Origin of the sequence: Rhodanobacter sp. Root627 (assembly GCF_001427835.1) — a bacterium.
In the GTDB taxonomy this organism is placed as follows: Bacteria; Pseudomonadota; Gammaproteobacteria; order Xanthomonadales; family Rhodanobacteraceae; genus Rhodanobacter; species Rhodanobacter ginsenosidimutans.
In genome coordinates this window covers 114,362-229,704 of record NZ_LMGW01000003.1, presented here as the reverse complement: position 1 = coordinate 229,704, position 115,343 = coordinate 114,362, and the positions used below count along the sequence as shown (strand labels likewise).

Genomic DNA, 115,343 nt, shown 5'->3' with positions numbered 1-115,343 from the left:
ACACCACGCGCACGCGGCCATGGTTGCAACGCGCCAGGTCGATGGCGAACTGGAAAGCGCGGCGTGATGCATCGGAGCCGTCGTAACCCACCAGCGAATACTTGACCATGATTGCTCCTCGGCGCCGTTCGACATCGGACGCAACGAGTCTAGGAGCCCTGTCGGCAGAAACACAAACCGCCGCGACCGTGCGGGCAAACCGCGTTCTCCGCGCGATGAACGCCGTGTTCATCGAGCGGGACATGGCGGGCTTGCCTGCACATTCGCATCACGCGGCGATGTACACGCTTCGCCCTCCCACCCTCTCAAGGAGATGACCATGATCAAGCGTACTTTTGGAATGGCGGCACTCGTGTTGGCCTGCGCGGGTGCGGCGACGATGATGCCGGCCGGCCAGGCCCAGGCAACCGATGCCAAGGTGGATTGCCACCTGGTCTACAACCTGTCCGGCTGGTCGCTGATCTACAAGCACGCCGAGGGCACCGGCACCATCACCTGCGAAAACGGCCAGACGGCCAATGTGAAGATCGAGGTGGTCGGCGGCGGCCTCACCGCCGGCAAGTACCGCATCAACAACGGCAAGGGCGAGATCAGCGACGTGCACGATATTTCCGATGTGTTCGGTGATTACGCCCAGGCCGGCGCCGAGGCGGGCGTGGTGAAAAGCTCGGGCGCGCAGGTGCTGACCAAGGGCACCACGTCCCTGGCATTGGCGGGCACCGGCGAGGGCGTCAACCTCGGTGTGTCGGTGGGCAAGTTCACCATCACGCGACGCTGAGCGGGGCCGACAGGCGGGATGAAAAAGGAGGGGCGCCGGTGGCGCCCTTCCTCGTTTCTACGCGTAAACTGCGGACTGTCGTTTTTTCCCGTCATCCATGGAGAGTCCGCCCATGCGTCGCATTTCCTGTTTGCTTGTCGTGGCCTTGTTGTTCGGTCTGGCGGCCCCGGCATGGGCAGCGGGACCACAGGTGGGGCAGGTCGCGCCGGCCTTCCATTTGCAGGATCAGAACGGCCACTGGCTGCAGCCGTCCGATTTCCACGGCCAATGGCTGGTGCTGTATTTCTACCCGAAGGATTTCACCCCCGGCTGCACCACCGAGGTGTGCACCTTCCGCGACGACATCGCCAAGCTGCGCAAGGCGGGCGCCAAGGTGGTGGGCATCAGCCTCGACGACGTGAAATCGCACGCCGAGTTCGCGCGCAAATACCACGTGCCCTTCCCGTTGCTGTCCGACGCGGACACCACCGTCGCCGCCGCTTACGGCGTACTGGCGTCCCGCGGCGGCTCGCATTACGCACGGCGCACCACCTTCCTGATCGATCCGCAGGGCAAGGTGGCCAAGGTCTATGAGGACGTTGACCCGGAGAAGAACTCCGCCCAGGTGCTGGCCGACCTCGCCGCGTCGAAGGCGGCGGGCTGATGCCGCTGCTGGTTCGCGCCGAAGGCCGGGTGGCGCCCGGACGCGGGTTGGCGGCATGGCGTGTGGTGACCTGGCTGTTGCTGCTGTTTGCCGCGATCGGTGGCGTGCAATACATCAACCACGGCAGCGCCGTCTGGGGTGAGCTGCAACGCTGGCCCGCGGGCGACACCGACCACGTGCCGGCGCTGCAGCGCATGCTGGCGTGGGATGCGGCTTACCTGCTGGTCGCGTTTGTCATCATCGTGCTGTGCGCGGGCGTGATCCTGCGTCAGGCCTGGGCGCGTTCCGCCTTGCGCGTCGCCGCCGTGCTGCTGGCGGCGTGGGCGCTGGCCAGCGGCGTGCTGCTGGCTTCGGCGATGCGGGCACTGTTTCCGGCGGACACCGCCGTGTCGCTGATGGTGGCGCAGCTTCCGCACAGTTACCTGCTGGCGCTGGGGATGAAGGCCGTCGCCGTGCCGGTGCTGCTGTGGCTGGCCTGGCGGCTGGGTCGGCCGGACGTGCGTGCCCGGTTCATGCGCCGGCGCTGATGGACGTTTGCCTGCAGGCGCATTCAGCAGGGATTGGTGCGCCGGCCGTTATGGGTGATCAACGTTTTTCAGGGATCCATCCGATGCGCCTTCGCCTGCTTGTCTTGCTGTGCACAACGTTGACGGCCACCTCGCTGTCGGCGCAGGAATGGGCGACCACCTGCCACGCCAGCAGCAGTTACGACGTCACCCTGAAGCCTTCAAGCATCCTGTTCGACCGGCCGTCACCGGCCCCGTTCCACGTCGAGATGCAGCGAGGCACGTTGCGCACCGACGGCACAGCGGTAGCGCTGAATGCGGAGCAGCAGGATCGCCTGACCTTGTTCGAGCGCGAGCTGCGCGCGCTGGCGCCGCGTGTGCGCACGGTGGCGCAGCACGGGCTGGATATGGCGGTGCGGGCGCTGAAGGAGGAGACCCGGGGCATGAGCCTCGGCGCCGACACCCGGGCGGAGCTCGATCGTCGCCTGGCCAGCCACGCGGCCACCTTCAAGCAGCGCATCGCCGCCAGCAACAGCACCCACGACTGGCAGAGCGACGTCATCGACCAGTACGCCAACCAGATCGCCGCCGACGTGCTGCCGTTGCTGGCCAACGACCTCGGCCAGCAGGCGCTCGACGCGGCGATGCGGGGTGATCTGCAGGCGGCGGCGACGCTGCGCGACCAGGCCACCGGGCTGGCCAGCGGCCTGCGACCACGACTGGAACAGCGGATGCAGGCGCTGCAACCGCAGATCGCCGCCTTGTGCCCCGCGATCACCCGGCTGGCCGATCTGCAGCAGGGCGTGCGTGGCAGCAACGGCCAGCCGCTGAACCTGTTGCACATCGGGCAGTGATTGCCTGATCGCCGTTCAGGGCTCCCTAAGCGGTGAGCGACGAGGATGACGCGTCATCTCGCTTCATCACCCGCTGGAGCCGATTGTGGCGCTGTTCGCTCCCCGTTCCATCTACGAACCCCTCATCCAGCACAGCATCGACCTGTGCCGGCTGTACCGCCGTGCCGCCACCGCCGCGCGCGAGCCGGGGTTGCGCAGCGTGCTGAATGAAAACGCCCAGACGCTGATGCTGGTGGTCGCCGACCTGCAGGCACAACAGCGCAGGACCGGTGAACCGTCCCGGCAGCGTGGCACCTTGCGCGGCACGCTGCGGGCACAGTGGGCGGCGGGCATGCCCAACAACGCCTCGCGCACGGACAACGACTGGATCCACGCACTGGGGCAATACGAAGTGCGCTTGCTGCACCTGTTCGAACGCGCCACCATTGCCACCGCCCCTGCCGACGTGGCGCTGGTGCTGCGCCGGCAACTGCCGCGCCTGCACGGCATCCACCTGGACATGCATGGCCTGGGTGGCACCGCGCGTCATTGAAGGAAGATCCCATGTCGCCGACCGCCGAGGCCGTGCTTGCCTTCTGGTTTGCCGAGGAAAGCGCCGCGCACTGGTTTGCCGCCGACGCCGCCTTCGATGCGCAGATCCGCACCCGTTTCGGTGCCGTCGCCACCGCCGCGGCCGACGGTGAACTCGATGGCTGGACGCGTACACCGCTGGGCTGGCTGGCGCTGCTGATCCTGCTGGACCAGTTCAGCCGCAATCTCCACCGCAACGATGCCAAGGCCTGGGCGCAAGACCCCAAGGCGTTGTCGCTGGCGCTGGCGGGCATCGAACGCGGCGACGACCAGGCCCTGCCACCGCTGCAGCGCGTGTTCGTCTATCTTCCGCTGGAACACGCTGAGGATCTCGCCGTGCAGCATCGCTCGGTGGCGCTGTTCGAGGCGCTTTGCGCCGAGTCGGGCCCCGAACAGCGGGCATCGTTCGAGGGCTTTCTCGACTACGCGCGGCGCCATCGCGACATCATCGAGCGCTTCGGCCGCTTCCCGCACCGCAATGCGGTGCGGGGCCGTTCGTCGACGGCGCAGGAGGCGATCTACCTGGCACAGCCGGGCGCCGGCTTCTGATCGACCGGTGCCGCGCTGGCGCCGATGCCGGCAAACCCCTTCGCGTACATGCAGCGGTTTCCGATACCGTCCCGCGGCGCACCGCGCCAGCCTGATCGGCGCCCATCACGGGCTACCTCGCCATCGGGAACGACCATGCCCAAACCCGCCACATCCCTGCCGCTCGCGCTGGCACTCGCCTGCGCGCTCGGCCTCTCCAGTACGGCGACTTTCGCCTCCAACACCTTGCGTGTCGGCAATCAGGTCCTCACCACCGGCGACAGCGTGATGCGCGTGGTTGAGCTGCTGGGAAAGCCGTCGCGCAAATTCCGGCGCCATCCCGCCACGTCGCGCGGCGGTCGTGGCGTGCGCGTGATCACCGATGCCGACCGCGGCGAGCAGTGGCAATACCGTCGCGGCAACCACCTCACCACGGTGACCATCATCGATGGCACGGTAGGTGACATCGACGACCGGCGCCGCTGAGAACGCGCTACCCGCCAGGCGCAACCCGGGTGATTTCGGCCCCGGGCGCCGCCGCCCTGCGGTCGACGCCAGCCGCCGATCCGTGACCCGCGTTGCCGCATCCGCCATGGGCGGGTTCGGCCCCGTCGAGCGTCCTCCGCGACCCGCATACTCCGCCGCATAGTGGGCGAAAGACCCGCCTGTTCGTTATGATTGGCACTTGTTTCCGCCGCGATCCCCTCCGGCGGCGCACCATTGTCCCCGCCATCTCCAGGAGCCATTCATGGCCGATCTCAAAGAAGCTCGTGTTCCCGACATCGGCCACGCTGACGTACCGGTCATCGAAGTACTGGTCAAGGCCGGCGACCGCGTCGAGAAAGAACAGAGCCTCATCACCCTGGAATCGGACAAGGCCACGATGGAAGTCCCCGCACCGTTCGCCGGCACGGTGAAGGAAGTGAAGCTGAAAGTGGGCGATGAAGTTTCCGAAGGCGCGGTGATCGCCATCATCGAGGCTGACGGCGCTGGCGCCGCACCCGTCGCCCAGGAAGCACCCAAGGCCGCCGCCGCCCCGGCGCCCGCCAAGCAGGCCGAGGCGCCCCAGGCGCCCGCCGCTGCCGCGCCCGCGCCATCCGCCGGCGGCGTGCGCCCCGCGCTGGTGCCGGACATCGGCCACTCCGGCGTGCCGGTGATCGAAGTGCTGGTGAAGGTGGGTGACACCGTCACCAAGGATCAGAGCCTGATCACACTGGAGTCGGACAAGGCCACGATGGAAGTGCCGTCGCCGTTCGCCGGCGTGGTGAAGGAACTGAAGGTGAAGGTGGGCGACGAGCTCTCCGAGGGCGACGTGATCGCCATGATCGAAGGTGGCGATGCCGCGCCTGCCGCACCGGCAGCCGCACCGGCCCCGGCGCCGGCACCCGTGGCGGCTGCACCGGCCCCTGCGCCCGCCCCCGCGCCGCAAGCCGACCGCAGCAACCTGCCGGTGGCCCGTCCGCCGGTGGATGCCAGCGTGGTGATGCCGGGTGATGCGCCGTACGCCAGCCCGGCGGTGCGCGCATTTGCCCGCGAGCTGGGCGTGGACATTGCGCAGGTCAAGGGCAGTGGTCGCGGCGGCCGCATCCAGCGCGACGACGTGAGCGGCTATGTGAAACACGCGCTGGCCTCCGGCGCGCGGCCGGTTTCCGGCGGTGCGGCGGGCGCTGGCAACGGGCTCAGCCTGCTGCCGTGGCCGAAGGTGGATTTCGCCAAGTTCGGCGAGATCGAGGAAAAGCCGCTGTCGCGCATCCAGAAGATTTCCGGCGCCAACCTGGCCCGCAACTGGGCGATGATCCCGCACGTCACCCAGCACGAAGACGCCGACATCACCGAGCTGGAGGCGTTCCGCAAGCAGCTTGGCGCGGAGAACAAGGACACCAAGATCAGCCCGCTGGTGTTCCAGATCAAGGCGGTGGTGGCGGCGCTGAAGGCGTTCCCGCAGTTCAACGCCTCGCTGGACGAGAGCGGCGAGAAGCTGGTGCTCAAGAAATATTTCCACATCGGCATCGCGGTGGACACGCCCGATGGCCTGGTGGTGCCGGTGATCCGCGACTGCGACAAGAAGGGCCTGCTGGAGCTGGCGCGCGAGCTGGGCGAGATCTCCAAAAAGGCGCGCGACAAGAAGCTGGGCCCGGCCGACATGTCGGGCGGTTGCTTCTCGATCAGCTCGCTGGGCGGCATCGGCGGCACGTATTTCACGCCGATCGTCAACGCGCCCGAAGTGGCCATCCTGGGTGTGTCCAAGTCGGCGATGAAGCCGGTGTGGAACGGCAAGGAGTTCGCGCCGCGGCTGATGCTGCCGCTGTCGCTGTCCTACGACCACCGCGTGATCGACGGCGCGCTGGCCGCCCGTTTCGCCGTGTTCGTGGCCAACCAGCTGGCCGACATCCGCCGCCTGCTGCTGTGACGGAGGCCGCATGCTGCTGGCGGCGGCACTGATTCCCGCGGAGCCCGCAGCTACGCCGGTCAGCGAGTGGTTGAGTCGCCCGCTGTTCCACGGCGGCGGCTTTGATCTGACCGTCGGCTCGCTGGCGGCGGCGGTGCTGCTGTTCTGTCTTTGCGTATTGCTGTCGATGCTGGTGCGGCAGTTGCTGCGCCGTTACGCGCGCCGCTACGAGCACGTCAACCTGTCGTCCATCTACGTGTTCGGCCGCTTGATGCACTACCTGTTGCTGCTGGTCGGCGTGTTGCTGGCGCTGAATGCCAGCGGCATCCCGATCGCCCGTTTCACCGTGTTTGCCGGCGCGCTGGGCGTGGGCCTCGGCTTTGGCCTGCAGGCCATCTTCAACAACTTCGTCTGCGGCGTGGTGCTGCTGTTCGACCGCAGCCTCAAGGTGGGCGACTTCGTCGACCTGGCTTCCGGCGTGCACGGCCGCGTGCGCGACATCCATATCCGCGCCACCCGCATCACCACCAACGACGACATCGATATCCTGGTGCCGAACTCCGAATTCGTGAACGGTCGCGTGGTCAACTGGACCGTGCGCGAGGGCTTCCGGCGCCTGAAGGTTCCGTTCCACGTGGCCTACGCCAGCGACAAGGAAACCGTGCGGCAAGCCGCGCTCCAGGCGGTGCACGAAGTGAAGTTCACGCTGGACGCCGAGGGCGACAAGGCGCCGCAGGTGCGACTGGTGGCTTTCGGCGAATGGGCGCTGCAGTTCGAGCTGGTGGTGTGGCTGAATGCCGATGCCACCCGCCGACCCGGCGCCGCGCTGGCCGCCTACAACTGGGCGCTGCATGATGCCTTGCTGGCGCATGGCATAACGATTCCCCTGCCGCAGCGCGACGTGCAGTTGCGCCGGCCCCAACGCGCTATCCCTGTCTCCTGAATCCCGTGGCCGGCGGCCACAACCGCCAGCCCGCAACTCCCGAGGAAAAACCATGGCCAACACCATCGAAGTAAAAGTTCCCGATATCGGCCACGACAACGTGCCGGTGATCGAGGTGCTGGTGAAAGCCGGCGACACCGTGGAAAAGGAACAGAGCCTGATCACGCTGGAGTCGGACAAGGCGACCATGGAGGTTCCCTCCAGTGCCGCGGGTGTGGTCAAGGAGTTGAAGCTGAAGGTGGGCGACGAGGTTTCCGAGGGCGCGGTGATCGTTGTGCTGGAGGTCGCCGGCGATGCCGTGGCGGCCGCCCCGGCACCGACGCCCAAGGCCGAGACGCCGAAGGCTGCTGCGCCCGCCCCGGCACCTGCCGCCTCGCCGGCGCCGACTGCCGCAGGCGCGTCCGGTCGCACGCCCGACGTCGAATGCAAGCTGGTCGTGCTCGGCTCCGGCCCCGGCGGCTACACCGCGGCGTTCCGCGCCGCCGACCTGGGCGTCGACACCGTGCTGGTGGAGCGCTATGCCAGCCTGGGCGGTGTCTGCCTCAACGTGGGCTGCATCCCGTCCAAGGCGCTGCTGCATGCCGCCGCCGTGATCGATGAAGCCGAGGCGATGGCTGCCCATGGCGTGAGTTTTGGTGCACCGAAACTCGATCTCGACAAGCTGCGCGGTTTCAAGGAAAAGGTGGTCGGCCAGCTCACCGGCGGCCTGGCCGGCATGGCCAAGGCGCGCAAGGTGCGCACCGTGCAGGGCACCGGTACCTTCGTTTCGCCGAACGAACTGGAAGTCCAGACGAACGACGGCGTGAAGCTGATCCGTTTCGAGAACGCCATCATCGCCGCCGGCTCGCAGTCGGTGAAGCTGGGCATGTTCCCGTGGGACGACGAGCGCATCCTCGACTCGACCCGCGCGCTGGAAATGAAGGACGTGCCGAAGAAGCTGCTGGTGGTGGGCGGCGGCATCATCGGCCTGGAAATGGCCACGGTGTATGCGGCGCTGGGCAGCGAAGTGACCGTGGTCGAGTTCATGGACCAGATCATCCCGGGCGCCGATGCCGACCTGATCAAGCCGCTGGCCAAGCGCCTCGGCAGCCGGCTCAAGGGCATCCACCTGAAGACCAAGGTGGTCAGCGCCAAGGCCACCAAAAAAGGCATCGAGGTCGGTTACGAGGGCGACAGCATTCCCGAAACCACGCTGTTCGATCGCGTGCTGGTGTCGGTGGGCCGCTCGCCCAATGGCGGCAAGATCGGCGCGGAAAAGGCCGGCGTGGCGGTGACCGATCGCGGTTTCATCAACGTCGACACGCAGATGCGCACCAACGTGCCGCACATCTACGCCATCGGCGACCTGGTCGGCCAGCCGATGCTGGCGCACAAGGCCACCCACGAAGCGCACGTGGCGGCCGAAGTGGTGGCCGGGCTGAAGAGTCATTTCGATGCGCGGGTGATCCCGTCGGTGGCGTTCACCAACCCGGAAATCGCCTGGGTCGGCGTGACCGAGCGCGAGGCGAAGGAAAAGGGCCTGAAGGTCGGCGTGGGCAAGTTCCCGTGGGCGGCCTCGGGCCGCGCCATCGGCATCGACCGCACCGAAGGCTTCACCAAACTGATCTTCGACGAGGAGACCCATCGCATTGTCGGTGGCGGCATCGTCGGCGTGAACGCGGGCGACCTGATTTCCGAACTGGCGCTGGCGATCGAGATGGGCAGCGAAGCGGCTGACATCGCCCTCACCATCCACCCGCATCCCACCCTGGGCGAGTCGGTGGGGATGGCGGCCGAAGTCTACGAAGGCACCATCACCGACCTGTACATCCCGAAAAAGAAGTGACCCTCGACAGACTGCAGGAGCGCACCGTGTGCGCGAATGCTCCTGTAGGAGCGGCTTCAGCCGCGATGCTTCTCATTCGAAGCCATCGCGACTGAAGTCGCTCCCACAAACAGATCGCCCTGCATCGCCTCGTCCTCCGCTTCGATAAAGCCGGACAAGCCCACGCCGACCAGTCGATAGCGGTGATCCGCTGACTGGTCCACACGATCGCGCAACGCACAGGCGATATCGGCAAGCGCGTGGGCCGATGACGGGTGTGTCGACGGCGTCAGGCTGCGGGTGAGGGTGCGGAAATCCGAGGTCTTGAGTTTCAGCACCACGGTGCGCGCCACCCGGCGGTGATCGCCGGTGCCGTGCTGGCGCAGGTGACCGGCCCAGGCTTTTTCGGCCAGGCGGCGGATGTGCGGCTCGATCTCGTCCAGCGGCAGATCATGCTCGAAGGTGTCTTCGGCGGAAATCTGCAGGGTGGGGCGTTCGGACTGCACCGCGTGGTCGTCGATACCGCGCGCCAGTTCATGCAGGCGGCGACCCCAGCGACCGAAGCGGCCCTCCAATTCGGCCAGCGCATGCGCCCGCAGCGCACCCACGGTATCAATGCCCAGCGCCGCCAGCTTCGCCTCCATCACCTTGCCCACGCCGGGCAGCCGGCCGACCGGCAGCGGGGTTAGAAACGCTTCGACCTGGTGCGGGCGGATCACGCACAGGCCGTCGGGCTTGTTCCAGTCCGAGGCGATCTTGGCCAGGAACTTGTTCGGCGCCACGCCGGCCGATGCGGTCAACGCCGTCTCGGCGCGGATCGCCGCCCGGATCGCCTCGGCGGTGGCGGTGGCCGAGGGCAAGTCGGTTTTCGGGTGGGTGACGTCCAGGTAGGCCTCGTCCAGCGACAACGGCTCGATCAGGTCGGTGTGGCGGGAGAAGATCTCGCGGATCTGCCGCGACACCGCCTTGTAGCGCACGAAATCCGGCGGCACGAAGATCAGCTGCGGACACAAGCGCTCGGCCCGCATCGCCGGCATCGCCGAGCGCACGCCGAACACGCGCGCCTCATAGCTGGCCGCACACACCACCGAGCGCGCGCCACGCCAGGCCACCGCCACCGGCTGGCCGCGCAATGACGGATCGTCGCGCTGCTCCACCGACGCGTAGAACGCGTCCATGTCGATGTGCAGGATTTTTCGTGGAGGGACGGACACGCGGGCAACCGGAATACCAATGCCCGGATTCTAGAACCCGCCACGGTCACCATGTGTCAGCAGTGATGCGGATGGCCGACTCCGCGGTACGAATGGGGCTGGTCGAAACCACCCGCACAATGGCAAGGTGGCGGCCATGACGACCCAACCTGCCGCCTATGCCCGCCGCCTGAACAGTTGGGACGCGGCGATGATCGTGATCGGCGGCGTCATCGGCGCCGGCATCTTCCTCACGCCGTCCACGGTGGCGCGCAACACGGGCTCGGGTACCGAGGTGTTGATCCTGTGGACGGTCGGCGGCTTGCTGACCCTGGCCGGCGTGCTGTGTTACGCCGAGCTGGGCGCGCGGCGGCCGCAGGCGGGCGGCATCTATGTCTATCTGCGCGAGGCGTTCGGGCTGCTGCCGGCGTTCCTGTTCGGCTGGACGATGGCGCTGATCAACTACCCCGGCAGCGTGGCGGCGGTGGCCACCATGTTCGCCCGTTACCTGTGCGCGGCGATCGGCCTGCCGCTGCTGTATGCGTCGCCGGTGGCGGTGGGGGCGATCGTGTTCATCGTGGGCGTCAACCTGTTCGGCATCCGTGCCGGTGCGCTGATCCAGAATACGTTCACCGTGTTGAAGCTGGCCGCATTGGCCTTGCTGGTGGTGGCCGGGTTGATCCTGGCCGACGGCAATTTCGGCCTGGCGCTTTCGACCGACAGCGCGCATCCGGTGTCGTCGTGGGCTTTCGCAGGCGCGCTGCTGCCCGTGCTTTTCAGCTACGGCGGTTTTCATTACCTGAACGATCTGGCGGGCGAGGTGCGCGATCCGCAACGCACCTTGCCACGCGCGCTGGGCCTGGGCATGGGCGGGGTAGTGATCTGCTACGTGCTGGCCAACCTGGCTTATCTGGGCGGCCTGGGTCATGCGGGCCTGGCCGCCAGCGAAGCGCCCGCGGCGGACCTGATGGCGAAGCTGTTCGGCCCGCACGGCGCCACCGTGATCGCGGCGGGCATCGCCTGTTCCACCTTCGGTTACTGCAGCATCGCGATCGCCGGCGGTGCCCGCGTGCTGCAGACTATGGGCGCCGACGGCATGTTCTTTCGCGCGGCCGGGCGCATCGATGCGCGCACCCGGGCGCCGCAGATCGCATTGCTGGCGCTGGGCGCGTGGGCGATCGTGCTGACGCTGTCGGGCAGTTTCAATCAGCTGCTCAACTACACCACGGTGGGCGAGTGGCTGGGCCACGTGTTCGGCATCGCCACGCTGTTCTGGTACCGCAAGCATTTCATCGACGAGCCGGCGCCGTACCGGGTGCCGTTCTATCCGCTGCTGCCGCTGGTGTTCGTGATCACCGTGTTCGGCGTGATCGTGGCCTCGGCGATCAACCGCCCCGGCGACGCGGGCATGAGCCTGCTGATCATCGCGCTGGGCGTGCCGGTGTATTACGGCTGGCGCTGGCTGGAAGGTCGCAAGGCGGGTTGAATGCGGCGCTGAGATCGGCACTCGGTGGGCAACCGATGCGGTGGCCGTGCCGTTGCCTGGCGACCGCGCGTTGCGCGCACCGCGATGGCTGCGCTTCACCTTCGCGCGCCATACTCGACGTTTCGATCGAGACGGCGGAGCCATGAAGCGGATCGTCCTCGCCGGTTGCCTGGGCCTGTTGTGCGGCTGCCACGCGCAGGCGTCGATGACGCCGATCGACCTGGCCGCGCCTGCCGCGACGGCACCCGTCACGCTGGAGCGTGTGCACCGCGACGGCGCGCCGCAGGTGATCGACGGTTTCACCCTGCAACGCTTCACCTTCGAGGCGGCCGTTTCGCCGGCATTGACGGTGACGTCGGCGAACGCGTTGGCGACCGACGACGAACTGCAGGTGCAGGTGCAGAACGCGATGCCTTGGGCAGTCACGCTGACCATCGACATCGGCGGTGCGAACCCCGATCAGCACCTGCACGCGCAGGTGGGCTTGCCGGCCGGGCCGCCGCAGACGCTGGTGATCCCGTTGCACGCGACAAGTCCGCGCCAGATGGGCATGCAGGTCGCGCCACCGATGCCATTCGACGATCACGGCCGCCCCATCCTGCTTGCCACCACGGTGGAAGGTCGGCTCGAACCGCGCACGGTGCACACGCTGCGCTTCGGGGTGCCGGCGCCGCAGGCGGAGCAGACGCTGCTGTTTGGGCGCGTCGAGGCGGTTTCCGGGCAGGCGCTGCAGCGTGAAGCCTATACCGGCATCGTCGATCGTTATGGCCAGGCCGCGCGCGGCCGGTGGCCGGAGAAGATCACGTCCGACGCCGCCTTGCGTGCCGCGCATGCCAGCGAACGAGTGGCACTCGACAAGGCAAAAATGCACGTCGGTCAGGACGAGTACGGCGGACGTCTGGACTTCCAAAATCTGACAAAAACCGGTTGGTTCCATACGCAAAAGGTGAATGGACGCTGGCACCTGGTGACACCCACAGGCCATGCGTTCTTCTCGCTGGGTGTCAACGCGGTAGCTGCCGATGGTGGGCGCAGTTATGTCGAAGGCCGCGAGTTCATGTTCACCGGTCTGCCGCCGCGCGATGGCGAATGGGCCGCCTTTTACGGCACGGGCGACAATCGCAGCGTGGAGCAGGGCGCCAGCCAGGGCATCGGCTACAACCACGGGCGCTGGTTCGATTTCTACGCGGCCAACCTGTATCGCGTCGATGGCATGGGCTGGCTGGCCGCATGGCGTACGCGCACGCTGGAGCGGTTGCAGGCCTGGGGCTTCAACACCCTGGGCGACTGGAGCGACCCGGTGCTGGGACAGGCGCATCGCCTGCCGTACACGCGCTCGATCAACATCGCCGGCGCTTACGCCAATGTCGCCAGCGGGCTGGATTATTGGGGCCGCATGCCCGATCCGTTCGACCCGCGATTCGTGCAGGCGACCGATGCCGCCGTGATCAAGGCCAGCACCGGCGTGCGCGACGACCCGTGGCTGCTGGGCTATTTCGCCGACAACGAACTGGCCTGGGCCGGCGCGGGTGCGCAGGGGCGCTGGGGACTGGCGCAGGGCACGCTGGCGGGTGATGCGGCCAGTCCCGCCAAGCGGGCGTTCATCGCCGCGCTGCGCAAGAAATACGTGGCGCCCGAAACGCTGGCCAATGCCTGGGGCATCGCGCTGACCTCATGGAGCGCGCTCGACGCCACCGGTTTTGCCGCGCCGCTGCCGAGCGCGGCGCATCCGGCCATCGCCGACGACTATCGGGCGTGGTTGCGGCAGTACGCGGACGCCTATTTCCGCACCGTGGCGGAGGCCATCCACCGGCACGATCCGCACCACCTGTTCCTGGGCGGCCGCTTCGCGGTGAACACGCCGGAAGCGGTGGCGGCCTGCGCCCGCTATTGCGACGTGGTCAGCTTCAACGTCTACGCCGACCTGCCGCAACACGGCTTCGACGCCGCCGCGATGCGTGCGCTGGACAAACCGGTGCTGATCAGCGAATTCCACTTCGGCTCCGACGACCGCGGTCCGTTCGGCAAGGGCGTGGTCTCGGTGGCGAACGAGGCGCAACGCGGCCCGGCCTACGCCCACTTCCTGGCGGCGGCCGCCGATGATCCGCAGATCGTGGGCGCGCACTGGTTCCAGTATCTGGATCAGCCGGTGACCGGCCGCCTGCTCGATGGCGAGAACAGCCACGTGGGGCTGGTCGGCATCACCGACATCCCGTTTGGCGGGTTTGTGGATGCGGTGCGCGAGGCGAATCGCCGGCAGCGATGATGTCCGACTCGGTTCCTCCCCTGCATCGCAGGGGAGGGAGCAGAACTACGCCAGGCTGGTCGCCACGCCGAAGCTGATCGCCATGATTGCCGCCACCGCCATGCAGGCGCTGCCGGGGCGGATGCGGCGGGCGTCGATGCGCGGCACCAGCCGCCACAGCAGCACGGTGCCGATCAGCATGTCCAGCACCAGCGCCCAGCGCAGCAACCCGGAGGTCAGCAGGGCGCCATACGGCGGCTGCAGGTGTCCCTCGTAGGCGGCCACGCCCACCACCAGCAGCATGCCGAGCATGGTCCAGACCAGGCAGGCCAGGTAGATGCGGTTGAACACCACGGCGCAGCGTTCGGTCCAGCGCAGCACCGACCAGCCGATGAGCGCGAACACCAGCGCCGCCATGCTGCTGTAGAGCACCCACCACAGCAGGCTGCTGATCACGGTAAGAAAGGTGGTCATGTGATCTGCTTGAACCCCAGTTTGCGCAGCAGCTTGGCCATCAGCCATGCGGGGCCGATCAGCAGGTAGGAAAGATCAGTGAGGAAGCTGGGCCGGCGCCCTTCGTACTGGTGGCCGATGAACTGGCCGATCCACGCCACCACGAACACGGCGATCGCCACGTAGCACAACATCATGGCGCCCAGCCGGTAATAGAGCAGGTTGGTAAACAGCCCCAGCACGGCGAACACTAGCAGCAACCCCAGCGCCAGCCGGTGCGAGCGCTTCCAGTACCAGTAGAACGCCAGCACCATCACCAGCACCGACCACGCGCCCGGCCGCGCGAACGACGCCGGCACCGGGACCGTCCACAGCAGCGCGATCACCGACCACACGATCGGCGGCACGCACAGCCAGTGGAACACCTGGTTGGTGGGATTCTGGTGATCCCGGCTGTAGCTGTCGAGCCAATCCTGCATGGTGCGCATGGGGATCTCCGGACCTTGGTGGCCGATCAGTCGAGCCGGATGCCGGCCAGCTTGTGCAGCGCTTCGCCGTATTTCGCGGCGGTGCGGGCGATCACCTCGTCGGGGATCACCGGACCGGGCGCGGTCTTGTTCCAGTCCTGCGTTTCCAGCCAGTCGCGCACGAACTGCTTGTCGTAGCTGGGCGGGCTGATGCCCACGCGGTATTCGTCGGCGGGCCAGAAGCGCGAGGAGTCGGGCGTCAGCATCTCGTCCATCACGTACAGCTTGCCGCTGGCATCGGTGCCGAATTCCAGCTTGGTGTCGGCGATGATGATGCCGCGCTCGGCCGCATACGCCGCCGCCCAGCGGTAGATCGCCAGCGTGGCCTCGCGCACCTTGCCGGCCAGCTCGGCGCCCACCGCGTCAACCATCACTTCGTAGCTGACGTTCTGGTCGTGGTCGCCCACGGCGGCCTTGGTCGACGGGGTGAAGATCGGTTCCGGCAGTTGCTGTGCCTGCTGCAGTCCGGCCGGCAAGGTGATGCCGCACAGCGCGCCCGTGGCGCGATAATCCTTCCAGCCGGAGCCGATCAGGTAGCCGCGAGCGATCGCCTCCACCGGCACCGGCTTCAGCCGCCGCGTCACCACCGCGCGCTTTTCGTACAGCGCCAGGTCGGTGCCGGGCGGCAGTACCTCGGCCAGCGGCACGTCGAGCAGATGGTTGGGGACCAGATGCGCGGTCTTGGCGAACCAGAAGTTGGAGATCTGGGTCAGCATCTCGCCCTTGCCCGGGATCGGGTTTGGCAGCACCACGTCGAAGGCCGAGAGCCGGTCGGTCGCCACCATCAGCAAGCGGTCGTCGGACAGCGCGTAGACGTCGCGCACCTTGCCACGGTGAATCAATTCCAGGCCGGGCAGGTTCGATTGCAGCAAGGTGGTGGGCACGACGGCGGTTCCGCTGGGGGAGAGATGCCCATTCTAACGGCTGCGGCCGGGTGGCCGGAAATGCGGCATCGGCGCACACGGCGTCCGGTCCGCGCGGCGGGTTGCGGGTGCACTGCTAGAATTGTCGACCTTTAGCCCCATGTGTTGCCGATGCGAATTTCATTGCTCGCGGGACTGTGCCTTGTCGCCGCTTCCACGCTTTGCGCCCAGACCGTGCCGCGCCCCGCGCGGCTGGGCTTGTGCGCGGCCTGCCACGGCGCCAACGGTGAATCCACCATGCCCGGCGTGCCGAACCTGGCCGGCCAGCGGCTCGACTACCTGCGCGACGCGCTGGCGCAGTATCGCGACGGCCGCCGCGACGTACCGGTGATGCGCACCGCCATCGGCGCCGTGAGCGCCGCCGACCTCGACGCGCTGGCGCGCTGGTACAGCGCGCAGCCCACCACGCGGCAGGCGCAGCCATGAGTTACTCGTATACCTTGTGGTTCACGTTCTTCGGCCTGCTGATCGGGCACGGCGCCGGCGCGATCACCGGCGCGATCATCGGCTTCATCTTCGACAACCTGCGCCACAGCCAACGCAAGCGCGCCACGCCGGAGGCGGGCGGTTTCGTGGGTCCGCTGTTCACCCTGCTGGGCGCGGTGGCGAAATCCGATGGCCGCGTGTCGGAGGCAGAAATCGCCATCGCCGAGCGCCTGATGAGCCGCATGGGCCTGGGCGCCGAGCAGCGCAAGCAGGCGGCCACCAGTTTCAATGTGGGCAAGCAGCCGGAGTTCGACGTCACCCACACCATCAACGAGTTGCGCCAATGGGTGGGCATGCGCCGCGACCACGCGTTCCCGGTGCTGGATGTGGTGATCGAGACCGTGCTGGCCGAAGGCAACCCGCCGCCGGAGAAAATGGCCATCCTGCGCCAGCTGGCGTTCGCGCTGCGCATCAGCGACATGGAGCTGATGGCGCTGATGGCGATGAAGGGCTATGCCTGGAATGCCGGCCCCGGCCGACGCGGCCATGGCCCGGGTGCGGGTCCGGGCGGCTACGTGCCGCCGCAACGCTCCAGCCAGGGCCCCGACCCGTATACCGTGCTGGGCGTCGACCGCAACGCCGACGATCGCGCGATCAAGCGCGCCTACCGCAAGCTGATTTCCGAACACCATCCCGACCGCTTGGGTGACCTGCCCGACGACATGCGCAAGCGCGCCGAGTCGCGCGCCAGCGAGATCAACGCGGCGTACGACCGGATCAAGGAAGCGCGCGGGTTCAAGTGACGGGAATGGGGAATAGGGAATCGGTTTAGGCGCTTGGCCGTGACGTGCCGGCTGGATACATCGGTTTCAGAGCATCATGATTACCGTATTCCTCACGGACCTCGTGAACTTCCCATTCCCGATTCCCCATTCCCGATTCCCGGCCCTCAAATGACCAAGCAAGCCCCGATCATCGCCCCCTCCATCCTCGCCGCCGATTTCGCGCGGCTGGGCGAGGACACCGCCGCCGCGCTGGCGGCCGGTGCGGATTGGGTGCATTTCGACGTGATGGACAACCATTACGTGCCCAACCTCACCATGGGCCCGATGGTGCTGGGCGCGCTGCGCAAGTACGGCATCACCGCACCGATCGACGTGCACCTGATGGTCAAGCCGGTGGACCGCATCGTGCCGGACTTCGCCAAGGCCGGTGCCAGCCTGATCAGCTTCCACCCCGAAGCCAGCGAGCACATCGATCGCACGCTGGGGCTGATCAGGGATTCGGGCTGCCAGGCCGGCCTGGTGTTCAACCCGGCCACGCCGCTGGACCATCTCGATTACGTGATGGACAAGCTCGACATGATCCTCATCATGTCGGTCAACCCGGGCTTCGGCGGGCAGAAGTTCATCCCCACCGCGTTGGAGAAACTGCGCCAGGTGCGCCAGCGCATCGACGCCAGCGGCCACGCGATCCGGCTGGAGATCGACGGCGGCGTCACGGCGCAGAATATCGGGGCCATCGCGGCCGCTGGCGCCGACACCTTCGTGGCCGGCTCGGCGATCTTCCACGCCGGCGATTACCGCGCCGAGATCGCCGCGATGCGCGAAGCCATCGCCCAGGCTCGCTGAACCCCGAGCCGCCGAGCCACGCATAAAAATCCCGGCCAGCAGGGACTGGCCGGGAGAAACGTCATCGTCGACGTGTGAGTCACCACTCGATTGGCCCCGCCGACCGGTGCCGCCGCTGCAGAGAGGGATCAGCGACGACCTCGGTGTCCACGGCAATGGCATGACGAAGCCAATCCCCTGTTCTGACCCGGGCAAACCGGGTTGGTTCCCGAGCCAACACGGCGGATTTGTTCAGGTTTCCGCCGCTGGCGCATCCGTGTCGCCGTCAGTACGCGCCCAGCAGGAAGCCCAGCAGCAACGCGCCGAGGGCCAGCGTGACGCGCAAGGGTTCGAAGCTGCGCAGCTCGGCATTGGGGTCCACGTTCAATCGATCGGAAGCAGGCATGGCGTTCACGGGGTTGGGGGTACACGACGAATTTGAACGGTTCGTGGGGTGGGATTACTGTCCGAAGCAGGCAATTCGGCGGCAGATTTCTGGCGATACCGGGGCACCGGCGTTGCCGGGCCCTCGGCGCACATCGAAGGAGGTGGCGGTCATGGATTTCAAGAGCTTGGGTGGAGCGATTCTCGCCGGGGCACTGGGCCTTGCCTCATGCGCGAGCGCCGCCAGCATCGACCAGCAAAAATCTGCCCCGACAACCGGCGGCACCGGTTCGGCGAGCCTGTTTGAAATCGACCGGACGGTCGATGACCTGAGCAAGGTCTATTGCCCGCAGGGCCTGGAGCACTTCCTGCCGGGCAGCTACTACTACTGCGTAGGGGTTCGCGACCTGGCCAAGGGAAATTATCCCCGCAGCAGGAGGATGCTGCGGATTGCAGCCGGCTGGGGCAACAAGTCGGCGCAGTTCCTGCTGGGCATCGGCTACTTCAAGGGCGACACCGGCCGGCTCGACCGCCCGCTCGGGCTGGCCTGGATGGGCCTGGCGGCGGAACGCAAGGACCCGAACTACAGCGCGATCTTCGCCTCGGCGTGGCAACAGGCCACGCCGCAAGAGCGGACACGGGCGCAGGCCCTGTGGCAATCGATGCTGCCCACGTATGAGGATGCGCACGCGGCGCGGCGCGCGGAAATGCGTTTCGAGCATGAGCGCGATGCCCTGGTGGCGCGGTCCAGCGCGGGTCAGCAGGTCTGCATCGCCGGCTTGAACGTGTCCCACATCGGTACGGTCGTGCCCGAATACCAGGCCAACAACAACATGTCCGCCTGCGGCGGGGCCGACATGCCGGTGGAGCTCGTGGCGAAGAAGCTGGATGTGTACGCCGAGCAGTTGTTCGACGGTTGGGCCGGGCATGTCAGTGTCGGCGCGCTGAAGGCGGTCGAAGGTCCCTCGAAGTAGGCACTGGCAAGGCAATCCCGGGTGTTGCCCATGGCAAAACGCGGGCGTCGCGCCGCCGCGCCTTGCGTGGCGGCAGCGCGCATAGCACGCTGCACGCTCCACACGGGAGCCAGCCATGGGTCGCAGCATTGCCATCGTCGAGGACGAGCCGTCCATTCGCGCCAACTACGTCGAGGCGTTGAACCGTTTCGGCTATGACGCCCGCGGTTACGCCTCGCGGCAGGAGGCGTCCAGCGCATTCGCGATGCGGCTACCGGAGCTGGTGATCATCGACATCGGCCTGGGCGACGAGCCGGAAGGCGGCTTCGACCTGTGCCGCGAGTTGCGGGCGAAGTCGGCCACCTTGCCGCTGATTTTCCTCACCGCGCGCGATTCGGATTTCGACGTGATCTCCGGCCTGCGCCTGGGCGCCGACGACTACCTCAGCAAGGACACCAGCCTGCATCAGCTGGCCGCACGCATCGCGGCGCTGTTCCGGCGCATCGCGTCGTTGCAGGCGCCGGCGTCCAGCGAGACGGTGATCGAGCATGGGCCGCTGAAGCTGGAATCCGAGCGCATGCGCATTACCTGGAACGATGCCGAAGTGCCGCTGACCGTCACCGAATTCTGGATGGTGCACACGCTGATCCGCTTCCCCGGCCACGTGAAAAACCGCGACCAGTTGATGCGCGAGGCGGAACTGGTCGTGGACGACGCCACCATCACCTCGCACATCAAGCGCATCCGCAAGAAATTCATCGCGGTGGCGCCGGAGTTCGATGCGATCGAAACCGTGCACGGCGTGGGCTACCGGTGGAAGCCGTGATGCCACGCATGTGGATGGTGCTGGTGCTGTCGTTCTTCGCTGGCACGGTCGCCGCGACGGCGGCGGATGACACGCTGGCGCACGGTGCCCGCGATGGTGCGGCGCCGGCGTGGTCGATCGACGTGGCCACACCGGCGGGCTGGACCCGCGACTGCTGCCTGTACGCCCGCGCGATCGGCGTCGATGCCGTGCTCTACCAGGGCGAATGGACCGGCAAGCCGCAGCGCGTGATGGTGCTCAATGTGTGGCCGCAGAAACTGCCCACGATGGCGGCGGAAATCGAGGCCGACCACAAGCGCTACCTGCAGCTCGATCCCGCCGGCAAGGTATCCAGCTTCGCCGTGCGGCACCGGACCATGAGCTGCGAGGCCACGGTCTACCAGGGCAGCGACCACATCGACGATGTGCTGGTGTTTTGCGACCCGGGCAAGGCCAGCGGGGTTCGTCTCAGCTGGTCGATGACGGTGAACGACAACGACCCGCAGCGGCGCGCCCTGCTCGATGATTTCATGCGGGTGGTGGTGGCCACCCGCTATCACCGCGACCATGAAGCGCACGTACCGGCGCATGCAACTGGCCCGCGTGGTGGCTGAACGGTCATGCCGTTGATGCGGGCCGCTGGCGCATGACGCTGCGCCGCAAACTGTTGCTGGTGGCGCTGTGCACGCTGGCCTTGCCGGTGGCTGGCTGGCAGTACGCGCGACAAATGGAATCGCTGCTGCGCGAAGGCCAGGCGCAAGCCTTGCTGGCCTCGGCACGGGCGGTGGCGCGCAGCCTGGCGGTCACCGGCGCGGTGCAGGCGCAAGGCGACGCGGGCTGGTACGTGCAGACCGCGGTCAACCCGATCACCGTGGATGGTTACGCCGACGACTGGGCGCCGCTGACGCCGTGGCGTCAGCCGCTCAATCCGGGTCGCGGGACCGACGGCAGTCTGTTGCTGGCGCGCGATGGTGACGGCTTGTACCTGTACGCGCAGGTCAGCGACACCCAACGCACGCGCGCCGACGCAGGCGACGCGAACGCGCTGGCCGCCGATCACCTGATCCTCGCGCTGGCCAACGACGCCGGGCAACAACGCTATCTGCTGGCCAGTGCGGCGCCGGGTGCCGTCGTGGCCCAACTGCTCGATCCGCCGGTACCCGGGTTGCCCGACCAGCTTGCGGCGCAATGGCAGGAGGACGGCAGCGGCTTCCGGGTGGAACTGCGCCTGCCGGCCACGCTGCCGTTGCGCGGCTTGGGCGTGGGTGCCTACGTCGCCGCCACCGGTGGCGACCGCATGGCGGCCCCGGTGCGACCGTTGCTGGGCTACTCGGAGGCGCTGTCGGCCGAACTGGCGCAGTTGGCGCCGGACCGCGTGCAGGCACGCGTGTTGGCACCGGGCGGCTGGTTGCTGGCACGCAGCGGTGGGCTGAATACCCGCCCCGGCGTGGATGCCCAGCCCGGCTGGTTCGCCTCGCTGGTCTATCGCTCGCTGCTGGCAGCGCGGCTGGAAGATGCGGATCTGTGGTCGCAGGACGTGCCGCGGCTGGCAACCGGTGAAGTGGCCACCGCGGCCTCGGGCCATCCCGCCAGCGTGTGGCGCGCCGGCGAGGAGCGCGGCAGCGTGGTGCTGTCGGCGGCCGTGCCGATCGTTCGCGATGGCCGGATCGACGGCGTGTTGCTGCTGGAACAGGCCAGCCGCGCGGTGCCGCTGCTGGCCAATCGCGCGCTGCTGGGCCTGCTGCTGACCAGCGTCGGCGTGCTGCTGCTGGCGGGCGCGATCCTGCTGGCGTTCGCCACCCGCCTCAGCGTGCGCCTGGCTCGCTTGCGCAATGCGGCCGAACGGGCGCAGTTGAACGATGGACAGCTGGACGGCCAAACCCAGCGCATCACGTTTCCCATGAGCGACGCGCGCGACGAGATCGGCGACCTGGCGCGCAGCTTCGAGAAGCTGTTCGACGTGGTGGGCGGCTATACCGATTACCTGCGCACGCTGGCGTCGAAGCTGTCGCACGAGTTGAACACGCCGCTGGCCATCGTGAAGTCCTCGCTGGACAACCTCGAACATGCCCAGCTCCCCGCCGAGGCGCAGCCTTACCTGGCCCGCGCCCGCGATGGCGCGGCACGTCTCGGTGCGCTAGTGCGCGCCATGGGCGAGGCCAGCCGCATGGAACGCGCGATCGCCGCTGCCGAGGCGGAGGATGTGGACCTGCGCGATGTGGTGCGCGGTTGCGCCGATGCGTACCGCGCGCTGGCCGGCACGCGCCGCCTCGACTGCGTGCTGCCGGAGTCATCGCTGCCCATGCACTGCGCGCCCGAGCTGATCGCCCAGGCACTGGACAAGCTGTTCGACAACGCGCTGTCGTTCACCCCGGAAGATGGCTGGCTGCGGCTCAGCCTGCGCCCGCTCGACGACGGCGCCGAGATCGAGCTGGCCAACCAAGGTGCGCCGTTGCCGGCGGCGATGCAGGGCCGTCTGTTCGACTCGCTGGTGAGCCTGCGCGACAAGGCCGTGCCCGGCGACGCGCCGCATCTCGGTCTGGGCCTGTACGTGGTGCGGCTGGTGGCCGAGCGCCACGGCGGCAGCGCCAGCGCGCGCAATCTCGATGACGGCAGCGGCGTGGCCTTCAGCCTGCGGCTGCGGCACATGCCGCGGCAGCGGCTGGCTTGAGATCGCTCCTCCCTCCGTTGCAGGGGAGGAGCGAAAGGCCCGATTCGCGGGATGTTTGCGACTGCCCCTACAATGGCCGTTCCCCGTTTGGCCATCCGGATCATCCACGTGATTTCCCGAGACGAGTTCGACGCGCTGGCTGCCCAAGGGCATACGCGCATACCGCTGGTGCGCGAGGTGTTTTCCGACCTCGACACGCCGCTGTCGGTGTACCTGAAACTGGCCGATGGCCCGTACACCTTCCTGTTCGAATCGGTCGAGGGCGGCGCCACCTGGGGACGCTATTCGATCATCGGCCTGCCGGCGAAACGCGTGTACCGCCTGCGCGGCCACGAGCTGGAAGTGGAGGATTCGGGCGAAGTCACCGAACACCGCCACCTCGATGACCCGCTGGGCGAGATCGAGAAACTGCGCGCGCAGTACGACGTGCCGCGGCTACCGCAGTTGCCCGCGTTCTCCGGCGGCCTGGTCGGCTATTTCGGCTTCGAGACGATCGGCTACATCGAGCCCCGGCTGGCCCGGTGGGACCGCGCCGACGAGCTGGGCACGCCCGACGTGCTGCTGATGCTGGCCGAGGAAGTGGCCGTATTCGACAATCTCAAGGGCCGGCTTTACCTGATCGTGCACGCCGATCCATCGCAGCCGCAGGCGTACGCCGAGGCGCAGCGCCGGCTCGACGCGCTGGTCTACCGGCTGCGTCAGGGCGGCGCCTCGTACCCGCAGCTGGCGCAGTCGGTGGCGCTGGACGAGGGCGATTTCAAATCCTCGTTCACCCGTGAGGAGTTCGAGGCGATGGTGGAGAAGGCGAAGGAGTACATCCGCGCCGGCGACATCTTCCAGGTGGTGCCGTCGCAGCGGCTCAGCATCGGTTTCAATGCGCGGCCGGTGGACGTCTATCGCGCGCTGCGTGCGTTGAATCCCTCGCCGTACATGTATTTCGTGGACCTGGGCGCCACCCAGATCGTGGGCTCCTCGCCGGAGATCCTGGCGCGGCTGAAGGACGGCAAGGTGCTGGTGCGCCCGCTGGCCGGCACGCGCAAGCGCGGCGCCACAGAGGAGGAGGACCAGGCGCTGGAAGCCGAGCTGCTGGCCGACCCGAAGGAGCGCGCCGAGCACGTGATGCTGATCGACCTGGGCCGCAACGACATCGGCCGCATCAGCGAAACCGGCAGCGTGGAAGTCAGCGACTCGTTCGCGATCGAACGCTACTCGCACGTGATGCACATCGTGTCGCAAGTGCAGGGCACCGCGCGCGCCGGCCTCAGCTACATGGACGTGCTGAAAGCCACGTTCCCCGCCGGCACGCTCAGCGGCGCGCCGAAGATCCGCGCGCTGGAAATCATCCAGGAGCTGGAGCCGTACAAGCGCAACATCTACGCCGGCGCGATCGGCTGGATCGGCTGGTGGGGCGACGCCGACACCGCCATCGCCATCCGTACCGCGGTGATCCAGGATGGCCGCCTGCACGTGCAGGCCGGTGCCGGTATCGTCTACGACTCCGACCCCGCCGCCGAGTGGGAGGAGACGATGAACAAGGGCCGCGCGCTGTTCCGCGCCGTGGCGCAGGCGGCCAAGGGTCTGTAAGGCCACATATCGAACGCGAAACATGGCAGTCACTGACTGCGCAAACCATCGAAGGGGAGCCAAGCATGCGTATCTGGACAGGAATCTCGGCCGTCGTCGCGTTGGCGGCACTGGCTCCACTCACGGTGGCGGCACAAGCGGCACCTGCCGCCAGCCAGACCGCCACCGATGCGGCCACCGCGAAGGCCGAGGCGCTGGTGGCGCGGATGACGCTGGCCGAGAAACTGCCGCAACTGCTCAACGTGGCGCCGGCCATCCCGCGGCTGGGCATCCCGCGCTACAACTGGTGGACCGAATCGCTGCACGGCGCGCTGGGCACGCTGCCCACCACCAACTTCCCCGAGCCGATCGGCCTGGGTGCCAGCTTCGATGCGCCGCTGGTCAAGCGCGTTGCCGCGGCGATCAGCACCGAAGTGCGCGGGCTGCACACGCTGGCACGCGAGACGGGGCGTCTGGGTCGCATCGGCACCGGGCTCGACACCTGGTCGCCCAACCTCAACATCTTCCGCGACCCGCGCTGGGGCCGTGGCCAGGAAACCTATGGCGAGGACCCGTTCCTCACTGCGCGCATGGGCGTTGCCTTCGTCGAAGGCATGCAGGGGCCCAATCCGGATCGGCCGGAGGTCATCGCCACGCCCAAGCATTTCGCCGTGCACAACGGGCCCGAGTCGACCCGCCATGAGGCCAACGTCTTCGTGTCGAAACACGACCTGGTCGACACCTACCTGCCGGCCTTCCGCGCGGCGATCACCGAGGCCAAGGCCGGCTCGATCATGTGCGCCTACAACCGCATCGACGGCCAGCCCGCCTGCGCCAACGACATGCTGTTGAAGCATTACCTGCGCGGCGCGTGGGGTTTCACCGGCTACGTGGTGTCCGACTGCGATGCGGTGAAGGACATCAGCGACCACCATCATTACGCACCCGATGGCGCCACCGCCGTCGCCGCCGCGGTGCGGGCGGGCGTCGACAACGAATGCAACGGCGCGACCTTGTCCGATACCGCGGGGCTGGAGGATCGCTACAGCGAAGCGCTGCAGCGTGACCTGATCTCGGTGGCCGACATCGACCGCGCGCTGGTGCGCCTGTTCGCGGCGCGCTACCGCGTGGGCGACCTGGCCGGCCTGCCCGGCACGGCGCCGGCGGTGCCGCCGTCGGCCATCGGCAGCGCGGCGAACAGCCAGCTGGCGCTGGATGCCGCGCAAAAGACCCTGGTGCTGCTGAAGAACGACGGCGTGCTGCCGCTCAAGACCGGCGTGAAGGTGGCCGTGATCGGCCCGCTGGGCGACGCCACGCGCGTGCTGCGCGGCAACTATTCGTCGCCGCTCAGCGGCGCGCCGATCTCGGTGCTGGACGGCCTGCGGCAGGTGCTGGCCGCGGCCCAGGTCACCCTGGTGCCGTTCGGGCCGTCGATCACCGATGGTGACCGCGTGCCCACCGCCGTGCTGCAAACGCCCGATGGCAAGCCCGGGCTGCTGGCGCGCTACTACAACCCGGTGACGCCGCCGCCGGCCAAGTTCAACGCCGCCGACATGGCCAGGCAACTCGCCGCCATCCGTTACCAGGCCAAGCCGGTGGTCAGCCGCATCGAGCCCGACGTGGGCAAGCGCGATCTCGACCTGGCCAAGGTCAACCACCATCACCGCACTGTGTGGACCGGCTTCCTGGTGCCCACGGAAAGCGGTACCTACCGGCTCGGCCTGTCCGGCTCACTCGGCACCATGACGTTCGACGGCGCGGCCTTCATCGATCGCACCAAGTCGCGCTGGAACGATCTGGCGACGATGAAGACGGTGACGCTGGAGCGCGGCCACCGTTATCCCGTCACCGTCGATGCGACTGGTGGCGTCGACCTGGCGTGGAAGCGCATCTCCACCACGCCGGAGGCCGATCTCGATCGCGCCGCGGCGCAGGCCGACGTGCTGGTGGCCGTGGTCGGCCTCACCTCCGACCTCGAGGCCGAGGAAACCGGCGTCACCGTGCCCGGCTTCGCCGGCGGCGACAAGACCACGCTGGACCTGCCGGCCGACCAGATCGCCATGCTCAAGCAGGCCAAGGCCACCGGCAAACCGTTGGTCGTGGTGGCCATGAACGGCAGCCCGATCGACCTGGCGTGGAGCAAGCAGAACGCCGCGGCGATTCTCGAAGCGTGGTATCCGGGCCAGTCCGGCGGCCTCGCCATCGCCAACGTGCTCAGCGGCAAGACCGATCCGGGCGGGCGCCTGCCGCTGACCTTCTACCGCAGCGTGGCCGACTTGCCGCCGTTCGGCGATTACCGCATGGAAGGCCGTACCTACCGCTACTTCAAGGGCGAGCCGGTCTATCCGTTCGGCTTCGGCCTCAGCTATACCGAGTTCACCTACGGGCCGCTTCAGGTGACACCCGCCGCCGGTGGCGCCGCCAACGGCCTGCACGTGTCCACCGTGGTGACCAACGCCGGCCAGCGCGAAGGCGGTGACGTGGCACAGCTTTACCTGCGCTTCCCGGCTATTCCGGGCGCACCGCAGGTGGCGTTGCGCGGCTTCCAGCGCGTGGCGTTGAAACCCGGCGAAACGCGCACCGTCAGCTTCGACCTCTCGCCACGCGACCTCAGCGCAGTCACCGCCGACGGCCAGCGCGAGGTGATGCAGGGCGATTACACCGTCAGCGTGGGTTCGGGCCAGCCCGATACCGGCGTGGCGACGCGCGAGGCGCGTTTCTCGGTGGATCGGGCGGTGGTGATGCCCAACTGACAACAGCCGCGGCGCGGCGCTGACAACACATCGAAGGGGAAGGGATGATGCGGAAGTTTCGAATCGGGATGCTGTTTGCGGCCTGCGCGGTCGCCATGCTGCCACTCGGCGCCGCCGCTGCCGAGGCGGCGGCCGTGCAGGCACAGATCCATGTCGATCGGCAGCACCAGCCGGTGTCGCGCTACGAATACGGCATGTTCATCGAGCCGATCGGCAGCCTGGTGGCGCGCTCCTTGTGGGCCGAAATGCTCGACGACCGCAAGTTCTATTTCCCCGTGGTGGATGCCGCGCACGATCCCGTGCAACCGCCGAGAACCGACGGGCCGCCGCTGCCGCCGCTGCGCAAGTGGCGGCCGATCGGCGACGTCACCGCGGTGACGATGGCCAGCGACCATCCCTACGTTGGCGCGCAGGACGTGGTGGTGGCGCTGGATGGCTCGCATGTCCGCGGCATCGGCCAGAGCGGCCTCGGCGTGGCCAAGGGCAAGTCCTATGACGGCCACATCGTTTTCAGCGGCACGCCCGGCGCGGTCGTTTCGGTCACGCTGGCGTGGGGCGATGGCACTCGCCAGCAGCAGACGGTGAAGCTGCCCGCGGCGACCTCGTCGTGGCAGACGGTGCCGCTGCATTACGTGGCCGGCCGCCGGACGGATGATGCGAAGTTCACCATCACCGGCACCGGTACGGGCCACTTCCGCGTCGGCGTGGTGTCGCTGATGCCGGCGGACAACATCGACGGCTGGCGTGCCGATACGGTGGCGATCCTGAAGACGCTCAACTCCGGATTCTGGCGACTGCCCGGCGGCAATTTCCTGTCGAACTGGGACTGGCACGAGGCGATCGGCCCACGCGACCTGCGCCCGCCGATGTACGACCGGGCCTGGAGCGCGATGCAGGCCAACGACTTCGGCATGGACGAGTGGATGACGCTCACCCGGCTGATCGGCGTCGAGCCCTACGTGACCGTCAACGCGGGCCTGGGCGACGCCCATTCGGCAGCGGACGAGGTGGAATACCTCAATGGCCCGGCGAGCAGTGAATGGGGCGCCAAACGCGCCGCCAACGGCCACCCAGAACCCTACGACGTGCGCTACTGGAACATCGGCAACGAGCCGTACGGCTGGTGGCAGATCGGCCGCACCACGCTCGATTACTTCATGCAGAAGCACAACCGCTTTGCGGCGGCGATGCGTGCGGTCGACCCGTCGATCATCCTGATCGGATCGGGCGCCATGCCCGACCAACTGCATCCGCGCGAGGCCAAGGAGAACGCCTCGCTGGCCAGCATCCAGCACAAGTTCGGCACCGAGGAAGACTGGACCGGCGGCCTGCTGCGCGAGGCCTGGGGCAACTTCGACGGCATCAGCGAGCACTGGTACGACCGCGCCGAACAGCGCCCCGACGCGCCACCCGCCGACGAGCTGCTGGAGTTCGCCCGCGCGCCGTCCAACCAGGTGCGCATGAAGGCCGAGGAGTGGCGCATCTACCAGCAGCGCTTCCCGAAGATGAAGTCGGCGAACACCTTCCTGTCGATCGACGAGTACGCGTACATCGGCGCCAAGCCGAACCTGAAGCTGTCGCTGGCCTACTCGATGGTGATGCAGGAAATGCTGCGCCATTCCGATTTCCTGCGCATGGCCGCGTTCACCACGGGCTCGTCCACGATGGACATCACGCCCACCGCGTCCACGCTCAACGCCACCGGCATGGTGTTCAAGCTGTATGGCGAGCACTTCGGCGAAGGCATGATCCCGCTCGATCTCAGCGGCAACGCGCCGCAGCCCGACCCGAAATACCCGGTGGGCTTCGACCATCCCAAGGTCAACGCGGGCAGCCCCACCTATCCGCTGGACATGGTCGCCGCGCTGACGCCCGACCGCCGCACGCTGACCATCGCCGTAGTCAACGCCACGCACAAACCGCAGCCGGTATCGATCACGATCGACGGCGCCCGCACCATCGGCAAGGGCACCCTTTGGCGCCTGAGCGGTGCCAGCCTGACCGCGGAAAACAAGGTCGGTGCGGCGCCCGGCGTGACGATCAAGCAATCGACGGTGCCCGCGCTGGGTACGAAGCTGGTGGTGCCGGCCATCTCCACCGCGATCTACGAATTTCCGCTGGAGGGTGACCGATGATCGACCAAGCCATGGACAAGACCCACTGCCGTGACCGGCACGCCGTGAGCGCGAGCCCATCCGGAGGCATCAGGCGAGTGGTTGCCCTGGCCGGCGCGGCGCTGGTGTCGTTGGCGTTCTGGGGTACGCCGCTACAGGCGCAGGCACTGAACAACAGCCCGCCGGCCGTGGCCGGGGCGAAGGCGGTGACGGTCGAGCGCATCAAGGTGCACGGCGCGTCGCTGGAGGGCAACCTGGAGCACGAGTCCGCCGACCGCGATGTGCTGGTGGTGCTGCCGCCCGGCTATGCCAGCCATCCGGATCGCCACTATCCGGTGGTCTATGCGCTGCACGGCTATTCGATCGGCGCCGAGCAGTGGACCAGGGAAATCCACGTTCCGCAGACCATCGAAAACGCGTTCGCCAGGGGCGCGCGTCCGATGATCGTGGTGCTGCCCGATTCGAAGACGGTCTTTGGCGGTTCGATGTATTCGGGCTCGCCCACCGTGGGCGATTTCGAGACCTTCATCCAACATGACCTGGTCGCCTACATCGACGCCCACTACCGCACGCTGCCCGATCGCCTGAGCCGCGGCCTGGTCGGCCATTCCATGGGCGGCTACGGCGCCACGCGCATCGGCATGAAGCACCCCGACGTGTTCGGCGCGCTGTACATCATGAGCCCGTGCTGCCTGTCGCCACGCACCGGCGACCAGCTCGACGCCAAGGCGCTGGCGTCGCTGGAATCGCTCAAATCCGCCGCCGACGCCACCGACCTGCCGTTCATGGCGCGGGCCACGCTGGCCACCGCCGCGGCGTGGTCGCCCGACCCGGCCAAGCCGCCGTTCTATTTCGACCTGCCTACCAAAAACGGGGAACTGCAGCCCGACGTGCTGGCCAAATGGACGGCCAATGCGCCGCTGGTTTTCATCGACCAGTACATCGGCAACCTGCGTCGCTATGGCGCGATCGCCATCGACGTGGGCGACCAGGACGGGCTGCGCTTCGACGCGCGCAAGCTGCACGAGGTGCTCGACAGCTACGGCATCAGCAACAGCTTCACGATCTACCCCGGCACCCACGTCAGCAACGTGGCGTTCCGCTTCCAGGACGAGGCGCTGCCGTTCTTCAGCAAGCATCTGAAGTTCGAGGCCACGCCGTAACCGACCCGACAGGCGGGCGTCATGCCCGCCGGAGGCGACGCCTGGTGAGGCTCAGCTGATCCAGGCCAGCACGTCGTAGCAGGCGCCCATGGTGTGGTAATCGGTCTTGCCGGCCGGACTCTTCTCGTCGCTGTACGACTGGTTGTCGCGGCTCAGGATGCGGTACCAGGCGCCGTAGCGGTGGTCGACCATGTGCTGCCAGCTGTATTGCCACAGCTTCTGGTAGGCCTGCCAGTAGCGCTCCTCGCCGGTGCGGGTGGCCAATACGGCCGCCGCCGCCAGCGATTCGGCCTGCACCCAGTAGTACTTGTCGGTGTCGTAGAACGCGCCGTCACGGTCGAGGCCGTAGACCATGCCGCCGTGTTCGTGATCCCAGGCTTGCGTGAGCGCGTAGTCGAAAAGCTGCTGCGCCTTGGGCAGGTACCACGGCTCGGGGGCGTAGCTCTCCAGGATCAGCAGCAGCTTGGCCCACTCGGTCTGGTGACCGGGCTGGAAACCCCACGGCTTGAAGATGTTGCTGCGGTCGTTGAAGTTGTATTCCCAATCCACCGACCAGTCGGGGCGGTAATGCTCCCACACCGGCCCGCCGGTCAACGCGGCCTGGCGATTGACCATGTGCTCGGCCAGCAATTTAGCCCGTGCCAGGTAGCGCGGCTTGCCGGTGGCCGCATAGGCGGCCAGCCACGCTTCGCAGGCATGCATGTTGGCGTTTTGCCCGCGGTAGTCACTGAGCTTCCACTCCGCGTCCGCCTCGTCGGCGTAGAGGCCGTGGTCGGCGTCCCAGAAGTGTTGCTCCATCAGCTCCCAGGTTTCGTCGAGCCAGTCCTCGGCCTCGATGACGCCGGCGTGGAACGCCTTGGCGTAGGCCAGCGCCACGAACGCCAGGCCATAGCAATGCTGGCTGGCGTCGGTGACCACGCCATCGCGCAGCTCCCACGCATAGCCGCCGGTTTGCGGGTTGCGATGCGCCTGCCGAAGGTAATCCAGGCCGTGCTGCAACGCCTGCTGGTACGCCGGGTCGCCGAACGCCTTCCACGCCATGGCGTAGTCGTAGATGAAGCGCGTGCTGCTGACCAGATGCCGCCCGCCGCGATCGTAGATGCTGCCGTCGTCGCGGAAGTAATGAAAAAAACCGCCCGCCGGATCGATACACCGCGGGTGATAGAAACGCATGATGCCAGCGGCATGCCCAAGCAGAAATTCGCGCGAGCGAAAATCGGGGAGCGCCTGACGGGCAGTGCTTTCGCTGAGTGTCATGTCTATCTTTCCCACAAACCGGACCGGTGGACGGGCACCGCGGCGCGCGACTGAGGGTTCACGCGGCGATGTCGTGGTAAGGTTACCAGAACATCGCCACAAGGCGCACCGTTGCCGGAGAAACGCATGCGGAACCCGTATTCCCATCGCGCATCGCGCGCCGTTGGCTCCAGGCCGCATCGCCTGCGCAGCCTGCTTTTCGGGCTGGTGCTGCTGACGTCGCTGTCGGCGCTGGCCGCGCCCGCGAAGGTCACCGTCTCCACCGATAACGGCAGGCTGGCCGGGCAGTCGGACGGCAAGGGCGGCGCAGTGTTTCTCGGCGTACCGTTCGCGGCTCCGCCCACCGGCGCACTGCGCTGGCGGGCGCCGCAGGACGTCGCGGCATGGTCCGGTGTGCGCAATGCCACCCATGCACCATCGGCCTGCGCGCAGAACGATTACGGCTGGAACAAGGCCGACGCCATGCATTCCAGCGAGGACTGCCTCTACCTCAACCTCAACACGCCGAACCTGCACCCGTCGCGGCCGCTGCCGGTGCTGGTGTGGATCCACGGTGGCTCGAACCGGGCCGGCTCGGCGGCGGACATCGACCGGATCAAGCTGGCGCACGCGGGCATCGTGGTGGTGTCGGTGCAATACCGGCTCGGCGTGCTCGGCTTCATTTCGCTGCCGGCGTTGTCGGCCGAGCAGGGCGGGCATTCGGGCAACTACGGCTTGATGGATCAGCTGGCCGCGTTGAAGTGGGTGCAACGCGAGATCGGCCGCTTCGGTGGCGATCCGCAGCGCGTCACCATCGCCGGTCAATCGGCCGGCGGCATGGACGTGGGTTTGCTGACGCTGGAAGCGCGCGACCAGCACCTGTTCGCCGGCGCATGGGCTACCGGCGGTACGCCCGCTTTCGGCCAGAGCGTGCGCAACCTCGCGCAGAACGAGGCGCTGGGCACGCAGCTCGAACAGCGGCTGCGCGTGGATAACCTGCAGCAACTGCGCAACGCCCCGCTGAAGGCGCTGCTGGCGGCCGACCTGCAACTGCACACCGATGCCATCACCGACGACAGCTATCTGTGGCTGCAGGCCGTGGTCGACGGGAAAGTCGTCACCGAGCCGCCGGCATCGAGTCTCGCCGACGTTCCAGCAACGGCGATTCCCTATGTACTCTCGACCAACCGCATCGAACTGCAGGTGCCCGGCGGCAGCGCGAAGATCGAACGCCGGTTGCACCAGGTATTTGGCCAGCATTACGCCGCCGCCGCGCGACATTACGGTGTGGACGGGAACGCAGGAGCCGCTGCCGATGCGGCGAACCTGGGAACGCTGGCCGAGCGCATCGGCACCGATACCGATTTCCGCTGCGCGGGCAATCACGTGCTGGCGCGCTACGCGGCGCACGGCGCGCCGGCGTGGCGGGCGCAGTTCTCCTTCGAGCCATCGCACCACAGCGCCGAGTTGCCCTACCTGTACGAGGGCACGCCATTGAACGCCGCGCGGCCGGCGGTGAGCCCGCAGGCCTACTTCATCAACTTCATCGAGACCGGCGATCCCAACGGCGCGGGGTTGCCGTCGTGGCCCCGCTTCACGCCAGACACCGGGGCCTATGTCGACATGAGCGCCGCCGGCGTGCACGCAGGCACCCATCTGGGCGGGTCGATCTGCGATCTGTTCGACGGTGTGTAACCTGCCTCAATGGCAGCGCGCGGCCGGCTGCTCCTGCGCATGGAACAACATGTTGTAGGCCAGCGTGCCCATCACCGCGTAACCGCGATCGTTCGGATGCAGGCCGGTATCGCCGGCGCACACCTGGGCCATGCCTTCCGGCAAGGTCGGCTGTTGCGCGGCCAGCGGCGATGGGTTGTACGCGCCGGCCAATGCCGGCGAGAAATCCACCACGCTGTCGAACGCGCCGGCGCTGCGAATCCATTGATTGACGCTCTGGCGCGTGGCTTCCGTGGCCGGTGAATACCAGCCGTCCCCGGTGAATCCGGCGAACGGCGGAATGGTGCCGCCGTGGATGCGCAGGTGATGCGCGTGGGCGGCATCGGCCAGCATGCGCAAGCTGTCGATGATGTCGTGAGCGGCCGCGCCGCGCGGCTGGCCGGCCGCATCGATGCCACGGTTGAGGTCGTTGGTACCCAGCAGCACGATCACGTCGGTCACCCCGGCGCGGTCGATCACGTCGCGCTCGAAACGCTTCAGCGCGGCCGGGCCGAACGGCAGATAGGTCTGGTCGCTGGTCAATTCATTACCGCCGATACCGGTGTTGATGACGCCGGCGCCGGGTGACGTTGTCCGGTTTGCCAGCGTGGCCAACACGCCCGGCCAAGTCTTGTCAGGCGCGGTGGCATAGGCACCGTCGGTGATCGAATCGCCGAACGCCACGATGACGCGGGTGGGCTGCGCCGCTTCGACTTCCACGCCTTCGAGCACATAGATATGGGACGCCGCATCCTTGTCGAGCGCCGCAAGCTGTGGCCGCGACGCCAGCGATGCTGCCCGCAGCGCGTTGCCCGCCACCACCGCCGTGGTGGTCGTGGTCTGGGCGGCGTGGTAATCGGCGATGGCGCTGTCGTCGTGGAAATAAAGGCTCACCACCAGGTTGGACAATGCCGGCACAGCCATCGCGATCGGGTCGCTCAGCGCCGTGGCGCCAGCGGGAATGGTCAGCGTGGGCTTGCCGCCGAAACGCAGCGCGTGGCTATGCGCAGGTTCGATGGCGGTGTGATCGCCCGCCGCATCGGCGGCCGGCGCCACGCTGGCCGCGGTGATGGTCAACGGCGCCGAGCCGTACACATTCGACAACCGCACGCGCACCCGTTGGCCGCCCACGCTGACCCGCACGATTTGCCGAACCGTGGCATCGCGCAGATGCGGTGCGGCGTAAACGCCCTCGTGACCAGGCGAAGGCTGGACATGGGAAACCATCGCCTGGCCCCAGGTTTCCACCCATGTGCCGGCGGTGGGCGCCGCCAGCGCGGAGCCGGCGATACCCAGCAGCAACAGCGCAAGGGCGGCTGGAAGTCTGATCCAGGGTCGGCTTGATCGATGTGCTGCACGGCCAACGTGGGTGAGGTTCATGCGGGTTTCTCCGAGAGGGGCCTAGGGCAACGCTGATCAAGTATCACCGCCGTCATGATGACTGGAAGGCTCGCAGGTGGTGATGCGTGGCGCCGGCAAGACTGGCCGTCTTGCCAAGCCGCGCGGCATCGCCTGCGAGCCTTCCAGTCATCACCTCGTCGTTTCAGATTTAACACGTTGAGGCCCATCCTCTCTGTCCACATGCCTTCGGTCCGCCGCCTCGACAGACGGCCAGTCTGCCTTCGCCGACGGCCCTGTGGCCTGCGAACAGAGAGAATGGGTGACGGTGGCGATACTTGATCAGCGTTGCCCTAGACGCAGACGACGGATTTGCGCCCATGTGGCGGCAGGCTTTTCCTGATCGCGATTTGCGGGTAACGTTATCACACGGGTCGGCGAGTGATTCGTCGGCAGCCGGGGATCAGGCAGCGTGTCGTCGTCAGCGTCACCGTGCTTGCCGCCCACGGCGCGGATGGCGGAAGCTCCGCGTGGTATCGACATCGATTCTGCCCACCCATCGTTTTTCACCAAGGTAGCCGCGCCATGCCTCGTAGCAACGCCAGTACCCGTACCGCGCTGATCGTGATCAATGCCGTGTTCCTGATGTGGGGCTTGATGACGGTACTCAACGACATCCTGATCCCGCACCTCAAGGGCCTTTTCACGCTCAATTATTTCGAGGTGATGCTGGTGCAGTTCACCTTCTTCGGGGCGTATTTCATCATGTCGGTGCCGTGCAGCGCGCTGCTGGCGCGCATCGGCTACCGCGCCACCATCATCACCGGCTTGCTGGTGACCGCGGTGGGCGCCGTGCTGTTTCTGCCGGCGGCCGCGGTGTCGTCGTATCCGCTGTTCCTGTTCGCGTTCTTCATCATGGCCAGCGGCATCACCGCGCTGCAGGTGGCGGCCAACCCGTACGTGAGCCTGCTGGGCGAGCCGCGGCTGGCGTCGAGCCGGCTGAACCTGGCGCAGATGTTCAACTCGGTGGGCACGGTGCTGGGGCCGTACATCATCGGGCCGCTGATCCTGTCCGGCGCCACGCTGGGGGCCGCCGCGCTGGCCGCGCTGCCGGAAGCCGAACAGGTCGCCTACCGGATGTCGCAGGCGCGGCTGGTGCAGGGGCCTTATCTGGTACTGACCGTCGTGCTGGTGCTGCTGGCGCTGGCGATCTGGCTGTTCCGGTTGCCGCCGCTGGCCACCAGTGAGGACGCCTCGGCGGCCAGCGAGCATCGCTTCATCGACGCCTTGCGCCATCCGCGCGTGGCGTTGGGCGTGGTGGCCATCTTTGTCTACGTGGGCGCGGAAGTGTCGATCGGCAGCTTCCTGATCAACTTCATCGCCCGGCCCGACATCGGCAACATCAGCGAAGCCGCCGCCGCCCATTACGTGGCGTTGTACTGGGGTGGTGCCGTGGTGGGCCGCGCGGTGGGTTGGCTGCTGATGAAGGTGCTCGACCCGCGCACGCTGCTGGGCGTGTTCGCGCTGATCGCCGGGCTGCTGGTGATCGGCACCATGGCTTCGCACGGCAACGTGGCGGTGTGGGCGGTGGTGTCGATCGGCCTGTTCAACTCGATCATGTTCCCCACCATCTTCACCCTGGGCATCGACAACATGGGCCCGCTGACCGGTCGCGCCTCGGGGTTGATGATCATGGGCATCGTGGGTGGGGCCGTGCTGCCGATCGCGCAGGGCGCGCTGGCCGACCAGATCGGCATCCAGCATGCGTTCGTGATTCCGCTGCTGTGCTACGTCTACATCCTGTATTACGGCTTCAAGGGATCGCGCCTGGCATGAAGAGCATCCTCTGTTTCGGCGAGGCGCTGATCGATTTCCACGCCCAGCCGCCCACCGATCCGTCGTCGCCGCCGGCCTACCTGCCGCATGCCGGCGGCGCGCCGGCGAACGTGGCGGTGGCGGTGGCGAAGCTGGGTGGACACGCGGCGTTCGCCGGCATGCTGGGTGCCGATGCGTTCGGCGATCTGCTGCTGCGCAGCCTGGCCGATGCGGGCGTGGACATGCGCTACGTGCAGCGCACCGACCAGGCGAACACGGCGCTGGCGTTCGTGTCGCTCGATGCCAGCGGCGAGCGCAGTTTCAGCTTCTATCGGCCACCATCGGCCGACTTGCTGTTTCGCAGCCGTCACTTCGACGAACGCGCCTTCGCCGACGCGGTGATCTTCCACGTGTGCTCGAACAGCCTCACCGAGGAGGCGATCGCGGCGGTGACGCTGGAAGGCATGACGAGGGCTCGCAAGGCGGGCGCGCTGGTGAGCTTCGACATGAACCTGCGTCCGGCATTGTGGCCCGCGGGCGAGAAGCCACATCCACGCTTGTGGGCAACGCTGGACGCCGCCGACCTGGTCAAGCTGAGCGTGGAAGAGCTGGATTTCATGGCCGCCGAGGCGGGCAGCCGCGAGGCGGTATATCAACGCCTGTGGCAGGGCCACGCCCGCTGCCTCATCGTCACCGACGGCGCGGCCGCGATCCATTGGCTGACGCCCACCCAGGCGGGTCGTTTCCAACCGCATGCCGTAGCTGCCGTCGACACCACCGGCGCAGGCGATGCCTTCGTGGGCGGCTTGCTCTACAGCCTTGCCGAGCATCAGGCGCAACCTAATTCACTGGCCGATCTGATGGTCGACGCGGACACGCGCGACGCGGTGTTGGGTTTCGCTGCCGCCTGCGGTGCGCTGGCGGTCGGTCGGCGCGGTTCGTTCTCTGCCATGCCGGACATGTCCGAGGTGCGCCACTTCCTCGTCGGACACGTGGCCGCGGGTGCCGCCGTTTCGCCGCACGCCGGGTAAACTGGACGCTCAGGAGGCTTCATGGCCAAGACCAAGCGTCGCACTTCGCAAACCGTCACCATCCTCGATGTCGCCAGCCGCGCCGGCGTTTCGCCGATGACCGCCTCGCGGGTGATGAACAACAACCCGCGCGTGGGCGAGGCGATGCGCGATCGCGTGCTGGCCGCCGCGGCCGAGCTCAACTACCGGCCCAATCTGGCGGGGCGTTCGTTGCGTTCGTCCAACGCGGCGCGGATCGGCCTGCTCTACAGCAACCCCAGCGCGGCCTATCTGAACCAGCTGATGATCGGCGTGCTGGAAGAGGGCAGCCTCAGCGGTGCGCAGATCCTGGTGGAAAAATGCAGCGGCATCCGCAGCCAGCGCGCGGCGATGCAGCGGCTGCTGGACACCGGCGTGGACGGCGTCATCCTGCCGCCGCCGCTGTGCGATTCGCGCCAGACCAAACGCGAGCTGGACCTGGCCAACATCACCGTGGTGGCGGTGGCCACCGGCGCACCGGTGGCGGACGTCAGTTCCGTGCGCATCGATGACTACCAGGGCGCCAGTGCGATGACCCAGCACCTGCTGGATCTGGGCCACACCGCGATCGCGCTGATCAAGGGCGACCCCAAGCACACGCCGGCGGTACTGCGCGCACAGGGTTTCATCGACACCATGGCGCGTGCGGGCCTCACGGTGCCGACCGAGCACATCGTGCCGGGGCTGTTTACCTACCGCTCCGGCCTGGCGGCGGCCAGCACGCTGCTGAAGCTGAAAAACCGGCCCACCGCGATTCTTTCCAGCAACGACGACATGGCCGCGGCCGTGGTTGCAGTGGCCCACGGCATGGGCCTGCGCGTGCCCGGCGACCTGTCCGTCACCGGCTTCGACGACACTCCTGTGGCCACCACCATCTGGCCCACGCTCACCACCATCCACCAGCCGGTAACGGCGATGGGCCGCACCGCCGTGCGCCTGATGCTGGAGGAAATCCGCTGCAAGCGCAGCGGCAAACCCAAAGCCGGCAATCACCAGGTGATGAAGTATTCGCTGGTCAAACGCGAATCCTCCGCAGCACCCCCGCGCGGCTGAGAACGTGGATTCCCTTCTCCCGCTTGCGGGAGAAGGTGCCCGACTGCGAAGGCAGGATGCCGAAGCGAACGGCGAAGCCGGCCCGAAGGGCGTGCCGCAGGAGCGGCACGTAAGGCGGAAGAGGGTGCTCTTGATCTTGGCTTTTCCGCACGAACGAAAAGCCCCCTTCAGCCCTTCGGGTAGCGTTTGAGCTTTGCGGTGGCTTGGTGCCGCGAAAGAAAAGTCCCCTCAACCGCGGCCGTCAGAACTTCACCACCTCGACCCAGTTCGCATCCTGGCCGACGGGATAACGGCCGTTGAGTTTCAGCGCGCCGCTGGTGGGGTCGATGTCGAACACGGAGATGTGATCCGATTTCTCGCCCGAGCAGATCAGGTATTTGCCGTCGGGCGTGATGGCGAAGCCGCGCGGCTGCTTCTCGGTGGGGTAGGTGCCGACCAGGGTCAGCGCGCCGCTGGCCTTGTCGACCTTGAGCGCGCTCAGCACGCTGCTGGTGCGTTCGGAGGTGTAGAGGAACCTGCCATCCGGCGTGACGTGGATATCGGCGGCCCAGATATCGTTGCTGGTGTCCGCGTGCGGCCGCTGCGCCGGCGTGGGGTTGCGCACGAAGCGCGGCGCGCCGGGTACCAGGGTGGTGTCGGCGGGCATCGCGCTGGTGACGGCCTGCTGGGTGAGCCGGCCGGTGGCGGGATCGAGCGCGTAGGTGATCACCTTGTCCTGCAATTCGTCCAGCACGTAGACGTAGCGGTCGTCAGGTGAAAAGGCGATATGGCGTGCGCCCAGCCCGGTCGGCAACTGCAATGCGGGCGGATCATTCGCGGTGACCTTGCCGGTGTTCGCATCGAAGCGGTACTGGAACACCTTGGCGCCGCCGAGGGTCTGTGCGAACAGGTAGCGGTTGCTGTTGTCGATGTGCACCGAGTGGGTGTTGCGGTCGGTCTTCAGCGTCTGCGTGGGCTGGTCGGCCAGCTTGCCCGCGTGGATCGGCGTCACCGTCACCACGTCGTCATCGTAGGAGGAGGCGAACAGGTAGTTGCCGGTCCGGTCCAGCGAGATATAGGCCATCGGATGCCACACTGGCGACTGCGAAACCTTGTCCAGGCCCCCGGTGGCGGGATCGATGGTGAAGGTCTGCACCGCGTGGGTGGGCTTGTCCACGCTTGCATACAGGTAGCGATGGTCGGGACTGACTGCCATCGGCATCACGTTGCCGCCCGCGGTCACGGTGGCGCCGGGGGTGAGCTTGCCGGTCTGCTCGGCCAGCTGGTACGTCGAGATGGTGCCGTCGGTGGCGTTGGAGATGTACACGTAGGTGGTGGCATGCAGCGTCGGCAAACCAAAGGCCAGCAGCAAGGCCGAGCCGCGCAGCAAGGTCGTGCGGATGATGGGTGTCATGGCGTCCTCTCCAGGTAGGGTGACTCGTCGTGTCGAACCAGCATGCGAGGGTAGCGCACGCGGTCCGCGCAGGTGTGCCTGCACAACGCAATTGCCACAGGGTTGTGGATTCCCGCGCCCGATCCGGCTCGACGCCGTGGTGGGAGTCAGTGCGCGCCGTCGCCGCGTTCGACCGTCTGCACCAGACTGTAGAGGACGCGCAGATCGGTCGCATCCAGCGTCTCGCCCTCGATGCCGCGATAGTGGTGGTGGAACGCGCGTACCGTGGCGGCGCGATCGTCCAGCGGGTAACCCACCAACGCCAGTGCCATCCAGGGGTCGAAGCCGGCCGGCGGGTCGATCAGCGGCGCCCGCGGCCACAGCCCGTAGCCGGCGGCGGCCAGTTGCTGCCAGGGAAACAGCGGGCCGGGATCGACCTTGCGGGTGGGCGCGAAATCCTCGTGTCCCACGATCTGCGTGGGCGGGATGTGCAGCCGTGTGGTCAGGTCGGCGAGCAGCCGCAGCAGGCCGGCGATCTGCGGCTGGGCGAACGGGGTGGCGCCATCGTTGTCCAGCTCGATGCCGATCGAGGCGGAGTTGATGTCGGTGATCGTGCCCCAGCGTCCCGGTCCGCCGTGCCAGGCGCGCAGCTGGTCGGACACCAACTGGTAGATGTGCCCGTCGGCGCCGATCAGGTAATGCGCGCTCACCGGACCGCCGCTGTTGGCGGTGCGCAACGTGTGCAGGCTCTGTTGCACCGAATCCTGGTCGGTGTAATGCAGCACGATCAGCACCGGCCGGCGGATGTCGTGGTTGGGCGAGGGCACCCAGGTGGCCAGCGGGTTGCGCGGCGGCGCATGGGCGCAGGCGGCCAGCAGCGCGATCAGGAGCAGCAGCGTGGCGCTACGCCAGCGTCGGGAATCGAAGGGTCTGGGCATCGATGCATCATCCCGTCGACGGCGCGGAAAGCGCGTGAATCGGCATGGCGATCTCATGGGCGCTCATTGCACCGGTACGTCGTAGAGCGTGTGCGGCGTCGGCTCAGGTTGCAGCGTGTAATGCCACCATTCCAGCGGGTAGTTCCTGAAGCCTTCGCGTGCCATCGCATCGAGCAGCAGTTGGCGGTTGGCGCGTTGTTTGGCGGTGACGTCGGCAGCGTCGGTATGCGCACGCGTGCCGAAGAAATCGAAATCCGTACCCATGTCCAGCGCCGCGCAAGCGTCGTCGGTGGTGCAACGCTGCAGCGTGAGATCGACGGTAGCGCCACGGCTGTGTCCGGACACCGGCGCGATGTAGCCGCCCAGCAGTTGCGATTTGTGCAGGTCGGGGTAATGCTGCGGCTTGGTACGCAGGTCGCCCAGGTCGTGCGCCCAGCGCACGAAATGCGCCACGGCGCGGGCGGGGCGGTAGCAATCCCATATCTTCAGACGCAGATGTCGGGAGCGCAGCTCATGCTCGACGCGTGCCAGCGCATCGGCCACCGGTTGCAGCAGCAGGCATTTGGGTGCGAGATAGCCGTCTATACGTGTACCCACGAAATTGTCGCGGCCGGCGTACTTGATGTCCTCGGCGATGTCGGGCACCCGCGTGCGGATATCGACAAGGCCGGCCTCGGCAGCGGTGCGGGCGGATGAGCGCGTGACCTGATCGGCAGCCCGCGCGCTGGCGATCAGCAGACACGCCACCGCCACCATCACCACCTTCCTTCCCCCGCAAGCGGAGGAAGGGTCGGGATCGTGCTCATGGGCAATATCCCACGCGTTCGAAGCGCAGGTCTTCATAGTCCGAACTGAAGTCGCCCTGGGGGTCGAGCTTGGCCATGCGCAGCGTGGTCGGCCCTTCACCGGGGGTACGGAAGTCCATCCACGCATCGGGATCGACGCCATCTTCGTCCCAGTGCACGAAATAGCGTGTACCCAGCCGCATCACCGTGCCGGCCAGACGCGGCGATTTCTTCGCGGCGAAACGCACCTGGCCGCCGCGCGGACACACGGCGGCCTCGCCCAGCCAGGGATCGCGATAGATGCCGGTGAACGCCGCCAGTTCGGCGGGTCCGACGGGCTGGCGCGCCGAGGTGTCCGGTGCCGACGCCGACGCCGGGCGTTGTTTCGCCTGCTCGTCCAGCGCGTCCGCGTACCACGCCACGCCACGGCGTTCTTGCGGCGCGGTGAAGTGTTTCATCAGCACTTCGCCCAGCACCGTGCGCGCGTCCTCCGCCTCGCCATTGATCATGAAAACGAAACCGCTCTGCCGGTCGGGCAGCAGCGCCAGCATCGAATACATGCCGCCGAGCGTCCCGGTATGCCACACGGCCCATGCGCCATCGATGTCGGCCATGCGCCAGCCGTAGCCGTAGGCCATCACATGCGTGTTGTCCCACTGGCGACGCTGGGTGGATACGGGGATCAGCATGTGTGGCGCCTGCAGCGTGGTGCGCTGCGGCCACGACAGCCACTGCAATTGCGCCGGCGTGGGCACCAGCCAGTTGCGCGCCCAAACCAGCATGTCGGTGAGATCGCAGCGGATGCCGCCGGCCGGTGCCGAGGTGATCGCGGGAATGGTGGCGCCGTCCTCCTGCATCGGCACGTTGCGGCCGTCGTGCCGGTAGTGCGGTTGCGCCACGTTGCCCACGGCGTCGCGATTCCAGCTGCCGACCTGGCAGCGGTCCAGCCCCAGCGGTTTGAACACCTCGCGCCGCATCAACGTCTCGTACGGCGCGCCGCCGGCCGCGGCGGCCACTTCGCCGGCCACCACGTAGAGCAGGTTGTCGTACTGGTATTGCGAGCGGAAGCTGTAACCCGGTTCGATGTAGCGCAGCGCATGGATGATGTCGGCGCGGGTGAACGCGTTCGGCTCCGGCCACAGCATCAGGTCGCCGCCGCCCTCGGGCAGGCCGCTGGAATGGGTGAGCAGGTCGGCCACGCGCATGTTGGCGGTGACCCAGGGATCGTGCATGCGGAACTGCGGCAGGTACGTCGTCACCGGGTCGTCCCAGCGCAGCTTGCCCTGATCGACCAGCCGGCCCAGCAGGGCGGTGGTCATCGCCTTGCTGTTGGAGGCGATCTTGAACAGCGTTTGCGGGGTGATCTTTTCGCCCGACCCGGCCACGGTTTCGCCGGCGGTGCGGGTGTAGACGATCTTGCCGTTTTCGATCACGCCGACGGCGATGCCGGGCAGGTGGTAGCGGGCGATGGTGGCGTCGACGATGCGGTTGAGGGCGGCGGTGTCAGCGGTTTCGGCTGGCGTGGCCGCGGAGGTGGTGGCGTTGATGACCAGCGCCAGGAAAAGCCAAAAGCGCCCCCTCACCCCAGCCCTCTCCCCCGGCGGGGCCGGAGGAGAGGGAGCCTGTTCGACGCGCGCCGTAGCAACTCCCTCTCCCCCGACGGCAACGCCGTTGGGGGAGAGGGTTGGGGTGAGGGGGGCTTCACCGCGTCGCATCACGCTCCACCTCGCCCCACACGCGCAACAGGTTGCCGCCCCACAGCTTGGCGATGTCGGCGTCGCTGAAGCCGTGCCGGCGCATCGCGGCGGTGAGATTGCGGGTTTCGCTGGCGTCGGCCCAGCCGGTGATGCCGCCACCGCCGTCGAAGTCTGACGCGATGCCGACATGGTCGATGCCAGCGACCTGCACCATGTGCCGGATCTGTTTCAGGTAGTCGTCCAGCGTGGGCAGCGGATGCTGCTGCTGGATCTTTGCCATGCCGGCGGCCATCGCGGGCAGGTAGTCGTGCTTGTCGCTGTCGTACTTCGTGTCGCCGGCGGCTTTTGCCACGGCGTCCTGCAGTTTCTCCTCGGCGGCTTCGCGGGCCGGGTCGTGCTTCAGGAACTCCTTGTACGCCACCGCCTGGATCACGCCGCCCTTGGCGGCGATCGCGCGCAGCAGGTCGTCGGGCAGGTTGCGCGGGTGACCGAGCACGGCGCGGGCGCCGGAGTGCGAGGCGATGATCGGCGCCGTCGACACCTTCAAGGCGTCGCGCACGCAGGCGTCGGAAGCGTGCGATACGTCCACCATCATGCCGAGCTGGTTGGCCCGCTTCACCACGGCGCGGCCGAAGTCGCTCATGCCGGTATCGGCGGCGCTGTTCATCGCCGGCTCGCCGTGTTTGGTATCGGGCTGCGAACTGGTGCACAGGTCATTGTCGCCGACATGCACCAGGCCTACCGAGCGCGCGCCGCGATCGAACGCGGCGTCCAGGCGATGGATGTCGTGGCCGAGCGAGTAGGCGTTTTCGATCTCGATGGTTGCCGAGAGCAGGCCGGCGTGATGGTTGGCCATCAACTGCTCGGGTGTGGTGGCCAGGCGGATGCGGTCGGGATACATCATCAGCATGCGGCCGATGCCGTCGTATTTCTGGCTGGCCTGTTTCACCGCCTGGGCGTAGCCGGCGGCGTCGAGTCCGTGTTGGGGCACCCAGACCACGAAGAACGCGGCATTCAATCCACCGCGCTCCATCTTGCCCAGGTCGACCAGCAGCGGCGTGGGCTTGCCTACGTCGAAGCGCGGCTCGCCCATGTAGTCGAACGGGATGTCGACGTGGCTGTCGATGGTGACTGGCGGGTCCTGCGCCTGGGCGGCGCCCGCGGCCAGTGCGGCGAGGATGGCGAGGCGTGCGATCGTCTTCATGCGGTTTCCCGGTTACGGGCCGGCTTCGACCATAGCCCCGATGGTGTTTGCGGTGTGTGTGGCCCTGGCATGGCCGCACCCTGAAAGAAAAAATGGCGACCCGCTGCAGCGCAGGCGGGTCGCCAAGGGGGAGATGCGTCAGAAATCCAGACTCACCGTGAGCTGGGCGAAGCGCGGCGACTGGAAGCGGATACCTTCGCCGAAGGTGTCGCTGGTGCTGTCGGAAATGGACGTCTGCAGGTCCTGGTTCACGCCCAGCGTGCGCTGCGAGTTGAGCAGGTTGTACACCGCAAACTTGGCTTTGATGCGGCCGTCGGTGCCGATCGGCTTCTGCCAGCTGATGCTTGCGCCCAGGTCGTAGCTCCACGGCGTGCGGCCGTACTTGCCGCGCGGCGAGCGTTCGTACACGCGCTGCTCGGACGGATACGGCACCGGGTCGCCATCGGCGTCCACCTCGCCCGGGATGAAGCCGCAGTTCTGCACGCAGATGTAATAGCTGTGGTACGAGGTGGCGTCGTACGGATTGCCGCTGCCGAAACCGGTTACCGGCGTGCCGGAGAGGATCTGCAGATCCGCGCCGAGTTGCCATTGCGGCGTGATGGCATAGGTGCCGCGCAGCTTGATCTGGTGGCGGCGGTCGTTGGGCAGGTAGCCGTCGCCGCCGAAGTTGACCCACGGGTCGTCGAAGTTTTCGGTGCGGCCGGTGTCGTCGAAGTTGGTGTCCGAGTTGACCGGTCCTTCCGCATTGCCGCGGCTCCACGATAGCGTGTACGACGCGTTGAACGCCCACTTGTCGTCCCACGCGCGGTCGATCTGGAATTCCATCGCGGTGTAGGTGCGCTTGGGCTTCACCCAGCCGCGCTCGCCCAGGTAGTTGCCGTCGCTGTCGTACATCGCCCAGCCGTGCTTGGCGGTGTCGATGTCCACGTAGCCGTCGGGCGTGCCGTCGCAGTTGGTGTCGCCCCAGATGGAGACCTTGGAGCCGGGGTTGGCCATCACCCACTGCGTGCTCGGGTCGCCATCACTGTCGAGCAGCGGGCCGCAGGGCGTCTGCGTGATGCCCATGTCGTCGATGGCGTTGTGCAGGCGGCGGTAGGTGCCGCTGACGCCCCACGACCATTTGTCGTTGAGCATCTGCTGGAAGCCCAGGATCAACTCGTCCTGGTAGACCTGGTCCATGTCGTGGTCGACCTCCGAGCGCAGGTCGCCCACGCTGCCATCGCCCTGCGACACATCCACGCCGCCCAGTTGCGGGCCCAGGATCGGCATCGCGTAGGGCGAGCCGTTGCGGTCGCGCGTTTCCCAGCCGTCGAACGCGTAGTAGGTGCGCTCGTCCAGCAGGCCGCCTGCCTGCTTGATGTTGATCACGTTGGCCACCGGCAGGTAGTAGCGACCCAGGTTGCCGAACAGCTTGGTGGTGCCGTCGCCGTGCATGTCCCACGAAAAGCCCAGCCGCGGCGCGATCATGTTTTCCATCTTGATGTAGCTGTCGCCATCGCCGGTCTTGTTGTCGAAGCCGTCGCGGCGCAGGCCCAGGTTCAACAGCAGGTTGGGCGTGACCTGCCAGTTGTCCTCGATGTAATAGGCGGAGTTGGTGGTTTCGAACGTGCCGGAGATTTCGTAGCGCCGGGCGCGCACGTAGCCGGTGTAGCCGGCCGGCACAACGCCGCCGCTGGGGTTGGGGATCGAAGAGCCGGGCGCGGCCTGGTAGACGTTGTAGTAGATCGCGCCGGGGCCAGGGTAGTAGCGGTCGTAATCGGAGGTGTTCTTCTCGCTGTCGTAGCCGAAGCGCAGCAGATGATCGCCCAGCGTCCATTCGAAGTCGGCGCGCGCCTGTTTGCGCACGTCATTGCGTTGGCTCACCGCGCTGTTGGTGGTGCAACCCAGGCCGATGCCCGGCAGCGGGATGTCGCCATCGGTGGCCACGCGGTTGCACTCCAGGTCGCTGAGGCCACGGTTGAACGATTCGCGGTTGTTGCGGCCGTACATCAGCTTCATCGACAAGTCGTTGGTGAGGTAGCTGGTCCAGGTGAGGGCCCAGTTCTTGCCGCCGGTGTCGGTATAGATCTCGTTGGTCTTGCTGCCGATCGTGTCGGTGGCGTAGTCGTAGTCGTAGACATCACCGACGTTCTTGTCCTTGTCGGAGAACGCCATGGCGCTCAGCAGGTTGCTGTCGTTGACGTGCCAGTCGATGGTGGCGCCCCAGAAGCCGGTGTCCGAGCCGTTGCTGGTGAGCACGGTGCCGTCGTCGTTGGTGTTGCGCGGGGTGGCACCGCGCGCCTCGTACATCGCGAAGAAGAACAGCTTGTCCTTGACGATCGGGCCGGACACGTAGCCGTTGAGCTTGACCAGCGAGTCGCGGTCCTTGCCGGCGGTGATGTAGCGGGTGCCGTCGGCGCGGTAGTGGTCGTCGGCGCGCGAGTGCCAGTTGCCCGGCTCCAGCGTCATCTCGGTGCCGAAGTGGAAGTCGTTGGTACCCGAGCGCGTCACCGCGTTGATCACGCCGCCGGTGGTGCGGCCGAACTCCACCGAGTAGCCGCCGGTCTTGACCTGGAACTCCTGGTAGAACGCGAACGGCGCCGAGGAGAAGCCGTTGCGGTTGTAGAAGTCGGTGACATTGAGGCCGTTGACGTAGAACGAGTTCTCCGCCACCGACGAGCCGCCGAAGGAGATGCCGCCGAAACCGGCCACGCCCCGGTTCACGCCCGGCGCCAGGATCGCCACCGAGGTGATGTTCTGGTCCACCGGGATGCGGCTCAACTGCTCGCGGGTGACATTGGTGGCCGATTCGGTGGAACTCACGTCCACGCCGGGCAGGATGGTGCCGCTGACGCTGATCGCTTCCAGCGCCGTCGCGTTGTCCGCGGCGCCCACGTTGACGGTGGTGGCATTGCCCAGGCTGACGGTGACATTCACCGGGTGCCCCACCGGTGCGCCGTCCTTGCTGCTCTCCAGCGTATAGGTGCCCACCGGCAGGAACGGGAAGCGGTAGTTGCCCTTGGCGTCGGCGGTGACCGAGCGGGTGAAGCCGGTGGCGGTGTTGTTCACCGTGATCACGGCACCGGCGGCGGTATGGCCCACCACGGAACCGTCGTTGCTGCCGGCAAAGGCGGCCGGCACGGCCAGCGACGCCAGGCCAAGGCCCAGCGCCATGCACAGCACGGTCCTGCGTAGCTTGCGGTTGTTGCTGTTCATACCCCTTCTCCCCATCGACGCCGTCGATGCCTCTTTATGAAAGCTGCTGGTTAGTTGCTTTTGCGTCCCTGCGTCGCTGCCTGGATCTGCCAATCGAAGCCGTAATCCCACTGGTCGAAGTAGAGGTTGCCCCCGCGCCACTCCACTTCGCCGCGCTGCGAGTCCACGTTGTCGGACCGGAAATGCTGCTTCGGCGGCACGAACGTGCGGCCGTAGTCGTTGTTGAATGCGATGCGGTAGTTGTCGAGGCCGCCGAGGTAGAACCACGCCAGCGCCTGGTCGTCGCCGGCGCCGGGCTGCAGCCGGCCGGTGGTCACGTCCATCGGCACCCAGCCGTACGGCGCCAGGTACAGATAGCCCCAGTCGTGGATGTTGCTGTAATCGGTGCCGTCGTCCGAAAACACCATCCCGGACTGCCAGCGCGTGGGGATGCCGTTGAGCCGCAGCAGGGTCATCAGCAGCAGGGTCTGCTGGCCGCAATCGGCGTGGCCGGCGTGCAGCGCGTAGTCGCTGATGTTGCTGATGGTGGAGTACTCGCGCGCGCCGGCCCAGGGAATCCTGTCGACCGCCGCGAACAGCTTCTGCGCGATGCGGTACGGGTTCTTCTCGTCGCCAACGACCTTGCGCGAGAACGCGCGCATCGCGTCGGTGAACACGATGTGCGGCGGACGCTCGGCCAGGTACGGCGCCAGTTCGGCCTCCGCGTGGGCCGTGCCGTGGACGGGGAAGATGGAGCAGGGCGCTGCATCGTCGTGGCCATCCCTGCACTGCACGGCTTCCGCGCTGGCGGCGGAGAGCGGTGTCACCCTGGCCGGGTCGATGGCGTGGTACTGGGCAAACAGGGTCAGCTCGTAGGTCACCGAGAATTCGGTCTTCTTTCCCGCCACCGCGGGCTGCTCCAGGTACACCGTGCGCTGCAGGGCGGACGCGGGCGCGATGCGATGCTGCGCCGGCACGCTGGCGATGTAGCGAATGTCCTGCTGCTGGCCCGGCACCGCCTGCGGGTAGGGAATCCACGCGCTCACGGTTTCACCGGCGGGCACGGCGTCGGCATCCACGGTAAGCGTTTGCGTCATGCGCACGCGGCGCGGCAGCACGCTGCTGCGGTGTTCGGCCAGCGCGGCGTGGTAGATCGCGCGCTGCGCGTCGTTCAACGATTCCATCGGGCCGTCGGTGATCGGCGTCTGCACCGCGCGCCGCGCCACCGCTTCGGGGCTGAGGCGGAACAGGTTGCCCGGCGAGCGCTTGAAGTACAGCGTGCGGCCGTCGATGACCTGGTGTTCGAACAGCCCGGCCGCGTTCCACTTGGCGAACTCGGCGTCGGTGAGGTCGGGGATCTGCTTGCGCACGCGCGTCTCGACGTCGTCGGCATCGAGGGTGAAGTCGAGCAGGATGCGGCGCATGCGCTCGCGTTGGAACGTCAGTGCGCGCCGCCGCTCGGCGGAAAGTTGCGGCTGGGCCAGCGCGCGGTTGATCGCCGCCTGCGCCTCGTGGAAATGCCCGGCGTCGATCTGCGCGATGATGGGCGCCACGACGCGGTTGTCATCCTGCGGGTTGGCCAGCAGCGGGCCGGCGAACAGCAGCGCGAGCAGCGCCAGCGCCAAACGCCGCCCACGTGGTTTCACTGCGACAGGTAACCGTGAGTGCATCGCGCCATGCCCGCCTTGAAGACCCCAGATGCGGCTGTGTAACACGCTTGCAAATGCTGGTCAATAATTTATGCTTCGATTGAACTTGAAAAGAATCACCTATTCCTTGGCGGCGCAAACCGGCCCGTTGGCGCGCATCGGCGAACGGCCCACAAGGGGACGCATGTGATCCAAACGGTCTGGCCCTACCTGGCGGTGATGCTGTTGGCCGCCGGGCTGTTTCCGGCGGTCGAACGGCGTACCGGCTGGAAGCTGTTTTCGGTGTTGCCACCGATCGTGCTGACCTACCTGCTGGTGACCGCGTTGGCGGTGTCGGGGCTGTGGCAGGTCAACGCGGAGATCCATGCGGCGCAATCGATGCTGGTGTCGCATCTGGTGCCGGCGCTGCTGTTCCTGTTGATGATCAATTGCGACCTGCGCGCGATCTGGGCGCTGGGCCCGCGCGTGCTGGCCGTGTTTGCCTGCACGTCGGTGAGCCTGTTCGTGGCGTTCATCAGCACTTTCCTGATCTACCGTGGCTGGCTGCCGGGCGATACCTGGCAGCCGCTGGCGGCGCTGAGCGGCAGCTGGGTCGGCGGCACCGCCAACATGATCGCGGTGAAGCAATCGATCGGCATGTCGGATGCGCTGCTGGCGATGTCGCTGTTGACCGATGCGCTGTGCTACTCGATGTGGGTGGTGGTGCTGTTTTCGGTGGCGCGGCTGGCGCCGGCGTTCAACCGCTGGACTGGCGCGAAATCCAGTGGCGATCTGGAGGTGGCGGCGGCGAAACCGACCGGGCCCACCACGCCGGAAAGCGTGCTGCTGTGGCTGGGCATGGCCTTGCTGGCGGCCGCGCTGGCCGGCTGGCTGGCCACGAAGTTGCCCACCTCCAGCATGCTCAGCGCGACCACCTGGACCATCCTGCTGGCCACCGGCGCGGGCCTGGTGGTGGCGCATACGCCATTGGCGCGCTACCCCGGTGCGGGCGCGATTTCCGGTGCGCTGTTGATCAGCGTGGTGGCGGTGCTGGCCTCGCAAAGCAACTTCCATGGCATCGCCGCCGCGCCGCTGTACCTGCTGTGCGGTGTCACCGTCATCGCAATCCACGCGGTGCTGCTGGTGGGTTTCGCCAAGCTGTTCCGCTTCGATCTGTTCCTGTGCGGCATCGCTTCGCTGGCGCATATCGGCGGCGTGGCGGCCACACCGATCCTGGCGGCCAGTTACTCAAAATCGCTGGTGCCGGTGGGGATTCTGCTGGCTCTGCTGGGTTATATCCTCGGTACCGGCTTCGGCATCGTGGTGGCACACCTGATGTCGATGATGGCGCTCGGTTGAACTTCTACAGGACCCGGATGATGCGATTGCCCTTACTCGTTTCCCTGCTGACGTTCGCCTTCGTTGCTACGCCGGTGTCGGCGCGCCAGACACCATCCACCTTGACGGTGCCGCCCTCGGGCGTGCTGGGCGTGGGCGAGGCGCAATTGACGCCCGCGTTCTGGATCGGTCTGCAGGCGCAACCGGATCGGGTGATCCTGGATAGCGCGGCGATCGCGGCGCAGAACGCGAAGCTTATGCAGCGCGATCCGTCGATGCACGACCTGCGCGCCCTGCCGACCACACTGGATCGCCCGCGGGTGACGGGCTGGATCAAATCGCTGTCCACGCTGCCCACGCATCCGCTGTACGACGTCAATGGCAAGCCGGTACCCGCCTCTGCGCTGCAGGCGATAGCCGCCAATGCGGCGCTGGACGCGATCCCCGCGCAACAGGAAACCCGCTACGGTCTGGTGGTGCGCCGCGCCGCGCTGCGCGGCTTTCCCACCACGCTGCGGGTGTTCAGTTCCGACGACGACACCGACATCGACCGCTTCCAGGAGACCGCGGAATTCCCCGGCACCCCGGTGGTGATCGCGCACACCAGCGCCGACGGCAAGTGGCTGTTCGTGGTCAGCCCGCGCTACGCGGCGTGGACCGGGAAAGAGAACGTGGCCGAAGGCAGCGCGGCGCAAGTGTTCGGTTATGCCGACAAGAAACCGTATCGCGTGGTGACGGGCGCCAGCGTGCACACCGTATTCACCCGCGAGCAGCCGGCGCTGTCGCAACTGCAACTGGACATGGGCACGCGCGTGCCGCTGCTGACCGACCTGCCGCCGGACCAGCCGGTGAACGGGCAGACGCCGTACACCTCGCACGTGCTGCAACTGCCGCTGCGCGACGCCGACGGCAAACTGCAATTCGCGCCCGCGCTGCTGCAGAAAAACACCGACACCGCCGCCGACTACCTGCCGCTGACCCGCGCCAACCTGATCCGCCAGGCGTTCAAGTTCCTGGGTGAACGCTACGGCTGGGGCCATGCCTACGACGGCCGCGACTGCAGCGGTTTCGTGTCGGACGTCTATCGCAGCATGGGCGTGCAGATGCCGCGCAACACCAGCAAGCAGGCGATCAGCCCCGCGCTGACGCATCGCGTGTTCGCCGACAAGGACAACCGCCAGGATCGCATCGCGGCGGCGTACGCGCTGCAGACGGGCGACCTGGTCTACATCCCCGGCCACGTGATGATGGTGCTGGGTCAGTTCAACGGCCAGCCGTACGTGATCCACGACGTGGGCGGCATGAGTTACCGCAAGGCCGACGGCAGCCGGGCGCGGATCAAGCTCAACGCGGTCTCGGTGACGCCGCTGCTGCCACTGCTGTTCAACGACAAGCAGACGTTTGTCGATCGCATGACCAGCATCGTGCGCATCCGCCCCTAGCCGCATCACGAAGAAAAGTTCGAGGACACGGATTCCATGAAGGCTTACGAATGAAGATCACCGACATCAAGTTCGGCATGTTGCGGGTGCCGCTGAAAACGCCGTTCAAGACCGCGTTGCGCACCGTCAACATGGTCGAGGACATCGTGGTGATGGTGCACACCGACAGCGGCAACGTCGGCTACGGCGAGGCGCCGGCCACGGCCGTGATCACCGGCGACACGCACGGCTCGATCATCGACGCGATCCGCCATTACATCTCGCCGCGGCTGATCGGCCAGGACATCGCCGACCTCAACCACCTCACCCAGCTGATCCAAGGCGCGATGGAGAAGAACACCAGCGCCAAGGCGGCGGTGGAAATCGCCATCTACGACCTGTGGGGCCAGCTCTACGGCGCGCCGCTGTACAAGTTGCTTGGCGGCGGCGACCCGGTGATCACCACCGACATCACCATCAGTGTCGACTACATCGACAAGATGGTGGCCGACTCCGTGGAGGCGGTGGAGCGCGGCTTCGAGTCGCTGAAGATCAAGGTGGGCAAGGACATCGGCGTGGACATCGACCGGGTCAAGGCGATCTACGCGGCGGTGGAAGGGCGCGCGTTGTTGCGGCTGGATGCGAACCAGGGATGGACGGCCAAACAGGCGGTGTACGCGCTGCAGACGCTGGAGGATGCGGGCATCAAGCTGGAGCTGATCGAGCAGCCGGTGAAGGCGCGCGACCTGGCCGGCATGCGCTACGTCACCGAGCGCGTGCACACGCCGGTGATGGCCGACGAAAGCGTGTTCGGCCCGATGGAGGTGATCGAGCTGATCCGCCTGCGCGCGGCCGACATCATCAACATCAAGCTGATGAAAACCGGCGGCATCTCCAACGCGGTGAAGATCGCCGACATCGCCGCGATGTACGGCGTGGAATGCATGATCGGCTGCATGCTGGAAAGCAGCATCAGCGTGGCCGCCGCCGTGCACGTGGCGGTGGCCAAATCCAGCGTGATCACCAAGATCGACCTGGACGGGCCGTCGCTGTCCCAGTTCAACCCGGTCGACGGTGGGGTAATCTTCAACGAATCGGAGATCTCGGTGACGGACGCGCCCGGCCTGGGCATTCGCGAGATCAGGGGATTGGAGGAGATCGAAGCCTGATGTCGCCGCTGGTCAAAATCCGCTCCGAACGTGACCGGATGTCGGCGGTGGAGCGGCGTATCGCCGACTTCATCCTGGAAAACGCGCAGTTGCTGCGCGATTACTCCTCGCAGCAACTGGCCAATGCCCTGGGCATCAGCCAGTCCAGCGTGGTGAAGTTCACCCAGAAGCTGGGCTACAAGGGCTATCCCGACCTGAAGTATTCCGTGGGCGAGGCCAATGCCCGCGCCGACAATGGCGATGCACCCGAGCATGCCGCGTCGGCCGATGGCGAAGCGGCCGGCGTGTTTGCCGGCAACCTGTGGCGGCGCAAGTCGGAGGCGGAGGAGGCCACCCGCCTGATCAATCCGGCGGAAACCATCGAGGCCGTCGCCGCCGCCATCGGCCAGGCCGGCCAGAACGGCAAGGTGTTCATCATCGGCCTGGGCGAGGACGACATCTACGCCCGCGGCTTTGCGCTGAAGCTGTCGCTGCTGGGCATCCTCACCGTGCACAACTTCGACACCGCGCGGATGACCGCCAACGTGTCCGCCGCCAGCGCGGGCGACGTGCTGCTGGTGTTTTCCGAGCACGGCAACCATCAGGCCTTGTGCAAGATCGCCCGCTATTTCCGCGAACGCCGTGGCCAGGTGATCACCGTGACGCGGCACACCGCCAACCCGCTGCGCACGCTGGCCGACATCGCGCTGGTGGTATCGGCGCATGACGAGCTGCCGTACATCCAGCCGCTGCTGTACCAATCGGCGTTGCAGCATCTGCTCGATGGCCTGTTCGTCCTGCTGTGCGAAGGCCATGACGATCGCCATGCCCAATTGCTGGCCAACCTCGACCGCATCCAGTTGATGCTGGAGCCTTGATTTGGCCGTCCACGCCTCCCTGCCGGCCGTTCTTGCGTTCGCCCTCATCGGCGCGGGTCATGCCGGCACGTCGAGCGTTCCCTGGCACGACGCTCGCCAGATGATCGTGGTGACCACCGCCGACTGGAACGCCGACCACGGCGTGTTGCACACCTTCGAACGAGAGCACGGCCATTGGCAGATGGTGAAAAGCGCCACGCCGGTGACGATCGGCAAGAACGGCGCGGGCTGGGGGCTTGGATTGCATGCGCCGCAAAGCAATGGCCCGGTGAAGCGCGAGGGCGACAACCGCAGTCCGGCCGGTGTGTTCCGCATCGGCGAGGCCTTCGGCTACGCGGCCCATGCCGATACCGCCATGCCGTATCGCGCGCTGAGCGCCAGCGACTGGTGCGTCGATGTCAGCACCTCGCCGCAATACAACCGCATCGTCGACGCCAAGGTGGTGGGCACCGCGGCGGTGAAAGGCGCCAGCGAGCCGATGCGGCGCGACCTGCATTTCGATGGCGACCAGCGTTATCGCCAGGGCTTCGTGATCGAACACAACCCCGACGCGAAACCACAGGCGGGTAGCTGCATTTTTGCCCACCTGTGGAAATCACCCACCGCGGCCACCGCCGGTTGCACCGCGATGACGCCGGCGGTAATGCAGTCGCTGCTGGCCTGGCTGAAGCCGCAGGATCATCCGGTGTTCGTGTTGTTGCCGCAGGCCGAGTACCAGCGTCTGCGTTCCAGCTGGCAATTGCCGGCGCTTGCCGCCGGGGAGGCGCGGTGAGTGCCACCGCCCGCGTCCTGATCGGCCTCGCCGCCGGCGCGGTGATCGGCCTGGTGCTCGCCGGCTGGCATCCGGCCGTGGCCATCCAGGTGGCCAATGTAGTGCAGCCGATCGGCAAGCTGTGGTTGAACGCGTTGCAGATGACAGTGGTGCCGCTGGTATTGGCGCTGGTGGTGCTGGGTGTGAACACCGCCAGCGACGCGGCCGCTTCGGGTCGCATCGCGCGGCGCGCCATCGTGGTGTTCATCGTGGTGCTGACCGGCGGCGCGCTGTTCGCCGCGTTCGCCGCGCCGTTCGTGTTTTCGCTGTTTGCGCACGACCCGGCGCTGACCGCCGCGCTGGGCCACGCGGCCTTGCCCACGGCGGCGCAGGCCGCGCCGGTCGACTGGGTGGATGCGCTCACCGCCATCGTGCCGCACAACGCGATCATGGCTGCAGCGCAAAGTGCGATGCTGCCGCTGGTGGTGTTTGCGCTGTTCCTGGGTTTTGCCTTGACCCACGTGTCGGTGGAGCGCCGCGCGTTGCTGCTGGATTTCTTCCAGGCGATTGCCGACGCGATGATCGTGATCGTGCGCTGGGTGTTGTGGGCGGCGCCGCTGGGCGTGTTCGCGCTGATCCTGTCGGTGTGCGCGCGTTCGGGTCTGGGCATGCTCAGCGCGCTGGGCGTGTACGTGCTGGTCGAGTGCCTGCTGTACCTGTCGGTCACCGTGATGATGCTGCCGCTGGCGGTGGGTTTCGGTGGCGAGCGCTGGCGCCGCTTCGCGCTGGCGCTGGTGCCGCCGCAGGTGGTGGCGATCAGCACGCAGTCGTCGCTGGCCTCGCTGCCGGCGATGCTGGAAAGCGCCGATCGCCGGTTGGGCTATCCCAAGGCCGTGGCCGGCCTGGTGCTGCCGATGGCGGTTACCCTGTTTCGCCTCACCAGCCCGGTGCAGTACATGACCTCGGCTGCGTTCATCGCCTGGGCCTACGGCGTGGACCTGTCCACCGCGCAACTCATCGCCGGTGCGCTGCTGGCGGTGGTGGTGAGCCTGGGTTCGGTGGGCCTGCCCGGCCAGGTCACCTTCATCGCCACCAACCTGCCCGTGGCGCAGGCAATGGGCCTGCCACTGAGCCCGCTGGGCCTGATGCTGGCAGTGGACACCATCCCTGATGCGCTGGCCACGCTGGGCAATGTCACCGGCGACCTGACCGCCACCAGCGTGGTGGCGCGGCAGTCGCGCAACGACACGGCGCCGGCGCCCGATCTGCTGTAAGGCGCTGGATCGCGATCGCATCGTCAACTGTTGCGTGGAGTACGTACCCGACGGCGTGAGGGCGGGAGTTCACCCCTTCGAAACGCAGGCCGGGCGCATCATCCTTATGACGTCCACTTCAGTTTTTGGGCCGCCGCCTAATCAACAGATCACCGCCATCCGTGGGCTCAGCGCCGTCGGCCGCCCATGATGCTTCCTCACGTTTCGCGCCAGGAGTGCCAACGCGATGACCGACCACCCCACCCCCTCCGACGAAACGCTGCAGGACCATCTCCGCGCGCTGCTGCCACGATTGGAGGCGCTGTACACCGACATCCACGCGCATCCCGAACTCTCCATGCAGGAAACCCGCACCGCGGGCCTGGCCGCCGAGCACCTGCGCGCGGCCGGCTATGAAGTCAGCACCGGCGTCGGCAAGACCGGCGTGGTCGGCCTGTTGCGCAATGGCGACGGGCCGGTGGTGATGCTGCGCGCGGACATGGATGCGCTACCGGTGCAGGAAGCCACCGACGCGCCGTACGCCAGCAAGGTCACGGCGGTCGATCACGAAGGCAACACCGTGCCGGTGATGCACGCCTGTGGCCACGACATGCACGTCGCCTGGCTGGTCGGTGCCACCACCTTGATGGCGCAGCATCGCGACAGTTGGCAGGGCACGCTGATGGCGGTGTTCCAGCCGGCGGAGGAAACTGCCCAGGGCGCGCAGGCGATGATCGACGACGGCCTGTTCCAGCGTTTCCCGAAACCCGACGTGGTGCTGGGCCAGCACGTGATGGTGGGCCCGGCGGGTGCCATCGGCGGACGCAAGGGCGTGATCACCTCGGCCGCCGACAGCCTGCAGATCCGCCTGTTCGGGCGGGGCGCGCACGGGTCGATGCCGCAGGCCAGCATCGACCCGGTGGTGATGGCGGCATCGACGGTGCTGCGGCTGCAGACCATCGTGGCGCGAGAATTGGCGCCGACCGAGGCGGCGGTGCTCACGATCGGCTCGCTGCAGGCCGGCACCAAGGAAAACGTGATCCCCGACGAGGCCGTCATCAAGCTCAACGTGCGCACCTTCGACGAAGGCGTGCGCAAGCGCGTGCTGGCCGCGATCACCCGCATCGTCAACGCCGAGGCGGCGGCCTCGGGTGCGCCGAAGCCGCCGGAAATCACGCCGCTGGACAATTACTCGTTGGTGACCAACGACGACGACGCCACCACCAGGGTGGTCGATGCGTTCCGCAAGCACTTCCCGGCCGGGCGCATCCGCGAGACCGGGCCCACCTCGGCCAGCGAGGATTTCGGCTCGTTCGGTGCCGCGTGGAAGGTGCCGTCGGTGTTCTGGTTCGTCGGCAGCACCGACCCGGACGTCTACGCGAAGGCGAAGGTCGAGAACCGGCTCAACGAAATCCCGACCAACCACAACCCGCGCTTCCTGCCGGTACTCCACCCGACCCTGGAGGTCGGCGTGGAAACGCTGATGGTGGCCGCGCGGGCGTGGTTGTCGACAGCACGCTGAGCATGGAACACGCGACGCTCGCCACCCAGGCCGTGCTGCCCATCCTGCTGCAGCTGCTGGATCTGGGCGGCACCTTCGTCTTCGCCATCAGCGGCGCGATGGTCGCGGTCAGGCATCGGCTCGACATCTTCGGCGTGCTGGTGCTGGCATTCGCGGCGGGCAATGCGGGCGGCATCACGCGCGACCTGATGATCGGCGCGGTGCCACCGGCGGCGATTGCCGACCTGAAGTATGCCGGCGTGTCCGCGCTGGCCGGGTTGATCACCTTCTTCTGGTATCCGATGACCAACCGCCTGCGCAATGACGTGTTGTGGCTGGATGCGGTCGGGCTGGCGTTCTTCGCCGTAGCCGGCGCGCAGAAGGCGCTGGCCCACGGCATCGATCCGGTGATGGCGGCGCTGCTGGGCATGGTGACCGGCATCGGCGGCGGCATGCTGCGCGACGTGCTGGTGTCCGGCATCCCCACCGTGTTGCGCGCCGACCTGTATGCGCTGGCGGCGCTGGCCGGCGCCAGCGTGGTGGTGAGCGCCCACCTGCTGCACCTCTCGCCGATGCTGGCCGCCGTGGCCGGCGGCGGCGTCTGTTTCGCGCTGCGTTTCATGGCGATCCGGCATGGCTGGCACCTGCCGACCTCACGGCCGGCGCCTGCATCGGATGCGCCGCACCACCGGCACCACGATCAGGATCGCTGAAGGCGAAGCCCGAACTGGCTTGTGCCGATGCGCTGAAACATGAAATGAAACCGCGCTTCCCTGCGGCGCGCCATGAGGCATCAGCAAGCCGGCGGTGAGGGCCGGGGGAGTCCCGTGACTACGTTCAAGGCCGGATGCATGCGAAAATGGCCGTCTTGCACGGACTTTGCGATCAGCAGGCGCGCCGGTCCTGGCGGGATCGGCGGCTGCGGCGAGACCGTGGTAAAGATAGACAGGCAATCACTGGGACGCGCTCGAAATGCTTCTGATGATCGACAACTACGACAGCTTTACCTACAACCTCGTGCAGTACCTGGGCGAGCTGGGGCAGGAGGTGAAGGTGGTGCGCAATGATGCGCTGGACGTGGCCGGCATCCGTGCGCTGCGGCCCGAGCACATCATGATCTCGCCGGGGCCGGGCACGCCGGACGACGCCGGGGTGACGCTGGATCTGCTGCGCGGCCTGGCCGGCGAGATTCCGGTGTTCGGCGTGTGCCTGGGGCATCAGGCGATCGGACAGGCGTTCGGCGGCAAGGTGATTCGCGCCAAGCAGATCATGCACGGCAAGATTTCGCCGGTGCGCCATCGCGGGCAGGGCGTGTTCGCGGGTCTTCCCGATCCGTTCGAGGCCACGCGTTACCACTCGCTGGTGGTGGAGCAGTCGTCGCTGCCCGATTGCCTGGACGTTACCGCGTGGACGGAAAATGCGGATGGCTCGATCGACGAGATCATGGGCCTGCGCCACAAGGCGCTGCCGATCGAAGGCGTGCAGTTCCATCCCGAGTCGATCCTGACCCAGCACGGCCACGACCTGCTGCGCAATTTCCTCGGCCTGCCGCTGAAGCTGGCGGCATGAGCATGCCGGCCGAGGACATGGCGATCACGCCACGCGAAGCGCTGCAACGCACGATCGAACACCGCGAGATTTTCCACGACGAGATGATCTCGCTGATGCGCCAGATCATGCGCGGCGAGGTGAGCGCGCTGATGACGGCGGCAATCATCACCGGCCTGCGGGTGAAGAAGGAAACCATCGGCGAGATCACCGGCGCGGCGCGGGTGATGCGCGAGCTGTCGCTGAAAGTGCCGCTGGCGGGTACCGACGATCGCCACCTGCTGGACATCGTGGGCACCGGCGGCGACGGCGCGTCCAGCTTCAACATCTCCACCGCCTCGATGTTCGTGGCGGCGGCGGCCGGCGCGCGGGTGGCCAAGCACGGCGGGCGCAGCGTGTCGTCGAAATCCGGCAGCGCCGATGTGCTGGAGGCGCTGGGTGCGGTGATCGACCTGAATCCCGCGCAGGTCGCTCAATGCATGGCCGAGACCGACATCGGCTTCATGTTCGCGCCCAACCATCACCCGGCCATGAAGGTCGTGGCACCGGTGCGCAAGGAAATGGGCGTGCGCACGCTGTTCAACATCCTGGGCCCGCTGACCAATCCGGCCGGCGCGCCGAACATCCTGATGGGCGTGTTCCATCCCGACCTGGTTGGCATCCAGATCCGCGTGCTGCAGGCGCTGGGCGCGCAGCAGGCGCTGGTGGTGTGGGGCCGCGACGGCATGGACGAGATCTCGCTGGGCGCCTGCACGCTGGTGGGCGAACTGCGCGATGGCGTGGTGCGCGAGTATGAGGTGGAGCCGGAGGATTTCGGTTTGGCCATGGCCTCCAGCCGCAATTTGAAGGTGGAAGACGCGCAGGAATCGAAGGCGATGCTGTTGCAGGCGCTCGCCGGCGAGCCGGGCGTGCCGCATGACATTGTCTGCCTCAATGCTGGCGCGGCACTGTACGCCGCCGGTGTGGCCGACAGTATCGGCGCCGGCATCGAACAGGCCCGAGCCACGATTGCCAGCGGCGCCGCCCGTGCGAAAATGGACGCGTTCATCGCCACGACCCGCCGCCTTGCCGGTTTGTCCTAGCGCCTTACCCGAATAGCGAGCACGCCATGACCGACATCCTCAACCGGATTCTCGCCCGCAAGCAGGAAGAAATCGCCGAGCGCAGCGCCCAGCTGTCGGTGGCGGAGCTGACCGCGCGCATCGCGGATCTGCCTGCCACGCGCGGCTTTGCCGCGGCGATGGAGGCGAAGATCGATGCGGGCCTGCCGGCGGTGATCGCCGAGGTGAAAAAGGCCAGCCCCAGCAAGGGCGTGATCCGCGCCAATTTCGATCCGGCCGCCATCGCACGCAGCTACGAGGCCGCCGGGGCCGCCTGCCTGTCCGTGCTGACCGACAAGGATTTCTTCCAGGGCAGCGAGGCGTTCCTGCAGCAGGCGCGGGCCAACTGCTCGCTGCCGCTGCTGCGCAAGGATTTCATCATCGACCCCTACCAGGTGCATGAGGCCCGCGCGATCGGCGCCGACTGCATCCTGCTGATCGTGTCCGCGCTGGATGACGACGTGTTGCTGGAGCTTTCGCTGCTGGCGTCCGAGCTGGATCTGGACGTGTTGTGCGAAGTGCACGACGAGGACGAGCTGGAGCGCGCGCTGGCCTTGCCGGTGCCGCTGATCGGCGTCAACAACCGCAACCTGCGCACGTTCGAGACCTCGCTGGAAACCACGCTGTCATTGCAGGCGCTGATGGAATACGACCGCATCATGGTGGCCGAGTCCGGCATCCACACGCCGGATGACGTGGCGCGTTTGCGCGAGGGTGGCGTGCAGGCCTTCCTGGTCGGCGAAGCGTTCATGCGGGCGGAAAACCCCGGCAGCGAATTGCAGCGGCTGTTCACCACCGCCTGATCGCCATGTCCCCCGATGAAACCCAACCCCCGGCGGCATCGCCGGATACTGCCGCTGCGCGCGTGGTGCTGTTCGATTTCGACGGCGTGCTGATGCATGGCGATGCGTTCGCGCTGTTCGCGCGCGAACGCTATGCGCGCTCGCTGGGCTGCAAGCTGATGGCCCTGCTGTGCTCGCCGGTGCTGATCCTGCTGCTGCCGTTTTCGCGCAACTGGCCGATGCGCCTGCTGGCGCGGATTGCCCTGCTGGGCATGAGCGAGCGCACCTACCAGCGCAAGGCGGAAGCGTTCGCCGGCGTGCTGGTACGTCGCCCGCGCCAGTTCTGCCGCGACGGCGTGCGTGCGTTGCGGCAGCACCAGGCGGCCGGCGATCGGGTCATCGTGGTCACCGGCTGCGAGCACCATCTGGTCAGCAGCATGCTGAGCGAGCTGGGACTGACCGACATCGAGATCGTGGCCTCGCAGCTGCGTCCCAGCGCGATCGGCATGCGCCTGTTGCGCCACAACGTGGGCGCACGCAAGGTGAAGTCGCTGGCGCAATACGGCGTCAGCGCGTGGCAGCTGGCCTACAGCGATTCGCTGCAGGATGCGCCGATGCTGAAGCCGGCGGACGAAGCCGTGCTGGTCAACGGCACGCCGCGGTTGTGCAAGAAAGTGGAGAGGGCGCTGGGCCGCGCCGTGACCCGGGTGGCCTGGTACTGAACGACTGAATGCAGGAGCGACTTCAGTCGCGATGCTTCTGCTGATGCCCGAAGAAAGAGCATCGCGGCTGAAGCCGCTCCTACAATAAGCGCGCTCCGGTAGCCGTTCCGCGGGAGGGCCTCAGCGCGTACCGCGCACCACGATGGTCTTGCCGGACACGTCAATCATCCGCTGCTCTTCCAATTGCTTCAGTACGCGCCCCACCATCTCGCGCGAGCAGCCCACGATGCGGCTCACTTCCTGGCGCGAGATGCGGATCTGCGTGCCGTCGGGATGGGTCATGGCATCGGGCTCCTGGCACAAATCCAGCAGCGTGCGCGAGATGCGGTTGTTGACGTCCATGAATGCCATGCGGCTGACCTGGCGCGAGGTGCGCAGCAGCCGGTGGGTGAGTTGCGAGCCGATCGCGCAGAGGATCTTGGGGCATTCCTCGCGCAGCGGGCCTTCCATCAGCTGGAACAGCCGCTCGTAGCTGACCTCGGCCATCTCGCAGGGCGTGCGCGTGCGCACCACCGATTCGCGCGCCGCCTGTGCCACGAACAGCCCCATCTCGCCGATGAACTGGCCGCGGTTGATGTAGGCCAGGATCAGTTCACGACCTTGCTCATCCTCGGTGCAGACGGCCAGCGATCCCTCGACGACGTAGTACAGCGTATTGGCCGGATCGCCGGGACGGATGATCGCCGTCTTGCCCGGGTAGCGGCGGCGATGGCACAGCGCCAGGAAGCGCTCCATCGAGGCCGGATCGGGTGCGAAACCTAGTGGCGCCTGCGAGCTTTCGAAAGCTTGCTGAAGTTGATATTTGAGCTGGGCCAATTCAGTTTTCCCCTACTGGTAAATTCACGCATCTGTCGCGGTGCCGTTTCCGTCCCCTGCCGCCAGCTGAACATTATGGCAAACAAGAACGTCTTGCGGAGGTTCTGTTTTACTGCCGTTTGCCCCATACTTCGCGGTCTTTCGGCGGCGCTGAGCCTGTGCCCGCCGATTGCGAGGGTCGCGTCAGGTTTGAGCCTGCGCTTCAATACGATTCAGCGGGGACCCTTGTCGCTAACCCGCCTCTACAGCTGACCGAGCCTTTCGGTCATGGAGAGCCGCTTGTGAAACCACTCCCCCGCCTACGCCTGCAGGGTTTCAACAACCTGACCAAGGCGTTGAGCTTCAACATCTACGACATCTGCTACGCGGTGTCGGAGGAGCAGCGTGGCCGCTACATCGAGTATATCGATGAGCAGTACGATGCCGACCGCCTGACCCAGATCCTCACCGACGTGGCCGAGATCATCGGCGCCAACATCCTCAATATCGCACGCCAGGATTACGATCCGCAGGGCGCTTCGGTGACGATGCTGATTTCCGAAGAGCCGGTGGTGGAGAAGCTGGGCCGCGACTCGATCGCGGGCGCCGTCGTGGCGCACATGGACAAGAGCCACATCACTGTCCACACCTATCCGGAAACGCACCCGCACAACGGCATCGCCACCTTCCGCGCCGATATCGACGTGGCCACCTGCGGCGTGATTTCGCCGCTGAAGGCGCTGAACTACCTGATCGACAGCTTCGAGTCGGACATCGTGGTGTGCGACTACCGCGTGCGCGGCTTCACCCGCGACGTGAAGGGCAAGAAGCACTTCATCGACCACAAGATCAACTCGGTGCAGGACTACCTGGCCAAGCACATCCGCCAGAAATACGAGATGTTCGACGTCAACGTGTACCAGGAAAACATGTTCCACACGAAGATGCACATCAAGGACTTCGACCTGGACACCTACCTGTTCGAGTCGCACGCCGACGACCTGTCGTTCAAGGAGCGCCAGCGGATCGAGTCGCTGGTCAGCCGCGAGATCGAGGAACTGTTCCACGGCCGCAACCTGATGTGACGAAAAAACCCGCCGAAAGGCGGGTTTTTTCTGCGGCGTGGCGCGCTCGGCGCCAGGCCGGCTCAGTGCGAATCGCGCGGCACCTCGCTGCCGCTGCCGCCGACCAGGATGTCCAGGTCGGCACCGAGGTTGGCCTGCTGCACGTGGTCCACGTAGAGCTTGTACCAGCCGCGTTTCGGCACCTCGGGTGCTTTCCACAGCGCGCGCCGCCGTGCCAGTTCCTCGTCGGTCACATCCAGGTGGATGCGCCGCGCGGCCACGTCGAGCTCGATCATGTCGCCGTTCTGCACCAGCGCCAGCGGACCGCCGGCGGCGGCCTCGGGCGAGGTGTGCAGCACCACGGTGCCGTAGGCGGTGCCGCTCATGCGGCCGTCGGAGATGCGCACCATGTCGGTGATGCCACGCTTGAGCAGCTTGGGCGGCAGCGGCATGTTGCCCACTTCGGCCATGCCGGGGTAGCCGCGCGGGCCGCAGTTCTTCAGCACCATCACGCAGTGCTCGTCGATGTCCAGTGCGTCATCGTCGATGCGCGCATTCAGGTCCTCGATGTTCTCGAACACCACGGCGCGGCCGCGATGCTGCAGCAGGTGCGTGGACGCCGCCGAGGGTTTGATCACCGCGCCATCCGGCGCCAGGTTTCCACGCAGCACGGCGATGCCGGCATCGGGCTTGAACGGTTCGCTGGCGGTCGTGATGACGTCGCGATTCCAGCACGGCGCCGACGCCACGTTTTCGCCCAATGTCTTGCCATTTACGGTCAGCGCATCCAGGTGCAGGTGAGGAGCCATTTCGCGCAGTACGGCAGGCAGGCCGCCGGCGTAGTAGTAGTCCTCCATCAGGTGTTCGCCGGAGGGCTGCAGGTTGACCAGGCACGGGAGCTTCGAGCCAAGGTCATCCCAGTCCTTTAGATTGAGTTCCACGCCGATGCGTCCAGCCATGGCCAGCAGGTGGATGACCGCATTGGTCGATCCACCGATGGCCGCGTTGGCGACAATGGCATTCTCGAAGGCGTTGCGCGTCATGATCTTCGACATGCGCATGTCTTCGTGCACCATCTGCACGATGCGCCGCCCGCTGAGTTGCGCCAGCCGGTAGCGGCGCGAATCCACGGCGGGAATGGCGGCATTCTCGGGCAGCGACATGCCCAGGGCCTCGACCATGTTGGCCATGGTGGAGGCGGTGCCCATGGTCATGCAGGTGCCGCCCTTGGAGCGGTGCATGCAGGACTCGGCCTCGACGAAATCCTCCTGCTCCATTTCGCCGGCGCGAACCATTTCCGACATTTTCCACACGCCGGTACCCGAGCCGATCTTCTGCCCGCGCCAGCGGCCGGTGAGCATGGGGCCGCCGGACACGCCGATGGTCGGCAGGTCGCAGCTGGCCGCGCCCATCATCAGCGACGGCGTGGTCTTGTCGCAGCCCATCAACAGCACCACGCCATCGATCGGATTGGCGCGGATGGATTCCTCGACATCCATGCTGGCCAGGTTGCGGAACAGCATCGCGGTGGGGCGCATCTGGGTCTCGCCCAGCGACATCACCGGGAATTCGAGCGGGAAGCCGCCCGCCTCGTAGACACCGCGCTTGACGTACTCGGCCAGCTCGCGGAAATGCCCGTTGCACGGCGTCAGTTCCGACCAGGTGTTGCAGATGCCGATCACCGGCCGGCCATCGAAAAGATCGCTGGGATAGCCCTGGTTTTTCAGCCAGCTTCGGTAGAGGAAGCCACTCTTGCCTTCGTGGCCGAACCAGGATTGGCTGCGTCTTTTCGTGTCTTTGGGAGAAGTCATGGGTTAGCGATGTCCTTTGCTGGGGGATCCGTGGATCCGCTGGCGCGCCTGTGAAAACTGGCTTTACAGGCGGCAGACTACAGGGCATATTGATACAAATAAAATAATATTTATAGCGTTATTGATACACGTAAACGTATCGAAAGAACGGTGGAGATCGTTACCCATGCAGGCATCATCCGCTCGGCAACAGGGCAGTGGCGCGGCCCTTGGCGACACGCTTTATCCGGACCTGCGCTCGCGGCGGGTGTTCATCACCGGTGGCGGCAGCGGCATCGGTGAAGCGCTGGTGGAAGCGTTCGTGCGCCAGGGTGCGCAGGTGGCGTTCGTCGACATCAATGCCGCGGTGAGCGAGGCCCTGGTCGAGCGGTTGCGCGCGCAGGGTCTCGGCCCCGCGCCGTGGTGGCGCCGTTGCGATGTCACCGATGTGCCGTCGCTGCAGCAGGCGATCGCCGACGCGGCGCAGGCGCTGGGCACGTTCGATGTGCTGGTGAACAACGTGGGCAGCGACGATCGCCACGCGCTTGAGGATGTCACGCCCGATTATTGGGACCAGCGCATCGGCGTCAACCAGCGCGCGGCATTTTTTGCGATCCAGTCGGTGGTGCCGGGCATGCGTGAGCAGGGGCGCGGCTCCATCATCAACCTGGGTTCGACCGGCTGGCAGACCAAGAACGCGGGCTACCCCTGCTATGCCACCGCCAAGTCGTCGATGAACGGCATGATGCGCGGCATGGCCAAGGCGCTGGGCGAGCATCGCATCCGAATCAACGTGCTCAGCCCGGGCTGGGTGATGACGGAGCGCCAGATCACGCAGTGGCTGGATGCCGAGAGCGAGAAGGAGCTGATGAAAAACCAGTGCCTTCCCGACAAGGTGATGCCCGAGGACATCGCGGCGATGGCGCTGTTTCTCGCCTCGGACGCGTCGCGCGCCTGCACCGCGCAGGAGTTCGTGGTCGACGCCGGCTGGACCTGACCGGCCACGTCCGTCAGTCGAGCCGTGGCAACCCGTAGACGTCGCTGGCGGCCTGCTTCAGCGCGGTCAGCATGCATCGGGCCGCCGGTGACAGCAGCCAGTCCTTGCGCGTGATGATGCCGAAGTCGTCCATCTTGCAGGCCAGCTCCACCGGCACCTGCGCTATGACGCCGTGCGCCACGTAGTACTCGGCCGCATCGGTGGGGATCACGCTGATGTAATCCGTGCGCCGCAACATGTTGAGCACGAACACCAGCGCCGTCGATTCGATCAGCCGCTCGGGCAGGGCCAGCCCGGTATTGTGAAACAGCAGCTCGAACCGGTGCCGCAGCACGCTGCCCGGAGGCGGCACGATCCAGCCGTATCGCGCCATGTCGGCCAGGGAGGGTTTTTTCAGGGCCAGGATCGGGTGGTCGGGGCTGACGATGGCGCAGATCTGTTCCTCGGCCAGCGCCTGGTAGTGCAGCTGGCTCTTGTCGTGCCGGGCAAAGAGCCGGGCCACGAGGATGTCCAGCTTGCGTTGCGCCAGGCGCTCCATCAGCACGTCGCTGCTCTCCACCAGCATCGAGACGCGCAGCAGGGGGCGCTCCTGCAAGGCACGCTTGATGGCTTCTGGAATCAGCGTGACCGCCGGCCCCTGGATGGCGCCCACGCGCACGGTGCCGGCGTAGCCTTCCTTCAGCGATTCGATCTCGTCGCCGGCTTCGCCGAGGCTGGCCAGCGCGATGCGCGCATGGCGGATCATCACCTCGCCGTACAAGGTGGCGCGCATGCCGCGCGGCATGCGTTCGAACAGCGGCACCTCCATCAGGTCCTCGAGGTCCTTGAGCAGTTTCGATGCCGCCGGTTGCGACACGTCCAGCGACTCCGCCGCGCGGTGGATATTGCCCTGCTCATCGATGGCGACCAGCAGCAGCAACTGCCGCGTCTTCAGTCGCGCGCGCAGAAACCACGGTTTTTCCTGGGACACAGCGGGCACTCCTGCGCGAAAAACAACATACGCGTTTAGGTATCACTTGACCTAAAAGCCATATTTGTTGTGTATACATGGCCCCGGCAGAATGGGCAATGATCCGGGACAGCCAGGCTTGGCTTGCTCCCGCTGCCCGACCTTGGCCGGGCGCATTCCCCAGCTGTCAGGACGTTTGTATGCGATTGATCCAGTTCGTCGACGATGCCCGGACGCCCCGGGTGGGCGAGGTCGATGCCAGTGGCGCCACCGTGAAGGCGTTGGCCGGTGCGCAGACCTTGTACGCCCTGGCGCAGGAGGCGCTGGCTTCGGGCCAGTCACTCGCCGCGCTGATCGGCGCGCGGCCGCGCGACGAGTCGTTCGACTACGCCACCTTGCTCGCCAATGGCCGCGTGCTGCCACCGCTGCAGCACCCGGACCCGGCGCATTGCCTGGTGACCGGCACCGGTCTGACCCATACCGGCAGCGCCGCCACCCGCGACGCGATGCATCAGCAGGAAGCCAAGCCGAAGGTCGAAGAGGAAACGCTGACCGATTCGATGCGTATCTTCCGCTGGGGCCTGGAAGGCGGCCGCCCGACCGACGGTCGCCCCGGCGTGCAGCCGGAATGGTTCTACAAGGGCAATGGCCACATCGTGGTGGGCACGGGCGCGGCGCTGTCGTCGCCCGGCTTCGCGCTGGACGGGGGGGAGGAGCCGGAGCTGGTCGGCATCTACCTCATCGACGACGCGGGTACGCCGCGGCGCCTGGGCTTCGCGCTGGGCAACGAATTTTCCGACCACGTGACCGAGCGTCAGAATTATCTCTATCTGGCCCACTCGAAATTGCGCCAGTGCGCCGTGGGGCCGGAATTGTGGACCGGCGAACTGCCGGACGACCTGCGCGGGCAGAGCCGCATCCGCCGCCAGGGCAAGGTGATCTGGGAAAAGCCCTTCGTCACCGGCGAGTCGAACATGTGCCATACGCTCGACAACCTTGAATACCATCACTTCAAGTACGCCGCCCACCGCCGCCCGGGCGACGTCCATCTGCACTTCATGGGCACGGCGACGCTGAGCTTCGCCGACGGCATCCGGGTGGAGCCGGGCGACGAGTTCGAGATCGACCTGCCGGCGATGGGCGCGCCACTGCGCAATACGTTGCAGGTCGTCGAGGACGACTTTTCGATCGGTGGCGTGCAGCCACTGTAGGCTGTGACGACAGCCACGACGAAGACATGCCGGCGCCTCATGGCCGGCAAGGGATCGAGAGACGGCGCAAGGGACACGGACGGTACGCGGCGGAGTTCTACACGGCGGTGAAGGCGGCCTGCATGGCGACCTGATACCGCAGATCGGAGTTGCGTGTGCATCCCGCGGGGAGCGGGGCGGCACCTGTATCGACAGCACCACATAACCGGTTTCGAAGGGGGAAGAGCATGTATCAGTCCGACAGTGAGGCAACCGCCGTGACGCCTCTCGATGTACCCAAGGGGCAGCACAGGAAGCCCCTGCCCATCATCTACATCGTGGGGCCCATCGCCGCCCTTGCCGGCTTGCTGTTCGGCATGGACATCGGCGTGATCTCGGGCGCGTTGCCGCTGATCGCCGAAGCGTTCCACGCCTCCGACCTGGTCCAGGAAATGATCGTCGCCGCGATGATGGCCGGCGCGGCGGTGGGCGCGATCGGCGGCGGCTGGCTGTCGCACCGTTTCGGTCGCCGGGTGACCTTGCTGATCAGCGGCGTGATCTTCGTGGTGGGCGCGGTCGGTTGCGCCGTGGCGATGTCGTCGACCACGCTGATCGTCATGCGCGGCCTGCTGGGTATCGCGGTGGGCATCTCGTCCTACATCGCGCCGATCTACCTGTCGGAGATGTCGCCTGAACGCAATCGCGGCGCGCTGATCGCCGGTTACCAGTTGTCGATCATGATCGGCATCCTGCTCGCCTACCTGATCGGTGCGGGGCTCAGCTATTCCGGCAACTGGCGCCTGATGCTGGGGTCGATGGCACCGTTCGCGGCCATCCTTGTGATCACGATGTTCTTCCTGCCGACCAGCCCGCGCTGGTTGATGTCCAAGAAGCGGGATGACGAGGCGCGCGCCGTCTTGCTGAAACTGAGGGAAAACGACCTCAGCGTCGCCGAGGCGGAAATGGCGGCCATCAGCGTGAGCCTGCAGGTGGAGGGTAACGGCTTCAAATTGTTCCGCACGAATCCGAATTTCCGCCGCTCCACCTTCCTGGGCATGCTGCTGCAGTTCATGCAGCAATTCACCGGCGCCAACGTGATCCTGTATTACGCGCCGAAGATCCTGGGCCTGGCCGGTATCGCCACCGGGGCCAATCGCATGTGGGGCACGGTCGCCATCGGCGCGCTGATGGTGCTGGCCACCTTCATCGCCATCAACCAGGTCGATCGCCTGGGCCGCAAGCCGCTGCTGTACATCGGCTACTCCGTGATGGGGCTGTGCATGCTGGGCATGGCGGCACTGTTCCATGTGGGGCTGGGGTCCGGATATTCCGCCGCCATTGCCATCGCGCTGCTGGTCGCGTTCGTGATCGCCTACGCGATGTCCGCCGCGCCGGTGGTGTGGATCCTGTGCTCGGAGATCCAGCCGCTGAACGGTCGTGACTTCGGCGTGTCCTGCTCGACGGTGACCAACTGGGTGAGCAACTTCGTCGTCGGCGCCACCTTCCTGTCGCTGCTGACGGCGCTGGGTACCGGGCCCACGTTCGCCCTCTATGCGGTGCTCAACTTCCTGTTCATCGGCCTGGTCTGGCGACTGTTGCCGGAGACCAAGGGCGTGACCCTGGAGAACATCGAACGCAAGCTGATGTCCGGTGTACGCCTGCGCGATATCGGCATCTGACGGCGTGCGCCTCGCGGCCGGCTGGTTCGCGAGGCGCGCACGATGCCGTTCCATTCCACTGCGAGGAGCCTGTCCGTGAAGAACCCCCATCGCCACCTGATGTTGAGCCTCGCCTGCGCGCTGTTGCTGCCGAGTGCCGCGCTGGCCACGACCGCCACGCGTTCCAGTTTTGGCTCGATGCCCGACGGCAGCAAGGTCGAGGCGGTCAAGTTGCAGAACGGGCACGGCACCAGCGTCACGGTGATCGCGTACGGCGCGCGGGTGCAGTCGCTCATCACGCCCGACCGCAACGGGAAGCTGGCGGATGTGGCGCTGGGCTACAACACGATGGACGGCTATCTGTCCAAACGCCAGTTCTTCGGCGCCACCGTCGGCCGCTTCGCCAACCGCATCGACAAGGGCCAGTTCACGCTTGACGGCGTGCACCACCAGCTCACCCTCAACGACGGCCCCAACTCCCTGCATGGGGGTACCGGCGGTCTCGACACGCGGCTGTGGAAAGTCACTTCCGTGAAGCAGGGCCCGACGGCCAGCGTCACGCTGAGCGACGTCAGCCCCGACGGCGACCAGGGTTATCCCGGCCGCCTGTCCCTCACGGTCACGTACTCGCTGGATGAAGACAATCAGCTGACCATCGATCACCGCGCCACCACGGACAAGACGACCATCGTCAACCTGTCCAACCACACCTACTGGAACCTCAACGGCGAGGGCTCGGGCACGGCGATGGATCAACGGCTGATGATCCCGGCCGACGAAATCACGCCGGTGGACGACACCCTGATCCCGACCGGCGCTTTCCTTGCGGTGGCCGGCACGCCCTACGATTTCCGCCAGGCCAAGGCGATCGGCAAGGACGTCCGCGATGGCCATTCACACCAGTTGATGACCGGCAAGGGTTACGACATGAACTGGGTGATCAGCCACGCGAAGAGCGCCCAGCCGCGACTGGTGGCGCAGGTGGAATCGCCCGACAGCGGTCGCGTGCTGCGTCTGTATTCGGATCAGCCTGGCCTGCAGTTCTATTCCGGCAATTTCCTCGACGGCACCACGGTGGGCAAATCCGGGCACACGTATCGCCAGGGCGACGCGTTCGTGCTGGAGCCGCAGCTGTTCCCGGACACGCCCAACCATCCGGAGTTCGGCTCGGCCGTGTTGAAGCCGGGACAGGTGTATGAAAACCGCATGGTCTATCGCTTCTCGACCGACAAGGGCGGCAAGTGATCCGCACTGTCCGCACGTTGTGATCAAAAACCCCGCGAAAGCGGGGTTTTTTTGTGTCAGCCGTTCGCCTTGATGAAATCGATGAAGGCGCGCAGCGGTGCCGGCACCAGCCGCCGTCCGGGGTAATAAAGAAAGGGTCCGGGGAAGGACAGCCACCACGGCTCCAGCACCGCTTCCAGCGCGCCGCTGTCCAGCTGCGGGCGGATCCAGTCCTCGAACATCGCCACGATGCCGCAGCCGGCGACCGCTGCGTCGACGGCCAGGTCGGAGGCGCCGCCCATGCGCACCACCAGCGGCCCGGTCGGTTCCACCAGTACGGTTTCGCCGTCCCTCTCGAACTCCCAGGCGGGCATGTTGCCGCTGGCGAAGCGGCCGCGCAGGCAGGCGTGGGCGAGCAGGTCGCGCGGATGCTGCGGGCGGCCGTGAAGGTCCAGGTAGGCCGGCGACGCGGCCGTGGCGAAGCGCTGCACGCGGGGCCCGATCGGTACCGCGATCATGTCCTGCTCCAGCCGTTCGTCGTAGCGGATGCCCGCATCGCAGCCGGCGGCCAGCACGTCGACGAAGCTTTCGTCGGTGAGCACTTCCAGACGGATCTCGGGATAGGCCGCCAGGAACGGCGGCACGATGGCGGGCAACACCAGCCGCGAGGCGCTCATCGGTACGTTGAGCCGCAAGGTGCCCGCGGGGCGCTCGCGAAAGCGGTTGACCACGTCCAGCGCGCCTTCCACCTCGGCCAGGGCCGGGCGCAGCCGTTCCAGCAAGCCCATGCCGGCTTCGGTTGGCGCCACGCTGCGTGTGGTGCGATGGAGCAGGCGTACGCCGAGCTGCGTTTCGAGCCGGCGCACCGCCTCGCTGAGCATGGATGCGCTGCCGCCGCTGAGGCGCGCGCCTTCACGGAAACCGCCGGCGGTCGCCACGGTCACGAATGCGTTCAGATCGGCCAGGTTGGGTTTCATCGCTTTCTCCACCGCAGCTCCATTGTGCGGGAAACGGTACAAGTCGTGCGGATTGTTACCGCTTATCGCGCTATCCGGCAGGTTCTACGCTTGGATTCCCCCCGACAGGAGATTGACCATGTCCCACATCACGAAGTCCGGCACCTTCCAGCTCGGCGACCGTCGCGTCCATCGGCTGGGTTACGGCGCGATGCAGTTGGCCGGCCCCGGCGTGTTCGGCCCGCCACGGGACCACAACGCCGCGCTGGCGGTGCTGCGTGCCGCGGTCGAAAGCGGTGTCGACCATATCGACACCAGCGATTTCTACGGCCCGCACGTCACCAACCGACTGATCCGCGACGCCCTGCATCCGTATCGGGACGATCTGGTCATCGTTACCAAGATCGGCGCGCGGCGCGATGACAAGGGCGGCTGGTTGCCCGCGTTTTCACGCGAGGAGCTGACGGTCGCCGTGCACGACAACCTGCGCAACCTGGGCCTGGAGGCGCTCGACGTGGTCAACCTGCGCATCATGTTCGACACGCATGGGCCGGCCGAAGGCTCGATCGCGGAGCCGCTCTCGGTGCTCGCCGACCTGCAACGGCAGGGCCTGGTACGCCATGTCGGCCTGAGCAACGTCACGCCCACGCAAATCGCGGAAGGGCGCGGCATCTGCAACATCGCCTGCGTGCAGAACCAGTACAACCTCGCGCATCGTGACGACGATGGTTTGATCGATGAGTTGGCCCGCGACGACATCGCCTACGTGCCATTTTTCCCGTTGGGCGGTTTCAGTCCGCTGCAATCGTCGACCCTGTCCGACGTGGCCGCGCGCCTCGGTGCCACACCGATGCAGGTGGCGCTGGCCTGGTTGCTGCAGCGCTCGCCCAACATCCTGCTGATCCCCGGTACGTCGTCGGTCGATCATTTGCACGAGAACCTGGCGGCGGCCGATCTGGTGTTGTCGGACGAGGTGCGGCGTGAACTGGACAGCGTGGCGAGCGCTGGCTGACGCGGGTACGGACAGGCGGCGGATGCCTTCACGCCTGCCGCCCTAGGCTTTGGCCATGCGCGCGTGGCTGCTCCTGCTACTTCTCGGTTCGCTCGTCGCCCTGGTCTGGGTTCGCGGCTGGCGTCCGCCGGATCGCTACAACCCCTGGGCGCCGCTGGATCTGCGCGCTGAACCGGACCGTTTCCTGCGTTACAAGATGCGCCGCCTCGCGGCCGATCCAGCGCGTTGCCTGGCGGCGTTGCGCCAGGCGGACGTGCGGTTTGCGCTGGTGCCCGATCGCACGGGTCCAGGCGGTTGCGGCTGGCATGATGCGGTGCGCTTGCGCGGTACCGGCGTGGCCACGCTGTCCAGCCCGGCGGTGATGTCGTGCCCGTTGGCCGCCACGCTGGTGCTGTTCGACCGCGATGCGTTGCAGCCGGCGGCGCACGCGTCGTTTCATCAGCCGGTGGTGCGCATCGACCACGTGGGCAGTTATGCCTGCCGCAATGTCTATCACCGCAACGATGCGCCGCTCAGCCGGCATGCCCGCGCGCAGGCCATCGATATCACCGGGTTTCGGCTGGCCGATGGCCGGCGTGTCGAGGTCGGCAAAGGCTGGAGCGATTCAGGGCAAGCGGGCCGGTTTCTTCGCCAGGTGCATGGTCGCGGCTGCGCGGTCGCCGGCATGCTGTTGGGGCCGGATTACAACGCCGCCCACCGCACGCATTTCCACATCGAGGCCACGGGCTGGGGCTATTGCCCAGGAGGCGGCTCGGGTCAGATGCGGTAAGCCACGGTTTTCATCACCATCGAGCTGGCGTGCATCAGTTGCGGCAGCGGAAATGGGAGGGCGATGCCGCCGCGTTGCTGCGCGGCATCGGCATGACGGATTTCGTCGGCCTGCATCCGGGTCAGCACGGCGCGCGAGCGTTCGTCCGCGGCAGGCAGTTTTTCCAGATGCTCGGCCAGGTGCGCTTCCACCTGGTGTTCGGTTTCCACCACGAAGCCCAGGCTGACCGGGTCGCCGACCAGAGCCGCCGCCGCGCCGATCGCGTAGCTGCCCGCATACCACAGCGGATTGAGCAGGCTGGGGCGGCTGTCCAGTTGTTGCAGGCGCTGCGCGCACCAGGCCAGGTGGTCGGTTTCCTCCGCGGCTGCGTGCAATAGATGGGCGCGGTTGTCGGCGTCGCGGGCCAGCGCGGCCTGGCCGAAATACAGCGCCTGCGCGCAGACCTCACCGGTGTGGTTGACGCGCATCAGCCCGGCGGCGTGGCGGCGCTCGGCATCGTCGAGATCCGCTTCGGCAATGCCGCTGGCCGGCGACGGGCGCTCGGCCATGGGCATGCCGGCGATCGCTTCCAGCGCGCGCTCGCAGCGGTCAAGCAGGCGATCGAAGGGGCTCAGGGTGCGGATGTTCATGGGGTTGCCTGTGCAGGGTATCGGTGGCGAGATGGCCAGTATCGAGCTGTTGCGCCAGCAGGGTCAGCGGATGTTGCGTCGGCCACTGCCCGTCGGCTCCGGCGGCCAGGTGCAGGCGGCAACCGATATTGGATGACAGCAAAGCCTGTGGCTCCAGCAAGGCGACTTGCTCCAGCGTGTCGTCGCGCAACTCGGCGGCGCGGGTGGGGAACTCCAGCATGTGGCTACCGGCCGCGCCGCAGCAATACGGCGGGCGTGGCAGCGGCTGCACGTCGAGCAGCGGAACGCGCCGTAGCAACGACAGCATCGCCGACTCGCTGCGCGCCACGTTGACCTGCGTGCATGGCAGGTGCACCGCGATCCGCCGTGCCAGCGGGCGAAACCGCAGCGTGTTGGCGCGCGTAGCCAGCAGCTCGAAGGGGTCGGTCACCGCCACGCCGGGCAAGGCGCGACGCAAGCTGCCGAGGCAGCCGGGTGTCACCGAAACCAACCCGCTGGCGCCGCTGGATTGCCATGCCTCGCGCACGCGCTGCGCCGCCTTTTCCGCGGCTTGCGCCTCACCGCCATGCAGATCCATCGCACCACAGCAGAACGCCGGCAGCACGCTCACCTGGAAGCCGGCCGCACGCAACAGGACTACGGCGGCGGCCTGCGCCTCGGCGTCCTCGACGCTGGCCACGCAGCCGGGGAACAGCGCCAGCGTCGGCGTTCCCGAACGGGTTTCGTCGATTTCCGTATCGATCGGTGCGGCGACCGCGCCGGTCGGCAAGGTGAGCAAGGCGGCGCGCGTGGTCGAATCGCGCGGCAGGCGTCGCGCCAGCCAGCCTTTCCAGCGATCCATCGCCAGCGCGTGGCCGAGGCGACGCAGCGCGCGCATCCATGCCGGGCGCTGCAGCAGCTTCAGCAACCAGCGCGGCCGCCGCGTGGAAGGGCCCAGCAGGGCGCGGGTTTCGATCAGCAACTCGTCATATTGCACGTGGGCCGGACACACCTTTTCGCAATCGAGGCAGCCCAGGCAGTGATCCAGGTGCAGGCGCAACGCCGCCGTGGGCTCGACCTCGCCACGCGCCAGCGCGGCGGCGATGGCAATGCGGCCACGCGGCGATTCGGCCTCGTTGCGGTCCATCTGGTAGGTGGGGCAAACCGGCAGGCAAAGGCCGCACTGCACGCACTGGTCGGCCAGTTCGACGATGCGCCTGGCCGAACCGGGAGTGGGGGACTTTTCAAGCGGCATGCCCATCATGCTATCATTGCCAGCTCACAGCCCGCCGGTCGGTGGGCTTGCGCCACGAGTGATGGCTCCGCTATCATCTCGCGCCTTTGATCCACCGATGACGCGTACCGCCTCCATGGCGGCATACCAGGTATTTGAAATGAAAACGTTTAGCGCCAATGCAGACAACGTCAAGCGCGACTGGTTCGTGGTTGATGCCGCGGGCAAGACGCTCGGTCGCCTGTCGACTGAAATCGCTCGTCGTCTGCGCGGCAAGCACAAGCCGGAATACACCCCGCATTGCGACACCGGCGATTATATCGTGGTGATCAACGCGCAGCAGGTGCACGTCACCGGTGCCAAGCTGGACGACAAGAAGTACCACCGCTTCACCGGTTACGTCGGCAACCTGAAGACCACCAGCCTGAAAGACCTGCTGGCGACCTACCCGGAGCGCGTGATCGAGATCGCCGTCAAGGGCATGCTGCCGAAGAACCCGCTGGGCCGCGAGATGTACCGCAAGCTCAAGGTCTATGGCGGCGCCGAGCATCCGCATACCGCACAGCAGCCGCAGGCGCTGGAAATTTAAGGAATCGACATGGCAATCCAGCAGAATTACGGCACCGGCCGCCGCAAGACCTCCGCCGCCCGCGTGTTCCTGCGCAAGGGCAAGGGCGACATCGTCGTCAACGGCAAGGCGCTTGAGCAGTTCTTCGGTCGCGAAACCTCGTGCATGATCGTGCGCCAGCCGCTCGAACTGACCGAGAACACCGGCAAGTTCGACATCACGGTCACCGTTGCTGGTGGCGGCATCACCGGCCAGGCCGGCGCGATCCGCCTGGGCATCGCCCGTGCACTGATCGAGTACGATGAAGCCTTGAAGTCGCCGCTGCGCAAAGCCGGTTTCGTGACCCGCGATGCCCGCGAAGTGGAACGCAAGAAGGTCGGCCTGCACAAAGCCCGCCGCGCCACCCAGTTCTCGAAGCGCTAAGCCGAAAGGCCCACGCTTCACGGTCCGGTGCCACCAGTCAGAGCCCACCGAACCGCGTGTTATTGGGAGATCGTCTAACGGTAGGACAACAGCCTCTGACGCTGTCTATCTAGGTTCGAATCCTAGTCTCCCAGCCAAAACAAAAAGCCCCGCCCATGGCGGGGCTTTTTGTTTTGACTGGGACACAGGAGGCAAACCACGTTCGACAATTTTGTCTGGAACTTGTTGGACAGCCGCAGGCTGGCCCCGCGAAGCGGGGTTTGGCCCATGGATGGGCCAAACAATCCTAGTCTCCCAGCCAAACCGGGACTCCGTTCGTGGCGGTCTTTTTGCTTTGACTGGGACACAGAGACGAACCACCTCCTTCGGCACGTCTCGTACCTCGCCCTTCAGCCCATCGGCTGCGCCGATGTTCGCTTCGGCATCCTGCCTTCGCTGTAGACAATTTTGTCTGAACTTGTTGGACAGCCGCAGGCCGCGCAGCGCGGCCTGGCCCATGGATGGGCCAAACAATCCCAGGCCTCGCCACGCAAACCAGCGTCCCGTTCCATGGCGGCTTTTGATCCAGCGGGAAACGAACCGCGTAACTCGACATTTCCCGCACTGCGCCCCTCATGGACTCGCAATCCGCGTCCACATCCAAGCCATTTTTCCCCACGAAACCCAGCCCAAGACCCCACTCCACCTTTGCTCCCCTTCCGTAACAAAGTAACATTCACTCCTTTGCCTCGCCGAAAACCATGACCAACCCAGATACAAGCAAGCCACCGGGTCAAGCCGATGTACGTACTGTTGGCAGCACCGACGCACTGCCGGTGGCGCCGGCGCTGGGTTTGTCGCTGGATGCGGCGCAGATGCCGCGCAAGTCCACCCTGGTCACGCACCGCATCCTGTTGATCAGCGTGCTCGCCATCGCACTCGGTGCCCTGGCGGCCTGGGCGGCGCAGCTGCTGATGTTCATGATCAACGTGATTACCGATGTGGCGTTTTACGGGCGCGTGTCCGACGTGATCGGCCCCACGGCGCGCGAGGGCTCGTTCGTGCTGTCGCCGGCAGGCAACCAGTTGGGCGCCTGGGTGATCCTGATTCCGGCGATCGGCGGCTTGCTGGCGGGCATCATGGCGCGCTGGGGCTCGCGCGCGATCCAGGGCCATGGCATTCCCGAGGCGATGGAGCAGATCCTCACCAATGAGTCGAACATTCCCGCGCGGATGACCTGGTTGAAGCCGGTGTCGTCGGCGTTCGCGATCGGCACGGGTGGCCCGTTCGGCGCGGAGGGCCCGATCATTTCCACCGGCGGTGCGCTGGGTTCGCTGCTGGGTCAGCTGCTGCATGTGACCGCCAACGAGCGCAAGGTGCTACTGGCCGCGGGTGCGGCCGCAGGTATGGCGGCGGTGTTCGGCGCGCCGGTGGCGTCGCTGGTGCTGGCGGTCGAACTGCTGTTGTTCGAGCTGCGTCCGCGTTCGCTGATCCCGGTGGCGCTGGCCACGGTCACCGCGGTCGGCATCCGCTACGCCACCTACGGTGCCGCTCCGGTGTTCCCGATGCCGAACGTGGCCGAGCCAGGCGGCATGGCGCTGATCAGCTTCGTGCTGATCGGTGCCGTGGTGGGTTTTGCCTCCGTATGGGTTACCAAAGCCGTCTACGGGGTCGAGGATCTGTTCGCCAAGCTGCCCATCCACTGGATGTGGTGGCCGGCGATCGGCGCGCTGATCGCTGGTTTCATCGGCTGGATCGAGCCGCGCACGCTCGGCGTGGGTTACGACAACATCGATGCGCTGGTGCAGGGGCATTTCGGCCTTACCGTGCTGCTCAGCTTCGGCGCGTTGAAATTCATCTCGTGGGTGATCGCGCTGGGCAGCGGTACGTCGGGCGGCACGCTGGCGCCGTTGTTCATGATCGGCGGCTCGCTCGGCGCCGTGGTCGGCATCGGCATCAATCACTGGTTGCCCGGGATCCATGTGAACATGGGCATCGCCGCGCTGGTGGGCATGGCGGCGATCTTCGCCGGCTCGTCGCGGGCGCTGCTGACCGCCGTGGTGTTCGCGTTCGAAACCACGCGCCAGCCCGCGGCGCTGCTGCCGCTGCTGGGCGGCTGCACGGCGGCGTACCTGATTTCGGCGGTGATGATGCGCAACACCATCATGACCGAGAAGATCGCCCGTCGCGGCGTGCGCGTGCCGTCGGAATACGCGGCCGATTACCTGGACCAGGTGACGGTCGGCACGGCCTGCGCCCGCGACGTGTTCTCCCTGCGCGCGGACCAGACCCTGGCCGAAGTGCGCCGCTGGCTGAGCGAGGGTGCGCCCGAGGCGCAGCACCAGGGTTTCCCGGTGGTGGATGCCAGCGGCAAGGTGTGTGGCGTGCTCACGCGTCGCTCGCTGCTCGACCCGCAATGGCACTACACGTTGACCGTGGGCGAGCTGGTCACGCGCCCGCCGGTGATGGTGAAAGAGAGCCATTCCCTGCGCGAAGCCGCCGACCACATGGTGGCCGAGCAGGTGGGTCGGCTGATCGTGGTGAGCCAGACGGCACCGCATCGGTTGGTGGGCATCCTCACCCGCGGCGACATCCTGTCCGCGCACGCGCGGCGGCTGCGCGAGGCGCGCCTGAAGGATCGCCACATCAAGCTCGGCAAACATCGCCACCCGGCGTCGCCGGCCTGAGCGCGGCCACCGGCGTGCCAACGCGCGCCGGTGGTGACGGGTTGGCGTCGCCTCAGATTTCCCGGTCGCCCACCAGCACCACGTCCGCCGGACGTCGTGCGAACAGCCCCACGGTAACCACGCCGGCCAGCTGGTTGAGCTTGCCCTCCAGCTCGACCGGGTCGGTGATGCGCCAGCCGTGCACGTCGATGATCCAGTTGCCGTTGTCCGTGACCACGCCGTCGCGCCACACCGGCTGGCCGTCCAGCTTCACGATCTCGCGGCCGACCAGGCTGCGCGCCATCGGGATCACCTCGATCGGCAGCGGGAACCGGCCCAGCAGGTCCACCTGCTTGCTGGAATCGATGATGCAGACGAACTTCTGCGCCGCCGCCGCGACGATCTTCTCGCGCGTCAACGCGGCCCCGCCACCCTTGATCAACCGCTTGTGCGGGTCGCATTCGTCGGCACCGTCAACGTACAGCGACAATGGGCCGGCGGCGTTGAGGTCGAGCACGGGGATGCCCAGCTTCTTCAGGTGCGCGGTGGATTGTTCCGAGCTGGAAACGGCGCCCTGGATGCGGTCGCGCAGATCGGCCAGCGCGTCGATGAAAAATGCCACGGTGGAGCCGGTGCCCACGCCCACGATGGCGCCATCCTCCACGTAACGAATGGCGGCCTCACCGGCCTGGCGCTTCTCGTTGGCGTTGCTCATGGGCATGTCGTCTCGGCGAAAACCCCATTATGACGACGGTCCGGCGGCGCGGCGAGCTTCGCTGCACCCGCGGGCCTTTCATTCCATCGCGAGGATGTATTTCCAGTCGGCGGCATCGACCGGCATCACCGACAGCCGGTTGCCCTTGCGCACCAGCGGCATGCCTTCCAGCGCCGGATCGTTCTTGAGCTCGTCCAGACTGATCGTGCGCTTCAACTTCTTCACGAACTTCACCTCGACCAGCATCCAGCGCGGCTTGTCGCGGGTGCTGGCGGGGTCGAAATAGTGGCTTTTCGGGTCGAACTGGCTGGGGTCGGGGTAGGCGTCGGTGGCTACCTCGGCGATGCCCACGATGCCGGGTACGGCGCAGTTGGAGTGGTAGAAGAACACGCGGTCGCCCGGGCGCATGCCGTCGCGCATGAAGTTGCGCGCCTGGTAGTTGCGCACGCCGTCCCAGGCTTCCTGTTTCTTGCGTTTCAGATCGTCGATGGAGAACGCATCGGGCTCGGATTTCATCAACCAGTAGTTCATGCGCTCACCTTGCTGTCGGGTTCGCCATTGCAGTCGATCAACTCGCGCTCGGTGGCGATGAAATCCAGTGCCACGTCCCACGGTTCGGCGTCGATCGCGTCCAGTTCCTGGAACGCGTAGCCGATGCCGACCAGCAACGGCTCGGTGGGGCGGACCTGATCCTTGAGGAAGGCGAAGCTGCGGTCGTAGTAGCCACCGCCATAGCCGAGCCGGTGACCGCGGCGGTCGAAGCCCAGCAGCGGTACCAGCACCAGGTCGAGCTGGAACGGCGCGAACCAGGTCGCCGGCGCCACCGGTTCGGGGATGCCGTGGCGGTTCGGTTGCACCGCGTCGCCCGCCTGCCACGGTGCGAACCGCAGCTGCCGGTCGGTGCCGATCACCGGCAGCAGGAATTGCTGCTCGCGCGCGGCCAGCGGCGGGATCACCACGTTCAGCGGCAGCTCGCCATTGCTGGCCCAATAGCCGGCCACGCGGGCGTCGGTAAAGTATTCGGGCAGTTGTTCGAGCGTGCGCCGCAGGCCTTGCGCGGCGGTGATGCGCTCCAGCGGCGTGAGTGCGCGACGGCGCTCGGCCAGTTGCTGGCGAAGTTCGCGGCGTTGGGCGGGGGCGTCCACGGGGCGCGTGTCTCCGATCGAAATGCGCCCCGTTCGTCGGTTGACGAACGGGGCGCGAAAGGGTGGCGTCAACCGCAATGCCGCTGCCCACCAAACGACCTTGATCCACGAGGATCAGGTGGGAGGGCTACATGGTCTCGAGGCTTTCCGCACGTGGCGGACATGCACAACAACCGATGTGAAGCCGACCCGGGGCCGTATTTAGGAACAAGGCAAATGTAAGAGTGTGCTGGCGCACATCACAGAAAACGCCGGGGTTGATTCTAGAAGGCTGGTCGCCGGAAAGCGAGTGCGGCGCACGGCCGCGGTTCAGCGCTTGACCAGGTTTTCCTCGAACGCCGCATCCAGCTTGTGCCGCAGCGTGGCCAGGCCTTCGCTGAGGCGCTGTTCCTGCGTCTCATGCTGTTTGCGCAGGGCCATCAGCTCGTGGGTGACGCTGATGGCGGCCAGCACGGCCAGGCGCTCGAAGCTCGGCGCGCGCGCGTTGGCGCGCAGTTCGCGCATCTTGCGGTCCAGGAAAACCGCCGCGTCCAGCAGCCCCTCGCGCTCCTCCGGCGAGCAGGCGATCAGGAACTCACGATCGATCAGACGCAGTGCGACCGGATCACTGACAGGGGTGTTCATCAACCGTTGCTCTCGAGGGATTTCAGTCGCTGGATCATCGCCTCGACCCGGCTGCGGGCCAGTTCGTTGCGTGCCATCAGGCCCGCGCGCTCGCCGGTCAACTGCTCCTGGCTATGGCGCAGGCTGCGGTTTTCCTCGGTCAGGCGCCGCACGGTTTCCAGCAGGCGATCGAGCTGCTCGGCCAGGGCGGCTATCTCATGCTGAACGGCATCAGGCGTATTCATGCGTGAAACTATAGCAGTACGCCCAGCGAAGTCAGCGGGTCGCTGACACGAATGAAGCGGTCGCGGTGGGCTGCACTAAACTGGCCGCCAAATCTTCAGAGGAGTACGCCATGGCAGACACCGAACTGGTCAGTCATGACCAACTGGACGCGGTGATCATGCGCCTGCAACTGGGCACCGATGCCAGTGAATTGCACGGTTCGTTGTGCGGCTACCTGGCCGGCGGCGGCTCGCTGCGCGGTACCTCGGTGCTGGCGGCGCTGCACCTGGATGCCGAGGTGGAGACACCGGAAGCGAACGACGTGGCCCTGCTGCGGCAACTGGCGCGGCAGAGCGAAACCGAGCTGGCCGATCCCGAGCTGGGCTTCGAGCCGCTGCTGCCCGAAGACGACCGCCCGCTGGTCGAACGCGCCGAGGCGCTGGTGGAATGGTGCCGTGGCTTCCTGGGTGGCTTCGGCCTCGCCGGCGCGCCGGCCCACGCCAAGCTGTCGGACGAGGCGCAGGAGATCCTGCGCGATCTGGGCACGATTGCCGGTTCCGCGTTCGACTTCCAGAACGAGGAGGAAGACGAGGACGCGCTGATCGAAGTGCAGGAATTCGTGCGTGTGGGCGCCTTGCTGCTGCACACCGAATGCGCCGCCGGCAGCGATCCGGCCAGCGGCACGCTGCATTGAATCACGCTTCATTGAATCCGGCGTCCACGGGCGGCATCGCGAGCGGTCGCGATGGTTCGCTGGCGCTGAGCCCTGCCGAATTCGCCGGGCGCCGCCGGCAGCTGATGGACATGGCCGGCGACGATGCGGTGCTGCTGCTGGCGGCCGCGCCCGAGCGCATGCGCAACGCCGATGCGGCTTGGCCGTATCGGCAGGATTCCGATTTCCATTATCTGTGCGGCTGGCCCGAACCCGCCGCGGTGCTGGCCCTGCTGCCGGGTCGCCAGCACGGCGAGGCGGTGATGTTCTGCCGTGAACGCGATCCCGAGCACGAGCGCTGGCACGGCGAGTCGGTGGGCACCGAACGTGCCGTCGCCGATTACGGCATGGACGACGCGTTTCCGATCGAGGACATCGACGACATCCTGCCCGGCATGATCGAAGGGCGCGCGCGCGTGTACTGCCACTTCGGCCGCGAGCCGGAATTCGATGCGCAACTGATGGGTTGGATGCGCCGGCTGCGCCAGTTGCGCGGCGGTGGCGTGGTACCCAAGGAATTCGCGGCATTGGGTCATCTGCTGCACGACCTGCGCCTGTACAAGTCGCGCGGCGAACTGAAATTGATGCGCGCCGCCGCCGTTATCGCGGTCGAGGCGCATCGCGCGGCCTGGCAGGTGGCGCGCGGCGGCGCGCACGAGTACGAGGTCGAGGCCGAACTGTTGCGGACGATCCGCCGCCACGGCGCGGTCGCCTCGTTCGCTCCCACCGTGGCCGCCGGCGTCAACGCCTGCGTGATGCACTACCGCGCCAATCGCGCGCCGCTGCGCGATGGCGATTTGTTGCTGATCGATGCGGGCGCCGAAATGGACGGCTATGCGTCCGACATCAGCCGCACGTTTCCGTTGAATGGCCGCTACAGCGCCGCGCAACGCGCGCTGTACGACGTGGTGCTGGCGGCGCAGCAGGCGGCCATCGCCATGGTGCGCCCGGGTCAGCCATTCAATGCGTCGCACACGGCGGCGGTGCAGGTGTTGACCGAAGGCCTGTGCCGGCTGGGTCTGCTGAAAGGCGACGCCGACGCGGCGGTGGCCAGCGGCAGCTACCGGCGCTTTTTCCCGGCAAAAACCGGCCATTGGCTGGGGCTGGACGTGCACGACGTGGGCGATTACCGCGTCGGCGGCGACTCGCGCCTGCTGGAGCTGGGCATGGTGCTGACGGTGGAGCCGGGCCTGTACGTGGCGCCGGACGATCTCTCGGTGGCGGAGCGCTGGCGCGGCATCGGCATCCGCATCGAGGACGACGTGGCGGTAACGCGCGAGGGCAACGAGGTGCTCAGTGCCGCGCTGCCGCGCGAGGCGGATGAGATCGAAGCCTTGTTGGCGATGCGCTGATATGAAGCCCCTCTCCCTTCGGGAGAGGGGTTGGGGAGAGGGTTCGGCCGGAGTGGGGAACTCGTCCTCGACCGCACCCTCATCCGGCCCTGCGGGCCACCTTCTCCCGAAGGGTAGAAGGGAGCGACCCTTCCGACCAACGGCGTGGCGAATCGTCGCGATGGTGAGGCTTTCACATGGCGAAGCCTATAGTCCGCGGATTCGTCCCGCGGGAGATGACTGTGCCGACCGCCGAATTCCTGTCACGAATCCAGTTCGGTTTCGTGATGTCGTTCCACATCCTGTTTCCCGCATTCACCATCGGCCTGGCGAGCTGGCTGGTGTTTCTGGAAGCGCTCTGGTTGCGCAAGCGCAGCGCGATGTTGCGCGACCTGTACTTCTTCTGGATGAAGGTGTTCGCCGGCTCGTTCGGGCTGGGCGTGGTCTCCGGCATCGTGATGAGTTTCCAGTTCGGTACCAACTGGGCCGGTCTGTCGACGGTGGCCGGCAACGTGCTGGGGCCGCTGCTCAACTACGAGGTGATGACCGCGTTTTTCCTCGAGGCCACCTTCCTCGGGGTGATGCTGTTCGGCTGGAACCGGGTCAGCCACCGCACCCATTTCATCGCCACCTGCATGGTGGCGCTGGGGACGCTGATCTCCAGCTTCTGGATCCTTGCGGCGAACAGCTGGATGCAGACACCGCAGGGCTACACGATGGTCGATGGGGTGATCCAGGCCACCGACTGGTGGGCGGCGATCTTCAATCCCTCATTTCCGACGCGGCTGGTGCACATGGTGCTGGCCTGCTTCCTGAGTACCGGCCTGGTGGTTGGCGGCGTGTCGGCCTGGTACCTGCTGCGCGGGGTGTGGCAGGACAAGGCGCAGCTGATGCTGCGTTGTGCGCTGGCGTTCGTGGCGATCGTGATCCCGCTGCAGATCCTTGTCGGTGACATGTCGGGGCTGGTGGTGCGCGAGTATCAGCCGGCCAAACTGGCGGCGATCGAGGCGCGCTGGACCACCGAGAAAAGCGTGCCGCTGACCTTGTTTGCGTGGCCGGACGAAAAGGCCGAGCGCAACGATTACGCCGTCGACGTGCCGCATCTTGGCAGCCTGATCCTCACCCACAGCTGGAACGGTGAGGTGCAGGGGCTGAAGGACTTCGCGCCGCAAGACCGGCCACCGGTGGCGGCACCCTTTTTCAGCTTTCGCATCATGGTGGGCCTCGGCCTGCTGATGCTGGCGCTGGCGGTGGTCGGCCTGCTGCTGTGGTGGCGACGACGGTTGTTCGACAGCCGCTGGTACCTGCGTTGCTGGATGGCGATGATGCCGGCCGGTTTCATCGCCCTGCTTACCGGCTGGTACACCGCGGAGATCGGGCGCCAGCCATGGGTTGTCTACGGCGTGCTGCGCACCGTCGACGCGGCCAGCCCGGTGCACGCGTCCAGCGTGCTGACTTCGCTGATCGTCTACTTCGTGACCTACATGATCCTGTTCGGCTTCGGCAGCTGGTACCTGTTCAAGGTACTGCGCACCGGGCCGGACACTGCGCCGGAACGGGTGAGTTTCAATGCCACGGCCGCGCGGCCGCTGGCGGCGGTCGATGATGGCAGGGAGGATTGAGCATGGAACTTTCCACGACATTGCCGGTGGTCTGGTTCCTCATCATCGGCTTCGCGATCATGATGTACGTGCTGCTGGACGGCTTCGTGCTCGGCATCGGCATCCTCGCGCCGTTTGCCGATGACGAGGCGCAGCAGGAGCTGATGATGAACACCGCCGCGCCGATCTGGGACGGCAACGAAACCTGGCTGGTGATGGGCGGCGCCGGGTTGATGGCCGCGTTTCCGCGCGCCTATGCGGTCATCCTGTCCAGCCTGTACCTGCCGGTGCTGGCCATGCTGATCGCGCTGATCTTCCGCGGCGTGGCGTTCGAATTCCGCTTCCGCGCGCACCGTTCGCGGCGCATCTGGGGCGTGGGGTTCCACCTGGGTTCGGTCGTCGCCGCGTTCGCGCAGGGCCTGATGCTGGGCGCCATCGTCGAGGGCATGCCGCTGGAAGGTGGCAAGTACCTGCACGGCGCGTTTGCCTGGTTCAGCCCGTTCTCGGTGCTCACGGGCATGGCGTTGGTGTTCGGCTACGGCCTGCTCGGCGCGACCTGGCTGGTACTGAAGACCGAGGGCCGACCGCAACGCATCGCGCGCGATCTGACCCGGCCGCTGATGCTGGCGGTGATCGCGTTCATGGTCATGGTCAGCGCGTGGCTGCCGTTCCTGGATTCACGGCTGATGGATCGCTGGTTCGCCTGGCCCAACTTCCTTTACCTGTCGCCGCTGCCGATCCTCACCGTGGTGGTGGCCGCATGGCTGTGGCGTGCCGTGCTGGCCAATCGCGAGGTGGCGCCGTTCGTGCTGGCGCTGGGCTTCTTCGCGCTGGGCTTTCTGGGCCTGGTGGTCGGCATGTGGCCGAACATCGTGCCGCCCACGATGAGCATCTGGGACGCCGCCTCGCCGCCGTCCAGCCAGGGCTTCGTGCTGGTTGGCGCGGCGATCATGATCCCGGTGGTGCTGTTCTATACCGCGTACTCGTACCGCGTGTTTCGCGGCAAGGTGAGGGCGGGGGAGGGGTATCACTGAGGGCCGGGATGACCAGACTTCCGTCTGTTGAGAGCCGGGATTGGGGATTGGCAAGAGCGTTGCCGTCTGGAGCCGCGCGTTGGCTTTTGCAAATCCCGAATCCCGAATCCCGAACCAACCAAACCTGTCTCAGAACGTCACGGTCAGGCTCATGCGCGCGCCCTGTTCCGTGGCGTCATTGGCGAACTGGCCGGTGTAGCTGGCATCGACGGTGATGTTGGACGCCACCTTGAAACTCACCCCCAGGTCGGCGGTAAACGCATGCCGGGCCACGGGCACGCCGCCGGTTGCGAAGGGGTCACTGCCGGTGGCGAAACGCATCGAGGTGAGCGGGGTCAGATCGCCCCAGGCCTGTTGCCAACCCAGGCCGGCGTGGCCATGGATGGTGCTGGCGTGGTCGAGTGCAAAGGTATCGCGCAGGCCCAGCGTGGCGACGTTTACCGAGGCGCTGTGGCTGGCCACAGCGAGGGCGGCAGCGCCGCCGCCTTCAGTCACCGCGTCGTTGTGTACCCGCACCCGCGCCAGATTCAGGAACGGCTCCAACTGCTGGCTGGGGCCAAGGACGATCTGATAGCCGCCTTCGACGTAGGCTTGGGTGGTTTGGGCGTCATGCTCTCCGTGCAGGCGTTCGCCGAACGCGCCAAACGCTACCGTGCGATGCGTGGTCACGTTCTGCCATGCGTACGCCGCACCACCGCGCAGCACGAACGCGCCCACGCGGACGTTGGCGTAAAGGCCGGCCTGCTCGCTGCGCCAATGGGCGGAGGAGCCGACGTGGCGGGACTGGAGCGAGTTTTGTCCATGACCAATCACCGCGCCCAACCGCGCATCGGAACCGACCGCCAGATCGGCGCCGATCAGCAGCCCGCTGCCGTTGGCGTTGAGCGAGGCGGTGTTGCCGTCACCCGCGTGGTCACCACCGTGGTTCCAGACGCTGGCCCAGGCGCTGGTGCCGCCGGTGGTGCGGCCTTTTTTGCCGTCGAAACCACGCAAATGACGGTTGATCGTTTCGCGCACGTAACGGCTGTCATCGATCAAGGCGGTGGTGGTGCTGGCGTGGATGGCGCCGGCGAGCTGATCAAAGGCAGGTCGTGCGATCGTGGCGTCGGAGGTGGTCAGAGCATCGTAAACGGAGTGGCCGAAGCCGAGTGAATCGGCCACCGTGGCCACGGCACCCTGGTTGCCGGTCTGCGTCACGCTGACAAAGCTGATGTCATTACGTTGCAGCGACAGGCTGACCGCATTGGCGTGGTAACTCAGTACCGGCGTGAGGAAGGTCAGGCTGGAACGGGCCGAGTCGAACTGGCCGCTGAGGCCCTGGGCAGCGCTGAGCACGGTGTAATCAGTCTGTGGTGCCCAGTTGCCGGTCTGCGCCAGCACCAAGGCGCTGCCGCCCAGGATGGCGACCTTGCCCTCAGCGACGATCGCATCGGCCTGCCCATCGGGCATGGCCTCGACCTGATAGCTGGAGCCGGGCCGGAACGTGGCGTCGCCAGCAATGTGCAAGGTGCCGATGGAGTTGCCCGGCGTCACCGTGCCGGAAAGGTCCAGTCCGCCGATGCGGCCGATGCCGCCGAGGCTGGCATCACTGGCCACCGTCACGATGCCGCCGAGACTGGCGTTGGCGTGGCTGTCGTCGCCGACGATCAGCTTGCCCGCTTGCACGCGGGTGTTGCCGCTGAATGGATTTGTACGGTTGAGCGTCAGCATGCCGTTGCCGAGTTTCGTCAGCGTTCCGGTGCCGGAAACTGCCCCGGTGAACGCGCCGCCCGCTGTTTGATGAAGGACCAATGTGGCGTTGTTGGTGATGTTGCCTTGCAGACTTCTGGTATCGCCCTGCAGCGTGCCGGCGCTGATGGTGGTGCCGCCGCTGTAGCTGTTGGCGCCGGTCAGGGTCAACGTGCCGGCGCCGAGTTTCGTCAGCGTGCCGGTGCCGGAAACTGCCCCGGCAAACGTGCCGTCCGTGGTTTGATCAAAGACCAGCGTGGCGTTGTCGATGATGTCGCCCCGCAGGCCGGTGGTATCGCCCTGCAGGGTGCCGGCGCTGATGGTGGTGCCGCCGCTGTAGCTGTTGGCGCCGGTCAGGGTCAACGTGCCGGCGCCGAGTTTGCTCAGCGAACCCGTACCGGAAATGGCACCGGCAAACGCGCCGCCCATGGTTTGATCAAAGACCAGCGTGGCGTTGTCGATGATGTCGCCCTGCAAGCTTCTGGTGTCGCCCTGCAGGGTGCCGGCACTGATGGTGGTGCCGCCGCTGTAGCTGTTGGCCCCAGCCAGGGTCAATGTGCCCGCGCCGAGCTTGCCCAGTGAGCCGGCGCCGGAAACCGTGCCGACAAAGCTGCCGTCCGTGGTCTGGTTGAAGAGCAGCGTGGCGTTGTCGATGATGTCACCCCGCAGGCTGGTGGTATCGCCCTGCAGGGTGCCGGCACTGATGGTGGTGCCGCCGGTGTAGGTGTTGGCGCCGGTCAGGATCAGGGTGCCGAGGTCGGTCTTGTTCAGGCCATCGGTGCCGGCGATCACGGCGCTGATGGTGGCGGTGCTGTTGGCACCGGTGCTGCTGCCGTCACCGACACGGAGGATCGGCATGCTGCCGGCACTGATCAAGGTCAGTGTGTCGCCGGTCAGGGTGTAGCCGTCGCTGGCAAATTGCAGGCCGGTGGCGCTGACGGCAGTAGCGCTGTTGTCCACAGTCACCGTGCCCGGCGTGCCGCCGAAGATGGTGAAGCCCGGCTGCGGCTGCATGGCCAGGGTGACGTTGCCGTTGGCATCGGTCCACACCGGGGCCGTGGTCGACCATGTGCCATCGCCGCCACCGCTGGTGCTGTTGCTGGCCAGGCCGTTGGCGTTCCAGAAGTTCAGGGTCAGCCCGGTCGCGTTGATCAGGTTGACTTGCTTGCTGCCGGTCAGCGTCTGGAGGGTGTACGTGCCGCTGGGGACGGTGCCCAGACTGACGCCGCCATGGCTCTGGCTCAGCGTGCCGCCGTAGGTAAACAGGTTGTAGACGCCGGCGCCGAAGCCGCCGATGTCGGTGATGTTGAGTACGGCACCGTCGAGCGTCAGGTTGCCGCCCACCACGGTGCGATCACTCTGGCCGAAAGTGCCGAGGCCGGCACCGGGGGCGCCGAACTCGTAATCCAGCACGCTGCCCTGCGTGGTGGTGAAATCGCCGGTCACGTTCAGCGTGCCGATGGAGTTGCCCGGGGCCAGATGGGCGCCAGCGGCCAGCGTGACGTTGCCGCCGATGCTGCCGTGGCCACCCACGGTGGCGCCGCTGACGACGGCAACATCACCAGCAACGCTTGCGCTGGCGTGGGTGTCGTCGCTGCCCACGATCAGCTTGCCTGCCTGCACCGCGGTGCTGCCGGTGTAGCTGTTGCTGTCGTCGAGAATCAAAGTGCCGCTGCCGGTCTTGGTCAGCCCGCCGGCTCCGGTGATGACACCCGTATGGGTGAGATCGGCATCGGTCTGGAAGGTGCCGCCGCCGGCGCCAAGGGTCGTGGCCCGGTCGGTGGCGAAGGCGGCGGTGTTTTCCAACGTGCCGCCGTCGAAGCTCAAGCCCCCGCTTGCATCTCCCAGACCCGTGTCGCTGTCCGTGCTGATGATGCCGCCATCGAATTGGGTGCCGCCCAGGTAGGCGTTTTCGCCGCTCAGTCTCAGTGTGCCGGTGCCAAACTTGCGCAGGGTGGTGCCGTCAGACCCCGTGTCCGAAATGCTTCCACTGAAGTTGCCCGAGCCGATGGCAAGCGTCTCATTTCCGAAAAGTTGAGAACCTTCGACGGTGCCCGACCCCATCAGTGTCTGGAAGGCTTCGCTGGAATCGAATAATTGATAATTCCCATTGACGGTGACCGTCGAGGTATCCGCGATTTGATCATCAGCAGATTGAACAACTCGGGACCCGCCATTGATCTGCAGATCCCCGGCGATGGCTGTCGCTCCGGACGACTTTGCCAACTGCAGACCGTTCAATCCATTTACGGTGGTCAACCCGGCATAACTGTTGTCGACAGTTCCTCGCATGTAGACGATTGCGCCGGCATGGAGAGTCAAGCCTGCCGCGCCTGAAATGGAGCCTTTCAATGTCAAGGTCCAGTCGTCGTTGGTGATCGTTCGGCTCGCCGAGCCCAGGTCGATATTTCCATTCAGCGTCAGCACGTCGCCTATCGACGCCGTCCGGGTCACGTCGCCATTGAGGACGATGTCATTGGCCAGGGTCTTGCTCCCTGAGGTATGGCTCAGGGTGGTACCGTCTTCGATCGTCAACGTGCCCGTGCCGAGGGCTGCGTTGTTCCCGATGACTAGCATGCCCTCGCTCAGTGTGGTTCCGCCGCTGTAGCTGTTGGCAGCGGTCAAGGTCAGCGCGCCGTCGCCGAGTTTGTCGAGCGCGCCGCTGCCGGAAACGACGCCGCTGTAGGTCAGATCATCGCTGCGATCGAACGACAATGTTCCGGCGTTGGCGACGTCGCCGTTGCCGATCGAGCCGATGGTGCCGCCATTGCCGATCTGCAAGGTGCCATCGCTGATCGTGGTGCCGGTCACGCTGGACAGATCGTTGCTGTCGATGATCCAGCTGCCGCTGCCGGCCTTGCTCAGCGCACCGGCAAAGGTGGTGGTGCCGGTGACGGCATGCGAATACAACTGTGCCGTGGTGTTGTCACCATCCAGCGTCAGGGTCGAGGCGGCGTTAGTGCCGATCACCAGGTTGCCGGTGATGGAGCCGCCGGCGGTCAACGTCGTGGTGTTGGCCGAACCCGGATCCAGTACAACGTCACCGTCGATGATGCCGGCATTGTTCAAAGTGGCGGGGCCGCCGGTCGGCGGCAACGTGAAACCAAATCCGAACAGGTCGGCCAGCATGAACGCTTCGCCCAAGTCAGGCATAAGAAAACTGAAAGCGTCCTCCGTGTAGGACAGTACCGCTGGATTGACCGCGCCTGCCTTGATCGTGGCGCCTGCAGCATTGGTTATGCTGCCACCCTTGACGAAAGCGACGCCGATGGACGTCCCTTCAATAATCCCGCCGGCGTTATTGTGAATCGTTATGGCATCGCCGCTGCCTGCGCCAGTGTCTCCGCTGATGTGACCATCATTGGTCAACACGCTGCCCTCCAGGAGGGTAAAAACACCATAGGTCTTGCCGCTGATGCTTCCGGTCTGGCTGTTGTTGATGTGAGCCACGCCGCCGTTGACTATCAGGCCGTAACCGTCGCCGCCGCTGCCGCGCGCACTGATGCTGCCGTCATTGAACAATGTGGTTGCAATCGTGCCGCTCGCGGAGCCGTTGTTCAAAAGCGTCACGCCGGCCACGTCCCCGGCGATGCTGGCGTTGAGACGGTTGTAAACGGTGGTCGTGCCGTCGCCGCCAGCGAATACCCCGGCGTCGGCGGTGAGGCTGCCACCATTGTCGATGGTCATGGTGTTGACCAGCGGCGCGGCGGCTGCGTAGCTCGCCGCAGAAATAGCGTTGTTCAGGACAACCCCGGGATCGATCTTCAGCATGACGGAAGTGCCGATGTTGGAGGTGGCAAGCACATCGCCGGTACCCAGTGCGCCGGTGGCAGCTGCTTCCAGTGTGCCATCCACCAAATAGGTAGTGCCGCTGTACGTGTTGGCGCCGCTGAGCGTCAGCGTTCCTGCCCCACGTTTCTGGAGGCTTCCGCTGCCATTGATCACGTTGGTGGCGGTGATGTCATGGCCGTTGGTGTCAAATCCGCCGCCGTCAGTGCCGAGGGTGAATTCGCCTGCGGCAAAGTTTTGAAAGACATCCGTGGTGGATACCAGGGCGCGGAATATGCCGCCGTTGAAAGTCACTGATCCCGCATCGGCTTTTACGATGCCGCCAGTGGCCAAGGTGCCGCCGCTATTCAAGAAAAGGTTGCCGGTGCCAGCATTGCCGAGACCAAATTCCCCAAGGCTTGCCGAGGTTGTCAGCAGTGCGTTGTTGGAGATGGTGAGTGATCCGGTGCTTCCACTGCCGACCACTACGTCGGCCAGGCCGGGTGAGCCGGTGTTCACGACCGTCCCGGCTCCATCGATAGTCATTGAGCCGGCATTACTAGCGCCAACGTCAATGCGTTGGGCATTGAGGATGGCGCCCCCATTGATGGTGAGCGTGCGGTTGTTCTGGATACGGAGATTGCCGATGGTTTCGGTTCCGCTGCCCAGGAGCGCATCGTCATTCTGATCGAGCCAGACGTCGGTCCCGCTGGTCGGCACGCCGTTGTCCCAGTTGGAGGGGGTGTTCCAATTGGAGTCGGTGGCGCCGGTGAAGTGCGTCGTTTGCGCTTGAGCTGCGGGGACGACGAGTGCGGCGGCAAGCAGGCTGACGGCGAGGGTGGTGGCATTGGCGCCCATTTTACGGCGCAAATCCAGATGTTCCGTGGGATGGAAAGCGATGATCTTGCCGACTTTCATCCCGACGACGGCGCCGATCCGCCTCGCACCGTGCGCATTGCGTTTGCGCCCATAACGGCCACTCTTGCCGACTGACGTGCTGCTGCTCCCGTGGCCGCCACCGGTCAGTTCAGAAGCAACCTGCAGCATCCTGAGGCTGCGATTGAAGATCAGTCGGTAGATCCGGTTCATGTGGTTTCCCATGTGATTTTTGTCAGGTGCAGATCAGCTGTGTGCAAAGCCGCTGCCAGCGAAACCTGTGCGCCTTGCGTCCAGGTTTCGCGATCAAGCGGGTGCGTGCGGTCTTGCCCCTGTCTCGTTTCCACCAACGGCGTGTCCGCGGCAGACCCCTGTCTCCCCGGCGGGCATGGCAACCACGTCACGTGTCACGGGTTCTGCAATGTGGTGCGTGCCGCTGACGTGTGCGCGTACGCACGTCATCCTTTTCGGAAGGTAGGTGCGAAGCAGGTGTCGCGACTATCCGATTTCCGCAACAGACCCGGCGCAGGCAGCGCTGCGCCGGGTTTCATGGGGCGGTGGTCAGAGCCCGAGCGTGATGGAGGGGGCTTCGTCAAAGGCCCGTTTGTAGTCGAGTGAAAAACGGCCCAGATGCAAAAAGCCGTGGCGCATGGCCACCGCCGTGACGGTCGTGGTCCGCGGGTCTGAAGTGAGCAGAGTTTCGCGCACGCGATTCAGACGGCACATGCGCAGATAGGCCAGCGGGGACATCTGCACATAAGCGCGGAACGCATACTGAAGGGTGCGTTCGGACACGCCGAGTTGCGTGCAGATATCGACGATGGTGGGCACGCTGTCGGCAGCGAGACGCTCTTCGACAAAGATACGCGCCGCCCTGCAGGTGTGGAGCGCACGCGCGCGTTCCATGGGCGGCGGTGCGGGTTCGTTCGTTCCTGGCGAGACAACCATCTGCAGGATGTTTTGCAGCAAGACGCCGTGTGCGACGGACAGGTCAACAGATTCGCCCGATGCCGCAATCGCTTCGTACGTCTCGAGAAAACCATTGACGAGATGACGGAAGCTGGCTTGCTGCCCTGTGGCCATCGACAGCAACTGTGTTGGCGTACGTTCCCAATCCGCAGGACTGAGCGTCCGCGCATCGCGCATGAATTCATCCTGGTTGAAGCTGACATACGTGGTTTGAGCGCCGGCAGGCACGTAAAGATCGAACTCCCTGTTTCCGGGCATGAAAAAGATGGTGGCGGCTTCATCCGCGCAATGTTGGGAAAAGCGGAATGTCGGGTCTGGCGTGCAACACGAAACGGTACAGAAGTTCGGCGGCGTGATGCCCAGCTTCTGTACCGCTACCTGTTGGTGCTCCCGCACGATCTGTTGGCTACCTAGATCGAGGCTGTCCATCTGCGTCAATCGCTTGCCTCGCCCCAGTTGATAGCACTCCATCTCGACCCAGGGTTGCATCGCGGCCTGTGTGGCGGCCGCCTCGATCACTGCCGAGCGCACGTTGCCTGCGGTCACGAGGATCGCTCCTGCGAGGACATTTCGAGGCGTTGATGGTGCTTCGGAACCCACCCGCCGGTTCTTGGCAGCTGTCGAGTTCGCCGTCATGTCGGGCTCACGGCCAAGTCTGCCGGGCTGGGTTCGGCGACGCTGCCGCTGACGTGAACGCGAGCGAAAATGGACGGATGATAGCGATGTCCCCCGACATGCGTTGGCTCCCGTCCATCAAGACGGTCCTGGCATCCGTTGCGCGCCGATGTCACATAGGCAACGTCACCACCGTGAAAAACGGGCGCAGAGTGTGCACCGCGTTACCCCTGCGAGCGAGGGTAGCTTGCACCCATACAGGGGTCAAAGCGGAATGGCACTGACTCCGGCCGTCGGACTCCCCTAACCGTTCACGCTCAGCGCTGCCAAGCCCGGACAGCCCATCTCCGGCATGTCCTTCGACTTCGGCCTTCGGCCTACGCTCAGGACGAACGGGGGCTTAAGTAAGTGTCAGTGTATCGAGGAGAACAGCCATGCTGTTCGAACTTTGTAAACGATGAGGGTAGGCCCCTCGACATCGGCGTCAAGGCGTTGGTGTCAAATCACCCACTGCTGCTGTCGTCAAGAGCGATGGTGGTGAGCGAGCTGGGAAAAGGCCGGTCGAGAATCGGTCAGGTAGGTCCGCAAGAGATGAACGAAAGTGAACCACTGATGAGGCTTCGAAATACTTTCAGATGTTGTCAAAACCATGCCGCTGGTACAGGCACGGGACGAGATTGGTGGCCGCGCTACGTTGGCCAATCGGCAACCGGCGTAAAGGTGGCATGACTTGCGGATAGGCGTTTACAAGGAACTTGAGAACCTGTCGTCGCGGTGCAAAGGGAGCCGGCCAAGTGGAGACCCCACAAGGCCCAGAGTACCGATGCGCGGCACAGGGGCGGACTCGTTCGTAGTAGCGATGAAGGGGCTGTAATGGCGCTGGAGCGAAGGGGCGAGCCTGTCCTGTCGGCTGACCGTGACCAACCGCGAAGCGGGGTGAGTCAAGGTCAGACGATAAAATCATTCAACATCAGCAAATGCGCAGTGTGGGGGGCGTGGAAGCGCGTCAAATCCAATGGCGGAGCAGCGGGCATCGACGATCAAAGCCTCATTGATTTTGAGGCTGATCTATCAGGCCATCTGTACAAGCTGTGGAACCGCATGAGTTCCGGCAGCTATGTGTCGTCGGCGGTCAAGCGTGTCGACATTCCCAAAGCGGATGGCGGCACGCGACCGCTGGGCATTCCCACCGTCGCCGCTCGCGTCGCATTACGGCGTGCAAGCTACGCCTGCATCCGCACAAGACGCATCTGGTGTATTGCCCGAACGGCGACGGCAATCCGGGCCGCTGGCCGACCACGCAGTTCGACTTTCCGGGCACACCTTTCGTGATCGATGTGTGCGTCTGAGGACGGGCCAACGGGTTACGGGATTCACCCCGGCAGTCAGCCGCAAGGCGATGAAGCGGATGGGTGGCCAGATCAAGCATTGGTGCGTGGGCAGACAAGTCCACCGGACCGCGTTCGAGCTGGCGGGTGCCTATCGATCTACCTTGCAAGGGTGGCTGAACTACTACGGGCGTTTTACCCGCAGTGGCCTGTCTGCGCTGTGGTGGTACTTCGATAATCGGTTGGTGAGCTGGGTGCACCAGAAATGCCGGAAAAGGTATTGCAGTGTGGCTCAAGCTGCGCGATGGCTGGCGCGAGTCAGGCAGCGGTACCCCACCCAGGTTGTTTCCGCACCGGGGTTCCACGCCATGCTGAACATGAATGGTTGGACAGGAAGAGCTGTATGAGGCGAGAGTCTCACGTACGGTTCTGTGAGAGCTTTGGGGGGTGGTTCCCGAGAGCTACTCGACTTCGGGTCAAGGCGCGGTTGCGAGGGGCAGCACACCTCGCGCAGGTGATGCACCCATCAACCGAGTGCGGCAAACGCATTGCGGCTGAGGTTTCCCGGCGCGTCATTGGTGCAGGCCACGTCATCCTCGATGCGGATGACGCCGTAGGGGCCGAACGCGTCGACTTTCGCCCAGTCGATGTCGCCGGCCAAGGATTGGTCGCGCAGTTCGGCCAGCAGCATGTCGATGAAATACAGCCCGGGTTCGATCGTCACCACCATGCCCGGCTCCAGCATGCGGGTCATGCGCAGGTACGAATGGCTGGCCGGGCGGGCGATCATGCCACCGCACTTTCCGCACCTTCCGGATGATGCCGTGCTCGCGCAAGACGCCGGCCAGTACGCCGTGGGCGTGGACGTGCCGCTCGGGGTAGCTCTGCCCTGCGCGCACCATCGACACGAAGCCCGGCTGGGCCGCGTCGATGCTGTCGATCAAGGCCTGGAATTCGCCCGCGACATTCGGCCTGCCAACCCGCGAATCACTTCGCGGGTTGGCAGGCCGAAACCGGTCTCAGAACGTCACGGTCAAACTCATGCGTGCGCCCTGGTCCTGCACGCCGCTGGCGAACTGGCCTAGGTAGCTGGCATCCACGGTGACATTTTTCGCCAGCTTGAAGTCGATGCCGAGATCGGTGGTCACGGCATGCCGCGCCACCGGCATGCCGGCGATTGCGAAGCTGTCACCGCCTGCCACGAAGCGCATCGAGCTGACGGGTGTCAGATCACCCCAGGCCTGCCGCCAGCCAAGGCTGGCATGGGCACGGATGCCGCCAGCGGCATCGAGGGTCAGCGTGTCGCGCAGGCCCATCGTGGCGGTGTTCACGGAGGCGCTGTTGGCGGCGATGGCCAACGCGGCGTCGCCGCCGCCTTCCTGCAGGGCATCGTCATGCACACGCACGTGTGCCAGGTTCACGAACGGCTGCAGTTGCTGGCTCGCGCTCACGTCGAAGCGGTAGCCGCCTTCCACGTAGGCCTGTGTTGTCTGCGCATGATGCTGGCTGGTGAGCCTTTCGCTGTAACTGCCAAACGCGACCGTGCGATGGCCACGCACGTCCTGCCACGCATACGCCGCGCCGGCGCGCAGCTCGAACGCACCGAACGTGCTGCTCGCGTAGAGGCCGGCATGGTCGCCGAGCACATGCGCCGACGAGCCCACGCTGTTGGACCGGATCGAGTTCTGGCCATGGCCGATTACCACGCCCAGTCGGCTGTTGCCCAGTGGCAGGTCGGCACCGAGCAGTACGCCGCTGCCATTGGCCTGCAGCGTGGCGGCATTGCCGTCATCGTCATCGTGCCCGCCGTGGCCCCAGACGCTGGTCCAGACGCTGACGCCGTCGGCCGTCGCACCTTCGCTGCCGTCGTGATTGAGGCCCAGCAGGTGGCGGTTGACGGCATCGCGCACATGGTGGCTGTCGTCGATCAGTGCCGTGCGAGTACCGGGGTAGATCGTGCCCGACAGCTGGTCGAAGGCGTGCCGCGCGCTGGCCGCGTCGAGCGTGGTCAGGGCGAGGTAGGTGGCATTGGCTGAACCGAGGCCATTGGCCGCGGTGGCCACGGCAAGCTGGTTCGGCGTCTGCGCCACGGTGTTGAAATTGATGCTGTTGCGCTGCAGCGACAGCGTCACCGCATTCGCGCCATAGCTCAACACGGGGTTGAGGAACAGCAGGCTGGAGCTGGCCGAGGTGAACTGCCCGCTCACGCCGCCGCTCGCGGTGAGGATGGTGTAGTCGGTGCTCGGCGCCCACGTGCCCGCTTCGGCCAGTACCAGCGAGCTGCCTGCGAGGCTGGCCGTCCCGACCACGTTCAACAGGCTGGCCTGGCCGGTGGGTGTGGCATCCATCTTCAACACGCCGTTGGCGGCCTGCACGTAGTTGCCCTGAACCGTCAGCGTGCCGATCGAACCGCCGGCCCACACCGTGCCGCCATTGGTAACGTTGCCGCCGATGGTGCCGTGGCCGCGCAGCGTGCCGGCCGCATTGACCGTCACGTTGCCACCGAGGGCGGCCGATGGCGTCGCCGCGTCGCCCACCTCCAGTGTGCCGGCCTGCACCGTAGTGCTGCCGGCGAAGCTGCTGCTGTTGCCGGTCAGTACCAGCGTGCCGCCGCCGCCCAGACTCAGCGAGCCGTTGCCGGTAATCGCGTCGGCGAAGGTGCTGGTGGCGGTCTGCTCGAACACCAGGGCGGCGTTGTTGGTGATCTTGCCCTGCAGGCTGGTGGCATCACCCAGCAGGGTGCCGGCGTTGATCGTGGTGCCGCCGGTGTAGGTGTTGGTGCCGGTGAGGGTCAGCGTGCCCGTGCCACTTTTGGCAAGCGAGCCGCTGCCGCTGATCGCACCGGCGAAGGTGCCGCTGGCCGTCTGGTCGAACACCAGGGCGGCGTTGTTGGTGATGTTGCCCTGCAGGCTGCTGGCATCGCCTTGCAGCGTGCCGGCCGTGATCAAGGTGCCGCCGCTGTAGGTGTTGGCACCCGTGAGCACCAGCGTGCCGGCGCCGAGCTTGTTCAGTGCGCCGCTGCCGCTCAACGCCTGTGCCGCGGTAAAGCGGTTGCCGGCATCGGCGATGTCGATGCCGCCACCCTGGGCGCTCATGGCGAGGGTGCGCGCAGTGCTGTTGAACGTGGTACCAGTGACCTGCAGCACGCCACCATTCAGGCTGAGGTTGCTGCTGGCGGCACCGAGGTTGGCGTCGCTGGCGACCGACAGCGTGCCGCCGCTGATCGTGGTGCCGCCGCTGTACGTATTGGTGCCGGTAAGTACCAGCGTTCCGAGATCGCTCTTGGTCAGGCCGTCACTGCCGGCCAGCACGTTGCCGATGGTCGCGGTCATGTCGACGCCGGCGCTGGAGCCGTCGCCCACGCGGATCACCGGTGCGATGCCGTTATCGCCGACCAGGGTCAGCGCGTTACCGTCCAGCGTGTAACCGTCGGTGGCGAACTGCAGGCCGAGCGCACTCACCACACCGGCGCTGTCGTCCACCGTTACCGCACCGGCCGCGCCGCCGAAGATGGCGAAGCCGGGTTGCGGCTGCATCGGCGCGGATACCGCCGCGTGGGCGTCGGTCCAGTTCGGCGACGTAGCTGACCAGTTGCCATTGCCGCCGCCCATCTGCGTAGCCGTGGCCAGCCCATCGCCGTTCCACAGGCTCAGCGTCAGGCTGCTGGTGGCGAGCAGGTTGATCTGCTTCTGCGCAGTGAGGCTCTGGATCATCAGGGTGTCACCGGCTGGCATGGCGCCCAAGCCGATGCCGCCATTGGTTTGGGTCAGCGTGCCGCCGTAGGTGAACACGTTGTACAGACCCGGCCCCATACTGCCGGCATCGGTGACGTTGAGCACGGCACCATCCAGTGCGAGGTCGCCGCCCACGTGCACGCTGTCGCCGCTGCCGGCGGTCTGGTTGTTCGCGCCCGGCGCACCAAACTCGAAATCAAGCTGGCTGTTGTGGGCGAAGGAGGCATTGCCGCCGATGGTCAGCGTGCCGATGCTGTTGCCCGGTGCCAGGTGCGCACCGTCCAGCACATCGACGTTGCCACCGACACCACCGTGGCCGCCTAACGTGGTGCCGCTGTCCACCGTCACGTTGCCGCCCAGTGCTGCGCCATTACCGGCGACGCTGCCAATGACGAGCCTGCCATCCTGCACCGTACTGGTGCCGGCGAACGCGCTGCTGTTGCCGTCGAGCATAAGCACGCCGGTACCCTGCTTCAGCAAGGCACCGGTGCCGCTGATGACGCCGGCCAGGGTCAGGTCGCTGTCGGCCTTGAAGGTGCCGCCGCCGCTGGCCAGTCCGATGGCCCGTGCCGTGGTGAACGCAGCGGTGTTTTGCAGCGCGCCGCCATCAAGGAGCAGGCCACCCGAAACAGCGCCGAGGTTGTTGTCGCTTGACACCGACAAGGTGCCGGCGCTGATCGTCCACGGCGTAACCGCCGTCGTGTTGCCGGTCAGCGCCCAGGTACTGTTGCCGGTTTTCTGGTAGTTGGTGAAGCCGTAATACTGCGGGGTAGCGGTGTACGAAGTCGGCGCGGTACTCACGATGTGGGACACATCGAAAGCTGTGCTGGGGTCGGTGTCGCCACCCAGCGCCAACGTGTCACCACCACCGGTACTACCGCTGCTGCTGACCACGTTACCGCCGAAGCTGTAGCCGTTTTCCAGGGTCAGTGTGTTGCCACCGCCGCTGAAATCCACTGCATCGGCCTGGGTGCCGCCGCTGATGTTGCCGGCATTGAAGATGGTGGAGTTACCCGTGGCAATGACGCCGGCTGCACTTTGGCCAGAGAGGCCAGGCCCGTTTGGCAGGGAGGAGTTGCCACCGCTACCGCCATGGCCGCCGTGGATGGTGTTGTTGTTGACGAGGGTGAATCCGGAACCGCTGAGTGCTGCACCGCCTGCGCCGCCTGTACCGCCTATGTTGGTAAGGGCGCTGTAGGGGGATGTGCCGCCATTGCCGCCGTTGCCCCCGGTGATAACGCCGTTGTTGGTAAAGGTGAATTCAGTGCCGCTGATGGCTGTGCCGCCACTACCTCCGCTGCCGCCGGTGCCGGACACCGGTGGGAGCCCGCTGCTGCCGCCGTTACCGCCATCACCGCCGTTACCGCCGTTACCGCCGTTACCGCCAGCTATTGTGCCGTTATTGGTGGCGATGAATTGTGTGCCGCTGATTCCGTCACCGCCATGCCGGCCGCTACCGCCGGTGCCGCCGTTACCGCCGGGGGTGAAAGAGGGCGGTGCGCTGCCATCACCACCTTTGCCACCTTTGCCGCCGTTACCACCGCTACCACCGTGGACTTCACTGCCCGCCGTCACGTTCAGAAGGGTGCCGCGTTCTGCGGTAACTGCGAGGCTGCCATCTGTCCCGCTGCCACCGACTGTACCGTTGCTACTTCCGCTGCCATCGCTTCCGACAGTGCCGTCCTGGCCATGGGAGCCGCCCAGTGAGGCGGTGGTGGTGCTCGTACCGACTTGCAGCGTGCCAGCCAGCAATTGCCAGTTCTGGCCGCTGCCCGTATCCGTCAGCGTCCAGGTGCTGCTGCCGGTTTTTTCGTAGTGGTTGAAGCCGAAATAAACCGGCGTTCCGCTGTAACTGGCCGGTGCACTGGCAACAATGGTCGAGAGATCAAAGCTGCCGTCGCCGGCGCCGCCGTCAGTCGTGCTGTCGCCGCCCAGACCGAGCGTGTCGCCGCCGTTGCTGGTACCGCTGCTGCTGACCACGTTGCCGGTGAAGCTGTAGCCGTTCTCCAGCGTCAGCGTGTTGTCGCCGCCGCTGAGGTCGATGGCATTGGCCCGGGTGGTGCCATCATCACTCAGGCCGCCGCGGATGCTGCCGGCATTGATGATGGTGGAACCGGTGCCGGCGGCAACGCCAGCGCCACCGGCCCCACCGGCGCCACCACCGGCGCTGCCAGAACCACCAACGCCGCCCTGACCACCTTGGATCAGGCCGCCAGCCTCGTTGGTGAGGGTGACCCCGGTGCCCGTGGTCGCCACGCCGCCGCCGCCGCCGCCGCCGCCGTAACTGCCGCTGCCGCCGGCGCCGCCGCTGCCGCCGCTGCCGCCAAGCAGCGTTCCGCTGTTGATGAAATAAGAACCATTGCCGATCAGCACCGCCGCGCCGCCACCGCCGCCGCCGCCGCCGCCGTAGCCGACGCCGAAGCCGCCGTCGCCGCCGCTGCCGCCCTGGATGGTGTTCGAGTTGGTCGTGCTGGTGGTTACCGCCACGCCGCCGCCGCCACCGCCGCCGCCGCTGTAGTAGCCTCCGGAGCTGCCGCCGCCGCCGCCGCCACCCACCCCGCCCGTCTGCAAACTACCGCCACCGCCACCGCCACCACCGCCGCTGCCGAAGCTGGAGCCGCCGCCGCCCGAGGCGCCGCCACCGCCACCGCCACCGCTGTTACCGTCGCCACCGCCGATGCTGTTGAAGCCACCGCCGCTGCCGCCGCTGCCGTAGGTACCCTGGCCTGACGAGCCGGTGCCGGAGGCGCCACCAGCTCCGCCGGCATTACCGGCATCACCCGTACCGCCCGTGCCGCCCACTAGGAAGGTGCCGATGCCACCCGTACCGCCATTGGTACCGCAGGTCACGGTCGCGCTCGGTGTGCAGGGCGTGGTCGCCGCCCAGCTCGGCAGGGCCACCGCCGCCAGTACCGCGCCAACGGCGGCGGCCAGCCGGGTTGTGCGCAGTGCGGGCCGGCGTTGCGTGCTGCCTGCGTTGCCACGCGTGGTGTGGGCCAGCTCCGAGGCCACCTGCATGACGCGCAACGCGCGGTTCCAGACCAGACGGTAAATGCGATTCATGGTGTTTTCCTCGGCACGCCGGTTAGGACGATTGACGCGATGGGGTTATCGGCAAACGGCCCGAATGAAGGCCGGCGTGGGCTTCAGACGATGCGCACGCCGCGCGGATTGAGCTTGGGGTCGCGCCAGAAGGCGTCGTTCTCGAAGCGGCGGAACAGGTCCGGCGGCAAGATGGTGTTGCGTTCGATCGCGGCCACCCGGGGCCGCACGGTATGCAATCCCGGCGTGCCGGCACGATGGTCGAAGGCCGTCGCGTCGTAGTCGACGTGGTCGGTGTCGTGGGTGAAGGCCGGCTCACCGAGAAATTCGTAGATGGCCTTGAGCACCCTGGCCGGATCGGTGGTGAGGGTTTCGTATTGCATCAGCAGCAGCCGGTCGGCGTGCTCGCTGTAGAACGCGCCCTTCAGCGCGTCGTAGGCATAGCCCAGCAGACCGTCGGAGCCGGCCACGCCGTTGGCGCGGGTGTAGACAGTGCCGCCGGGGGAGTAGTTGAAGATGGACGATGGGCTGAACGCGTTGCGCTGGATGACCCGCTCGATGCTGTCGATGATCCACGGCACGTGGCGCACGCAAGCGATCACTTTCGCGTCGGGAAACAGCTGCGCCATCGCTCCTATCCGCGCACACCAGGCGCGGCTGGTGTCGACGATCACCTCGGCGCTGCAGTCGGCGTAATAGTTGTCGAACAAGCCGCGCACGACGCGTTGGCGCTGAGCGTCATCGATGAACAGGGAGAATTCGTTGCGCCCGCTCATCTCGGCCAGCAACGCGCCGACCATGCCGGCCAGCGGCCCGCTCATACCGGCGTGGAAACGCGGATTCTGCCGCAGCAATGCTGCCAGCAAGGTCGAGCCGGAACGCGGCAACCCGGAAATAAAGTGAATACGCGCCAAGAGCCTGCCCCCTGTTCCCGCCGGCACTTGACGTTGACGGTGGATAACGAAACCTCGTGATCGTCATCACGGTAGCCGGACGGCTCGCGTTTGTGTAGCCCAGGGAACGACGCGGCCATAACCTGCCACGGCAGCTTCCGTTGGCAATGCCGAAGCGGCGGCCATCGTCACGTATGCCGCTGGTTGGCGTTCTTCGCGGACTCCGGGTACAGGCGGCGGGGCGTCCTGCCGCAGACGCAACCGGTCGAGCCAGCGGCGTTGGCAGACCGATGATGTGCGCGATGGTGCCCTGCGCGCCGGAATCGATCAGTTCGACCAGCAGGTGGTGCCGGCGTTATTGCACCGGGCCGCTGTTCTCGACGATCAGGGCCGGGCTCAGGCCAATGCCCATGTTGTTTCCCGGCGAAAACACGCTTTGTGCCGATCTTTCGGCCAATGGTTGGGATCGGCTACCGCTCGGCAGGTGTACGGAGCGGTTGTGACGACGGCGCTGGGTCGGGTCAGCTGGCTTGCGCAAACGCATCGCGGGTCAGGTTCTCCGGCGCGTCGTCCGTGCACACCACGTCGTCCTCGATGCGGATGCCGCCGTAGGGTTTGAAGGCTTCGACCTTGTCCCAGTCAATGTCCTTCGACACCGGTTTGTCGCGCAGTTCGGCCAGCAGCATGTCGATGAAATACAGGCCAGGTTCGATGGTCACCACCATGCCCGGCTCCAGCGTGCGGGTCATGCGCAGGTAGGGATGGCCGGCCGGGCGGGCGATGGTGCCGCCGCGTTCGCCCTGCTGGAAACCGGCCACGTCGTGCACCTGCAAGCCGATCGAATGGCCCAGGCCGTGGGGGAAAAACGCGCTGCTGACGCCGGACTCCACCGCGCTTTCCGCGCTCATGCGGATGATGCCGTGCTCGCGCAGCACGCCGGCCAGCACGTGGTGGGCATGGATGTGGAGGTCGGGGTAGCTCTGGCCGGCGCGCACCATCGACACGAAGCCCTGCTGGGCTGCGTCGACGCTGTCGATCAGGGCCTGGAATTCGCCGGCGTCCGCGGCGGCGTAGGTGCGCGTGATGTCGCTGGCATAACCCGCGGCGCTGGCGCCGGCATCGATCAGCAGCGAGCGGCTGGACGGCGGCGGTGTGCGGTCGAACCTGCTGTAGTGCAAAACGGCGCCGTGTTCGTTGAGGCCCACGATGCTGGCGTACGGCAGCTCCGCGTCGATCTGGCGAGCGGCGTCGAGATACGCCATGTGGATGTTGAACTCGCTGGCGCCCGCGCGGAAGGCGTCGGCGGCGGCGCGATGGGCGCGGGTGCCGATGCGGCTGGCTTCGCGCATCAGCGCCAGTTCGTACGGCGTCTTGAAGCTGCGATGCCAGTGCAGATAATCGAACACGGCCCCGGGGTTGTTTACCTCCACGCCCTCGACCGGGCCGGGCGCGATCACCGCGCGGTTGCCGGCGGGCAGGGCAGCCAGCGCCTCGGCCGCGTTGCGCACGATCACGATCTCGAAATGCTCGACCCAGTAGCCCTGCGGCGCCTGCGGCACCACGTGCCAGTAATCGCGCGGCTGCAGGAACACCAGCTTCGGCTTCCGGCCCGGCGTGTGGATGATCCAGCTGCCCGGCGCGTCGGTCAGCGGCAGCCAGTGCTTGAAATGCGGATTGACGGCGAACGGGAAATCCTGGTCATCCAGGAATTTTTCCGTAGGCATGCCGGCGGCGATCAGCAGATGGTCGAAACCGCCCAGCGCCAGTGCCTTGTCGGCGCGTTCGCGCAAGGTGGCCAGGTGTTGGGGGTACAGGGCGGCGAGCTGATCGTGCATGGTTTTTCCCTTCGTCGAGGCGGCCGCAGCGGGGCGGCGCGAAGGGTTTCATCACGGCGTCGCGCGGGTACGGCCGCGATAAGCGGTGGCCCGATGATGCGACGGCGGCGGGTGGCCGGCCAGTGAAGAAGGTCAGGCTTGCGCCAGCCAGCGGTCCAGGTGGCCGGCGTCGGCATCGCTGATTGCCACGATGCGATAGCCGGCCCAGATCTGCCCCGGGCTGGCGGCGGCGGCCTGCCATTGTTCCTGGATACCCACTTCGATCGGCTGCGACGGTTGCAGGCCGGGCTGCGCCGGCAGGGTCAGGCTGACCTGGTACAGGGCCTCGTTGCGCGGTGCCTTGGAGCTGATGAGCATCATGCCGCCCACCGACAGGTTGCCCAGGTGGCCCAGCGGTTGGCCGCTGATCACGTCGGTCACCACGGCGGTGAAGTTGATCGGCTTGCGCTCGCTGCGGCGCTGGTTGGCGGGGTTGTCGGGTGAATTCATGGGCGACGGTATCCCTGCGCCACGGCGCTCGGGGTGGTGGATTGGCGCAAGGCGCCGGTCAGGCCGTGCCAGGCACGGTCGAGCAGGCTTTCGCGCGGCGTGGGCATTTCGCGCGCGCGGCCGCGGGCAATGTCATGGGCCAGTTGCGCCAGGGTCATTTCCTCGCCGCGCTGGCCGCGCCGGGTCACCATCAGGCAGCGGCCGGACATGGGCGAGTACCAGCTGAGTTTGCGTCGGGTGATCTGGCCGGTGGCGGCGTCCTCGAACTCGAACCAGCTGCCGAACGGCATCCGGCGCAGTCGCAGCTGGATCTCGCGCTCGTGCGCGTCGACGGGTGGCTGGACCTGCGTGGCGGGTTCGGGCTGATCGGATTGCTCGCCCAGCCGCTGGTGATGCTTCAGGCGCATGGCGAGGTCGGTGGCGCTGGGCAGGTCCACCGCGGGGGCGGCGCTGTCGATGCCCAGCAGGCGCTGGGCGACCTGTTCGGCCTCCTCCGCATGCATGCCGATCTGCTGCAGGCCGGTTTCCACGTCCTGGCGCAGCTGTTGCCGGTCGGTCGTCGGCACCCGGCCCAGCAACTGGTCGGTGACCTGCAGCTGCGCCGCGAAGGCCTCGCTGTCCTCGCCGTGGCGAAGCAGGGTCAGCGCCAGCACGTCGGACCAGGCGCGATCCAGCAGCGCACGCAGCAGGCCACGCGGCGGCGACTGCGCGAAGCGTTCGGCCATCAGTTCGGTGGCGCGCTGGCGGGCCTGGTCGAGCCGCTCGCGACCTTGCGCGGCTTCCAGATGACGATGTTCGGCTGCCTGCGCCTTGCGGCTGAGCACTTCGACATGGCGCTTGATGTCGGCCAGCAGGCTGGCATACAAGTCCGCGCTGGGCGGCTCCTGCCGGGCACGTGAGACCAGCTGTTCCAGCTTGGCCGCCAGCGGCCGGTTGCTTTCCTCGTCGCCGCCGTCGAACCAGTCGTTGGCGGTGGTGGTGACGGTATCCAGCAACTGCCGCGCGGGGTGTTCGGGCCGTTCGAAGAAATCGTGGTCGGTCATCGCCACCCGCAGCAGCGGCAGCTGCAGGCCGCCGAGCAGTGCCTTGGCATTGCCGTTGCGCTGCAATTGCTCGCCGAGCTGCTCGAACAGCATCGCCACCAGCTCCACCGTGTCGCCCTGCTCGCTGCTCAGCTCGGTGCGCGGCGCGTCGGCAGGCTTGCCGCTGTTGAGGTGGACCAGAAGCTCGTCGCGCAGCCGCTGCGCGCTGCGCAACTCGCGGCTGGCGTGATCGGTGACGGCGACCAGGTGCGCCTGCAACGCGGCGAGTGCGGTTTGAAGTTCTTCCGGGCTGGCGGCGCGACCGGCGGGCTGGCCGCTACCAGTGCCGTCAGTGCTGCGCTGCTGCGACAGCAGGTCGCGCAGCGATTCGAGCACCGCGATCGGCTCGTGCGCCGCCGGGGCATTTCGCGCGGCAGCCGCTGGCGCGGCGTCGGGCGTGGGTACGGCATGCGGCCGGCTGGCGACGTGGCGCGGCAGCTGCGTGCCGCGCAAGCGCGGCAGGATGCCGTCGTCCAGCAGCCGCGCGTTCACCGCGGCCAGCAGCGGCCCCAGCGTGCGCAGCACCGACTGGTCGAAACAATGCAGCAAGGTCTGCTGCTGCGTCAGCGGCAGGGCGAGCGAGCCGCTGACGTGGTGGAACGCGTGGATAAGCGCGCGCGGGCCGTTCGGCAGCGCTTCGCCCTCCAGCGGCGGGGCGGCGACCAGCACGCCGAGACGGTAGCCAAGCTCATGCAGCACGGTGCCGTGGCGCGCCTCGGCGCGGGCCGACAACTGCTCCAGCGTCATGCTCAGCTCGTGTTCGACCGGGTCCAGCAATTCGAGCTGGCCCCAGGTGCCCAGATGATTTGTCGGCGCCGGCGTGTGGTGGCCGATGCGGTCGAACGAGACCACCAGCCGGTTGGCGAAACGCTGGCCCAGGGCCGCGCGATCCTGCTGCACCCGTTGGCGGGTGGCGAAATATTCCTGTTGCTCGCTGGCCTGGTGCGCTTTCTCGGCGCGCATGAAGACGTGCTGGTCGAACGCGGCCAGGCTTCGTTGCAGGGGCTGGTGCAGCTCGGCCACGCAGCGGGCGCAGATGTCTTCCAGCAAACGCTGGGCCCGGGCCGGCCAGCGGCCGCGACTGGTATCTGGCGCTGGGTCGGACACAAGTGAACCGCGTCGAAGCTGCTCCGCGTCCATGGCAGATCCCGTCGTTTTCCGGAACGACGAGTTTATGCCGGTTGTCGTGGGCGTGTCATGCTGTTTCAGCGGCAGTGGGGCGCATGCGACGGGCGCCGTGGCAGCAGCCATCACGGTTGCTGCGGGGCGTCGGTCATGGCGCGCCAGGCGGGTGGTAGCGACGGTGGTTTCCGGGCGGCGCAGGGCCGTGCCTCGCCGGTGACCAGTTTTTGCGCCAGTTGCGGCAAGGTGATGTTTTCCCACGGCTGGCCACGCCGGTTGAGCAGCAGGCAACGCCCGCCATGCGGGGCGTACCAGGCGAGCTTGCGCGCGCGGATGGGTGCGCTTTGGGTGGCGGCGAATTCGAACCAGTCCCCCGCGGGTTTCTGCCGCAACTGCTGCAGCGCCTCGCGCACGCGCGGATCGGTTTCGTCGTCGCCGCGATTGCCTGTCGCGTCCGCTGCCGGCGCGTCACCGAGGCGATGTTTCAACCGCATCGCCAGGCTTGTGGTGCTGGGGCCGCGCGAGGCGGGGTCGGCGTCGCTGGCGAACAGCCACTGGGCCAGTTCCGCGCTTTCTTCCACTGGCATGCCGATCTGCTGCAGGCCGGTTTCCAGCCCGTGACGCAGGGCGTGCTGGTTGCTGACGGGGCGTTTGCCGCAGAGCTGGTCGGTGATGAGCAGCCGGCTGGAAAACGCCTCGCTCTGTTCGCCGTGGCGCAACAGGGTCAGCGCCAGCACGTCGGTCCATGCGCGGTCGATCAGCCCACGCAGGCCGCCTTCCGGGCGGCTGGGGTCCTTGCGTTCGGCCATCAGCTGCGCCGCGCGGTGGCGTGCCTGCTCCAGCCGGTCGTGCCCTTGCATCGCCTCCACATGACGCCGCTCGGCCAGCTGCGATTTGCGTTGCAGTTGCGCCAGGTAGGCATCGAGCTGACCCTGCAACGCGGTGTAGAGCGCGGCGGTGGGCGGCTCCCAGATGGCGCGATCCACCAGTTGGTGCAGTGAGCTGATGACTCCGCGATCGGCCTCGCTGTCGCTGTCCTCGATCCAGTCGCGCGCCGCGTCGGCAAACGTGCCCAATAGCGACTGCGCCGGATGCCCCGCCTCGAAGAAACCCGGGTCGGCGAGCGCCAGGCGCAGCAGCGGCAGTTGCAGATCGCCGAGCAGGGCGCGGGCCTTTCCGGCCGGGCGCATGGCGCCGGCCAGCGACTGCAACAGCCGCGCCACCAGCTCCAGGATGTCGTCCTGCTCGTCGCCAAGGCGCACGTTGGCAGCATCGACAAACGATGGCGCCTTGCTGGCACCGGCCACGTTGAGGCAACCAAGCAACGCACGGCGCAGTTGCGTCGCGCTGGCGGGCGCGCCGCCGGCATGGCCGGGGATCAGGCTGGGGCGCTGTTGCAACGCGGTCAGCGCGGCGCGCAATTCCTCTTCCGTGGCTACCAGGCCGGCATCGTTGCGAGTCGGGCTGGCGCGCCGGCGACGGATCAACGGTTCGCGCAGCAGGTCCAGTGCGCTGGCCGCCGTGGTTTTGCCCGGTGGCGTGGCGGGTGCTGGCGGTATCGCGGCTTCCAGCGACAAGGGTGGTTGCTTGCGCACCGGTGTGCGCGCCATGGGAAACGCGCGCAGGCGCGGCAGGAGGCCTTCGGCGAGCAGGTGGCGATTGATGATTTCATACAGCCCGGCCAGCCCTGGCACCAGAGTGCTTTCCAGGCTTTGCAACAGCAGCACGTCGTGCTCGCTGGGCAGGTTGAGCGCGGCGGTGGCGTCGCGGAACGCGGCCGCCATGGCTTGCGGCCCCAGCGGCAGCCGTTCGCCTTCCAGCGGTGGTGCCGCCACCAGCACGGCCAGGCGATAGCTCAGCTCCACCAGCAGCGGGCCGTTGCGTGCCTCGTTGCGCGCCACCAGCTGATCCAGCGCGGCGGTCAATTCGTGCTCGACCGCATCGAGCAGGCTCAGCGTGAGTCCCGGCTTCTTCGCGGTGGGTGGCGTGGCAGTGCCGATCTGCGCAAACGCACGGTCGATGCTGGCCACGAAACGCTCTTCGAAAACCTGCCGCCCCTGCAGCAGGGTTTGCCGCGTGGCCAGGTAGCGCTGTTGATCCACGTGGCTGCGCGTGCGGTCGGACTTGTCGTGCAGGCGGCGGTCGAAATCGCCCAGGCACGCGCGCAGCGGCTCGTGCAGCCAGGTGGCGCAGAGGCCGCGCACTTCATCCACCAGTCGTTGTGTGCGCGCCGGCCAACCAGGCTTTTCAGGGGACGGCGCGTCTTCGGTGAGCTCGATCTTCAAAGTGATCCCGGACAACGCGAGAGGCCGAGTCTATGCCCGATGCGGTGACGTAACCATGAGCGTTTTGTCACTGCCACTCAAGCCAGGAAGCTGGCGATCACGTCGTTGAGAAAGCGCTGGCCCAGTGCGGTGGTGCGCAATTGCTGCGGGTCGGGGTGCAGCCAGCCGCGCTGTTGCGCGTCGTTCAGCGAGGTGGCGATCGTGGTCAATGACAAGCCGGTGCGCTCGCCGAAATCCTGCAGCGGCACGCCATCGATCAGTCGCAACGCGTTCAACATGTATTCGAACGGCAGCTCGCCGGCCGTGACGATCTGGTCGCCGCCGATCCGCGCGGCCGTGCCCGCGGCGTCCATGTAGGCGCGCGGGTTGCGCGATTTCCAACGCCGTCGTACCTGCCCGCTGGCGGCGTCGCTGAGCTTGCCGTGGGCGCCGGCGCCGATGCCCAGGTAGTCGCCGAAGCGCCAGTAGTTGAGGTTGTGCGCGCAGCGACGACCTGGCTGGGCGTAGGCGGAGATTTCGTATTGGCCGTAACCCGCGGCGGCCAGGCGCGCCTCGCACGCCTCCTGCATGGCCCAGGCGTGGTCGTCATCGGGCAGCGGCGGCGGGTTGGCGGCGAACACGGTGTTCGGTTCCAGCGTCAGCTGGTAGTGCGAGATATGCGTGGGCTGCAGCGCCACGGCGCGATCCACGTCGGCCAGCGCGCCCTCCAGCATCTGCTGGGGCAGGGCATACATCAGGTCGAGATTGATGTTGGCGTAGCCGGCGTCCTGCGCCGATTTCACCGCGCGCTCGGCTTCCGCGGCCGAATGGATGCGGCCCAGCCGGCGCAGCTTGTCGTCGTCGAAGCTCTGCACGCCGAACGAGATGCGGTTGACGCCAGCCTTCAGGTAGCCGTCGAAACGGCCGTGCTCGACCGTGCCGGGGTTGGTCTCCAGCGTGATCTCGGCATCCGCCGCCAGCGGCAGCCGTTCGCGGACGCCGTCGAGCAGGCGTTCGATCAGTTCGGGCGAAAACAGGCTGGGCGTGCCGCCGCCGAAAAAGATGCTGACCACCGGCCGCCCGGCCAGCGCCGCGCCGAAATCCACGCGGTCGGCGTCCAGATCGGCCAGCAGGTGATCGATGTACTCGGCGTACGGCGGCGGCGTGTTGCGCAGGCCGTGCGAGTTGAAGTCGCAATACGGGCACTTCTTCACGCACCACGGCATGTGGATGTACAGCGACAGCGGTGGCGCCAGCAGGCTCATGTCAGCTCAGCCAGCCGCGCCTGCAGTTTGGCCATGGCCTGGCCGCGGTGGCTGAGGCGGTTTTTCAGGGCGGGGTCGAGTTCCGCGGCACTTTGGGTCTGGCCATCGGGCAGGAACAGCGGGTCGTAGCCGAAGCCTCCCGGCCCGCGCGGCGTATCCAGCACGCGGCCGTGCCAGCGGCCCTCGACGATCAGCGGTGTGGGGTCGGCGGCGTGGCGCAGCAACACCAGTGCGCACATGAAGAAGGCGCGGCGTTGATCGGGCGCCATGCCATCCAGCGTCTGCAGCAGTTTCGCGTTGTTGGCGGCGCTGTCGCCGTGGCCGCCGGCGTAGCGGGCCGAGTACAGGCCGGGCGCGCCGTTGAGGGCTTCCACGCACAGGCCCGAGTCGTCGGCCAGCGCGGGCAGGCCGCTGACCTGTGCCGCGTGGCGCGCCTTGAGCAAGGCGTTTTCCACGAAGGTGAGGCCGGTTTCCTCGACATCGTCGATGCCCAGGCTGGCCTGGGTGACCACCTCGCAACCGCTGTCGGCGAACAGCGCGTTGAACTCGCGTAGTTTGCCGGGGTTGCTGCTGGCAAGGACGATGCGGTGCATGGGTGGGTTCCTGGGGTGCCGGGGTGGAGTCGTTTTTTTGAGGGTTATGGTGACCGCAGACGGCCCTCTCCCCCGGCCCCTCTCCCGCAAGCGTGAGAGGGGGTTATTGCGTCAGCGCGCGACCGCGTTATCGGATTGCAGCGCAGCTCGCTGCGCGGCGACCAGTTCACCGATGCCTTTTTCGGCCAGCGCCAGCATCGCGTCCATTTCGTCGCGACGGAACGCATGGCCTTCGGCGGTGCCCTGGATCTCGATGAAGCCGCCACCGTCGTTCATCACCACGTTCATGTCGGTGTCGCAGTTCGAATCCTCGGCGTAGTCCAGATCCAGCACCGGCGTGCCTTTGTAGATGCCGACGGAAACGGCGGCGATCGCGCCCACGATCGGGTTGCGCTTGAGGTTTTCGCGTTTCATCAACACGGCGACGGCATCGGACAGCGCCACATAGGCGCCGGTGATGGCGGCGGTGCGGGTGCCGCCGTCGGCTTGCAGCACGTCGCAATCGAGCGTGATCACGCGCTCGCCCAGCGCCTGGCGGTTGACGCAGGCGCGCAGGCTGCGGCCGATCAGGCGCTGGATTTCCATGGTGCGGCCGCCCTGGCCGCCGCGCGCGGCTTCGCGCTGCATGCGGGTATTGGTGGCGCGCGGCAGCATGCCGTATTCGGCGGTGATCCAGCCCTCGCCCTTGCCGCGCAGCCATGCCGGCGCGCGGTCCTCGATGCTGGCGGTGCACAGCACGCGGGTGTCGCCGAAGCTCACCAGCACCGAGCCTTCGGCGTGGCGGGTGTAGTGGCGTTCGATGGTGACCGTGCGCAGCTGGTCGCTGGCGCGGCCGCTGGGGCGGGTGGGGGCATTCATGGGGATTCCTTCGCGTCGCTTGGCCGGATTGGGCAAGGCGGGACCGGAGAGTTTACCATTGCGTCCTTTACCCACGCCCGGAAACACCGAATGATCCGCAGCATGACGGCCTACGCCAGTGCCGAAACCACCGGCCCCGCGGGCACGCTCAGCTGTGAGCTGCGCACGGTCAATCACCGTTACCTGGAATTGAGCCCGCGCCTGCCGGACGACTTGCGCAGCTTCGAGTCGCAACTGCGCGAGCGGGTGGCGGCGAAGCTGTCGCGCGGCAAGCTGGATCTCACCGTGCGCCGCACCGGCAGCGATGCGCGCAGCGAGTCGCTGCAGATCAACAATGCACTGCTGACCCGGTTGTCCGAACTGAACCTGGACATGGCCGCGCTGTTCCCCGGTTTGCAGGTGCAGTTCACCGAGCTGCTGCGCTTCCCCGGTGTGATGCAGCAGGCCGAGAACGATCCCGAGGCGCAGCAGGCGGCGCTGTTCGACGTGCTCGACCGTGCGCTGGATGCGCTCACCGCCACCCGCGAGCGCGAGGGCGCGAAGCTGGGCGAGATCCTCGGCGAAAAGCTCGATGCGATCGAACGCGTGGTGGCCGACGTGCGCGGCTGGATGCCGCAGATTCGCGCCGGGTTGCGCACCCGTCTGGAAACGCGGCTGGCCGACCTGAAGCAACCGGTCGAGCCGGGCCGGCTGGAACAGGAGCTGGTGCTGCAGATCACCCGCATCGATGTGGACGAGGAACTGGACCGGCTCAGCACGCATATCGGCGAGACGCGCCGCGTGCTGGGCTTGAAAGAGCCGGTCGGGCGCCGACTGGATTTCCTGATGCAGGAGTTCAACCGCGAGGCGAATACGCTGGGTTCGAAGTCGGTCGATGCGCGCAGCACCAATGCGGCGGTGGAGCTGAAGGTGCTGATCGAGCAGATGCGCGAGCAGGTGCAGAACATTGAATGAGCAAGGCATGCCGGTTTCTGCCATGCAGGCGCGGTTGATGGTTCGCCGCGAGCACCGGGCCCTGTCCCCAACCCTCTCCCCGTGGGGGAGAGGGTGCGAACGTGCTGCGCATCGTTATGAATATTGAAGCGGGAACCCTGTTTGTCGTTGCGGCGCCTTCGGGCGCGGGCAAGTCCAGCCTGGTCAATGCGCTGCTGGAGCGTGAGCCGACGATTTCGTTGTCGATCTCGCACACCACGCGACCGCCGCGCGTCGGCGAGTTGTACGGTCGGCACTATTACTTTGTCGAGCGAGACGCGTTCGAGAAGCAGGTCGCCGAAGGCATTTTCCTTGAGCACGCCGAAGTGCACGGCAACCTCTACGGCACGTCGGGCACCACGGTGCAGGCGCTGCTGGCACAGGGGCGCGATGTGTTGCTGGAAATCGACTGGCAGGGCGCACAGCAGATCCGTCGCAGCAAGCCCGATTGCGTCAGCGTGTTCATCCTGCCGCCGTCGCGGGCGGAACTTGAGCGGCGCCTGCGCGGTCGTGGTTCGGACAGTGCTGCGGTGATCGAGCGGCGGCTGCGCAATTCGCGCGAGGAAATCGGCCATGCACACGAGTTCGATTTCATCCTGATCAACGATGTCTTCAATGACGCCCTGGACGACCTGCAGGCCATCGTGCGTGCGGTGCGCCAGCGCAGTGCGTTGCAGTGGCGCCGCCACGAAACGCTGATTGCGGAGTTGCTTGCTTCGTAGCCGTTCGCTGCTGAGGACCGCAGGATCCACGGGCGCCGCTTGCATGGCGTTGTGGATGTGCTTCCATTACCTTGTTTCCTTTTCCGGCCGATGCATCCATGACCCAACCTGTTCGCCCGCCAGCTGACGACGGCACCCTGGTCAGGATCCGCGGGCTGACCACGGTGCTCAACGGCAAGACCATCTTCGACGCGCTGGACATGGATATCCCG

The 115,343-nt window shown here is 66.6% G+C and carries 93 protein-coding genes, 1 tRNA gene, 1 other RNA gene and 1 pseudogene (2 of these 96 running past the window's edge); 58 read left to right on the top strand and 38 right to left on the bottom strand.

The features are described from left to right. Positions 1 to 109 carry the 5' portion of a universal stress protein gene (locus ASD68_RS13855; protein WP_056607816.1) on the bottom strand. The gene continues 308 nt to the left of window position 1, outside the view, so the window shows 109 of its 417 coding nt (coding positions 1–109); the start codon lies at positions 107 to 109; its stop codon lies beyond the left edge, outside the window. 210 nt (positions 110 to 319) lie between these two features. Between ASD68_RS13855 and ASD68_RS13850 the strand changes: the two genes are divergently transcribed. The 10 genes from ASD68_RS13850 to lpdA all read left to right on the top strand — a co-directional run bounded on the left by ASD68_RS13850 (position 320) and on the right by lpdA (position 9,036). Further along, positions 320 to 778 carry a hypothetical protein gene (locus ASD68_RS13850; RefSeq protein ID WP_056084707.1) on the top strand — a complete coding sequence of 153 codons (459 nt, stop codon included), beginning with the start codon at positions 320 to 322 and terminating at the stop codon, positions 776 to 778. Between the two features lie 112 nt (positions 779 to 890). Next, positions 891 to 1,421 (top strand): peroxiredoxin, encoded by a 531-nt coding sequence (locus ASD68_RS13845; RefSeq protein ID WP_056084711.1) that lies wholly within the window; start codon positions 891 to 893, stop codon positions 1,419 to 1,421. Further along, the gene (locus tag ASD68_RS13840; protein ID WP_056607814.1) at positions 1,421 to 1,948 is read left to right on the top strand and encodes a hypothetical protein; all 528 of its coding nucleotides are present in this window, start codon (positions 1,421 to 1,423) and stop codon (positions 1,946 to 1,948) included. The genes ASD68_RS13845 and ASD68_RS13840 overlap by 1 nt, the downstream gene beginning before the upstream one ends. 83 nt (positions 1,949 to 2,031) lie before the next feature. Next, the gene (locus tag ASD68_RS13835; RefSeq protein WP_156458423.1) at positions 2,032 to 2,781 is read left to right on the top strand and encodes a DUF2884 family protein; all 750 of its coding nucleotides are present in this window, start codon (positions 2,032 to 2,034) and stop codon (positions 2,779 to 2,781) included. A gap of 85 nt (positions 2,782 to 2,866) precedes the next feature. After that, complete coding sequence (locus ASD68_RS13830; protein ID WP_056084717.1) at positions 2,867 to 3,313, top strand: DUF2383 domain-containing protein; 447 nt, start codon at positions 2,867 to 2,869, stop codon at positions 3,311 to 3,313. 11 nt (positions 3,314 to 3,324) lie between these two features. Then, positions 3,325 to 3,900 (top strand): DUF924 family protein, encoded by a 576-nt coding sequence (locus ASD68_RS13825; RefSeq protein ID WP_056607812.1) that lies wholly within the window; start codon positions 3,325 to 3,327, stop codon positions 3,898 to 3,900. 135 nt (positions 3,901 to 4,035) lie between these two features. After that, positions 4,036 to 4,365 (top strand): DUF2845 domain-containing protein, encoded by a 330-nt coding sequence (locus ASD68_RS13820; protein ID WP_056607810.1) that lies wholly within the window; start codon positions 4,036 to 4,038, stop codon positions 4,363 to 4,365. 262 nt (positions 4,366 to 4,627) lie between these two features. Further along, positions 4,628 to 6,289: a dihydrolipoyllysine-residue acetyltransferase gene (aceF, locus tag ASD68_RS13815; protein WP_056607808.1), complete on the top strand. Its 1,662-nt coding sequence runs from the start codon at positions 4,628 to 4,630 to the stop codon at positions 6,287 to 6,289. A gap of 10 nt (positions 6,290 to 6,299) precedes the next feature. Then, a complete protein-coding gene (locus ASD68_RS13810; protein WP_056084728.1) occupies positions 6,300 to 7,211 on the top strand; it encodes a mechanosensitive ion channel domain-containing protein in 912 nt (303 codons plus the stop codon). Between the two features lie 52 nt (positions 7,212 to 7,263). After that, positions 7,264 to 9,036, top strand: a complete 1,773-nt coding sequence (gene lpdA / locus ASD68_RS13805; protein WP_056607806.1) for a dihydrolipoyl dehydrogenase — start codon at positions 7,264 to 7,266, stop codon at positions 9,034 to 9,036. Positions 9,037 to 9,092: 56 nt separating this feature from the next. On the opposite strand, the gene dinB is transcribed toward lpdA, so the two are convergent. Beyond that, positions 9,093 to 10,229: a DNA polymerase IV gene (gene dinB / locus ASD68_RS13800; RefSeq protein WP_082546080.1), complete on the bottom strand. Its 1,137-nt coding sequence runs from the start codon at positions 10,227 to 10,229 to the stop codon at positions 9,093 to 9,095. 136 nt (positions 10,230 to 10,365) lie between these two features. On the opposite strand from dinB, the gene ASD68_RS13795 reads away from it, so the two are divergent. Next, the gene (locus tag ASD68_RS13795; protein ID WP_056084736.1) at positions 10,366 to 11,694 is read left to right on the top strand and encodes an amino acid permease; all 1,329 of its coding nucleotides are present in this window, start codon (positions 10,366 to 10,368) and stop codon (positions 11,692 to 11,694) included. Positions 11,695 to 11,836: 142 nt separating this feature from the next. Beyond that, positions 11,837 to 13,960, top strand: a complete 2,124-nt coding sequence (locus ASD68_RS13790; RefSeq protein ID WP_056607803.1) for a hypothetical protein — start codon at positions 11,837 to 11,839, stop codon at positions 13,958 to 13,960. A gap of 45 nt (positions 13,961 to 14,005) precedes the next feature. On the opposite strand, the gene ASD68_RS13785 is transcribed toward ASD68_RS13790, so the two are convergent. The 3 genes from ASD68_RS13785 to ASD68_RS13775 are packed head-to-tail and all read right to left on the bottom strand — an operon-like array spanning position 14,006 to position 15,803. Continuing rightward, complete coding sequence (locus ASD68_RS13785; protein WP_056607802.1) at positions 14,006 to 14,413, bottom strand: hypothetical protein; 408 nt, start codon at positions 14,411 to 14,413, stop codon at positions 14,006 to 14,008. Next, the gene (locus tag ASD68_RS13780) at positions 14,410 to 14,880 is read right to left on the bottom strand and encodes an Mpo1-like protein (RefSeq protein ID WP_056607800.1); all 471 of its coding nucleotides are present in this window, start codon (positions 14,878 to 14,880) and stop codon (positions 14,410 to 14,412) included. The genes ASD68_RS13785 and ASD68_RS13780 overlap by 4 nt, the downstream gene beginning before the upstream one ends. 26 nt (positions 14,881 to 14,906) lie before the next feature. Next, positions 14,907 to 15,803, bottom strand: a complete 897-nt coding sequence (locus tag ASD68_RS13775; protein WP_056607798.1) for a phosphoribosylaminoimidazolesuccinocarboxamide synthase — start codon at positions 15,801 to 15,803, stop codon at positions 14,907 to 14,909. A gap of 150 nt (positions 15,804 to 15,953) precedes the next feature. On the opposite strand from ASD68_RS13775, the gene ASD68_RS13770 reads away from it, so the two are divergent. The 11 genes from ASD68_RS13770 to ASD68_RS13720 all read left to right on the top strand — a co-directional run bounded on the left by ASD68_RS13770 (position 15,954) and on the right by ASD68_RS13720 (position 30,284). Then, the gene (locus ASD68_RS13770) at positions 15,954 to 16,268 is read left to right on the top strand and encodes a c-type cytochrome (RefSeq protein ID WP_056607795.1); all 315 of its coding nucleotides are present in this window, start codon (positions 15,954 to 15,956) and stop codon (positions 16,266 to 16,268) included. Further along, the gene (djlA, locus tag ASD68_RS13765; protein WP_056607793.1) at positions 16,265 to 17,071 is read left to right on the top strand and encodes a co-chaperone DjlA; all 807 of its coding nucleotides are present in this window, start codon (positions 16,265 to 16,267) and stop codon (positions 17,069 to 17,071) included. Before ASD68_RS13770 ends, djlA begins: the two co-directional genes overlap by 4 nt. Positions 17,072 to 17,221: 150 nt before the next feature. After that, entirely contained in the window at positions 17,222 to 17,899 is a 678-nt protein-coding gene (gene rpe, locus ASD68_RS13760; protein ID WP_056607785.1) for a ribulose-phosphate 3-epimerase, read from the top strand. Between the two features lie 536 nt (positions 17,900 to 18,435). Continuing rightward, a complete protein-coding gene (locus tag ASD68_RS13755; RefSeq protein ID WP_056084761.1) occupies positions 18,436 to 19,236 on the top strand; it encodes a hypothetical protein in 801 nt (266 codons plus the stop codon). A gap of 115 nt (positions 19,237 to 19,351) precedes the next feature. Further along, positions 19,352 to 20,041: a proteobacterial dedicated sortase system response regulator gene (pdsR, locus tag ASD68_RS13750; protein ID WP_056607784.1), complete on the top strand. Its 690-nt coding sequence runs from the start codon at positions 19,352 to 19,354 to the stop codon at positions 20,039 to 20,041. Then, positions 20,041 to 20,634, top strand: coding sequence for a hypothetical protein (locus ASD68_RS13745; protein WP_056608084.1), 594 nt, complete (start codon positions 20,041 to 20,043; stop codon positions 20,632 to 20,634). Before pdsR ends, ASD68_RS13745 begins: the two co-directional genes overlap by 1 nt. Positions 20,635 to 20,666: 32 nt before the next feature. Continuing rightward, positions 20,667 to 22,691, top strand: a complete 2,025-nt coding sequence (locus ASD68_RS13740; protein WP_056607783.1) for an ATP-binding protein — start codon at positions 20,667 to 20,669, stop codon at positions 22,689 to 22,691. Between the two features lie 108 nt (positions 22,692 to 22,799). Further along, positions 22,800 to 24,275 (top strand): anthranilate synthase component I, encoded by a 1,476-nt coding sequence (trpE, locus tag ASD68_RS13735; RefSeq protein ID WP_056608082.1) that lies wholly within the window; start codon positions 22,800 to 22,802, stop codon positions 24,273 to 24,275. A gap of 65 nt (positions 24,276 to 24,340) precedes the next feature. Continuing rightward, entirely contained in the window at positions 24,341 to 27,007 is a 2,667-nt protein-coding gene (locus ASD68_RS13730) for a glycoside hydrolase family 3 C-terminal domain-containing protein (RefSeq protein ID WP_056607782.1), read from the top strand. 47 nt (positions 27,008 to 27,054) lie between these two features. Beyond that, positions 27,055 to 29,142, top strand: a complete 2,088-nt coding sequence (locus ASD68_RS13725) for an alpha-L-arabinofuranosidase C-terminal domain-containing protein (protein WP_235578747.1) — start codon at positions 27,055 to 27,057, stop codon at positions 29,140 to 29,142. Beyond that, positions 29,139 to 30,284, top strand: coding sequence for an alpha/beta fold hydrolase (locus ASD68_RS13720; RefSeq protein ID WP_235578746.1), 1,146 nt, complete (start codon positions 29,139 to 29,141; stop codon positions 30,282 to 30,284). The genes ASD68_RS13725 and ASD68_RS13720 overlap by 4 nt, the downstream gene beginning before the upstream one ends. A 51-nt stretch (positions 30,285 to 30,335) precedes the next feature. Here ASD68_RS13720 and ASD68_RS13715 read toward each other — a convergent pair whose 3' ends face one another. After that, positions 30,336 to 31,541 carry an AGE family epimerase/isomerase gene (locus tag ASD68_RS13715; protein ID WP_056607779.1) on the bottom strand — a complete coding sequence of 402 codons (1,206 nt, stop codon included), beginning with the start codon at positions 31,539 to 31,541 and terminating at the stop codon, positions 30,336 to 30,338. 126 nt (positions 31,542 to 31,667) lie between these two features. Between ASD68_RS13715 and ASD68_RS13710 the strand changes: the two genes are divergently transcribed. Continuing rightward, positions 31,668 to 33,215, top strand: a complete 1,548-nt coding sequence (locus ASD68_RS13710) for a carboxylesterase family protein (RefSeq protein WP_056607777.1) — start codon at positions 31,668 to 31,670, stop codon at positions 33,213 to 33,215. A 6-nt stretch (positions 33,216 to 33,221) separates the two neighbouring features. Here ASD68_RS13710 and ASD68_RS13705 read toward each other — a convergent pair whose 3' ends face one another. After that, on the bottom strand, positions 33,222 to 34,613 hold the full coding sequence (locus ASD68_RS13705; protein WP_056607772.1) for a GDSL-type esterase/lipase family protein: 1,392 nt from the start codon (positions 34,611 to 34,613) through the stop codon (positions 33,222 to 33,224). Between the two features lie 543 nt (positions 34,614 to 35,156). Between ASD68_RS13705 and ASD68_RS13700 the strand changes: the two genes are divergently transcribed. Genes ASD68_RS13700 through ASD68_RS13690 form a run of 3 tightly spaced genes read left to right on the top strand, consistent with a single transcriptional unit; the run spans position 35,157 to position 38,488 of the window. Then, positions 35,157 to 36,407, top strand: coding sequence for a sugar MFS transporter (locus ASD68_RS13700; RefSeq protein ID WP_056607771.1), 1,251 nt, complete (start codon positions 35,157 to 35,159; stop codon positions 36,405 to 36,407). Continuing rightward, positions 36,404 to 37,417: a carbohydrate kinase gene (locus ASD68_RS13695; RefSeq protein ID WP_056607770.1), complete on the top strand. Its 1,014-nt coding sequence runs from the start codon at positions 36,404 to 36,406 to the stop codon at positions 37,415 to 37,417. The genes ASD68_RS13700 and ASD68_RS13695 overlap by 4 nt, the downstream gene beginning before the upstream one ends. Positions 37,418 to 37,438: 21 nt before the next feature. Next, positions 37,439 to 38,488 carry a LacI family DNA-binding transcriptional regulator gene (locus tag ASD68_RS13690; RefSeq protein ID WP_056607769.1) on the top strand — a complete coding sequence of 350 codons (1,050 nt, stop codon included), beginning with the start codon at positions 37,439 to 37,441 and terminating at the stop codon, positions 38,486 to 38,488. 241 nt (positions 38,489 to 38,729) lie between these two features. Here the strand turns inward: ASD68_RS13690 and ASD68_RS13685 are convergent, their stop codons facing one another. From ASD68_RS13685 to ASD68_RS13655, 7 genes are all read right to left on the bottom strand, one after another. Next, the gene (locus tag ASD68_RS13685; protein ID WP_056607768.1) at positions 38,730 to 39,881 is read right to left on the bottom strand and encodes a beta-propeller fold lactonase family protein; all 1,152 of its coding nucleotides are present in this window, start codon (positions 39,879 to 39,881) and stop codon (positions 38,730 to 38,732) included. Between the two features lie 146 nt (positions 39,882 to 40,027). After that, positions 40,028 to 40,798 (bottom strand): N-acetylmuramoyl-L-alanine amidase, encoded by a 771-nt coding sequence (locus ASD68_RS13680; RefSeq protein WP_056607767.1) that lies wholly within the window; start codon positions 40,796 to 40,798, stop codon positions 40,028 to 40,030. Between the two features lie 63 nt (positions 40,799 to 40,861). Continuing rightward, positions 40,862 to 41,554 (bottom strand): M15 family metallopeptidase, encoded by a 693-nt coding sequence (locus ASD68_RS13675; RefSeq protein ID WP_056607766.1) that lies wholly within the window; start codon positions 41,552 to 41,554, stop codon positions 40,862 to 40,864. Between the two features lie 46 nt (positions 41,555 to 41,600). Then, a complete protein-coding gene (locus ASD68_RS13670; protein ID WP_343123443.1) occupies positions 41,601 to 43,136 on the bottom strand; it encodes a serine hydrolase in 1,536 nt (511 codons plus the stop codon). A 148-nt stretch (positions 43,137 to 43,284) separates the two neighbouring features. After that, on the bottom strand, positions 43,285 to 44,484 hold the full coding sequence (locus ASD68_RS13665; RefSeq protein ID WP_056607765.1) for a dipeptidase: 1,200 nt from the start codon (positions 44,482 to 44,484) through the stop codon (positions 43,285 to 43,287). Positions 44,485 to 44,622: 138 nt separating this feature from the next. Then, positions 44,623 to 47,679 carry a TonB-dependent receptor gene (locus ASD68_RS13660; protein ID WP_056607764.1) on the bottom strand — a complete coding sequence of 1,019 codons (3,057 nt, stop codon included), beginning with the start codon at positions 47,677 to 47,679 and terminating at the stop codon, positions 44,623 to 44,625. A gap of 50 nt (positions 47,680 to 47,729) precedes the next feature. Further along, positions 47,730 to 49,328: a transglutaminase domain-containing protein gene (locus ASD68_RS13655; protein ID WP_056607763.1), complete on the bottom strand. Its 1,599-nt coding sequence runs from the start codon at positions 49,326 to 49,328 to the stop codon at positions 47,730 to 47,732. Positions 49,329 to 49,493: 165 nt separating this feature from the next. On the opposite strand from ASD68_RS13655, the gene ASD68_RS13650 reads away from it, so the two are divergent. The 12 genes from ASD68_RS13650 to ASD68_RS13595 all read left to right on the top strand — a co-directional run bounded on the left by ASD68_RS13650 (position 49,494) and on the right by ASD68_RS13595 (position 61,728). Further along, positions 49,494 to 50,645, top strand: a complete 1,152-nt coding sequence (locus ASD68_RS13650; protein WP_056607762.1) for a DUF819 family protein — start codon at positions 49,494 to 49,496, stop codon at positions 50,643 to 50,645. A gap of 20 nt (positions 50,646 to 50,665) precedes the next feature. Continuing rightward, on the top strand, positions 50,666 to 52,066 hold the full coding sequence (locus ASD68_RS13645) for an SH3 domain-containing protein (protein ID WP_056608077.1): 1,401 nt from the start codon (positions 50,666 to 50,668) through the stop codon (positions 52,064 to 52,066). A gap of 50 nt (positions 52,067 to 52,116) precedes the next feature. Continuing rightward, positions 52,117 to 53,214 carry a dipeptide epimerase gene (locus ASD68_RS13640; RefSeq protein ID WP_056607761.1) on the top strand — a complete coding sequence of 366 codons (1,098 nt, stop codon included), beginning with the start codon at positions 52,117 to 52,119 and terminating at the stop codon, positions 53,212 to 53,214. Next, positions 53,214 to 54,071: a MurR/RpiR family transcriptional regulator gene (locus ASD68_RS13635; protein ID WP_056607760.1), complete on the top strand. Its 858-nt coding sequence runs from the start codon at positions 53,214 to 53,216 to the stop codon at positions 54,069 to 54,071. Before ASD68_RS13640 ends, ASD68_RS13635 begins: the two co-directional genes overlap by 1 nt. A 100-nt stretch (positions 54,072 to 54,171) precedes the next feature. Beyond that, positions 54,172 to 54,843, top strand: a complete 672-nt coding sequence (locus tag ASD68_RS13630; RefSeq protein ID WP_235578760.1) for a L,D-transpeptidase family protein — start codon at positions 54,172 to 54,174, stop codon at positions 54,841 to 54,843. Continuing rightward, entirely contained in the window at positions 54,840 to 56,096 is a 1,257-nt protein-coding gene (locus tag ASD68_RS13625) for a dicarboxylate/amino acid:cation symporter (protein WP_056607758.1), read from the top strand. The genes ASD68_RS13630 and ASD68_RS13625 overlap by 4 nt, the downstream gene beginning before the upstream one ends. A gap of 226 nt (positions 56,097 to 56,322) precedes the next feature. Beyond that, positions 56,323 to 57,597 (top strand): M20 family metallopeptidase, encoded by a 1,275-nt coding sequence (locus tag ASD68_RS13620; RefSeq protein WP_056607757.1) that lies wholly within the window; start codon positions 56,323 to 56,325, stop codon positions 57,595 to 57,597. 35 nt (positions 57,598 to 57,632) lie between these two features. Beyond that, on the top strand, positions 57,633 to 58,289 hold the full coding sequence (locus tag ASD68_RS13615) for a trimeric intracellular cation channel family protein (RefSeq protein ID WP_200945418.1): 657 nt from the start codon (positions 57,633 to 57,635) through the stop codon (positions 58,287 to 58,289). 259 nt (positions 58,290 to 58,548) lie between these two features. Next, the gene (locus ASD68_RS13610) at positions 58,549 to 59,145 is read left to right on the top strand and encodes an aminodeoxychorismate/anthranilate synthase component II (protein WP_007081216.1); all 597 of its coding nucleotides are present in this window, start codon (positions 58,549 to 58,551) and stop codon (positions 59,143 to 59,145) included. 17 nt (positions 59,146 to 59,162) lie between these two features. Further along, positions 59,163 to 60,206: an anthranilate phosphoribosyltransferase gene (gene trpD / locus ASD68_RS13605; protein WP_082546089.1), complete on the top strand. Its 1,044-nt coding sequence runs from the start codon at positions 59,163 to 59,165 to the stop codon at positions 60,204 to 60,206. Positions 60,207 to 60,232: 26 nt separating this feature from the next. Continuing rightward, positions 60,233 to 61,027: an indole-3-glycerol phosphate synthase TrpC gene (trpC, locus tag ASD68_RS13600; protein ID WP_056607754.1), complete on the top strand. Its 795-nt coding sequence runs from the start codon at positions 60,233 to 60,235 to the stop codon at positions 61,025 to 61,027. 5 nt (positions 61,028 to 61,032) lie between these two features. Next, the gene (locus ASD68_RS13595; RefSeq protein ID WP_056607752.1) at positions 61,033 to 61,728 is read left to right on the top strand and encodes an HAD family hydrolase; all 696 of its coding nucleotides are present in this window, start codon (positions 61,033 to 61,035) and stop codon (positions 61,726 to 61,728) included. A 120-nt stretch (positions 61,729 to 61,848) separates the two neighbouring features. Here ASD68_RS13595 and crp read toward each other — a convergent pair whose 3' ends face one another. Then, on the bottom strand, positions 61,849 to 62,544 hold the full coding sequence (gene crp / locus ASD68_RS13590) for a cAMP-activated global transcriptional regulator CRP (RefSeq protein ID WP_056084840.1): 696 nt from the start codon (positions 62,542 to 62,544) through the stop codon (positions 61,849 to 61,851). A gap of 248 nt (positions 62,545 to 62,792) precedes the next feature. On the opposite strand from crp, the gene speD reads away from it, so the two are divergent. Continuing rightward, positions 62,793 to 63,608: an adenosylmethionine decarboxylase gene (gene speD, locus ASD68_RS13585; RefSeq protein WP_056608075.1), complete on the top strand. Its 816-nt coding sequence runs from the start codon at positions 62,793 to 62,795 to the stop codon at positions 63,606 to 63,608. Positions 63,609 to 63,670: 62 nt separating this feature from the next. On the opposite strand, the gene ASD68_RS13580 is transcribed toward speD, so the two are convergent. Continuing rightward, positions 63,671 to 65,398 (bottom strand): IlvD/Edd family dehydratase, encoded by a 1,728-nt coding sequence (locus ASD68_RS13580; RefSeq protein WP_056084844.1) that lies wholly within the window; start codon positions 65,396 to 65,398, stop codon positions 63,671 to 63,673. Between the two features lie 166 nt (positions 65,399 to 65,564). Here ASD68_RS13580 and ASD68_RS13575 point away from each other — a divergent pair, with 166 nt between their 5' ends. Next, on the top strand, positions 65,565 to 66,374 hold the full coding sequence (locus tag ASD68_RS13575) for an SDR family oxidoreductase (protein ID WP_056607748.1): 810 nt from the start codon (positions 65,565 to 65,567) through the stop codon (positions 66,372 to 66,374). Between the two features lie 13 nt (positions 66,375 to 66,387). Here the strand turns inward: ASD68_RS13575 and ASD68_RS13570 are convergent, their stop codons facing one another. Continuing rightward, complete coding sequence (locus ASD68_RS13570) at positions 66,388 to 67,344, bottom strand: LysR family transcriptional regulator (RefSeq protein WP_056084848.1); 957 nt, start codon at positions 67,342 to 67,344, stop codon at positions 66,388 to 66,390. Positions 67,345 to 67,523: 179 nt separating this feature from the next. Here ASD68_RS13570 and araD1 point away from each other — a divergent pair, with 179 nt between their 5' ends. From araD1 to ASD68_RS13555, 3 genes are all read left to right on the top strand, one after another. After that, the gene (gene araD1, locus ASD68_RS13565; protein WP_056084850.1) at positions 67,524 to 68,534 is read left to right on the top strand and encodes an AraD1 family protein; all 1,011 of its coding nucleotides are present in this window, start codon (positions 67,524 to 67,526) and stop codon (positions 68,532 to 68,534) included. Positions 68,535 to 68,761: 227 nt separating this feature from the next. After that, positions 68,762 to 70,192 carry a sugar porter family MFS transporter gene (locus ASD68_RS13560; RefSeq protein ID WP_082520278.1) on the top strand — a complete coding sequence of 477 codons (1,431 nt, stop codon included), beginning with the start codon at positions 68,762 to 68,764 and terminating at the stop codon, positions 70,190 to 70,192. A 75-nt stretch (positions 70,193 to 70,267) separates the two neighbouring features. Further along, positions 70,268 to 71,416, top strand: a complete 1,149-nt coding sequence (locus tag ASD68_RS13555) for an aldose epimerase family protein (RefSeq protein WP_200945411.1) — start codon at positions 70,268 to 70,270, stop codon at positions 71,414 to 71,416. A 56-nt stretch (positions 71,417 to 71,472) separates the two neighbouring features. Here the strand turns inward: ASD68_RS13555 and ASD68_RS13550 are convergent, their stop codons facing one another. After that, the gene (locus ASD68_RS13550; protein WP_200945417.1) at positions 71,473 to 72,351 is read right to left on the bottom strand and encodes a LysR family transcriptional regulator; all 879 of its coding nucleotides are present in this window, start codon (positions 72,349 to 72,351) and stop codon (positions 71,473 to 71,475) included. A gap of 139 nt (positions 72,352 to 72,490) precedes the next feature. Here ASD68_RS13550 and ASD68_RS13545 point away from each other — a divergent pair, with 139 nt between their 5' ends. Together ASD68_RS13545 and ASD68_RS13540 are read left to right on the top strand one after the other, a co-directional pair. Continuing rightward, positions 72,491 to 73,363: an aldo/keto reductase family oxidoreductase gene (locus ASD68_RS13545; protein ID WP_056607746.1), complete on the top strand. Its 873-nt coding sequence runs from the start codon at positions 72,491 to 72,493 to the stop codon at positions 73,361 to 73,363. 55 nt (positions 73,364 to 73,418) lie between these two features. Then, a complete protein-coding gene (locus ASD68_RS13540; RefSeq protein WP_056607744.1) occupies positions 73,419 to 74,132 on the top strand; it encodes an extensin family protein in 714 nt (237 codons plus the stop codon). On the opposite strand, the gene coq7 is transcribed toward ASD68_RS13540, so the two are convergent. Both coq7 and ASD68_RS13530 read right to left on the bottom strand, forming a co-directional pair. Further along, positions 74,120 to 74,761, bottom strand: coding sequence for a 2-polyprenyl-3-methyl-6-methoxy-1,4-benzoquinone monooxygenase (gene coq7, locus ASD68_RS13535; protein ID WP_056607742.1), 642 nt, complete (start codon positions 74,759 to 74,761; stop codon positions 74,120 to 74,122). The genes ASD68_RS13540 and coq7 overlap by 13 nt on opposite strands. Further along, positions 74,721 to 75,995: a (Fe-S)-binding protein gene (locus ASD68_RS13530; RefSeq protein ID WP_235578745.1), complete on the bottom strand. Its 1,275-nt coding sequence runs from the start codon at positions 75,993 to 75,995 to the stop codon at positions 74,721 to 74,723. The genes coq7 and ASD68_RS13530 overlap by 41 nt, the downstream gene beginning before the upstream one ends. Before the next feature lie 139 nt (positions 75,996 to 76,134). Here ASD68_RS13530 and rplM point away from each other — a divergent pair, with 139 nt between their 5' ends. From rplM to ASD68_RS13510, 4 genes are all read left to right on the top strand, one after another. Next, a complete protein-coding gene (gene rplM, locus ASD68_RS13525) occupies positions 76,135 to 76,563 on the top strand; it encodes a 50S ribosomal protein L13 (protein WP_056085180.1) in 429 nt (142 codons plus the stop codon). Between the two features lie 9 nt (positions 76,564 to 76,572). Further along, the gene (gene rpsI / locus ASD68_RS13520) at positions 76,573 to 76,965 is read left to right on the top strand and encodes a 30S ribosomal protein S9 (RefSeq protein ID WP_056084867.1); all 393 of its coding nucleotides are present in this window, start codon (positions 76,573 to 76,575) and stop codon (positions 76,963 to 76,965) included. Between the two features lie 63 nt (positions 76,966 to 77,028). After that, a tRNA-Gln gene (locus ASD68_RS13515) sits at positions 77,029 to 77,102 on the top strand. Positions 77,103 to 77,705: 603 nt separating this feature from the next. Continuing rightward, positions 77,706 to 79,631, top strand: coding sequence for a chloride channel protein (locus tag ASD68_RS13510; RefSeq protein ID WP_056084870.1), 1,926 nt, complete (start codon positions 77,706 to 77,708; stop codon positions 79,629 to 79,631). A gap of 52 nt (positions 79,632 to 79,683) precedes the next feature. On the opposite strand, the gene rpiA is transcribed toward ASD68_RS13510, so the two are convergent. From rpiA to ASD68_RS13485, 6 genes are all read right to left on the bottom strand, one after another. Beyond that, the gene (gene rpiA / locus ASD68_RS13505; RefSeq protein ID WP_056607735.1) at positions 79,684 to 80,325 is read right to left on the bottom strand and encodes a ribose-5-phosphate isomerase RpiA; all 642 of its coding nucleotides are present in this window, start codon (positions 80,323 to 80,325) and stop codon (positions 79,684 to 79,686) included. A 78-nt stretch (positions 80,326 to 80,403) separates the two neighbouring features. Further along, complete coding sequence (locus ASD68_RS13500; RefSeq protein ID WP_056084877.1) at positions 80,404 to 80,856, bottom strand: EVE domain-containing protein; 453 nt, start codon at positions 80,854 to 80,856, stop codon at positions 80,404 to 80,406. After that, the gene (locus ASD68_RS13495; RefSeq protein WP_056607734.1) at positions 80,853 to 81,470 is read right to left on the bottom strand and encodes a 5-formyltetrahydrofolate cyclo-ligase; all 618 of its coding nucleotides are present in this window, start codon (positions 81,468 to 81,470) and stop codon (positions 80,853 to 80,855) included. Before ASD68_RS13495 ends, ASD68_RS13500 begins: the two co-directional genes overlap by 4 nt. Before the next feature lie 65 nt (positions 81,471 to 81,535). Further along, a non-coding RNA gene (gene ssrS, locus ASD68_RS16685) (6S RNA) lies at positions 81,536 to 81,721 on the bottom strand. A 58-nt stretch (positions 81,722 to 81,779) separates the two neighbouring features. Beyond that, positions 81,780 to 82,094 (bottom strand): cell division protein ZapA, encoded by a 315-nt coding sequence (gene zapA, locus ASD68_RS13490; protein ID WP_056084886.1) that lies wholly within the window; start codon positions 82,092 to 82,094, stop codon positions 81,780 to 81,782. Next, positions 82,094 to 82,318 (bottom strand): TIGR02449 family protein, encoded by a 225-nt coding sequence (locus tag ASD68_RS13485; protein ID WP_056084889.1) that lies wholly within the window; start codon positions 82,316 to 82,318, stop codon positions 82,094 to 82,096. The genes zapA and ASD68_RS13485 overlap by 1 nt, the downstream gene beginning before the upstream one ends. Before the next feature lie 110 nt (positions 82,319 to 82,428). Between ASD68_RS13485 and ASD68_RS13480 the strand changes: the two genes are divergently transcribed. From ASD68_RS13480 to cydB, 4 genes are all read left to right on the top strand, one after another. Further along, entirely contained in the window at positions 82,429 to 82,992 is a 564-nt protein-coding gene (locus ASD68_RS13480; RefSeq protein ID WP_056607733.1) for a UPF0149 family protein, read from the top strand. Between the two features lie 59 nt (positions 82,993 to 83,051). Continuing rightward, positions 83,052 to 84,362, top strand: a complete 1,311-nt coding sequence (locus tag ASD68_RS13475; protein ID WP_200945416.1) for an aminopeptidase P N-terminal domain-containing protein — start codon at positions 83,052 to 83,054, stop codon at positions 84,360 to 84,362. A gap of 215 nt (positions 84,363 to 84,577) precedes the next feature. Continuing rightward, positions 84,578 to 85,963 carry a cytochrome ubiquinol oxidase subunit I gene (locus ASD68_RS13470; RefSeq protein ID WP_056607732.1) on the top strand — a complete coding sequence of 462 codons (1,386 nt, stop codon included), beginning with the start codon at positions 84,578 to 84,580 and terminating at the stop codon, positions 85,961 to 85,963. A 2-nt stretch (positions 85,964 to 85,965) separates the two neighbouring features. After that, positions 85,966 to 86,976: a cytochrome d ubiquinol oxidase subunit II gene (gene cydB / locus ASD68_RS13465; protein ID WP_056607730.1), complete on the top strand. Its 1,011-nt coding sequence runs from the start codon at positions 85,966 to 85,968 to the stop codon at positions 86,974 to 86,976. Between the two features lie 129 nt (positions 86,977 to 87,105). Here cydB and ASD68_RS13460 read toward each other — a convergent pair whose 3' ends face one another. Next, positions 87,106 to 93,561 carry an autotransporter-associated beta strand repeat-containing protein gene (locus ASD68_RS13460; protein WP_162247419.1) on the bottom strand — a complete coding sequence of 2,152 codons (6,456 nt, stop codon included), beginning with the start codon at positions 93,559 to 93,561 and terminating at the stop codon, positions 87,106 to 87,108. Positions 93,562 to 93,909: 348 nt separating this feature from the next. Then, positions 93,910 to 94,863, bottom strand: coding sequence for a helix-turn-helix domain-containing protein (locus ASD68_RS13455; RefSeq protein ID WP_162247418.1), 954 nt, complete (start codon positions 94,861 to 94,863; stop codon positions 93,910 to 93,912). A 942-nt stretch (positions 94,864 to 95,805) separates the two neighbouring features. Between ASD68_RS13455 and ASD68_RS17145 the strand changes: the two genes are divergently transcribed. Beyond that, the gene (locus ASD68_RS17145) at positions 95,806 to 96,264 is read left to right on the top strand and encodes a hypothetical protein (protein ID WP_200945410.1); all 459 of its coding nucleotides are present in this window, start codon (positions 95,806 to 95,808) and stop codon (positions 96,262 to 96,264) included. 522 nt (positions 96,265 to 96,786) lie between these two features. Here ASD68_RS17145 and ASD68_RS13450 read toward each other — a convergent pair. From ASD68_RS13450 to rph, 10 genes and pseudogenes are all read right to left on the bottom strand, one after another. Continuing rightward, positions 96,787 to 97,222, bottom strand: a pseudogene (locus ASD68_RS13450) (M24 family metallopeptidase); the annotation flags it as partial. A 57-nt stretch (positions 97,223 to 97,279) separates the two neighbouring features. After that, entirely contained in the window at positions 97,280 to 103,057 is a 5,778-nt protein-coding gene (locus tag ASD68_RS17425; RefSeq protein WP_056607722.1) for an autotransporter-associated beta strand repeat-containing protein, read from the bottom strand. An 83-nt stretch (positions 103,058 to 103,140) separates the two neighbouring features. After that, positions 103,141 to 103,950, bottom strand: a complete 810-nt coding sequence (locus tag ASD68_RS13440) for a sulfotransferase (protein WP_056607721.1) — start codon at positions 103,948 to 103,950, stop codon at positions 103,141 to 103,143. Positions 103,951 to 104,450: 500 nt separating this feature from the next. Further along, positions 104,451 to 105,764: a Xaa-Pro dipeptidase gene (pepQ, locus tag ASD68_RS13435; protein WP_056607720.1), complete on the bottom strand. Its 1,314-nt coding sequence runs from the start codon at positions 105,762 to 105,764 to the stop codon at positions 104,451 to 104,453. Between the two features lie 132 nt (positions 105,765 to 105,896). Further along, the gene (locus ASD68_RS13430) at positions 105,897 to 106,253 is read right to left on the bottom strand and encodes a PilZ domain-containing protein (protein ID WP_056084904.1); all 357 of its coding nucleotides are present in this window, start codon (positions 106,251 to 106,253) and stop codon (positions 105,897 to 105,899) included. Next, positions 106,250 to 108,442, bottom strand: a complete 2,193-nt coding sequence (locus tag ASD68_RS13425) for a DUF1631 family protein (protein WP_235578744.1) — start codon at positions 108,440 to 108,442, stop codon at positions 106,250 to 106,252. Before ASD68_RS13425 ends, ASD68_RS13430 begins: the two co-directional genes overlap by 4 nt. Before the next feature lie 143 nt (positions 108,443 to 108,585). Continuing rightward, complete coding sequence (locus tag ASD68_RS13420; RefSeq protein ID WP_235578743.1) at positions 108,586 to 110,742, bottom strand: DUF1631 family protein; 2,157 nt, start codon at positions 110,740 to 110,742, stop codon at positions 108,586 to 108,588. A gap of 77 nt (positions 110,743 to 110,819) precedes the next feature. Further along, positions 110,820 to 111,986: a radical SAM family heme chaperone HemW gene (gene hemW, locus ASD68_RS13415; protein WP_056607709.1), complete on the bottom strand. Its 1,167-nt coding sequence runs from the start codon at positions 111,984 to 111,986 to the stop codon at positions 110,820 to 110,822. Next, on the bottom strand, positions 111,983 to 112,579 hold the full coding sequence (rdgB, locus tag ASD68_RS13410) for an RdgB/HAM1 family non-canonical purine NTP pyrophosphatase (RefSeq protein WP_056607706.1): 597 nt from the start codon (positions 112,577 to 112,579) through the stop codon (positions 111,983 to 111,985). Before rdgB ends, hemW begins: the two co-directional genes overlap by 4 nt. Before the next feature lie 111 nt (positions 112,580 to 112,690). After that, positions 112,691 to 113,437 carry a ribonuclease PH gene (rph, locus tag ASD68_RS13405; RefSeq protein ID WP_056607705.1) on the bottom strand — a complete coding sequence of 249 codons (747 nt, stop codon included), beginning with the start codon at positions 113,435 to 113,437 and terminating at the stop codon, positions 112,691 to 112,693. Between the two features lie 90 nt (positions 113,438 to 113,527). Between rph and ASD68_RS13400 the strand changes: the two genes are divergently transcribed. The 3 genes from ASD68_RS13400 to ASD68_RS13390 all read left to right on the top strand — a co-directional run. After that, on the top strand, positions 113,528 to 114,391 hold the full coding sequence (locus ASD68_RS13400; RefSeq protein WP_056084920.1) for a YicC/YloC family endoribonuclease: 864 nt from the start codon (positions 113,528 to 113,530) through the stop codon (positions 114,389 to 114,391). Positions 114,392 to 114,507: 116 nt separating this feature from the next. Beyond that, entirely contained in the window at positions 114,508 to 115,131 is a 624-nt protein-coding gene (gene gmk / locus ASD68_RS13395) for a guanylate kinase (RefSeq protein WP_056084924.1), read from the top strand. Positions 115,132 to 115,229: 98 nt separating this feature from the next. After that, on the top strand, positions 115,230 to 115,343 hold the beginning of the coding sequence (locus tag ASD68_RS13390; protein ID WP_056084926.1) for an ABC transporter ATP-binding protein. Its footprint extends 723 nt past the window's final position; only the first 114 of its 837 coding nucleotides appear in the window; the start codon lies at positions 115,230 to 115,232; the stop codon falls past the right edge of the window.

Excerpts from the sequence above, each read along its gene's own strand:
- ASD68_RS13635 (WP_056607760.1), top strand. The coding sequence starts at position 53,214 with ATGTCGCCGCTGGTCAAAATCCGCTCCGAACGTGACCGGATGTCGGCG.
- pdsR (WP_056607784.1), top strand. The coding sequence starts at position 19,352 with ATGGGTCGCAGCATTGCCATCGTCGAGGACGAGCCGTCCATTCGCGCC.
- ASD68_RS13835 (WP_156458423.1), top strand. The coding sequence starts at position 2,032 with ATGCGCCTTCGCCTGCTTGTCTTGCTGTGCACAACGTTGACGGCCACC.
- ASD68_RS13655 (WP_056607763.1), bottom strand. The coding sequence starts at position 49,328 with ATGCACTCACGGTTACCTGTCGCAGTGAAACCACGTGGGCGGCGTTTG.
- ASD68_RS13685 (WP_056607768.1), bottom strand. The coding sequence starts at position 39,881 with ATGACACCCATCATCCGCACGACCTTGCTGCGCGGCTCGGCCTTGCTG.
- cydB (WP_056607730.1), top strand. The coding sequence starts at position 85,966 with ATGGAACTTTCCACGACATTGCCGGTGGTCTGGTTCCTCATCATCGGC.
- ASD68_RS13640 (WP_056607761.1), top strand. The coding sequence starts at position 52,117 with ATGAAGATCACCGACATCAAGTTCGGCATGTTGCGGGTGCCGCTGAAA.
- ASD68_RS13700 (WP_056607771.1), top strand. The coding sequence starts at position 35,157 with ATGCCTCGTAGCAACGCCAGTACCCGTACCGCGCTGATCGTGATCAAT.
- ASD68_RS13510 (WP_056084870.1), top strand. The coding sequence starts at position 77,706 with ATGACCAACCCAGATACAAGCAAGCCACCGGGTCAAGCCGATGTACGT.
- ASD68_RS13720 (WP_235578746.1), top strand. The coding sequence starts at position 29,139 with ATGATCGACCAAGCCATGGACAAGACCCACTGCCGTGACCGGCACGCC.
- rpe (WP_056607785.1), top strand. The coding sequence starts at position 17,222 with ATGACCAAGCAAGCCCCGATCATCGCCCCCTCCATCCTCGCCGCCGAT.
- trpD (WP_082546089.1), top strand. The coding sequence starts at position 59,163 with ATGGCGATCACGCCACGCGAAGCGCTGCAACGCACGATCGAACACCGC.
- pepQ (WP_056607720.1), bottom strand. The coding sequence starts at position 105,764 with ATGCACGATCAGCTCGCCGCCCTGTACCCCCAACACCTGGCCACCTTG.
- ASD68_RS13460 (WP_162247419.1), bottom strand. The coding sequence starts at position 93,561 with ATGAACCGGATCTACCGACTGATCTTCAATCGCAGCCTCAGGATGCTG.
- ASD68_RS13790 (WP_056607803.1), top strand. The coding sequence starts at position 11,837 with ATGAAGCGGATCGTCCTCGCCGGTTGCCTGGGCCTGTTGTGCGGCTGC.
- ASD68_RS13680 (WP_056607767.1), bottom strand. The coding sequence starts at position 40,798 with ATGCCCAGACCCTTCGATTCCCGACGCTGGCGTAGCGCCACGCTGCTG.
- ASD68_RS13780 (WP_056607800.1), bottom strand. The coding sequence starts at position 14,880 with ATGCGCACCATGCAGGATTGGCTCGACAGCTACAGCCGGGATCACCAG.
- ASD68_RS13560 (WP_082520278.1), top strand. The coding sequence starts at position 68,762 with ATGTATCAGTCCGACAGTGAGGCAACCGCCGTGACGCCTCTCGATGTA.
- ASD68_RS13610 (WP_007081216.1), top strand. The coding sequence starts at position 58,549 with ATGCTTCTGATGATCGACAACTACGACAGCTTTACCTACAACCTCGTG.
- ASD68_RS13845 (WP_056084711.1), top strand. The coding sequence starts at position 891 with ATGCGTCGCATTTCCTGTTTGCTTGTCGTGGCCTTGTTGTTCGGTCTG.
- ASD68_RS13745 (WP_056608084.1), top strand. The coding sequence starts at position 20,041 with ATGCCACGCATGTGGATGGTGCTGGTGCTGTCGTTCTTCGCTGGCACG.
- ASD68_RS13540 (WP_056607744.1), top strand. The coding sequence starts at position 73,419 with ATGCGCGCGTGGCTGCTCCTGCTACTTCTCGGTTCGCTCGTCGCCCTG.
- ASD68_RS13645 (WP_056608077.1), top strand. The coding sequence starts at position 50,666 with ATGCGATTGCCCTTACTCGTTTCCCTGCTGACGTTCGCCTTCGTTGCT.
- ASD68_RS13725 (WP_235578747.1), top strand. The coding sequence starts at position 27,055 with ATGCGGAAGTTTCGAATCGGGATGCTGTTTGCGGCCTGCGCGGTCGCC.
- gmk (WP_056084924.1), top strand. The coding sequence starts at position 114,508 with ATGAATATTGAAGCGGGAACCCTGTTTGTCGTTGCGGCGCCTTCGGGC.
- ASD68_RS13470 (WP_056607732.1), top strand. The coding sequence starts at position 84,578 with ATGACTGTGCCGACCGCCGAATTCCTGTCACGAATCCAGTTCGGTTTC.
- ASD68_RS13575 (WP_056607748.1), top strand. The coding sequence starts at position 65,565 with ATGCAGGCATCATCCGCTCGGCAACAGGGCAGTGGCGCGGCCCTTGGC.
- rdgB (WP_056607706.1), bottom strand. The coding sequence starts at position 112,579 with ATGCACCGCATCGTCCTTGCCAGCAGCAACCCCGGCAAACTACGCGAG.
- ASD68_RS13705 (WP_056607772.1), bottom strand. The coding sequence starts at position 34,613 with ATGAACCTCACCCACGTTGGCCGTGCAGCACATCGATCAAGCCGACCC.
- ASD68_RS13400 (WP_056084920.1), top strand. The coding sequence starts at position 113,528 with ATGATCCGCAGCATGACGGCCTACGCCAGTGCCGAAACCACCGGCCCC.
- ASD68_RS13850 (WP_056084707.1), top strand. The coding sequence starts at position 320 with ATGATCAAGCGTACTTTTGGAATGGCGGCACTCGTGTTGGCCTGCGCG.
- ASD68_RS13730 (WP_056607782.1), top strand. The coding sequence starts at position 24,341 with ATGCGTATCTGGACAGGAATCTCGGCCGTCGTCGCGTTGGCGGCACTG.
- coq7 (WP_056607742.1), bottom strand. The coding sequence starts at position 74,761 with ATGAACATCCGCACCCTGAGCCCCTTCGATCGCCTGCTTGACCGCTGC.
- ASD68_RS13430 (WP_056084904.1), bottom strand. The coding sequence starts at position 106,253 with ATGAATTCACCCGACAACCCCGCCAACCAGCGCCGCAGCGAGCGCAAG.
- ASD68_RS13530 (WP_235578745.1), bottom strand. The coding sequence starts at position 75,995 with ATGCCGCTTGAAAAGTCCCCCACTCCCGGTTCGGCCAGGCGCATCGTC.
- ASD68_RS13620 (WP_056607757.1), top strand. The coding sequence starts at position 56,323 with ATGACCGACCACCCCACCCCCTCCGACGAAACGCTGCAGGACCATCTC.
- ASD68_RS13485 (WP_056084889.1), bottom strand. The coding sequence starts at position 82,318 with ATGAATACGCCTGATGCCGTTCAGCATGAGATAGCCGCCCTGGCCGAG.
- ASD68_RS17425 (WP_056607722.1), bottom strand. The coding sequence starts at position 103,057 with ATGAATCGCATTTACCGTCTGGTCTGGAACCGCGCGTTGCGCGTCATG.
- ASD68_RS13810 (WP_056084728.1), top strand. The coding sequence starts at position 6,300 with ATGCTGCTGGCGGCGGCACTGATTCCCGCGGAGCCCGCAGCTACGCCG.
- lpdA (WP_056607806.1), top strand. The coding sequence starts at position 7,264 with ATGGCCAACACCATCGAAGTAAAAGTTCCCGATATCGGCCACGACAAC.
- ASD68_RS13580 (WP_056084844.1), bottom strand. The coding sequence starts at position 65,398 with ATGACTTCTCCCAAAGACACGAAAAGACGCAGCCAATCCTGGTTCGGC.
- trpC (WP_056607754.1), top strand. The coding sequence starts at position 60,233 with ATGACCGACATCCTCAACCGGATTCTCGCCCGCAAGCAGGAAGAAATC.
- rpsI (WP_056084867.1), top strand. The coding sequence starts at position 76,573 with ATGGCAATCCAGCAGAATTACGGCACCGGCCGCCGCAAGACCTCCGCC.
- ASD68_RS13785 (WP_056607802.1), bottom strand. The coding sequence starts at position 14,413 with ATGACCACCTTTCTTACCGTGATCAGCAGCCTGCTGTGGTGGGTGCTC.
- ASD68_RS13715 (WP_056607779.1), bottom strand. The coding sequence starts at position 31,541 with ATGACACTCAGCGAAAGCACTGCCCGTCAGGCGCTCCCCGATTTTCGC.
- ASD68_RS13840 (WP_056607814.1), top strand. The coding sequence starts at position 1,421 with ATGCCGCTGCTGGTTCGCGCCGAAGGCCGGGTGGCGCCCGGACGCGGG.
- ASD68_RS13695 (WP_056607770.1), top strand. The coding sequence starts at position 36,404 with ATGAAGAGCATCCTCTGTTTCGGCGAGGCGCTGATCGATTTCCACGCC.
- djlA (WP_056607793.1), top strand. The coding sequence starts at position 16,265 with ATGAGTTACTCGTATACCTTGTGGTTCACGTTCTTCGGCCTGCTGATC.
- ASD68_RS13755 (WP_056084761.1), top strand. The coding sequence starts at position 18,436 with ATGGATTTCAAGAGCTTGGGTGGAGCGATTCTCGCCGGGGCACTGGGC.
- ASD68_RS13480 (WP_056607733.1), top strand. The coding sequence starts at position 82,429 with ATGGCAGACACCGAACTGGTCAGTCATGACCAACTGGACGCGGTGATC.
- hemW (WP_056607709.1), bottom strand. The coding sequence starts at position 111,986 with ATGAGCCTGCTGGCGCCACCGCTGTCGCTGTACATCCACATGCCGTGG.
- rplM (WP_056085180.1), top strand. The coding sequence starts at position 76,135 with ATGAAAACGTTTAGCGCCAATGCAGACAACGTCAAGCGCGACTGGTTC.
- ASD68_RS17145 (WP_200945410.1), top strand. The coding sequence starts at position 95,806 with ATGGCGCTGGAGCGAAGGGGCGAGCCTGTCCTGTCGGCTGACCGTGAC.
- ASD68_RS13825 (WP_056607812.1), top strand. The coding sequence starts at position 3,325 with ATGTCGCCGACCGCCGAGGCCGTGCTTGCCTTCTGGTTTGCCGAGGAA.
- ASD68_RS13690 (WP_056607769.1), top strand. The coding sequence starts at position 37,439 with ATGGCCAAGACCAAGCGTCGCACTTCGCAAACCGTCACCATCCTCGAT.
- rph (WP_056607705.1), bottom strand. The coding sequence starts at position 113,437 with ATGAATGCCCCCACCCGCCCCAGCGGCCGCGCCAGCGACCAGCTGCGC.
- ASD68_RS13675 (WP_056607766.1), bottom strand. The coding sequence starts at position 41,554 with ATGGTGGCGGTGGCGTGTCTGCTGATCGCCAGCGCGCGGGCTGCCGAT.
- aceF (WP_056607808.1), top strand. The coding sequence starts at position 4,628 with ATGGCCGATCTCAAAGAAGCTCGTGTTCCCGACATCGGCCACGCTGAC.
- ASD68_RS13660 (WP_056607764.1), bottom strand. The coding sequence starts at position 47,679 with ATGAACAGCAACAACCGCAAGCTACGCAGGACCGTGCTGTGCATGGCG.
- ASD68_RS13795 (WP_056084736.1), top strand. The coding sequence starts at position 10,366 with ATGACGACCCAACCTGCCGCCTATGCCCGCCGCCTGAACAGTTGGGAC.
- ASD68_RS13595 (WP_056607752.1), top strand. The coding sequence starts at position 61,033 with ATGTCCCCCGATGAAACCCAACCCCCGGCGGCATCGCCGGATACTGCC.
- rpiA (WP_056607735.1), bottom strand. The coding sequence starts at position 80,325 with ATGAGCAACGCCAACGAGAAGCGCCAGGCCGGTGAGGCCGCCATTCGT.
- ASD68_RS13500 (WP_056084877.1), bottom strand. The coding sequence starts at position 80,856 with ATGAACTACTGGTTGATGAAATCCGAGCCCGATGCGTTCTCCATCGAC.
- ASD68_RS13630 (WP_235578760.1), top strand. The coding sequence starts at position 54,172 with ATGATCGTGGTGACCACCGCCGACTGGAACGCCGACCACGGCGTGTTG.
- ASD68_RS13710 (WP_056607777.1), top strand. The coding sequence starts at position 31,668 with ATGCGGAACCCGTATTCCCATCGCGCATCGCGCGCCGTTGGCTCCAGG.
- ASD68_RS13770 (WP_056607795.1), top strand. The coding sequence starts at position 15,954 with ATGCGAATTTCATTGCTCGCGGGACTGTGCCTTGTCGCCGCTTCCACG.
- ASD68_RS13740 (WP_056607783.1), top strand. The coding sequence starts at position 20,667 with ATGACGCTGCGCCGCAAACTGTTGCTGGTGGCGCTGTGCACGCTGGCC.
- ASD68_RS13665 (WP_056607765.1), bottom strand. The coding sequence starts at position 44,484 with ATGAAGACGATCGCACGCCTCGCCATCCTCGCCGCACTGGCCGCGGGC.
- ASD68_RS13545 (WP_056607746.1), top strand. The coding sequence starts at position 72,491 with ATGTCCCACATCACGAAGTCCGGCACCTTCCAGCTCGGCGACCGTCGC.
- araD1 (WP_056084850.1), top strand. The coding sequence starts at position 67,524 with ATGCGATTGATCCAGTTCGTCGACGATGCCCGGACGCCCCGGGTGGGC.
- zapA (WP_056084886.1), bottom strand. The coding sequence starts at position 82,094 with ATGAACACCCCTGTCAGTGATCCGGTCGCACTGCGTCTGATCGATCGT.
- ASD68_RS13820 (WP_056607810.1), top strand. The coding sequence starts at position 4,036 with ATGCCCAAACCCGCCACATCCCTGCCGCTCGCGCTGGCACTCGCCTGC.